This is a genomic window from Thalassobacillus cyri, from assembly GCF_900107755.1.
Lineage (GTDB): Bacteria > Bacillota > Bacilli > Bacillales > Halobacillaceae > Thalassobacillus > Thalassobacillus cyri.
The window spans coordinates 230,685-340,753 of the sequence record NZ_FNQR01000004.1 but is presented as its reverse complement, the minus strand read 5'-3'; the positions used below and the strand labels follow the sequence as shown (position 1 = coordinate 340,753).

Genomic DNA, 110,069 nt, shown 5'->3' with positions numbered 1-110,069 from the left:
GTTTTCCAGTGTTAATCATTTCAAACAAGAGCTTGAAACCTATATTCACTACTACAACCATACAAGAACCAAGTTCAGATTAAAGGGGAAAAGCCATGTGATCTATCGCAAGCGATTTGAACTAGCAGCTTAATAAAGTTGTGTCCAATATAAAGGGGTCATTACACTTTAGCTCGAGGAGGCTTGCCGTCTTCCCCGCGGAAAGCGAATCCTTCCCCAACGACCCTAATCTCCTCCAATATCTCGAAATCAAGTCTTCGACTTTTCGGCCCTATAATTGAATAAGTTATTTTATAGGGTTGTTCATGAATTTAAGCTTATTTGTGATTGGTGTCCGATTTTTCGGTTCAGGAATTTTGTTTGGATAACCCATTTGCAATACAGCAACTATCTTGTGTTTTTTTGGGTCAATTCCCCAGGAACTTGCAAACCCAGCATCATAAATATATGGGTTTGACGTCCATAACACCCCGACGCCATACCTCCAGGCAAGCAGCTGTACATTCTGGATAAACGCACAGACAGCAGCATAATCTTCTTCATATAACCTTAAATCTTTATCTTTTTCCATATATATCAGCGCATGATGCGGAATGGATAAGATATGTTGCTTGATGCCTTCCATCAGCTTACACTTCTTTTTTTCCTCGTATCCTTCCGCATATCCCATGCGAAGATAACTATCAATGATAAGGTCAGCAAAGGACGAAGCTGCCTCCTTTTGAATCACCTCGATCTCCCATGGCTCTATCATCCGATGTGTCGGTGCCCATGCTGCTGCAGCAAAAATTTCTTTTAAGATACCTGAATCGACCGGTTCTTGTTTAAAATCATGAATCGAACGCCTCTTCGTTACTGCTTCAAATACATCCATACAGCTCTTCCCTCCCTGTCTATCAATAAGGAGAAGGTAACTGAAATGCTCCAGATTGTCAAAAACAGAACAGTTAGGAACAAAGATTTAAGCACGTTTGAATAAAAAAAGAATGCCGACAATAAGTCGACATTCTAATCCTGCCAATTATTTATTCAAATTATAGAAAGCTTTGTCGCCAGCATAATTCGCTGTACCAAGAAGCTGGTCTTCGATACGAAGTAATTGGTTGTATTTCGCAACGCGGTCCGTACGAGATGGCGCGCCTGTTTTGATTTGTCCCGCGTTTGTCGCAACAGCAATATCAGCGATCGTCGCATCTTCTGTTTCACCGGAACGGTGAGAGATAACTGCTGTGTAGCCAGCTTTCTTCGCCATTTCAATCGCTTCGAAGGTTTCTGTCAACGTACCGATCTGGTTTACTTTGACAAGGATAGAGTTACCGATTCCTTCTTCAATACCGCGGCTGAGCTTCTTCGTGTTCGTTACGAACAAGTCATCACCGACAAGCTGGACCCGGTCACCGATACGATCGGTCAGCATCTTGAAGCCTTCCCAATCATTTTCATCAAGACCATCTTCAATCGATACGATTGGATATTTGTTGATCAGTTCTTCATACCAATCAACCATTTCTTCAGAAGTACGGACCACGCCTTCCCCTTTCAGGTTGTACTTGCCGTCTTCATAAATTTCAGATGCAGCAACGTCCATGGCAAGTTTCACTTGCTCATCCGGTTTGTAGCCAGCTGCTTCGATAGCCTCGATAATAGTGGAAAGTGCTTCTTCGTTGGATTGTAGGTTCGGAGCAAAGCCGCCTTCATCCCCTACACCAGTATTGTAGCCTTTTTCTTTCAATACCTTCTTCAAGGAATGGAAAATTTCCGCTCCCATACGCAATGCTTCACGAAAGTCTGGAGCACCTACTGGCATAACCATGAATTCCTGGATGTCGACGTTATTATCTGCGTGCTCGCCGCCATTCAGAATGTTCATCATTGGAGTAGGAAGTGTCTTCGCAGCGAATCCACCAAGGTATTTATACAATGGAAGACCGACAAAGTCAGCCGCTGCATGAGCTGCTGCCATGGAAACACCAAGAATGGCGTTAGCCCCTAGCTTTCCTTTGTTTTCTGTACCATCAAGTTCCATCATCAGCGCATCGATGACAACCTGCTGGGTAACATCCAGGCCTAACAATTCTGGCCCGATTTTTTCGTTGACGTTCTCAACTGCTTGCTGGACACCTTTACCAAGGTACCGGTCTTTGTCTCCGTCACGCAGTTCTACTGCTTCGTATTCGCCAGTAGAAGCTCCGCTCGGTACTAGAGCAGAACCGAATGCACCTGATTCTGTATAAACCTCTACTTCAATTGTGGGATTTCCGCGGGAGTCCAAGACTTCGCGTGCATAAACATCTGTAATATATGGCATTGAAAAACTCTCCTTTATCATGGAATTTATTTTTTGATTAATGATTTACCTGTCATCTCTTTTGGCTGCTCGACCTCAAGCAGTTCCAACAGTGTTGGTGATAAGTCAGCAAGAATGCCACCGTCACGAAGTTCTAAACCATCTTTCGTGACAATGACTGGTACCGGGTTAGTGGTATGAGCAGTCATTGGCTTGCCTTCTGTTGTAGTGACTTCATCCGAGTTGCCATGGTCAGCTGTAATAATGGTATGTCCACCTTTTTCATGGATTTTATCCACTACTTTACCGAGACATTCATCAACGGCTTCAATCGCTTTAATCGTAGGTTCGAGCATACCCGAATGTCCGACCATATCCGGATTGGCGAAATTTAAAATAATCGCATTGTGCTTATCTGCATCTAGTTCCTTCAGTAAAGCATCCGTAACTTCATAGGCACTCATTTCAGGCTTAAGGTCATAAGTGGCTACTTTTGGTGAGTCGATCAAAACCCGTTCTTCACCAGGAAATTCTGCTTCACGCCCGCCACTCATAAAGAAAGTGACATGCGGATATTTTTCTGTCTCTGCAATCCGTAACTGCTTCAAATCATTTTGAGCCAGTACTTCTCCGACCGTATTATCGAGGTTAACGGGTTCATAAGCAACTTTACCATCAACTGTCTCACTAAACTGTGTTAGTCCAACGAAATGCAGATTCTTCGGTGCTTTTTCGCCACGATCGAAATCACGGAAGTCTTCGTTAGCGAATGTCCGGGAAATTTGAATAGCACGGTCCGGACGGAAATTATAGAAAATCACGGAATCTTCGTCTTCAATTTTTGCTTTCGGATTCCCTTCTTCATCTACTATAACAGAAGGAATCACAAACTCATCATAAATTTCATTTGCATAGGAGTCATCGACGACTTCCAGAGCATTCTTATAGGTTGGACCTTGTCCATAAACCATAGCATCATAAGATTTTTTCACACGATCCCACCGTTTATCACGGTCCATGGAATAATAGCGTCCAGAAATGGTTGCAATTTCACCGACACCAAGCTCAGCCATTTTATCCTCTGTCTGCTGAATATATTCTTTAGCAGATTGCTGGCCAACATCACGCCCGTCAAGGAAACCGTGGACATATACTTTTTCCATCTCATGGCTCGCGGCAAGTTCTAATAAGGCAAATAGATGATCAATATGACTGTGGACACCGCCAGAAGACAGCAGTCCGAAAATGTGCAGAGCTTTATCATGCTTTTTTGCATGGTCAATGGCATTGACAAATGCCTCATTTTCGAAAAAATCGCCTTCTTTTATAGACAAGTTTACGCGTGTCAGGCTTTGATAGACGATACGTCCGGCACCGATATTCAAGTGTCCAACCTCGGAATTTCCCATCTGTCCTTCAGGCAGCCCGACCGCTTCTCCTGAAGCAGTCAGCTGGTTGTGAGGAAACTGATTCCAGTAGCGATCGAAGTTTGGTGTATTGGCCATTTTGACTGCGTTCCCTTTTTCTTCATCGCGCAGTGCGTAGCCATCTAAGATGATTAAGGCTGCCAGCTTGTTCTTACTCATGCTTACCTGCCTCCACCAATTTTAGGAATGAATCAGCCTCCATGCTAGCTCCACCGACAAGTGCTCCATCGATATCGGATTGGTTAAGAAGTTCATCTACGTTTGCCGGTTTGACACTTCCGCCATACTGGATACGGACGGCCTCTGCTGCTTCTTCTGAAGAGAATGCTCTGACCACGTTCCGAATGTGGCTGCATACTTCATTTGCATCTTCTGCAGATGAAGTTTTGCCAGTGCCAATCGCCCATATCGGTTCATATGCGATAATGACTTGTTTAACTTGTTCATCACTTAAACCATCCAGCGCATTTTTCACTTGGCTTTCTACATGATTCATCGTTTCATTGTTCTCACGCTGTTCTAATGTTTCCCCCACACAAACAATCGGTGTCAAGTCGTGCTTGAATGCAGCATGAACTTTTTTGTTTACGTCTTGATCCGTTTCACCAAAAAGCTCACGACGCTCGGAGTGGCCGAGTACGACGTAAGAGACTCCCAAGTCCTTCAGCATTACTGGACTTACTTCGCCAGTGAAAGCGCCGCTCTCTTCAAAATGCATATTTTGAGCGCCAACTTTTAAAGGGGTGCCTTCCGTTTCTTTAACTAGCGTGTGAAGAAAAGGGTATGGTGCACAAACAACGGATTCTACTTGTTCTTCGCTTGGCACTTCATTTTTGGCAGTTTGTACAAATTGCTCTGCTTCATTCAATACTTTGTTCATTTTCCAATTTCCTGCGATCACTTGTTTACGCATATGCTCACCTCTCCTTTTTACTTATCGTTCAGTAAAGATACGCCAGGCAGTTTTTTTCCTTCCATGAATTCCAGAGAAGCTCCACCGCCGGTAGAAACATGATCCATCTTCTCAGCATAGCCGAACTTTTCTACAGCTGCTGCAGAATCTCCACCGCCAATCACTGTGTAGCCTTCTGTCTCTGCAAGTGCAACCGCTACATCTTTGGTTCCATTGGCAAAGATTTCAAACTCGAAAACTCCCATAGGTCCATTCCAGATAACCAATTTGGATTCCTTTACTACCTTACTATACTTTTCCCGTGTCTTCGGTCCAATGTCAAGCGCTTCCCAGTCAGCAGGAATGCTATCAATCGCAACCTCTTTCGTGTTCGCTTCACGAGAGAAATCATCAGCTACAATAACGTCCTCCGGCATTAAAAAGTTGACATTGTTATCTTCAGCTTTTTGCATGAATTGTTTTGCCAGATCAAGTTTATCTGCTTCAAGCAGGGATTTACCGACTTCGTACCCTTTTGCTTTCAAGAAGGTGTAGGCAAGTCCGCCACCAATGATCAAGTTATCTACTTTATCAAGCAAGTTATCAATGACACCGATCTTATCTTTAACCTTCGCCCCGCCAATGATAGCTGTGAACGGTCGCTCCGGATCAGAAAGAGCCTGCCCCAGAACATTCAACTCTTTTTCCATCAGGAAGCCTGCTACTGCCGGTAAGTGTTTAGCTACCCCAGCTGTAGATGCATGGGCACGGTGTGCTGCACCGAAAGCGTCGTTGACATAGACATCTGCCATAGCTGCGAACTCTTTAGCCAATGCTTCGTCATTCTCTTCTTCTCCAGCTTCGAAGCGGACGTTTTCAATCAATAATACATCGCCGTCTTTCATATCTTTGATGGCACGATTGACTTCGTCCCCGAATACTTCATCTGTTTTAGTTACTGTACGGCCGAGTAGATCGCTCAGACGTTTAGCAACCGGATCCAAACGAAGTTCATCATGAGCCTCTCCCTTTGGACGGCCAAGATGACTGGCAAGAATGACTTTTGCTCCATCTTGAACTAAATGCAAAATTGTCGGCAATGCAGCCTTGATTCGAGTGTCATCGGTAACTTCTCCATTGCTCATCGGCACATTGAAGTCAACTCGGCAAAACACTTTCTTTCCTTGCACCTTGATATCACGAATTGTTTTCTTATTCACAGGGGTGGACCTCCTTTAAATAGTAGAAAAAACATGGGTTGTCACCACATCCTTATGGCGAAAACCTTCGTATTTCTTATACTTTAATCCTTAAAAAAATCACCATGAAAAGTGATAAAGGAGGAGGATTATGGACCTCCCCCTTTCACTTTACATCATATTCTTCGACTCTAATCCAGAATTAAAGTCCTTTTTCTTTAAGAAATGCAGCCAGATCGACACAACGGTTGGAATAACCATATTCATTATCATACCAGGAAACTACTTTAACCATGTTATCTTCAATTGTCATCGTTGAGATCGCATCGATGATAGAGGAGTTAGTGTTTCCATTATAGTCGCTGGAAACCAATGGTTCTTCACTGTATCCAAGAATGCCTTTCAAATCGCCTTCTGCAGCTTCTTTCAATGCTGCATTGACTTCTTCAGCTGTTACGTTGCTGTCAAGCTCCGCAACTAAGTCGACAATGGAAACGTTTGGTGTTGGAACACGCATAGCCATGCCGTTCAACTTACCATCCAACTCAGGAAGTACTTTTGCAACAGCTTTTGCAGCACCAGTTGTAGTTGGGATGATATTTTGTGCAGCAGCACGGGCACGACGATAATCCTTATGTGGCAGGTCAAGGATTTGTTGGTCATTCGTGTAAGAGTGTACGGTAGTCATCATACCACGCTTCAAGCCGAACTTGTCATTAAGCACTTTAGCGTAAGGTGCCAGACAGTTAGTTGTACAAGATGCATTAGAGATAACGTGGTGGCTGTCCGGATCATACTCAGATTCGTTTACACCCATAACTACTGTAAGGTCTTCTTCCTTAGCAGGTGCAGAAATAACTACTTTTTTAGCGCCTGCGTCCAGATGTTTTTTAGCATCGGCACGGTTTGTGAAGCGTCCAGTAGATTCGATGACAACTTCTACACCAAGGTCGCCCCAGCCAAGTTGTGCTGGATCTTTTTCAGATAGTACTGTAATTTCTTTACTGCCGACTACAAGGTTAGTTCCGTTTACAGTTACTTTCTCATCCAATTCACCATGAACAGTGTCATATTGTAGCAAGTGTGCTAGCATTTCTGCATCTGTCAAGTCGTTTACTGCTACCACTTCTACATCATTATTTTTTAAAGCGGCACGGAAGACATTACGTCCAATACGTCCAAAGCCGTTAATACCTACTTTTACTGTCATTATAAAATTCCTCCTTGATATTGGTTGTTTATTGAAAATCTATTTAAAGGGAAGTTTCTTCCCTTAAAAGCTTTTGAGCTGCACCTTCATCAGTGATAAGCACATTGCTCTTTCCAGGTTTGAAATAGGAAGCAATCGCCCGCGCTTTTGATTCTCCTCCCGCAACAGCAATTACCTGCTGGGAATCTGTTAGGTCCTCCAGCTGCAGTCCGACCGTCCGAGCTTTATGGACAATTTCACCTTGCTGATTAAAATAATATCCAAAGGCTTCCCCAACCCCATGACCCTGCTTGATTTTTTCTACTTGCTCTGGTGGAGTCCTTCTTCTTTCTGCCATAGTCAGGGCATTTCCAATCCCGTGGATAACGGTGTCAGAATTCTTGATCAGGTCAAGAATTTCTTTAATAGACGGCTCGGATGTTATCGAGTGATAGGTATCTTCACTCAATGGGTCAGGGACATACAAGAGGCGGTAATCACCCTTTGCTTTACGGGCCATCTCCACACAAATCGTGTTGGCCTGATTTTCGACCCTTTCCCCTAAGCCGCCTCGCGCTGGAACGAACAAACAATCAGGTGCTCCAGTGAGTGGAGTCATCATCTCGGCAACCGCCGCCATCGTAGTACCGCCGGTTATCGCAATCGTGTTGTTCGATTCGAGGATACCTTTTAAGTAGTGGACACAGGCTCTGCCCATTTCCTGCTTCACCCAAGGCAGTTCATCACTGTCACCGGGCACGACCACAACATGGTCTAAATTTAATTTTTCCCTTAACTTCTTTTCTAAAACCCTGATTCCTGAAACCTCTTTGATGAAATCAGCCAGCTGCTCCAAAACCATTTTGCCATCATTAGTAATATGCATCCCTTTTAAGGTAATGGCTATAAAGCCTTCTTGATTAAGAAAGTCGACCTCACTACGGATCGTCCGTTCCGCCAGCTCCATATTTTCTGCCAAACTTCTTCGTCCGACTGGTTCCATCAGCTGGATATAATGCAGGATTTGATACCTTCGCTGCATAATATCAAGTAAATCAGGGAAAAGTTTCTTTTGTAAATCAATTAAAGCTCTCATGGAAAAGCCCCTTCGAATATAAAAATTCCACCTTCCGGGATATTTTTGTCCCGACTAGTCAGATTTCGTCCCACGCAGAGCAAAAAAATATTTTCTACATGATTAAATATAACAGTACCCAAATCGTGCCGCAAGTGAAAAAGACCAGCTATTTTTCTTGTAAACGCTCTCTTAGCGAAAAAATATCAATTTGTTCACAATTCAATTCTTCATTATCAATTTTAACGACAGGTATTTCAAATTGATACCTTTCCAGCAATGCATCATCTCTATAGATATCTTTCTCTAAAACTGTAAAATTATAATCTTTTTTCAACATTTCTAATAATTCTTTTGCATCATCACAAAGACAACAGTTTTCTTTTGAGTATAATATGATTTCTTTCAATAGCAGCCACCCTCTTCTCACGTAAGTTTTTGAACTTACCTTTATAATGTACCACTTATCATTATACATAAAACTCCATTTGATTTTATTGCGCAATAGCAAATTATCATGCTCCCGGCCCTGCCATTCAGGTCAACAGAAACAAAATAAAAAGGACGCTATGAGGCGCGTCCTTTTTGATCATATAAACCCAATTCAATTTTAGTATTTTTTGATTCCAGGAAGTTCAACAGTTCTTTTGCCCGCTTATCAGGGCTTCTTTTCAGTGAGGCGTAATTAAAAGATAATTTAAGTTGGGAAGCCATATCAAAAATATGGATACGCCGATCTTCAGATATCTGTTCCGTATACAAAATTTTGTAACGAAGTAATTTCGTTTTCAACACCCCATTTTGCGCGACTGGTTATCAGTCATCATGATTTATCTTCTACTTATCATAACATGGTTTCAACTCTATAAAAACATCTGTTCGTTGACGATTGTTTTACAACATCCGTAATATTTCTAATAGATCTGTTAAATTTCAGTGTTAGTTTTACACTTAAGCTCCCTTTAGTTGAAGACTCAGTTTCGAGAGAAACTGTTTCCGTTATGGTGGTGAGTGTTTGGAGGTCCGGGAAATCACTCGCTTTCCATGAGCATGTGGTGAGCTTCCTCAGGCTTCGCCTTCCGGGATCTCACCGCTCATGTTCATCCCATAGGACTTTGAAAAAACATCTTGAATAAACACCGCACGAAGGAAGTGCGTAGCATTTTCGAGGAGTCTCGCAATTTCCCGGACCTCCTTGCGTTGGTAAGGCAAACGGAAACATCTTTATGCAGTCCTCCAACATAAGAAGAGCTACTCATAAAAACATAAAAACGTGCTTATTACGTGCATCATAGTTCCATATGATTTGTGGAAGGCATCTTCATCTATGGCAGGGGTTCGTTTCTCTCATCCTTCGGATAGGGTGGTTGGGAAACTGCGAGACTCCCGTGGGAGAAGGAGCTAGGCAAGACCCCGGAAGACGAAGTCTGAGGAGGCTTGCCAGTTCCCCACAGGAAAGAAATGAATGCGTAATCGCCTTGGAAGATACGACATGCATAAGCAGAACAGCAAAAGGGAAGGGCTCTTTCTTCCCGTTGATGGACTGCTTATGTCGCGAGTGTCTAGGCGATGAAGCTGGAAAGCGAGTAGTTTCCAAGCCACCCCTGACTCTTTTTTGGTAAAGAACCCCATTTACCTTGAAACTGAGTCTTCCATTATACTGTCCTATAGTTGAATAAGCCTATTATGAAAAATCAACAACAGCCTAAAAGAGTTTTTCCAATAAAAAAAGCATCTGGTCATAAAACCAGATGCTTTTTAATATAGCGCGCCCGAGAGGATTCGAACCTCCGACACATAGAACCGGAATCTATAGCTCTATCCAGCTGAGCTACGGGCGCAAAATGACATGCATTGATTATTATAAGCACATCTGAGCAAAAACGCAAGAATTAATTCTACCTTTCACTCTGTTTCTTTCCGAATTATTGAAGGTATTGAATTAATTTTATTTCTCTCACTATTTTTGAGAAAAAAGAGATTTAATTCGTAATTTTCAGAATTTATGTATAATAAAAAGCACATCAAATTAAGAAGTTCTTGTCACAAGGAGGATCACTATGGCTGATCATCTTCCTATTTTGGAAGTAAAAGATTTACATACTCATTTTTTTACGAAAGCTGGTACCGTCAAAGCTGTAGATGGCGTTAGTTTTTCGGTCAAACCAGGAGAAACATTAGGAATAGTCGGGGAGTCCGGCTCCGGTAAAAGTATCACCGCCATGTCGGTAATGAAATTGGTTCCATCCCCCCCAGGGAAAATCGTCTCCGGGGATATCCGTTTTAATGGAGAAAGCTTATTACTCAAGAAAGAAAAAGAGATGAGAAAAATCCGTGGAAAAGACATTTCGATGATATTCCAGGATCCAATGACTTCTCTGAACCCCGTTTTCTCTGTGGAGAAACAGATGATGGAAACGATTCTTACGCATGAAAATATGAATAAACAACAAGCACGCAACCGTGCCATTGAATTGCTCGACCTAGTTGGTATCCCTGATGCTGCCAAGCGTTTAAAAAACTATCCGCATGAATTCAGCGGGGGGATGCGGCAGCGTGTCATGATTGCAATGGCGCTAGCCTGTAATCCTAAAGTGCTGATAGCGGATGAACCCACTACTGCACTCGATGTAACCATCCAGGCGCAAATACTCGATTTATTGAAGAAACTGCAGCAAGAACTAGGAATGGCGATCATCATGATCACCCATGATCTTGGTGTGGTAGCAGAAGTTTGCGACCGTGTAATGGTCATGTATGCTGGTAAACCGGTAGAATTTTCAAGTGTTAAGGAACTCTTTGACCACCCAAAACACCCTTATACATGGGGATTATTGTCATCGATTCCTCAAATTCACAATCGCAAAGAAAGATTGGAAGCGATCAAAGGTCTTCCACCTGATTTACGGGACTTAGCGAAAGGCTGCAGTTTCGCTCCTCGGTGCACGCATGTCAAAGAAGAATGCCTGACAAAGGATCCTGCACTATTGGAAGACGAAACAGACCACTTTGTCCGCTGCCTATTGTATGAACAGGAAGAGAAGGTGATCATCCATGAGTGAACTATTACGCGTCCAAAATTTAAAAAAACATTTCCCTATCTATAAAGGAGCAGTTTTCCCGAAAAAGACAGGGGCTGTACAGGCAGTCGATGGCATCTCTCTTACGGTCAATAAAGGGGAAACACTGGGATTGGTCGGAGAAAGCGGATGTGGAAAGTCTACTGCCGGGAGAACCATACTAAAATTGCTCGATCCGACGGAAGGGCAGATCATTTATAAGGGGCAGGACATTACCAATGTCAAAGGTGAGGAGCTACGGAAGCTAAGAAAAGAAATGCAATTGATTTTCCAAGACCCCTACGCTTCCTTAAATCCCCGTAAAACCATCGAGCAGACAGTGACAGAACCGATGAAAATATTCGGCATGTCAAAAGAAAAACGACAGCAAAAACTGGATCGCCTGTTAGAAGTAGTCGGACTCGATACTTATCATAAATACCGTTACCCTCATGAATTCAGCGGAGGTCAACGCCAGCGTATCGGGATTGCCAGAGCATTGGCATTGGATCCAGAATTGATAATTTGCGATGAACCAGTCTCGGCACTGGATGTTTCCATCCAAGCCCAGGTCATCAATCTGATGGAAGATCTGCAGAAGGAATTCAACCTTACTTATATTTTCATCGCACATGATTTGAGTGTTGTCCATCATATCAGTGACCGTGTAGCAGTCATGTACCTTGGTGAAATTGTTGAAATCGGGGAAGTCGAGGAACTCTACGGAGATCCGAAACACCCTTATACAAAAGCTTTACTGTCGTCCATTCCCGAGGCCCGTCCTGTAGAAAAACGTGAACGGATCATGCTTCAAGGAGACCTTCCCTCTCCTTCCAATCCACCTCAGGGCTGTAAGTTCCACACGAGGTGTCCATGGGCAGAAGATATCTGCAAACAGAAAAAGCCGGTCTTAAAACAAGTTCCCGGTGCAGAACATCAAGTTGCCTGTCATCTCGTGAAGGAGGTGGTAGAAGAAACAGAACCGACACCTGTCTAATACTTACTTTTATTAAATTCCAATAAGGGGGAACTAATTGTGAAGAAAAAAGTACTTTGGATGTTACTTACACTGTTTGCACTGATGGTGCTGGTAGTCGCCGGATGCAGCAGTAACGATGAAGCTAATTCAGAAGGTGATTCTGACAACCAGGATACTACTGATTCAGCTGAGGAAGGCAGCGGCGGAAGCGATACATTCGTGTTTGGTCGTGGAGCAGATTCTGAACAACTGGATCCTTCCAAGGTTACAGATGGTGAGTCCATTTATGTCACCAATCAGATTTATGACACACTTGTCCGCTATGAACAGGAAGGGACAGAAGTCAAACCCGCTTTGGCTTCCGAATGGAAAACAAGTGAAGACGGCTTGAAATGGACATTCCAACTACGTGATGATGTGAAATTCCACGATGGAACCGACTTCACTGCTGAAGATGTCGTATTCAACTTTGAACGATGGACAGAAGGAGCAGAGTATGTCTATTACGGTTACATGTTTGGCGCATCTGAAGAAGACCCAGGCGGAATCATCGAAAAGGTAGAGGCTACAGGGGACTATGAAGTCACTTTCACCCTTTCTGAGCCAAATGCACCATTTTTGAACACACTTGCGATGCCTCCTTTCGGTATTGCCAGCCCGGATGCAATTAAAGAGCATGGAGAAGATTACTTCAAAAACCCAGTAGGTACTGGTCCATTCGTATTTGAGGAATGGAAGCAGGATGACAGCATTACGTTGTCTAAAAACGAAGATTACTTTGGCGATGCAGCAAAAGTAGATACAGTCATTTTCCGTGTTATTCCTGATAATGGCGCTCGCTTCATGGAACTTCAAGCTGGTTCTATCGATGCAATGAACGGGATGAATCCACAGGATATCCAACAGGCAGAAGATGATGATGCCCTTCAAATCATCCGTCGCCCATCCATGAATGTTTCCTACATGGCAATGAACACAGATAAAGAAGGTCCATTGAAGGACAAGAAGGTCCGTCAGGCGATCAACCTGGCAATTGATAAAGAAAAATTACTGTCATTATTTGAAGGTATCGGGAAGCCAGCTAAGAACCCAATGCCACCATCCCTTTGGGGATATAACGATGACATCGAAGACTATGGCTACGATGTCGAAAAAGCAAAATCATTACTTGCTGAAGCAGGATATGGCGATGGCATGAGTTTGACACTTTATACCATGTCTAACCCACGCCCTTACTTGCCGCAGCCGAAATTTGCTGCGCAGGCTATCCAGGAAATGCTTAAAGAAGTAAATGTCGTAGTAGAAATCGTTGAAAACGAGTGGGATTCTCATCTAAGTGCGACCGAAAATGGCGACCATGATATGGCGTTCCTTGGCTGGACTGGTGACAATGGTGACCCTGATAACTTCCTGTATGTCCTTTTGGATAAGGATAATGCAAAGAAAGGTTCTGCAGGAAACATCGCCTTTTATAAAAACGATGAACTGCACGATATCCTGAAAAAAGCTCAAACTGAGCTCGATCAGGATAAACGTACCAGCCTTTATAAAGAAGCACAGGAAATCATCCATGAAGATGCACCTTGGTTCCCAATCGCTCATACAACACCACCGCTTGCTGTTAAGAAAGAGGTCAAGAATTATATCCCTCACCCTACAGGAAGTGAACCATTCAATTATTTAGAATTGAACTAATTGAGGTTAATAGAAGGGAACCCCCCTTCCCCCTCCCTTATGATCAGGCAAAGAAAAAGGCTGTAAGAGCACAAAGGGATAGAGTCCTGCCAATCAGGATTCTTCCCTTTGCACAGCTTTTTAAATTTGGAGGAATGCAGCATGCTCAATTATATTATCAGACGTCTTGTATCATTGGTACCTGTCGTCATCGGCGTATCGATACTTTCTTTTTCACTCATGCACCTGGTTCCAGGAGATCCTGCCAGAAGTATTCTTGGGGAAAAAGCTACGGAAACCCAGCTGGAAATGCTGCGGGAAGAATTGAATTTAAATGATCCTCTTGTCGTCCAATACGGTAATTTTATGGGAAAAATTGCCACTGGAGACCTTGGTGAATCTATTAAATCCAAAGAATCGGTTGCATCCGAAATCGGCGGCCGTTTACCAGCAACTATCGAATTGACACTGTTCGCTATGACAGTTGCTGTCGTAGTCGGAGTGCTTGCTGGAGTCATTGCTGCCGTAAAACAATACTCGTGGTTTGACAACCTCAGTATGAGTGGAGCATTGTTCGGTGTTTCGATGCCGATATTTTGGCTGGGCTTGATGATGATTTGGCTATTTTCTGTGGAGTTGAATTGGTTGCCGCCATCCGGAAGGCTATCCAATGATATTGAGTTGACAACCATTACCAATCTATATTTGGTAGACAGCATCCTGACCTTGAATGGAGAAGCATTCGTCGATGCACTACGTCATCTATTGATGCCAGGAATAGCGCTTGCCACTATCCCGATGGCCATCATCGCTCGTATGACCCGTTCAAGCATGTTAGAAGTCATGAAGCAGGATTACATACGGACCGCCAACGCAAAAGGGTTAGCCGGCCGATTGGTCGTCTTTCAACACGCATTAAAAAACGCTTCCCTTCCGGTTCTCACTGTCATTGGATTGCAGTTTGGATTCCTCTTAGGAGGCGCTGTCTTGACGGAAACGATTTTCTCCTGGCCGGGAGTAGGCCGTTATGTCGTTGATGCCATCCTCAGCCGGGATTACCCTGTCGTACAAAGCACCATATTGATTATCGCTGTCATTTTCGTGTTGGTGAATTTGATCACCGATATCCTTTATACGTTATTCGACCCTAGAATCAAACTGGATTAGGAAAGGATGTGGAAACCTTGGCTGCAGAAGCAAAAGCGGATCAGATAGATCCAGCATTGAAGAAAAAAAAGAACTCGAGCCTTTGGCTTGATTCCTTATCCAGGGTAATCAAAAGCAAAACGTCATTCATCGGATTGATTATCATATCATTATTGATCATTATCGCGGCGTTCGCACCGCAAATCGCCACCCACTCCCCTACGGATCAAAGCATTATCGATCGCTATCAGGCTCCTTCAGCGGAGCATTGGTTAGGAACAGATGAACTTGGCCGGGATATATTTTCGCGAATCGTGCACGGTTCACGGATTACCATACAGATCGGTGTAATCACCGTGGGAATCTCGATGATTGTCGGGGTATTTCTTGGAGCGGTGGCAGGTTTCTTTGGACGGTGGGTCGATCAGATTATCATGCGCATAATTGACATTATGATGGCTTTCCCTAGTATTCTATTAGCGATTGCCTTGGTTGCCGTCTTAGGAAAAAGCTTGACCAATGCCATGATTGCCGTCGGCATAGTCGGTGTACCCCACTTTGCCAGAATTGTGCGGTCGACTGTGCTATCTGTAAAAGAAACGGAGTATATTGAAGCCTCCCGGGTGATCGGAGCTAAAAATGGCAGGATTTTATTTTCCCATGTATTACCGAATTGCCTGGCACCGATTATCGTGCAGGCTACCCTGACGATAGGTACAGCTATCCTGGATGCGGCAGGTTTAAGTTTCCTAGGTTTGGGAGCACAGCCGCCGCTTCCAGAATGGGGTGCCATGCTAAGTGATGGACGATCGGCTCTCCAAACTGCCCCATGGGTGGTCATGTTCCCGGGTTTCGCCATTCTACTGGTAGTGCTCGGATTCAACTTATTGGGTGATGGTCTTCGCGATGCGCTCGACCCACGCTTGAAGCAATAAGCTACGAGTTCAAAACTGTAGATAAGTACAAGGAATGTTGCATATAATAACCGGTTCCGATATCAGGTAGAAACAATTAAACCAGCTTACGAAACGAGTATACAGCCAACACGGTTTTATACTCGTTTTTTGCTGTTCACTTCATCCGTTCTCTTTTCAAATTTACCACGTAACATCCCCTTTTTTAGCGTAGCTTATCAAATGTACCTTTCATTATTCAGAATATTTAAGTAAAATAGTACTAAAAGCAATTGGGACTAGTGGCCTTTTTGTAAACAGGTGTGAGAATTTATAAAGCATGCAGGAGGAAATGCCTTTGAAAAAATACACAGTGCCCATTTTATGTTTCATCATCAGTTTGGCAGTTATCGGTCAGCATTCCTATCAAGCCTCCGGGCAATCGATGTATATGTATCCGAACCTGCCTGCGCCAATTGGAAAAGAGCCAATTCTAATTACGTCAGCAGGTCAGACCGTTGAAGGCGGCATCGTTCATAAACTTTCCCAACAGCTCCATTTGGAAGCTGAATACCGTCCGAGAGCATTAGCCACAGATTTATATGAATATCAAACATTAGTGATTGTAACCGGCTATAGCTACAATGGATTATTACATAAGAAAAGAAAATTCAATCAAGAGCAGGAACGTATCAAAAAATTAATGGACGAAGCGGAAGCAGAAAGTATTCCAGTTATAATTTTCGATCTCGATCTCCAATACCGGGATTACGAGGAAACCTGGTCTATATTGGAACATACCATCCCGTATGCTGATTATTTCATCGGTAAACGACACGATGAATCGCCGGAAAAATTGTTGGAAATGATCCACGAACATAAAGTTAAATCTACTTTCGTCAATGAAATCGAAGATATGAAAACACCATTTAATTCGGTGTTCAGATAGGGGGACTACAGCATGAATCAGCCAACTCATCCATTCTGGGGAACCCTTGGAATCGTACTTGTTTTCTATGGCATGCTGATCCCTGCATTGACGATGGATTGGTCTATGTTTATCTATGAAGAGATCGAACATAGTCTTTATGAAGAAGACAGTGGAAAGTTATTGGTGACCGCTTTTGCTTATATTTCGCGTAATGTCATTATGTTTACCATGATCTTTTTCGGCACTTTGTGCCTGACTAGATTCCTGGGAGTAAGGATTACCACGGTACGTTTTCAAGTGATATTTACCGCTCTTTCCTTAACAGCTGTTTTTGTATTAAATATATTATATACAGAGTATTATGCTTACCTGCCACATATCCTTACAATCGGCGTACTTTTATTTTTCAGCAACTATCTTCCAAAACAACGATACTTCGCCTGGACGTTTTTGATATTGTTGATTTTGACAACCATTTCCGTTCAATGGCTTAACTTGATTCCCGCTTTGAGCACGTATGGTTTTGGGACAAATGACCTTGCTGTTAGTTTGAAAACTGTTGATGAATTTTTGACAGATCATAATTTATTTAGAACCATCACTTTGGTGTTTTTTCTAATATTTTTTATTATCGCTGTCATTTTTACTACCTTGATTCACCTGTTCAATAAGCAAATCACTACTTTAAAGCTATACCAGGCGCAAGGGAAGGAACTGCAAAGAACAAGGAATGACTTAATCGAATCAAAAGTCTACCAGGAAATGCACACGCTGGTCCATGATTTGAAAACCCCCCTGGTGGCCATCGAAGGATTATTATCTTTAATGGAAATGAAAGTAAAAGCGGATGACCATAAATCGAAGAGTTATTTCACCAGGATCAATCAATCAGTGGTTAAGATGAAGGAAATGATTTCAGATATACTTTACGAGGATATCCGCAAACATATAACTGCCGAGGAATTACTTGATTATGTCATGAGCCACTTGAATACAGATGACCTGCCCATCGATTTTGAAATCCATATTTCAGAGGATGTCCCTCCTCTTTATGTCAATAAAATCCGTTTCTCCAGAGCTATTTCCAATGTGTTGGAGAACTCGATGATTTATTTGCATGAACGAGGAGGGAAAATCACCGTTGAAATTTACAAGGACAACGATAACTCTTGCATAAGGATTGAAGATAATGGACCGGGAATTGAACGTGCCAACCTTGTTCATATATGGCAGGAAGGATTTAGTACGAAAAATTCCTCCGGCATCGGGCTGCCTTTTGTGAAACGGGTAGTAGAGAGCCACTCTGGAACCATTAAAGTCTCCAGTGAACCAGGCTCACACACTATCACTACGATTACACTGCCTCAGAACACCAGAAAGGAAGCGATAGGATGATATTAATCATCGATGATAACGAAGATATACGTTTTACTTTGAAAGAAATTTGTGAATTCTGTGAGTGGCCCTCTATCGAAGCTTCCAATGGTAAAGAAGGGATCGCATTATTTCGTAAGCTGGACCCGGACTTGGTACTGGTCGATTTTCACATGCCTGAATGGGATGGGTTAAAAACTGTAAAGGCAATCAGAAACGAGAATAAACACATCCCGATCATAGTCTTGACGGTTGATGACCGCCAGGACATAGCTAACTCTTTCCTGGAAGCTGGCGCTACAGACTTTGCTATGAAGCCGATAAAAGCACCTGATTTGATTTCACGGATAAAATTAAATATGAAGTTTGCTAAACTCTCCAATACAGATCAAGATATTTATGTAGATAAAGGCATAAACAAAGAGACACGCAAGTCCATCAAACATTTTCTTTATAACCAAAAGCAGCCTGTCACTATCAATGATATCCAGGCACAGCTTCCGATTGCTTATCAAACGGTGCACCGCTATCTCCATCATATGGTAGAAAAAGGCGAAATTGAAGTCGTTTCCGATTACGGCAGCCGCGGCAGGCCTAAAAATAAATACCAACTGCTGTAAACAGGCTGGAAAAATCCATAGAAGATAGGTTTATTCTTCCTGTTTTAGGGAAACATGGTAGAAGGAATTTTGCCTGATAAAGTCGAAGTATTTTGTTTGACCTTTATTGACCTTGGATGTATGATAAAACTATCACATCATCCAATGATAATAAGTGATGAAGGAGGAATTTACATTGAATCTAGTCCCTACAGTAATTGAACAAACAAACCGCGGAGAACGTGCATACGATATTTATTCTCGCTTGTTGAAAGACCGTATCATTATGCTTGGAAGCGGGATCGATGATAATGTTTCTAATTCGATCGTATCTCAGCTTCTATTCCTGGCAGCTGATGACCCAGACAAAGATATATCTCTTTATATCAACTCACCTGGCGGCTCCATTACAGCTGGCATGGCAATTTATGATACGATGCAATTCATCAAGCCAAATGTATCTACCATTTGTATCGGTATGGCAGCATCTATGGGTGCATTCCTTTTGGCAGCCGGTGAAAAAGGAAAACGTTATGCACTTCCTAACAGTGAAGTGATGATTCACCAGCCATTGGGTGGTACACAAGGACAGGCGGCCGATATCGAGATCCATGCTCGTCGTATCCTGGAAATGCGCGAGAAGTTGAATAAGATTCTTTCTGAGCGTACTGGACAGCCAATGGAGGTCATCGAGCGCGATACAGACCGTGATAACTTCATGCCGGCACACAAAGCAAAAGAATATGGCTTGATTGACAAAGTAATGGAAAAGAAACCTACTGAATAAAAGCATCACCTGCCCTGATTCAATTGGATCAGGGTTTTTCATTATTACTCAAAAAAATAAGCCAGGAACACTGTGAGGTCCCTGGCTATTTTAACTTGTCTAAATATGCTACTCATTATCCCTAATATACTGATTGTTCATTTTTTCACATAGAAAGGACTAAGAAATTACACTTTTACTACGAAAGCCTGCAATTCTTCCATAGCAGGCTCTTCATCTGAGCCATCCGTAATCAGTACGACTTCTTCATCGGTACCGATAGCAAGGCTCATCAACCCCATTATGCTTTTTGCATTGACTCTTTTTCCGTCCTTCTCAATGAATATATCTGATGAAAAACGATTAGCTAATTGTACGAATTGTGCTGCTGGTCTAGCTTGCAGACCAGTATCCAATTCTATTTTCAACGACCGTTCAACCACCTGAATTCTCCTCTCTTGCACACTTCTGATTGGGGAAGCGCTATCATAGTTGGTGATAGAAAAAACGCCCTCGAAGAAAGCGTTTTTTAATTGCATTAATTATAGCATGAATCATCTACAGATGACACGGATTTAACTAAGAAATAATATCCTGTTCCCCTACCCCTTTGGAGTCGGATGTATTTCTCCTTTACGAACTTTTTCTGCAAACTCATCAATCTTTCTCAACCGGTGATTGACACCAGACTTACTGATCTTTCCGGCGGAAACCAATTCCCCCAGTTCTTTCAAAGATACATCCTGATGAAGCAGACGCAGCATAGCGACCTCCTGCAGCTTTTCAGGTAAAGCTTCAATCCCTACCGTATTTTTGATGAACTTGATATTTTCGACTTGCCGGAATGCGGCGCCTATGGTTTTGTTCAAGTTGGCTGTTTCACAATTGACCAGTCGATTGACTGAATTCCTCATATCACGAACGATACGTACATCTTCAAATTTGAATAATGCCTGATGGGCTCCGATATTACTCAGGAATTCCGTGATTTTTTCGGCTTCTTTGATATAAGTGATAAACCCTTTTTTCCGTTCAAGCGTGCGGGCGTGCAAATCAAACTCGTTCATCAGTTCGCACAATGCTTCATTATGTTCCTGGTAAGAGTTATAGATCTCCAGATGATAGGAAGAGGTTTCCGGATTATTTACAGATCCGCCTGCTAAGAACGCTCCGCGTAAGTAGGCGCGTTTACAGCAAATGTCTTTCTTATGGTTTTCCGAAATCGTCCGATTGAATGAAAAAGGACCACCATTCATAATTTCAAGTTCTTCTAAAAATGCTTTAACGTCCTCTTTCATACGGACAATGTAAACATTATTCTTTTTTAGACGCATCTTTTTCCGAACAAGCAGCTCCACTGGCGAATGATAAACCTTTTTGATCAATGTATAGATTCGCCGTGCGATAGCTGCGTTTTCTGTTTGGACATCGAGGGCGTAGGTTTTATTAGAATTCAAAGAAACGGATCCATTCATACGGATTAATGCTGCCAGCTCCGCCTGTACGCAGCACGGTTTCTCTGCCTGGGCATTGGTTAATTCTTTTTTTATTTCAGAAGCAAAAGACACGACGTTCACCTCCCTGCAAGAACTCCTTGCTTTCTACAGCATACTGTAGAGCAGGTTCGCAATTTTCTTCGTATCGTGGCGCAACATCGCTTTAGAATGATCGATGATATCTTCCTCAATAACTTCCAATTTCATGTTTCTAATTCGCTCATTATCATAAACGACCGGCTCGGCCTGTTCTTCGGCATATATCTTTCTTACATCATGTTCAATCGGTTGATTGTGGACAATGATGGAATGGACACAACCTTGGCCGACATGTTCCAATATAGCTTTAACATGATCTCCTGCTGAGTAACCATCGGTTTCTCCATGCTGCGTCATTACATTGCATACATACGTTACTTTCCCGGAAGTTTCTCTTAATGCTTTAGATATCTCGGGAATAATTATATTTGGAAGCGTGCTTGTATAAAGGCTTCCTGGTGCAATGACAATCAAATCTGCACTTTTTATTTCTTCCACCGCTTCAGGGAGCGGCTTTACGGGGTCAGGCTCAAGAAATACCCGCTTGATCCTGCCTGGATGTTTAGGAATGTTTGATTCACCGGAGACTAAATTTCCATCCTCCATTTCAGCATGTAAATACATATTCTGATTGGCAATCGGATAGATCTTCCCTTTCACATTCAGTACACGGGAAATTTCTTTTATTCCCGTGAAAAAGTCCCCTTTCATCGAGGTCAATGCGGCTAACAATAGGTTGCCCATTGAGTGTCCAGATAATCCATTTCCATTTTCAAATCGGTGCTGGAACAACTCTAACAGCATCGGCTCTGCGTCTGACAGAGCTGCAATGACATTTCGTATATCTCCTGGTGCCGGTATCGACATTTCATTACGCAATCGCCCTGAACTTCCTCCATCATCAGCTACCGTTACAATTGCAGAAAGGTCGATAGGAAGATCTTTCAACCCGCGGAGCAGTACTGGCATACCTGTCCCGCCTCCTAATACGACTACTTTGGGTAGTGCTTTATTTGTCATATCAATGGCCCTTTCTTTTATCAATATCACGGTGGCTGGCGTGTGTGACGTAGTCCGTAGAAAAATGCCTGCGTAAATGTTCGGCGATAGCGACAGAACGATGTTGTCCTCCAGTACAGCCAATTCCGATGATCAATTGGCTTTTACCTTCCCGTTTATACTGCGGCAGCATGAATTGCAATAAATCAATCAATTTTTCTAAGAATTTCTGTGTATCTGACCATTTGAACACATACGAGGATACTTCGCTATTAAGTCCAGTCAACGGCTGCATATGTTCAACATAGTGCGGATTCGGTAAAAAACGCACATCGAATATCAGATCAGCATCGATAGGAACTCCGTATTTGAAACCGAACGAGACCATTTGAACAGAAAAAATCTCCCGCTTCTTTTGTGTGTTCGCATAGGTCTGAATAATTTGTTCTCTTAACTCCCTCGGTTTCAAATCCGTTGTCTCAATAATTGTTTGAGCCCTTCCTCGTAACTCATCCAGCATCCGGCGCTCTTGTTTGATACCATCCAAAGGCAATCCGTCTTTTGCCAATGGATGCGAGCGGCGTGTCTCTTTATAACGGGATACAAGTGCCTGGTCCTGCGCATCTAAAAATAAAATATGTTCCTGCAGCCATGGTTCATCAACAAGTTTATCAAGGACTTCAAACAACGCATCGAAAAACTCCCGGCCTCGTAAGTCCATGACAAGTGCAACATTTTCTATATTATTTGATGAGTCCTTCATTAATTCAAGGAACTTTGGCAGCAAGGCAGGAGGCAAATTGTCAACGCAGAAGAACCCTAAGTCTTCAAAGCTCTGAACTGCCACTGTCTTACCAGCCCCGGACATTCCCGTGATGATTACTAATTGTGTTTCTTGTTCTTTTTTCGCCATGTAAGAACCCTCTCCTTATCAAGCAGCAATCTAAACTTTTACTCCGTAATACTGATCGTTATTCAGGATCGGTCGGATCGAGATCGATGTCGAGCAGCTGATAGTCAGGTGTGTACACAAATGTCCCATAGATTTGCTCATCGCTTGTTAAGATATGGTTAAAAATATGGCGATCTCCTTCAGCCATCGGCTTACCCAATACATCATCGATATGCACCCACTCCAGCTCTCCTTCTTCACTTTCTTCCAAGAGCGCTCCTTTATAGTCCCTGCAATAGAAAGTGAACATCATCCACTCTTGCACCGTTTCTTCTCCGTCACGGATTATAAAAGTAAAGGAGCCTTTCATTTTGGGATTTTGAATGGATAATCCTGTTTCTTCTTTGAACTCTCTGACAGCCGAATCTTTGATCGATTCTCCTGGCTCCATCTTGCCGCCTGGGGCTACATACCAACCTCTTCTTGGCTTTTTTAACATTAAAATCTTATCGTCTATGTGTAAAATACAATTCGTCACTCGTTGCAATTACGTCACCTCATCCTTATTCGAGGACATCTTTTACTATTATACAATGAATGGGATTCGTCCCACAATGATGCAAGCTTTATTAATAAACCAAAAGGTTCTTTGGTGTTATTTTTATAAAAGCCTTATTCAACAATAAGGCCGAAAAGTCAAAGACTTGATTTCGAGATACTTTGGGTCCGTTGCCGAGTCAGGAGTAAGGGCGGCTGGGAAACGATTCGCTTTCCAGCTTCATCGCCTAGATACTCGCGACATAAGCAGCCCATCAACGGGATGAAAGAGGCCTTCCCTTTTGCTGTTCTGCTTATGCGTGTCGTGTCTCCCAAGGCGATTACGCATTCATTTCTTTCCTGTGGGTGGGTGCTGAGTCTCCTCAGGCTTTGCCTTGCGGGGCCTCGCCTGAGGAAGCTCACCGTACGTCCACGGAAAGGGAGTGGTTTCCCAGAGCCCATCCGCCATCATTTAATGTAACGAAACCAATGTTCAGCAAACGGGAGCTTTAACTGTAAGTTCAATAATGATATTTAGCAGCGACAACCAAAAAAATGCACAGGTGGCTAGGCACCTGTGCTTAATAGATCTATCTATTAAAAGGGGGTCAATTATTAATTATAGTATACCCCACAATTGTTTCATGCGTGTTACAGGAGAATTAAGATGCAATTACTATTTTTAGAGTCCTGCACATATGCCCGCACACCAACCATTACAGCTTATTTATTGACAACCTTCAGTTCCTCCATCAGGTTTTCGATATAATGCTGCGCAGATTGAGCAGCGATACTACCATCGCCGGTTGCAGTAACAATTTGTCGCAACGTTTTCTCACGGATATCTCCAGCGGCAAAAATTCCAGGAATTTTCGTTTCCATATTATCATCGGTTGGAATATACCCTTGATCATTAGTAATACCAAGGCTGGCGAATGGATCGCTTAAAGGAATCATTCCGATATAGATGAACACCCCATCTGTATCGAATTCGTACTCTTCTTCTGTTTTTTTGTTGTAAAGGGTGACACTTCCTACTTTTCCATCCTTATCATTGATGGACTTCAGCACAGTATCCCATACGAATTCCACTTTTTCATTATCAAACGCTCGCTGCTGTAATATCGGCTGCGCCCTCAGTTCATCACGACGGTGCACGATAGTCACTTTGCTTGCGAAGCGAGTCAGGTAGACCCCTTCCTCGACAGCAGAATCTCCGCCACCAATTACGACAAGCTCTTTATCGCGGAAAAATGCTCCATCACATACCGCACAATAGGATACACCGCGTCCGCCCAGTTCTTTTTCACCAGGCACACCGATTTCCTTATATTTAGCACCGGTTCCTATGATGACCGCACGTGCTTTATATTCTTTATTTCCTGCTACGACTGTTTTATATTCTTTTCCATCTATGATTTCTTTGATATCCCCATAAGCATACTCCGCACCAAATTTCTTCGCATGTTCAAACATTTTGTTAGAAAGATCCGGTCCGAGGATACTTTCGTAACCTGGGTAATTCTCCACATCTTCTGTATTCGCCATCTGACCGCCAGGAATTCCCCGTTCAATCATCAGCGTATCTAAATTCGCACGTGAAGTGTATACGGCAGCTGTCATACCAGCCGGCCCTGCACCTGCGATAATTACATCATAAATATGCTCTTCCATTTCTATTCAGCCCCCTAATATACATTGACTCGAACTGTCAGTTTTCATACTATCATCCTATAAAATTGAGTCTCCTGCGTCTATTAATATGCTCACCAGGGTATATACGGAACGTCATCTCCCCAGAAACACCTCAAGAAGCATTCCAAGGACCACCTTCCTCGCTCAATTCCGGATACTTTTTACAACCTTCTTCCCATAAATGCAAAGCCTTGGCAGGTTTTCCGGTATGATAGGATGCTATGCTGTGCCACTTATAGAAGTTCTTCGTCCGCTTAACATCCTTCGATCGGATCGATTGGAACCGCTCGCATGCTTCACGGTAATGGCCTGTTCGTGTCAATGCCTGGGCAATATAAAGCTTCTGATGATCATGTATCGGGAAAATCTTTTTCACCATCTCGATATGGTCATCACTACGAGCATCATTACGTTCTTTATAGAATATTGCTAAATTGACATGGCTGTGCAGATTATCAGGCTGCTGTTCTAACCATTGTTGCTCCAATTCGATCGCCCCTTTTTCATCTCCATGATGAAATAAGGCGTAGGTATATTCATGCTTTGCTGCTGTATAATCAGGAAACATCTGCATCATTTCTTCCAGCAAGGCTATTGCTTCTTCCCATTCTTGATGCTGAATATGGTGGAGAGCTGTCTCCTGGTATATAAGCAGTTCGTCTTCATCTTCAAGGGTCCACTCATCCTCATCATCTTCTTCTAAGGAAGTGACCAATTCTAATAATTGCTCAGCAGCCTCTTTGAAATCTCCCTGCTGCGTCTTCGCTAAATAGGTTTCCGCGTATTTTTTGGCATCTTTGAATAAACCGAGGTGTGCATAGTTATTGGCTATCAAATAATAACAATCCACATACTCTTTGCCGAATACCGATAATACCTCGGTCAATAATTGGTTCGCTTTATGATAGGAGCCTTGCTCTGTGTGAACCACAGCCAATTGGCAAGCGTAGAGTGGCTCGCGCGGGGACTTTTCTATCGCTTTCTTCAGCCATTTAACAGCCATTACAAAATTCCGCTTTTGAAATGCCTGTACACCATAACTGAAATAAAATTCCCCGTCTGCTACAAAAGGAATCACGTTATTATTCGAATTTCCTGTGGCTGCATTCTTGGAAGTAGGCATCCATATCCTCCTATCACCGTTTCAGTACGTATGACAGTATAACACAGATGATTCTGGGGATATAGAGGTTTTTTGACAAAAACAGTAAATATGATACTTGTATTATTTACTATGCCGTTTCTCTAAGACTCCAAGTACCTGGTCAATCGATACGTTACGATCAGTAAGCAGTATTAACAAGTGAAACAGCAAGTCTGCTGACTCCATTGACAGTTCTTCGGGATCATTATTTTTAGCTGCAATAATGACTTCTCCCGCTTCTTCCCCGATTTTTTTAGCAATCCGGTCGACACCCTCCTGGAAAAGCTTACTTGTATACGACCCTTCCGGTTGTGTGGCTTTCCTATCAGCAAGGATGGTTAGCAATCGGTCGAGAATTTCATACCGGTTTTCTTTAGGAACTGATTCTCCAGGGACCAATGATTCAGAGAAGCAACTGTAGTCCCCCTTATGACAAGCGGGCCCATTCGGTATTACTTGTACAAGCAGTGCATCCTGATCGCAGTCATAATCGATGCTGGTAACTTTCTGGGTATTGCCGGAAGTCTCTCCTTTATGCCATAGTTCCTGACGGGAACGACTGTAAAATACCGTTTCATGCGTTTCCAATGTTTTCTCCAGTGACTCTTTATTCATATAGGCAAGTGTCAGCACTGATTTACTACGTGCATCCTGTACAATTGCTGGAACCAGGCCTTTATCGTCAAATTGAATCTGTTCAATATTCATCGCACGACCACTCCTTTTTCTGAAAGGTAATCCTTTACTCGTTGGACGGATGTTTCTTTATAATGAAAAATCGACGCAGCTAATGCTGCATCAACATCTGATTCCTTAAAAACCTGGTTAAAATGTTCAGCAGAACCTGCCCCTCCGGAAGCGATAACAGGGACATTGACTACTTTTTGAACGGCCTTTAGCATTGGCAGATCAAAGCCTGTCTTTTCCCCATCCTGGTTCATAGAAGTCAATAGAATTTCGCCGGCACCCAGCCGAACCGCTTCTTTTGCCCAGTCTTCCAATAGCCATTCGGTCGGTTTACGGCCGCCGTGGGTATAAACACGCCATGTATCCACTTCGGAATCAAACCTGGCATCAATGGCAACTACGATGCACTGGGTTCCGAAATAATCCGAACTTTCTTTGATTAAGTCGGGCCTTCTTACAGCAGCTGAATTGAGCGAAACCTTATCGGCACCAGCTCGAAGTATCGCCCGGATATCCTCTAATGACCCAATGCCGCCTCCCACGGTAAAGGGAATGGCTAATTCGGAAGCAACCTGGCGGACAACATCAATCATCGTCTTCCTTCCCTCATGGCTGGCGGAAATATCTAAAAATACGAGTTCGTCTGCACCTTGCTCATCGTATACCTTCGCCAGTTCAACCGGATCCCCGGCGTCACGAATTTCTACAAATTGAATACCTTTTACAACTCTTCCTTCTTTGACATCAAGACAAGGAATGATTCGTTTCGCCAGCATCTATTCTTCCTCCTTCAGCGCTTCTTCGAGAGAGAATTGATTTGTATAAAGAGCTTTCCCGACGATCGAACCAACAACCTGGCTGGACTGATACTTTTTTAATTCACGTAAGTCCCCCAGCCCTTTGATACCGCCTGAAGCGATAACATTTGTATTTGTCTCTTCAGCCAGCCGTACAATTTCTTTTGTATTTGGCCCGGAGAGCATCCCGTCTTTAGCAATATCCGTATAGATGAATGTTGAGGCCCCGGCTTCAGCAAGCTCTTTTCCGAGTGAGACCGCAGTTACTTCTGAACGTTCAAGCCAGCCATCGGTTGCCACGTAACCATCACGGGCATCAAGGCCGATGGCAATTTTGTGCCTGAATTTCGTCAACAGCTCTTTCGTCAACTTCAAGTCACGAATAGCGAGTGAACCGATGATCACCCTGTCGACACCTTGATCCAAATAAAAGCGGACATCCTCTTCGGAACGGATGCCGCCGCCGATTTGCACGGAACATGATAGCTCTTTAGCCACTCGAATGACATGCTCTGCATTTTGTCTGCTTCCTTCTTTTGCTCCATCAAGATCAACCATATGAATCCAGCTCGCTCCAGCTTTGGCAAAGCTTTTCGCTACCTCAAACGGATTTTCTCCATACACCGTTTCTTTATCAAAATCCCCTTGCTCCAATCTGACACATTTACCATTACGCATGTCAATGGCCGGGTAAACTGTAAAGCTCATGCTTGTACTCCTCCTTGATCCGGTACTATCTTTTTGCAAAAATTCTCTAACAGCTGCATACCTGCCTTGCTGCTTTTTTCCGGGTGAAATTGACTGGCATATAATGAGCCCCTGCCTACGATTCCTGGTACTTCTACATGATAATCCGCTGTAGCCAGTAAAACAGATTTGTCTTCTGTATAAACGTAATAGGAATGGACGAAATAGACATAGTCATCGCCAATCCCTTCCAACAACGGATGGTCAGTCTGCTTGATATCAAGCCGGTTCCAGCCCATATGTGGAACTTTATAGGAGCGGCCCCCTTCATCGATACCCGGAAACCTGACAATCCTGCCTGGAAGAAGTCCAAGTCCTTTCGTCAATTGATTTTCTTCACTTTCTTCAAATAACAACTGCATCCCAAGACAGATACCATATAGCGGCACACCCTCAGATGCTTTTTCTTTGATGAATTCAACAAAGCCATGCTTCTGCAAAGCTTTGACAGCATCAGGAAAAGCTCCGACACCTGGGAGGATATAACCGTCGCAGTCAGCAATCTGCTCTGGACGCTCTCCGAATTTATAAGGAACTTCCAATCGCTCTAATGCTTTTGAAACACTGAACAGGTTCCCCATACCATAATCGATGATACCAATCATAATCAAAGACTTCCCTTCGTACTTGGTACTCCTTGTATTCTCGGATCAATTTGTGTCGCTTCATCCAGTGCACGGGCCATCGCTTTGAACATCGCCTCAACGATGTGATGACTGTTATGGCCATGATGGACGACAATATGTAGATTGATCCTTGCTTCAAGCGCAAACTTCCAAAAAAATTCATGGACATTTTCTGTATCAAATGTACCGATCTTTGCGGATGGAATGGCAGCTTTCCATTCCAAATGTGGACGGTCACTTAAATCGACAGCTACGGTGACCAGTGTTTCATCCATCGGTAACGTCATGGAGCCATAACGTTTAATGCCGGCTTTGTCCCCTACCGCTTCACGAAAAGCCTGACCAAGACAAATCCCGATATCCTCAGTCGTATGATGGTCATCGACTTCGATATCGCCATGCCCTTTTATCGTCAAGTCAAATAATCCATGTTTAGAAAATAACTCCAGCATATGGGATAGGAATGGGACCTGGACATCGAGCTCTTGTTGACCGGTCCCATCCAGGCTGATTGTCAGACTGATGTCTGTTTCTCTCGTTTTCCGTTCGATTGCTGCGGTACGTTTGTTACTCATCACTTGTTCTCCTTCCGTGCCTCGACTGCTCGCGCATGAGCTTCTAATCCCTCCAGCCGGGCAAAACGGGCAATTTTCTTATGATTTTGCTCCCAAGCTTGTTGACTATAAGATATCACACTGGATTTCTTTACAAAATCATCGACATTCAACGGACTGGAAAATCGAGCCGTACCGTTTGTAGGCAAGACATGATTCGGTCCGGCAAAGTAATCACCGATTGGTTCACTGCTATATTTTCCAAGGAAGATCGCTCCGGCATGTTTGATTTTCGCCAACTGTTCAAACGGAGAACCAGTTACTACTTCCAGATGTTCAGGAGCGATGAGGTTGATCACATCTTCTGCTTCATTCATTGTATCGCACACAATGATAGCTCCATAGTCTTCTATACTTTTCCTTGCAATCTCTTCCCGCGGCAGAGTTTGGAGCTGCTGCTCCACGGCTGAATGGACTGCTTCTGCCAATGTGCCGCTAGTGGTCACCAAAACACTCGATGACCGGGCATCATGCTCAGCCTGGGAAAGCAGGTCTGCTGCCACTTGCTGTGCTTCAGCTGACTCATCTGCAAGAACTGCGATTTCACTTGGACCTGCAATCATATCGATGGCGACATCACCAAAAACTTCTCGTTTGGCAAGTGCTACAAAAACATTGCCTGGTCCAACGATTTTATCGACAGGGGATATCGTTTCCGTCCCATAAGCAAGGCCCGCCACTGCCTGGGCACCGCCAACTTTATAAATCTCATCGATACCAAGGATGTCAGCAGCTACTAATACACCGGCTGGCACCTCTCCATTTGGTCCCGGAGGGGTCATCATCGCAATTCTTTCCACACCCGCCACCTGAGCGGGAATGACATTCATGAATACAGAAGATGGATAAGCCGCCGTGCCTCCGGGTACGTATACACCAGCAGCATCAATCGGAGTGATTTTTTGGCCAAGAATCGTACCATCAGCCTGGGTGTCAAACCAGGAAGTCGATTTTTGTTTGGCATGAAAATCCCTAATATTCTCAGCTGCTTCTTTTAAAATTGTAACCAGATCAGCATCGATTTGATTGTATGCCTGCTTGATTTCATCCTTGTCTACTTTCAGGCTGTCTAAATGAATCCCATCAAATTTTTCAGTATAATGCCGTATCGCTTCATCGCCTCGTTGTTTAACATCGGCTATAATCGATTTGACTGCCGCTCTTTGTTCCTCTGTACCAGCATCGACACTGCGCTTAAAGGAGGTAACTTTATCTTTTTTTAAGATTTTCATACGAAGTCCTCCCCTACCACTTCACTCAACTGGTTGACCATCTCATCGATTTCTTTACTTTTCAACCGGTAACTTACCGGATTGACGATCATCCGGGAAGTGATCCCGACAATTTTTTCATATTCGACCAGCCCGTTCTCTTTCAGTGTCCTTCCTGTCGATACAATATCTACAATACGGTCAGCGAGGCCAATCAATGGAGCTATTTCGATGGAACCATTCAGGGGAATAATTTCAATTTGCTCCCCTTGTTCACGGAAATAGTCGGATGCCACTTTTGGGTACTTCGTGGCTATTTTCGGTGCGATTTTGCTAAGCGGTTGATCCGGCAGTCCAGCTACGGCAATATAGCAAGGGCTAATTCCAAGATCCAGCACCTCGTATACATCACGGTCCTGCTCTAGTAAAACATCTTTTCCTGCAATTCCGATATCGGCTGTACCGTATTCCACATAAGTGACGACATCCATCGGCTTAGCCATCATGATCCGTATATTCTGTTCGGGGAATTCAAGGATCAGCTTTCTTGATTCCTCCTGTTCCGCCAGTAGATCATATCCCGCTTTTTTCATCAATTCTGCCGCTTCTTCAAAAATCCGCCCTTTTGGCATGGCGATCGTCAATGGCTTATGCATCCCGGCCACCTCCTGTCGTCAAATCGATTGCTTCAGCCAGACCTGCTTTGAATTGCTGCAGATCCGGTACTTGATCGACATGCTGAAGTAACACTTTTTTTCCTTTTGAGCGCAGATCCTGCGCCTGTTTTAACCCCTCCGCAAATGTATCATCATCGACCAGAATGCCAATGCGCTGTTCTTCCCCAGATTGTGCCGCCAGGGCCTCTACCAGACGCTCAAGACGGATGGCGAAACCAGTCGCAGATGCATTGAGCTGGAATGAAGGGAGCAATTTATCATAACGACCGCCATTGCATAACAGCGAACCAAGGTTCGGAGCATACCCTTCAAAAAGAATGCCTGTATAATAGTCCATATGGCTGATCAAGTTAAGGTCGAAACTGACATATTGCTCGACCTCATACTGCTTCAGCATCTTATACAGTTGCTTCAGTTCGTTGATTGCCTGCAGACATTCCTGGTTGCGGGCGAGTGATTTACTTTGATCGAAAACTTCATCTTCTCCGCGAAGCTTCATCAATCCCATCAAAGACCTTTTCGCCTCGTCACTTACAGCCAGTGCTCTTACCGCTTCCTGGTACCCCACGTGATTCTTCCGGTAAAGATAGCTCATTAATTCTTCTGTATTGGCTGGGTCATCTCCAAGGATTTCTTTGAAAAAGCAACGGACGTATCCAACATGCCCGATTGTGATTTGAAAATCATCCAATCCAGCGCGCTGCAACGAACGGATCAACAAGGCGATTACTTCTGCGTCACCATAAGAAGAATGGTCGCCGATCAGTTCCGTACCAACCTGTTCGAATTGCGCAGGCTTGCCTCCCTCGGTCTGTTGAGCACGGAAAACGGGTCCATCATATGCCAACCGCAGCGGAAATTCCGCATTTTTCAATTGGGACGCTGCGACCCTCGCAATCGGTGCCGTCATGTCCGGGCGTAACACAAGCGAATGACCTTGCTGATCGAGCAATTTGAACAATTGCTGATCCAGGGTCGCACTTGCTTCACCGACTGTCTCGTAATATTCAAGAAATGGTGTATCCATAAACAAATAGCCGAACCTGCTGATCTCTTCTGTCAACAGCTCGCGGGCTTTTTTCTTCTGGTTATAAAAAAAGGGAAGCGTATCCCGCATTCCCAGTGGCTTTTCAAACATTAACCGCTTAGCCATGGAGTGCATCCTTTCTATATTAGAAATCTATAAGTAATCCTTTAGCTTGCTAATATGATAACGCAATAAAGATAGAGCGTCAAACATTACCTGCTGTCTTTCCTTTCCCTTTTCAAAATGGTTTAGAACCTGCAAATAAGAAAGCAGCACAAGATTCCTGGGTATGATCCAACTTTTATTGTCCAGTTTTCCGATATATTGTCCAGTCTGCACTATTTATTGTCTTCTTCCCAGTTTTTCTTAGTCGTTAGAAAAAAAGCGTAAGCGCCTTGCTCACCCTCGACTAGCTTAAGCCAAGCCTCCCCGTGACGTTTTTTGCACGTTAAAACAAATTAACTATATTAAAGATTTAAAGTATAAGAAACATTTGCGCTTTCGCCATAATATCTGGGCGACAAGCAGAGTTTTTCTAATCACAGAGAGCATTGACTTAAGACCTCGAGGAGGGGGGAGGCGCTGGAGCTGGATGCAGCTTCTGCCGTTATCTGGAGCTTTAATGAAGGAAGTTACGGAAAAAATGAAACGTCCAGGGAGAAATCCTGGACGTTTTCGTGCATTACTTTTTTTTACTGGTCATAAGTCTGCAAACCGTGATTTCCCTCTTAACCACACCTGTTAAAAAAAGGAGGGATCATACCTTCACCTAAGCCATCACAAGTTCAGTCGGTTCAACAGCTTCCTTCAATAGTTGCTCTAATTCTTTGGTATAAGCTTTTTTCTGTGTGTCGTTCCAGTTCAGTTCATTGGCCATATAAGCAATTACGACATCTTTATGCTCATGTACCCATTCAATAGCAAAGAAGAGCGCCCCTGTACGGCGGACGAAAAAGTCAACTGGTCGATAGGCAAGTTCATATTCCAGCGCGTATCGAAGCATAGCGAAGACAACTTGGTCGATACCTGCTTTCTCAGCGGCTTCGTTTTCATTTTTATAATAATCAAAAACGATATCTATATTGGAGCCATATAAGTCCGCAAGTTCTCTTGCGCCGTCTTCCGGAAGCCCGAGACTGACCCCTTGCTTTGTTTTTTCTCCTAAGAATTTTTCATAACCTTTTGAACCTCCGACGTCACCGCCTGAAATCGGCATAGACTTCGTTTCAGAATCAGAATAGCGGATACCTTCTTCTTCCATCAGCATATCGCGCACTTGATCGATAACGGTTTGTGCCATTTTGCGATAGCCCGTAAGTTTTCCACCAGCCATGGAAATCAAACCGGAATCAGAAATGAAAATTTCATCTTTACGTGATATTTCTGAAGGATCCTTACCTTCTTCATGGATCAGCGGACGAAGACCGGCCCAGCTGGATTCCACGTCCTCAACTGTAATATCGACTGTCGGGAACATATAGTTGATCGACTCGATCAAGTAGGTTCGGTCTGTTTCAGTCATGGTCGGGTGAGCGATGTCACCTTCATAGTCCGTGTCTGTCGTGCCTACATAGGTCTTACCATTACGCGGGATAGCGAATACCATCCGTCCATCTGGTGTATCATAATACATCGCCTGTTTCAGTGGGAAGCGCTCTCCATCAAAAACAAGGTGCACTCCTTTGGTTAAATGCAGGGTTTTCCCTTTTTTCGACCCATCTATTTCACGCAGCTGATCCACCCAAGGACCACCTGCATTAATTACTTTTTTTGCACGAATGGTATAGTGTGTTCCGTCTGTTTGATCCTCGACGACAGCACCATCGATTTTTCCTTCATCATTATATATAAAATCAACCACTTTGGCGTAATTGGCAGCCAGAGCCCCATGCTCCACAGCTTTTTTCATGACTTCCAACGTCAATCTGGCATCGTCTGTTTTATATTCGACATAAAATCCGGCACCTTTCAAATTTTCCCGTTTGATCAACGGTTCACGTTCAATCGCTTCTTCCGGAGAAAACATCGTCCGGCGCTCTTTCTTTTTAACCCCGGCAAGATAATCATAAACACGAAGACCCAGACTCGTGGAGAAGGGACCGAAATTCCCACCTTGATGGAAAGGCAGCATCATCCATTCAGGAGTAGTCACATGGGGACCGTTTTCATAAACTATCTCACGTTCCTTACCGACTTCAGCTACCATTTTTACCTCGAACTGCTTCAAGTATCGAAGTCCGCCATGCACCAATTTTGTCGATCTGCTTGAAGTGCCGGCAGCAAAATCCTGCATTTCCACGACCGCTGTCTTCATTCCGCGGGAGGCGGCATCAAGGGCGATACCAGAACCGGTAATGCCCCCCCCGATAATTAAGACATCCATTCGTTCTTCTGCCATTTTTGATAGTGTTTCTGGACGTTTATAACTTGAAAATTGACTCATTTTACAACTCTCCTTCTGACGATACTATATGACCCGGCCGGAATCCTCCTGTACTTCATTTACCCATTAAACCACCATTTCATGTATTACTATAGAATAGATAAATAAAAAAAAGAGACCACGAACATACTTTATAGATAGTTCTATAAAGCAGCGTGGTCTCTCCGTTTCTCCGAACCGAATCTTATTAACTTCTCCATTCATTATAGCAGCAGAACAGCATTGATTCAACTGATATATATGAACTTAAGGTTTAAATACACGAGCGGCTTCGACCGCTTTTTGCCAGCCTTCGTATATTGAAATGCTTTTCGCTTCTTCCATCTGTGTTTCGAAAACTGTATCCATTTCCCATTGTGCAGCAATTTCCTCTTTGTTATCCCAGAAACCGATCGCTAGTCCAGCCAGATATGCTGCACCTAATGCAGTAGTTTCATTCACTTTCGGACGTTCTACCGGTACCTGAAGCATATCACTCTGAAACTGCATGAGAAAATCGTTTTTAACAGCACCGCCATCGACCCGGAGTTTTTTCAATTCTATTCCTGAGTCTTCTACCATTGCATCTGCGACGTCTTTTGTCTGATAGGCGAGAGACTCAAGCGTTGCGCGGACGAAGTGCTCTTTTGACGTTCCCCTTGTCAATCCGAACACAGCACCCCGGGCCTCACTGTCCCAATAAGGGGTCCCCAGCCCGACAAAGGCCGGAACCACATAAACCCCCTCAGTGGAAGCTACCTTTTTCGCCAAATCCTCACTTTGAGGTGAGCTATCAATCATTCTCAGCCCTTCCCTCAACCATAGGATTGCTGAACCTGAAACGAAAATACTTCCTTCCAGCGCATATTCAACCTTGCCGTCGACTCCCCATGCTAAAGTTGTCAGTAAACCATGTTCTGAAACAACAGGTTCTTCACCAGTATTCATCAATAAGAAACCACCGGTTCCATACGTATTTTTGCCCATCCCTTTTTCAAAACAAGCTTGCCCGAATAACGCCGCCTGCTGATCTCCTGCTATACCTGCAATCGGGACTTGTTCACCAAAAAAGTGGTAATCTACCGTATGGCCATAAATTTCTGAAGAAGGTTTCACTTCCGGCAGCATGTCTTTCGGTACTTTTAGAATATCTAATAGCTCTTCGTCCCACTTCAAATCATAAATGTTGTACATCAATGTACGGGAAGCATTGGAATAGTCTGTGATATGTTCTTTTCCGCCGGAGAGCTTATAAATCAGCCAGGAATCGATTGTGCCAAACATCAATTCCCCTTTGTCAGCTTTCTCCCTCGCACCATCGACGTTATCTAATATCCATTTCACTTTCGTTCCTGAAAAATAAGGATCAAGCAACAGTCCGGTTTTGTTGCGGAATGTATCTTGAAGACCTTGTTCACGAAGTTCATTGCATATTTGCTGGGTTTGACGGGATTGCCAGACGATTGCTTTATTAATCGGACGGCCGGTCTTTTTATCCCAAATCACGGTCGTTTCACGCTGATTGGTGATCCCAATTCCTGCGATTTGATTTGCTTCGACTTCGGCTTTTCTTAACACATCAGCAATACAGGCGAGTGTTGATGTCCAAATCTCATTTGCATCATGTTCGACCCAGCCTGGTTTCGGAAAGTATTGTTGAAATTCCTTTTGGGCTGTCTCCACGACGCCGCCATCATGATTGAACAAAATAGCTCTGGAACTGGTGGTCCCTTGATCCAGGGATAAAATGAAAGTTTCCATCGAAAATTCCTCCCTTTTCATAAATTTTCTGTAAAATCGCGTTGTTCCTTTCACAGTTAGCTCCCGTTTACATGAAGACTCAGTTTCGAGGTAGTGGGGTCCGTTACCATGAGAGCAATGGGATGGTTCGTGAAACGACTTGCTTTCCTGCGGGAGACCTGGCAAGCTTCCTCGAGCTAAAGCCCTGCGGGATGAAAAAGACAGGTGAGAGCCCAGAAGACAAAGTCTGAGGAGGCTCAGCGCATGCCCGCGGAAAGGGAGCCGTTCCTCACCGCACCGCTATTCAGATACACATTTCGAAATAAAGTCTTCGACTTTACGACCATATAATTGAATAGGCCTCTTATGGAAATATCCACAACAACTTTTAACGGGGTCTTTATAGTGAAAAACAAGGAGACAGCAAAAAGCAGCGAATCAGAAATCCCATAAATCGCTGCGTGAAGTAGATATAGCTGTCGCTCCAGCTTCAATAGCCTGATCGACTTCCTGGTGATTGCGTATCAACCCGCCAGCAATGATGGGAATCCCTACTGCTTCTTTAATTGCTGTTATTTGCTCTGGCAGGACACCCGGAAGAAGCTCGACATAATCAGGCTTCGTTTTCCGGATAAGTTTCAGATTATGATCGATAGCGTGACTGTCAATCAGGAACATCCGCTGGATAGCTGTCATTTTATACTTTTTCGCCTGTTGGATGACACTGGCCCGCGTGGAGATGATACCGTCCGGCTTGACCTCCTGGCCAAGGAACTCCATGCCGTATTCATCTGTTTTAAGTCCCTGAATCAGATCCGTGTGCACAAACACTTTCTTTTCCGTTTTTTTACTGTATCGGACCAGGCTTTTCAACAGAGCAATCCGGGTATCTAATAAGACAATGTAGTTTGTGTCGCTTTCCAGCAGTTTCTCGAAGTCTTTCATATTTTTGACTGCCGGAAGTATTCTTTGTTCAATCATACTTCTGGCCCCTCTCTTCCATGAAAAACTCGTCCTTCTGCATACGTGCCTGTAACTCTTTTTCGGTGTAAATGACCTGCATGGGGTTCCCACCCACAAAACAGCCGGCTGGTACATCCTTATGTACCAGTGTGCCTGCTGAAACGATAGCGCCGTCGCCGATTTCAACACCTGGGAGTATGGTAGAATTGGCACCTATCATTACTTCATCCCCGATACGGACATCCCCAAGACGATATTCTTTGATTAAATATTCATGAGCAAGGATTGTTGTATTGTAGCCTATGATGCTGTTTTTTCCGACAGAAACTCTCTCGGGAAACATGACATCCAGCATGACCATCAGCGCGAAAGCCGTATGCTCTCCTACTTCCATACGTAAGAAAGTGCGGTAAAGCCAGTTTTTCACACCAAGAAAAGGGGTGTATCTTGCTATTTGGATGACAAGGAAGTTTTTTACGACCTTCCAAAATGGTACGGTTTTAAAGATATGCCACAGCGAATTGGCATTGTCTATGCGGTACCGTTCGGTCTTGCGCATGGGCTCATCCCCCTAAGATTTCAATTAGCTCACGCATCTCAGCTAACATGTAATCCGGCTCCAATTCTTCCAGTACTTCTTTTCCTTTGATCGTCCAGGCAACCCCGGCTGTTTTGGTTCCTGCATTTTGTCCAGCTAGAATATCATGAGTGTTATCGCCTACCATCAAAGTCTCTGAAGCAGTCGATTCAAGGGCGTTCAATGCCTGGATGATTGGTTCGGGATGAGGTTTCGCGTTAGTCACATCATCTAACGTAACGACTACAGGAAATAGTTCCTTTAATCCAGTCAGCTTAAGGCCCATTTCAACAGTCTGACGCATTTTGGTTGTAACGATGCCTAATTTGTAGCCCTTTTCCTTTAATATTTTCATTGTTTCGACGACCGTTGGATATGCTTCCACTAATTCATCATGATGCTTCATATTATGTTCGCGATAAGTAACAATCATTTCTTCCACACGGTTTTCATCGACTTGTGCCAGACTTTCCCGCAGCGGTGGGCCGATGAAGTTCATAATTTCTTCCCGTGAATATACCCTGTCACCATATTGTTCTGTCGTATGCAAAAAAGATGCGATGATTAATTCGTTTGTGTCAATCAGCGTCCCATCTAAATCAAAGAGTATTGTATTTATGCTCATGTATGTGTTCCTCTCTTTTCTGTTCTAATCTGTTCCATATAAACCCTATTACAGCTGTTAAAAGGATGGCTGTAACCAGGCGGAATGCAAGCAGCGGCCAAACCGGGATGCCTAGTGGTATAAAGATTAATGTATCTTCCACGACTGCATGGCAAGCTACAAGAAAGATCATTGCCAGATACATATCTTTTTTTGATACACCGTCTTCTTTCACAGCCTGGATCATCATTCCTGCCCCGTAAGCTAATCCAATGGTCAGCCCTGCGACCAATGTCATAGAGGTGTTACGTTCCATCCCTAGAAATTTGGTTGCTGGTGCTACCCATCCAGAAAAAATATCAAGCCAGCCTTTTTCTCTTAAATATTGCATAAACACCATCAAGGGCAGGACGATAAGAACCAATTGTAAGACCCCCATAGATGCTGTCTGCAGGCCCTGCAATATGATTTCGAACCAGCCGTCTGGAGCCGCTTGCTGTTGTGGCGCCAGACCATAGTCGGCCAATTCACCGCCGCCTTTCCATACCAAATTGATCACCAACGCGGCTAAAAGCGCAAGAGTGATGCGGAAGCCGATGACGTACCACCAGCTGACACCAACCCTGGAGGCGACGGTAGATTCAATCAGCAAATTATGGGAGAAAGACATCATTACCGCAAGAATGAAGACTTCTTTTACCGTGAAATCAAACGAAATGATTGCTGCGATGCCGGCATATAAATTCAAAAAGTTACCTAACACAAGCGGCACAGCCGCTTCTCCTGATAACCCCAGCCACGCCATGAACGGAGCTATTTTTTCCATTGCCCATGGCAAAACCGGGGTGAACCGGAGGATAGTGACAATCAATGTCACAGGAAAAATCACTTTTCCTAAAGTCCATGACACAGACAATCCTTGTTTTATACCTCTCGCGATGATGCCTGTCACTGTTCCTCCTCCTTACTTACGCTTTCTTCCCATTATAATGTTTGTCCGCCATTTTCGTTTTGCGGCGGAAAATGATTGCTGTAATACCGGCAATCACGAGTACGATGGAAATAGCCTGGGCTGTGCGGATTTCTCCCACCAGGTAAAGACTATCTGTCCGGAGTCCTTCGATAAAGAAACGTCCTACAGAATACCAGATTACATAGCTCAGGAAAATTTCACCTCGGAGCGGATTATAACGACGTAATACGAGCAGCAATATGAACCCGAGGATATTCCAGGTGGATTCATATAAAAATGTCGGGTGGTACATCGTGCCCCCGATACACATTTGGTTTGTTATAAATTCAGGAAGGTATTGCATGAAGTTATTATAAAAACTTTCTGATACTGGTCCTCCATGAGCTTCCTGGTTCATGAAGTTACCCCAGCGCCCAATCGCTTGTCCCAAAATGATACTTGGAGCTGCAATATCCAGCAGCATCCATACAGATACTTTTTTCACTCGGGCATAAACGATTGCTGTAATCACAGAACCAATCAAAGCACCATGAATGGCGATACCGCCTTCCCAAATGGCAAATATGTTCAACAAAGAACTTCCCGCATAACGTTCCCATTCAAAAATAACATAGTAGATTCTTGCAGAAATAATAGCTACCGGGATAGCGATGACGACTGCATCAATCATTAAATCCTTTTTCAATCCCAGCCGCTCCGTTTCCCGAACAGCCAGCCAGAGACCTAAATACGCACCAGCGGCAATAATGACTCCATACCAGTAGATGGACAAAGGTCCCAACTGTAAAAATACCCGGTCCAGGGCTTCAGCGCTACATGACACATAAACTCCTCCTTACTCTTCCATGTGCTTATCGCGATCGATAACGTTCGTCAATCGCTGTGAAAATTCTTCTGCCGCATTAACTCCCATTCGCTTCAACCGGAAATTCATCGCTGCCACTTCGATGATGACAGCCAGGTTCCTCCCCGGCCGTACAGGAATCGTCGCTTTCGGTATTTCCACATCCATGATTTTCATTTTTTCTTCATCTAATCCTAAACGATCATATTGTTTCTTCGGATCCCATAATTCCAAATTCATCACAATGGAAATCCGTTTGTAGTTACGAACTGCCCCGGCCCCGAATAAAGTCATGACATTAATGATGCCAAGTCCGCGGATTTCTAACAGGTGTTCTATCAGAGGAGGACTGTTTCCAATCAATGTATCGAAGTCTTCCTGGCGAATTTCCACACTGTCGTCAGCCACAAGGCGATGCCCGCGTTTTACCAGCTCAAGCGCAGTTTCACTTTTACCCACTCCGCTTTGACCGGTAATCAGGACACCGATACCGTAAATATCGACCAGGACACCATGAATGGCTGTAAATGGCGCAAACTTCGTCTCAAGATAATTGGTCAGCCTGCTGATGACCCTTGTCGTTTTATAAGGAGAACGCATCAGCGGCACACCAGCTTCTCTTGCGGATTCAATCAGTTCAGGTGGGATATCCATGCCCCGGGTAATGACGATGCCGGGCGTGACATCTGTACATAGTTTTTCTGTCCGGTCTTTACGCTCTTCTGTACTCAGTTCATTGAAATAAGATAATTCCGTTTTCCCAAGCAGCTGCAACCGCTCCTTAGGATAAAATTTGAAATAACCGGTCATCTCGACTCCCGGTCTGGAGATATCACTCGTATGTATTTCACGATGGACGCCGTCCTCGCCCGTCACCAATTCTAGTTCGAATCTGTCTAATAAGTCCTGGGTGCGAACTTTCGACATATCGTAGCCTCCTCTTATATCATCTCAATCACTGTACCCTATTGTAGCATTTTTTCCAAATAACATGGAAAAAAACGATTATTTAAGGATGGCGGAATATTTTACCATGAGTAATCGTTCATAATCGATATTCTAGGAGGGATAATGAAAAAAAGACGGAAAAGGCTGGTGTATCTTTATGGAAATTCATGACCCGCAGCAATCGCTGTATGCAGGTGAAATCGTTTATGTCATCTATCGTAATCCACATACGCAAAACGTAGCAAATATTCAGGAAGCAGCCGTAGTCCGTAATCCGGAAGAACCAGAACAGCTTGCTCTCTTTTTATACGAAACCTATTATCCGCTGACCGAGGAAATCGCTGTATATCGTTCGGAAGCAGAAGCGGAACAGGCATACGCTGATCATTTTGGCGGGAGTGACCTCCAGTGGTGAAACCATTCATACCACAACTTGTCTATATCGAGCCAAGGGCATTGGAATACCCTCTTGGAAGAGAGCTCCAGGAAAAGTTTGAGAATATGGGAATCGAAATAAGGGAAACCACCTCCCATAACCATGTCCGGAATCTGCCAGGAGACAATCACTTTCAGCAATACCGCGTAGCCAAATCCACCCTTGTCGTTGGAGTAAGAAAGACTTTGAAGTTCGACACTTCCAAACCATCGGCTGAATATGCCATCCCATTAGCAACCGGATGTATGGGTCATTGCCACTATTGTTATCTTCAGACGACGATGGGCAGCAAGCCATATATCCGCACTTACGTTAACGTAGAAGAAGTGTTTGAATCAGCAAACAAATATATGGAAGAGCGCGCTCCGGAACCGACAAGGTTTGAAGCCTCCTGTACTTCCGATATCGTAGGAATCGATCATTTAACCCACTCACTAAAAAGGGCAATTGAATTCTTCGGAGAGTCAGAATATGGAAAGCTCCGTTTTGTCACTAAATTTGCCCACGTCGATCATTTATTGGATGCTAAGCATAACGGTAAGACGCGCTTCCGCTTCAGTATGAACGCTGATTATGTCATTAAGTTCCTGGAACCCGGAACCTCCAGGCTGGATGAACGGATTGAAGCCGCCGTAAAAGTAGCAAACGCCGGTTACCCTTTAGGGTTCATTATTGCACCGATTTATTTGTATGACGATTGGAAAGAAGGTTACCGTGAATTATTTGAAAAGCTGGAGGCCAAATTGCCTGCCTTCGCCAAAAAAGACCTTACCTTTGAACTGATCCAGCATCGCTTTACGCAGCCTGCTAAAAAGACGATCCAAAAAAACTACCCCATGAGCAAACTTGAGATGGATGAAACAAAACGACAATATAAATGGGGGAAATATGGAATCGGCAAATACGTATATAAAAAAGAAGAACAAGAGGATATGAAAGAAACGCTTAAAGGATACATTGAAAAATATCTTCCTGAAGGCAAGTTTGAATATTTCACTTAAACTAAAAAATAGAGTATAAAATCATGCGATTTTATACTCTATTTTTGTACGGACTCTGACTTTTTTGATTATTTTTTAACAAAAGAATTCAAAATCAAGTTAAGCAGGGAAATGACGATTGCAGCAAGAATCGCCGTGAAAAAACCTTCAATTTCGAACATGGTGCCGAGAATCGCATCCGTCAACAACAAGGTTATAGCATTCACTACAAATAAGAAAAAGCCGAGTGTCAAAATTGTAATTGGCAGTGTCAGAATCACCAATATCGGCCGTACAATCGCATTTAAAATTGATAATATGAATGCTGCCAGCAATGCGCCGCCTACACCATCAATCTGGACTGCTTGAAATAATGCGGCAACCACAAAGATCGCTACAGCATTTAGGATAATATGAAGGAGCCAGCTTCTCATTCATCCATTCTCCTTTCATTCGGCATTATGAATATAGCCGCAAAGTAAACCAGGATTAAAGGAGTCACAGGAATGGTCAGTATTACAAAAATGATTCGGAGCAATGTCGCATCGATATTGAAATACGCTGCCACCCCGCCCAGTACCCCGGCAAGCATGCGGTCTGATTTCGACCTCGTTAATTTTCCTTCCATTCTACCAGCCCTCCTTTTTATTCAACAGTGACCGAGCCTGTTTTTGTCTCCGCTTCTAAATGATATTCCTTTTCCTTCTGCTCGTTAATCACAAATAGCAACTCTTTTCGTACGACTTCCTTCTTCTCTTTATAAATTTTGGCATTATCCAGGTTGCATTTCAAGCTGCCCATATTGGTCTGTAGCTTGCCATCGACTTTTACATTATGTGGTAAGTGGACTCTTATACTACCTGTTGTCGTCTGGAAAAATCCAGTATGGGCTTTTTCCCCAAAGTATTCACACGTGACACTTCCAGTTACTGTAGATGCATCAAGCTTACCAAAATCCCCGCTAAGCTTCACCGATCCGTTGATCGTGTCAGCTTCCAGATCATCAAAAGCACTCCCTTTAACATGAAGGGTTCCATTCGATGTTTCGATATCTCCTGTCTCAGCTTTAATTCGGTCTAATTGAATCGAGCCGTTCGACGTCTTTAGTTCCAATTCGCTAAGTTCTATTTTCTCAAAGGAAATTGATCCGTTGAACAGCTTAGCATGAACCCTGTCGTAGATTTTTTCCGGCACATAAAGTGTAAAATCAGCTTTAATTTTTTTCTCATCGAGGACCAGGGAAAGTTTTTCATCAGCTACCTGGAAATTCACTTTATCCAACAGTTGTTTCTTACCCACCGCATGATCATCGGCTTGAAACACCTTGGCTTCACATTCAACCCTTGTCGCTGATTCTTTCCACGATTTTAATGTCAGCGAGCCATTCGTAACCGAAACATCTACCTGATTGTATGGATCACCGACATTTTGATAAATATGAGAAACTTCAACATAATCACCAAAATTAAAATCTAAATCAGCATTTTTTATTTTTTGAATCGCCTGCTCCACATAGTCCATGAAGTTCTTTTTCTTTTTATCTGGTTTCTGCTTCTCCGACTGCTTACTGCCGCTGTCCCAGTCTACCTGTTTAGAAACAGTATGGGACTGATCCTCAGATGTCGTTAAGGCATCCAGAAGTCTAGCCCCTTCTTCAGCAGAAACCGTGCCTTCTTCAATCATTTTAAGGATCCGCAAACGTTCCTCTTCCATCTATATTCTCCCCTTTCTAATACCTCTCTTTCTTACCTTCAATTATACGCTAATCCATCCCTGATTTTATGTTAATTCCCTAAAATGATGTATAAAAAAAGCTCTGTTAAAACTCCAAGCTAATGTTACAGATAAGCTCCCTTTTATTTAAAAGGATGATAATTCAAAGTCCTGCGGGATGAAAATGACAGGTGAGACCCCGAAAGACGAAGTCTGAGGAGGCTCAGCGCATGCCCGCGGAAAGGGAGTCGTTCCCCACCGGACCCTTATTCAGACAAACATCTCGAAATCAAGTCTTCGACTTTTCGGCCCTATAGTAGCTGACCTTCATCTTGAGGCTTTTACAAAGAAGGTAGAGAGAACAGAGGCTTCTTTCTATCATCATGGGACAGTAACCACAAGTGTGATTTCGAGAATCTCCTATGGGAAGGTACGGTGGGGAACAGCGAGACTCCTCGAAAATGCTACGCATTTCCTTCGTGCGGTGTTTCTCAATACACTCTTTCTCTTTTTGAAGGGGACGTTTATTACAAAACTGGCTGGATGGGCAGGGAAACGGCGAGACTCCCGCGGGAGAAGGGGCTAGGCGATGAAGCTGGAAAGCGAGTCGTTTCCCGGAACAACTTATTCCTCTCATGGTAACGGACCCAACTATCTCGTACTGAGTCTTTAATAAGGCTTTTATGAAAAATCAACCACGACGTTCCAGGGAGTAACAAAAAAAGCACCTCGATATACTAAACATGTGAGGTGCTTTTTCTGGAAGTATTCAGTTGTTGTAATTCCAACGGTAAAACCGTTCATAACGCAAGTGCTCAAGCTCCTCATTTTCATTGAAGTCTGGTTTTTCTTTAATCAGACTCATCATCCCGGATGCCTGGGAGAGATGGGTTTCAATGGCAGCCATTTTTTTGTCCCAGTATGGTTTCACATCATGTCTGATGTCTGGTTCACCAAGTTCTTTTTCATAGTTGGTCGCGATTGCCTGCGCCCACAATTCAGGTCGTCGAACAGCTTCGATATTCCCAACTGCTTTGATTGCAGCTGTACCAAGTGCATTATGATCAGGGTGAACCGCATAGCCAGGATAGTGGGTAATGACCAATGTCGGTTGTATTTCTTCCAGGATAGACTGAAGGTGAGCGGCAACATGATCCACTTGTTCAAATTCTAGTGTCTTATCCCGGTATCCTAGCAAACGGACATCAACATCCAATGCCTTGCAAGCTTTCATCAATTCCTGCTTTCGATAAGAAGAAAGGGTTTCCCGGTTCGCAAACACCGGGTTGCCCATATTCCTCCCCATTTCGCCTAACGTCCCACAAAGATAGGTGACTGGAACACCTTTTTCACGGTAGCTTGCAATTGTGCCGGCCGCACCGAACGACTCATCATCTGGATGCGGGTAGATTACTACTACATGTTCCTGTGTCATGATTGCTCCACACTTTCATGGGAAAAAGGCGTCTCACTGATTTCAAGCGCAACCATCAATCGGCCTTCCCGATCGTGTCCAGCCATCAGCAGCCTGTTCTGATGATCCAATTCATAATCGGTGACACCTTCCGCGTACACCCACCCTAAATCGAGCTTTAAGCCGACACGATAAGCATTTCCGCTGCCGACAATTTTACCATGCTCGTATTTTACTTTGGCATTACGAATGAACGCACCGACATTATAAGCATTTTCGTCAAAATGACTGGCATAAGCACCATTGGTAGTCTCTAAGTGTACATAGACATCTTTATCAGCAAATTGATCGATTGCCTGCTGTACTTTTTCTTTTATGATTGCTTCCATTAGACAAGACTCCTCCCGTCAAACTCTCTCTTGTTCAACGATACTGAATAACGCTATTGGCGTCAAAAGATGTACTTACTTAGCTACTTTCTCTTTTTCCTTGAGCTTGTTTTCCATCCTTTCACGATCACGTTCCAGGATTGGCTTTAAATAACGGCCGGTATGAGATTTTTTATTGTCAGCAACCTGCTCAGGCGTACCAGTAGCAACGATCTGGCCACCCTTATCTCCGCCTTCCGGTCCTAAATCCAGAATGTGGTCAGCCGCTTTGATGACATCCAGATTGTGTTCAATAATCAACACAGAGTCACCATTATCTACCAGTCTTTGCAGCACATCCAATAACCGTGCAATGTCATCGACATGGAGACCTGTAGTCGGTTCATCCAGGATATAGAACGATTTCCCGGTAGATCGACGATGCAGTTCACTCGCAAGCTTGACTCTTTGTGCTTCCCCGCCGGATAGCGTTGTCGCCGGCTGGCCAAGCTTGATATAACCCAGCCCGACATCAAAGACCGTTTGAAGCTTGCGTCGAATTTTTGGAATATTGGCAAAAAAGCCGAGCGCATCCTCTATCGTCATCTCAAGGACGTCTGCGATGTTCTTCCCTTTATACTTCACTTCCAGCGTTTCACGGTTGTAACGCTTCCCATGGCATACCTCGCATGGAACATAAACGTCTGGGAGAAAGTGCATTTCAATCTTAATAATTCCATCCCCGCGGCAGGCTTCACAACGGCCGCCTTTGACGTTAAAGCTGAACCGTCCTTTTTTATAGCCCCGGATTTTTGCTTCGTTTGTCTGGGCGAACACATCCCGGATATCATCAAACACACCGGTATATGTCGCCGGGTTGGAACGCGGCGTCCGCCCGATAGGGGACTGGTCGATGTCAATCACTTTTTCCAAATGATCGATACCTTTGATTTCTTGATGCTTGCCAGGCTTTTGCTTGCTGGCCCGGTTCAATTTCATCGCTAAAGATTTATATAAAATTTCATTGATCAACGTACTTTTCCCTGAACCTGATACCCCAGTAACTGCTGTAAACAGGCCAAGCGGGATGTTTGCATCTACTTTCTTCAGGTTGTTCTCTTCCGCTTTTTTGATTTCCAGATAGCGACCGTCCGGCTTGCGACGATCATAAGGAAGCGGGATGAATTTTTTTCCGGACAGATATTGCCCGGTCAATGATTTGCGGTCCTTCATCACCTGCTTAGGTGTACCCTCGGAAACAATTTCTCCTCCATGTACTCCTGCGCCTGGTCCGATATCGATGAGGTAATCAGCGGCAAGCATCGTATCTTCATCATGCTCCACTACAATCAATGTATTATCAAGATCGCGCATCCGCTGTAATGTCGAAATCAACCGATCGTTATCCCGCTGATGAAGCCCGATCGATGGCTCATCGAGTACATATAGTACACCCGTCAAAGCAGAACCGATTTGAGTTGCCAGCCGGATCCGCTGTGCTTCCCCGCCTGAAAGCGTGCCGGCAGAACGGGACAGCGTCAGATAATCCAGTCCGACATTAATCAGGAACGTCAGGCGCTCGCAAATTTCTTTCAGAATCATCCGGGCGATTTTTTCTTCCTTTTCTGTCAGTTCCAGTCCTTCAAAAAAGTTTTTCGCATCTGTAACTGCAAAATCAACGGTATGGCCAATATGTTTTCCATTGATCAGTACAGATAAGGCTTCTTCTTTCAAGCGATGTCCTTTACATTTCGGACAAGGCTTCTGAGCCATATATCTTTCCATTTGCTCACGCACCCAGTCGGAGCTGGTTTCCTTATAACGGCGTGCAATATTGTTTAAAACACCTTCGAAATAGATGTCATTCTCCCGCACCCTGCCGAAATCATTTTCATACCGGAAATGAATTTTTTCCTTCCCGCTGCCATACAGGATTTTATCCATTTGGTGTTTCGGGATATCTTTTACAGGAACATCCATGTCAATCCCGTAATGCGTACAGACACTTTCAAGCAATTTCGGATAATACTGAGAGCTGGTCGGCTCCCACGCAACAATAGCATGATCACGAAGTGTTCTTGACCAGTCAGGAATGGTAAGATCCAGGTCTACTTCCAGCTGGGTTCCCAGCCCATCACAACGTTCGCAGGCACCGAAAGGGCTGTTGAAGGAAAACATGCGAGGTTCCAGCTCTCCAATCGAAAATCCGCAAATCGGGCAGGCGTGATGTTCGCTAAACAACAGTTCTTCCTCACCGATGACATCGACGATCACTTGTCCTTCTCCAAGCCTGAGCGCCGTTTCAAGCGAATCAGACAAACGGGACTCCACGCCATCTTTGACGACAATCCGGTCGATGACCACCTCAATGGAATGTTTCTTATTTTTCTCTAAGTTGATTTCCTCTGAAACCTCACGCATTTCCCCATCTACCCGGAGACGTACATATCCTTCTTGCTGGAGTTTTTCAATAACTTTGACATGCTCCCCTTTACGTCCGGAGACGACCGGGGCTAAAATTTGCATCTTGGTACGATGTTCATATTCCATGATCCTATCGACCATCTGTTGGACCGTCTGCGAACTGATTTCTATATCATGCTTCGGACAAGTCGGACGTCCGATACGAGCGAATAATAGACGTAAGTAGTCATAAATCTCAGTGACGGTTCCGACAGTCGATCGCGGATTCCGACTGGTTGTTTTCTGGTCAATCGAAATAGCAGGAGACAAACCTTCAATCGCGTCGACATCCGGTTTATCCATCTGGCCAAGAAATTGGCGGGCATAGGCAGACAGAGACTCGACGTAACGTCGCTGCCCTTCTGCATAGACAGTGTCAAAGGCCAGGGATGATTTCCCTGACCCAGACAAACCAGTCAATACGACGAGCTTATTCTTCGGTATTTCTACATCTATATTCTTCAGGTTATGGGCTCTTGCCCCTTTGATACTTATTGATTTACTGGCCATAATGCCATCATCCTTCCGCTTTAAGTTCCAGAAGTACGTCACGAAGCTCGGCGGCCCGTTCGAAGTCGAGATTCCGGGCTGCTTGCTTCATTTCCTTTTCCATATTCTCGATCATCTTTTCGCGTTCTTTCTTCGTCATCTCTTTCGGCTTCGGGGTCGTGTCATAGTGTTCTTCATCTTCTGCAGCCATGGTAGCGCGAATGACATCCCGCACTTCTTTTTTGATCGTAGTCGGCGTAATGCCGTGCTCTTCGTTGAAAGCGATCTGCTTTTCTCTTCGTCGCTTCGTTTCTTCGATCGCCGTCCCCATAGAATCCGTTATTTTATCCGCGTACATAATGACACGTCCATTTTCGTTACGGGCAGCACGTCCAGATGTCTGAACCAATGAACGGTGGGAACGCAGGAAGCCTTCTTTATCAGCATCCAGAATAGCCACAAGGGATACTTCCGGAATATCCAGCCCTTCACGAAGCAGGTTGATCCCTACCAGGACATCATATTTTCCGAGTCTCAGATCCCGGATTATTTCAATACGTTCCAGCGTTTTGATTTCAGAATGCAGGTAGGCTACTTTAATTCCGATTTCCTTCAGATAATCAGTAAGGTCTTCAGACATTTTTTTCGTCAATGTAGTAACCAATACCCGTTCGTTCTTATCCATACGCTTATTGATTTCACCGATCAGATCATCAATCTGCCCTTTGATTGGACGAACCTCGATTTCTGGATCAAGCAGGCCGGTCGGCCGGATGATCTGTTCGACCATTTTTGGCGTATGCTCCAATTCATATGGACCAGGAGTGGCTGATACATACATACTCTGATTCACCTTCTGCTCGAACTCTTCAAACCTAAGCGGACGGTTGTCCAGGGCAGAAGGCAGACGGAAACCATGATCGACCAGTACCTGCTTTCGGGCCCGGTCGCCATTGTACATTCCTCGTACCTGCGGCAGCGTCACGTGCGACTCATCGACCATAACGAGAAAGTCTTCCGGGAAGTAATCAATTAATGTATAAGGAGTCGCGCCTTCTTCTCTTAATGTCAGATGACGGGAATAGTTCTCGATACCTGAACAGAAACCCATTTCCTGCATCATTTCCAGGTCATAGTTTGTCCGTTGCTCCAATCGCTGTGCTTCTAACAGCTTGTTTTCTTCACGGAACTTTTTCAACTGCTGCTCCAATTCTTTTTCGATATTCTTGATTGCAATTTTCATTTTTTCTTCGCGCGTTACGAAGTGGGATGCCGGGAAGATAGCTACATGCTCCCGATCTCCAATAATTTCTCCGGTTAACACATCGATCTCTCTGATCCGGTCAATTTCATCACCGAAAAACTCAACGCGAATCGCATGCTCTTCCCGCGATGCAGGAATGATCTCCACCGAGTCGCCCCGGACGCGGAACGTACCGCGCTGGAAATCAATATCGTTTCGTGCATACTGGATATCGACCAGATCACGAAGCAGTTCATCACGTTCTTTTTCCATATCCGTTCGAATGGAGAGCACCTGGCTGCGGTATTCATCCGGATTACCTAACCCATAGATGCACGACACACTGGCCACGATAATCACATCGTTCCGTTCAAACAAGGCTGATGTTGCCGAGTGACGCAGCTTATCGATTTCATCATTGATGCTGGCATCCTTTTCAATGAAAGTATCCGAAGACGGCACATACGCCTCCGGTTGATAGTAATCGTAATAACTGACAAAATACTCGACCGCATTATTCGGGAAGTATTCCTTGAACTCACTATATAATTGACCAGCCAACGTCTTGTTATGAGCAATGATTAGCGTCGGCTTGTTCACTTGCTGAATCACATTCGACATGGTGAACGTTTTTCCTGTTCCAGTCGCACCAAGCAATGTCAGGTGCTTCTCACCACCGTTGATCCGTTTCACCAATTCTTCTATCGCACGGGGTTGGTCCCCCTCTGGTTGATACTGTGAAACAAGCTCGAATTTATTCTCGTTTTTCACAAAGCAACCTCCGTTCCTTGAATATACATCACTAGTTTACCACAATATTATACAATTCTAACATGGATACGAACAAATATTCGACTAAAATGTCTTTGGTACATATTTCTACTTTTCTATTAGAAAGTTTCGCCTAATTTTAGTGTTCTAAATACCGTAATATTTACTTCCGCCTATTTCTTGCCTGCAACCGTCTAATAATTTCATATAAGCAGTTACTTCCTAAGACAAAAAGAAGCGATACCCGGCGTTTTAGGGTATCACTTCTTTTCAACTTAGTACGATTGGTCGTATTGGTTCACTTCAAAAAGATCGATCAATTCGATGTCAGGATTTTTATCCTGGAACCAGCGCAAGGAGAAGTCATTTTTGAATAATACGAGCGGACTTCCTTCCCGGTCCTGGACAAGCATGTTCCGTTCGTCGAAAAGGGATTCATTGACCTGTTCTTCTTTTAGCCAGCGTGGAATTCTTTCTCCCAGTGGCTGGAGCTCGACTTCGACGTTATATTCATTTTTCATCCGGTACTCGAATACATCATATTGCAGCTGGCCGACAGCGCCAAGGATATAATCTTCAAATCGATAGCGTTTGAACAGCTGGATAGCACCTTCCTGCACGAGCTGCTCGATCCCTTTTTTGAACTGTTTCGACTTCATGACGTTCTTTGCCGTAACTTTTTTGAATTCTTCCGGTGGGAACTGCGGCAATTCGTCATATTCGAAGTTGGTTTTTCCGGTCAAAATCGTATCGCCGATCCGGTAGACGTTCGGGTCATAAATCCCGATAATGTCGCCTGCATAAGCTTCATCGATCGTCCCCCTTGAAGATGCGACGAACTGCTGGGACTGCGCAAGTTTAAAGGTTTTTCCCGTACGTCCCAATGTCACGTTCATGCCCCGCTCGAATTTTCCGGAACAGATTCGGACAAAAGCGACCCGGTCACGATGCTGTGGGTTCATGTTGGCCTGGATTTTGAAAATGAAACCAGAAAACTCCGCATCATCCGGGGATACGATGCCTTCTGTAGAACGACGTGGTGCAGGAGCAGGTGCCATATCGATGAACGTGTCGAAAAAGCCTTCCACACCAAATGGTGCCAATGCGCTTCCGAAGAAAACAGGCGTCTGTTCCCCTCGCATTACTTTTTCCATACTGAATTGATCACCTGCTTCATCAAGCAGCATCAATTCCTCAAGGGTTTCCTTATAAGTCGGATGCTCTACTAATTCCTGATGTTCCGACTTTTCTAAATGCGAATAAGGAATGTAGGTTTCCTCTTCATTTCCGCTATAGGAAATAAACTGTTCATGATGGCGGTCAAATACACCAAGGAACCGTTTGCCCATACCAGCAGGCCATGTCATTGGATATGTCTCGATATCCAGGACTTCCTCGATTTCTTCCATCAATTCGAATGGCTCACGGCCCTCACGGTCTAATTTATTGATGAATGTAAAAATTGGAATACCACGCATTTTACAAACTTTGAACAATTTCAGCGTCTGTGCCTCGATCCCTTTGGTAGCATCGATGATCATGACGACACTGTCTACAGCGGTAAGTGTCCGGTAGGTGTCTTCACTGAAATCTTCGTGACCAGGAGTATCGAGGATATTGACCTGATAATCCCGGTAGGGGAAGTTCATGACACTGGAAGTAACCGATATACCACGCTGCTTTTCGATTTCCATCCAGTCAGAGGTTGCGAACTTTCCTGATTTCTTTCCTTTGACCGTACCAGCCGAGCGAATCAAATTTCCGAAAACCAACAGTTTTTCTGTCAACGTCGTTTTCCCTGCATCCGGGTGGGAGATGATGGCGAACGTACGTCGTTTATTCATTTCTTCATTTATACTCATAATTTATATCCTCCAGTTTATCTTCGATATCATTTTCATTTACTTTTTCAGGCAGGATATAAAATCACATGGCTCCATTCAACTCCATTTTATTATTATTCATCACGAAAAAAGCCGCTTCCTGCATATACTTTGCCAGGAGCGGCTTTTCTATATAACAACTCCATACCTTGAAAAATAGCACAAAAGCGCAGGAAAATCAATCTGGCGGACGCCCATTTTTAACTGGATAGCGCCTTTGCTTTAGAACTATGCTGCTTCTTCATGATTCTTAAAAAGACCTCTTCTAAATTACTGGATTGATAGGTTCGATACAAGCCAGCAAGCGAATCATCCGCTTCGATCCTGCCATCAAATAACACAACCACCCTATCAGCTATATCTACTACATCGCGCATGATGTGGCTTGTAAGCAGCACCGTCTTACCCTTGTGTTTCAAAGATTCGACCATCTCCTTAAACGCTATTACCCAGTATGGATCAAGACCATTCGTAGGTTCGTCAAAAATATAAAGTTCAACATCAGCAAGTAATGCCTGGGCCATATTGAGACGCTGCGCCATTCCTTTTGAGAATGAGCCGATTTTTTGGTGGCGCTTTTCCCACAGCCCTACTTCTCTCAAAACTTCTTCTACGGCACGGCGGATGCCGATATCCAGAAAACCACGATAATAGGTTAAGATTTCTAAAGCAGTCATTTCCTTTGGAAATTCCATATGATCCGGCATGAAGCTATAGGATTTTCCACCAGCTTCCGGAAACGCTACTTTACCAGTAGTGCCTTTTTCTATTCCAGTCAATATCCGGATCAGTGTGCTTTTGCCAGCTCCGTTGCCACCGCATAAAACGACGCATTCTCCAGCTGAGATGGAGATGTCAGTCTTATCAAGCACCTGCTTTTTTCCATAGCACTTGGAAACCCTTGACGCTTGTAAAATCACTTTACCCATTACTGCCACCTCCATTTCAGCTTGAGGATTGCTCCGGTAAGTGTGATGGTGATGATCCCAATAGTTGATCCTAGTAAATATACTGTCAGCATTTTACTGTCTCCCCATTGTTCAATGATAAGGAATTGCGGGCCGAACACATAGGCTGCATTTAATTGGTCGATTGCCCATACCCGGAGTGACTCGACCGGGTTCAAAAAAATCAATGCAATCAAATTCGGAAGTTTATAAGTGCAGGGGATGAGACCGATGATAGAAAAAACGATAAATTCATACACGAATACGAAAAAGCTCCAGGCAGCCAATGCAAAGCTGAGCCCTTGCATTCGGCTGGCACTCCAGATGACTAATAAGACAGCCAAAGCTCCGAAAACAGCGATCAACACGAGATTCAAAGTAAGGAAGGTTATAAATAGCTGCACGCCATGCAACTTCCCCATCAAAGCCAACCCTGCCCCGAACACTCCATAAGAAAGGCTTGTAGCAATACTTAATGCCAGAAACAGAGCAACATATTTACTGACCAAATAATAGAAACCAGACACCCGGTAGGTCCGGAGCAATGACATACGGCCGGACTCCTTATCAGCAGTGACCGACGAAACACCAATCACCAGGGTGATGATAGGTACAATCCACAAACATACATTCATTAATAATGCGATTGATCTACTGAAACCGGCTTTTCCATTACCTTCTGACTCTTCCTCCGTTTCCATCTCTTCCAGTCCAAAAAGCGAAGGGTCGACCGTACCGGTGTCAATATCGCTGCTGACACCATCTAAGCCATAGGTGACGACGGTCGGATCCATTGTTATCGATTTCATCCCATAACCATAAAACAGGAGAGCCATGAGCAAAAATAAACCAATGCTGCTGACTAACCACTTACTCCTCATCAATAACTTCCACTCATAACCAATCATTGGAACCAGCCTGATGGCTTTCATCTTCTTCACCTCCTGTTAATGCTGCATATTTCCCCTTTGCAACTCGGCATTCATGACTTCCATTCCTTCGTATACTTCTCCTCCATTTACGGCTACAAACTCCTCCGCATCCACTTTCTTTTGGAATGCAATAAAACCGTAGTTCATCGGAGTCTCCATACGTGGTTCATGTACGATATAGGCTTCCTCAAAATCTACCCATTTTTGAGTATGGTAATCTTGCACAAAAGCCTGATTGGTTTCATTTTCTTTCATATACGTAAGCATACATCCGATGTCATCGAATTTTTCCGGGGTCCCATCATCCATGATGACTTGGCTGGCTGCTTCCACCTGTTGGATTCCCATATGGCAAAGCGCGCAGCTGTCTACGGATGGATCAATCTCTGCCGGCCCTGCTGCCTCCCCGGCTGCACACCCGGTTGCAATAACCAGCAATAATAACAGCCACCATTTTTTCATAACCTCCGCCTCCTTGCCATAATCATCAATCCACTACTGAATACGACCAAGCTTGAAAAAAACAAAGCCGGTCCCGCCAGCATTTTTCCTTCTTCAAGTGCTTCCGCTTCTGTCCCGATATGATCTATTGGCGCTGGCTCCACCAATGGATAGGGATCCGTAATGAACGTATCAGAGGGGATAGGTGTGAACTGCTCTATCGCATTCCACATTTGGATTGCCGGACTTCCGGAAAAAGCCTGCAGCAACGGTTCTTCTGCAATCATATGATGGAAAGCATCCCCGCTTTTATACGCAAAATCGACCAGAGTATTCCCGTCGAGCGTAATATGACGTTGATCATCCCAGTAGTTTCCATGCTCACTCACGAAAAAATCATTTTCACTATTGATAGTGGTAACGACCTGCTGATTATTGTGAAGGAAATTATTTAGAAAGTTTCTATTGTCCTTGGATGCTTCCCCAACGTCGAGTCCAAGGTGATTCCCGGCTATTTTGTTAAATGAGATATCATTTCCAATCGCATTTTCCAGATAGATTCCCTTACGATTATCAACAATGCGATTATTTTTTATTTGAGAGTCGAAAGTATCGAACATAAAAATTCCTGCTCCGTCCAGCAGCGTATTATCATGAAGTTTATTTCCTTTGATGCGTACTTCATAGCTTTGCATGATCATCAACCCGTTACGGGTTTCATATACCTCATTATCGTTGATTACCACACGGTGGAATCCATCGTATGCACGCCATAGCGCGCCTTGCGGATAAAATTTCCGGTTACCTGACACAGGTTTGAAAAAGATACATAGACGCCATCCTGGAGTTGAGAGAGATAATTACCTCTCACTTGGGCATGGGGGCTATCAATAAGATAAATTCCAAAGCCTTTATGGCGATCATCGGTATAGCTGCTTATACTATTCTTTTCAATAATCGGAGCGTATGCCTCCTTGACTTCTACACCATTAAAGACATCACCAATGGTATTTCCTTTGATGTGTACGCGATTCCCAGCCACGGAAATACCAGCGTTCTGAGACCCGCTTTTTTCGATCATGAGTCCTTCTACTGTCACATCATCGGCAGTGACTTTGAGGACGAAACCTTCTCCAGTCCCTACAATTTTCGCACCCTTTTCTCCTTGCAGTATAATAGATTCCCGTATCACAAATGGACCAGTATAGACTCCTTTTGCTAATTGAATCTCATCCCCCGGCTCTGCTGCATCGATAATTGCTTGAAGATCCTCGCCTTCCGTTACTTTTATCGTTTCAGCATAGACGATGGATGGGACTAACCATAAAAAAAAGAACAATAGGCTGAACAGGACCTTCACTCTAACCACCTCCCTCAACTTCAGAGAAACAGGAGCTATGCCTACACATAGCCCCTCCTACGTAATCAGTGACTCATGACAGCCTTCCCGTCATCTTCTCCGGTTTCGGTCACCTTCAGTATTGCAACAGCCCCTTTTTGAGCATGGTTGAATTGATGGGTTACGATTGGATAACTGCCTACCTCGGTTACAGTGAATTCCACGACTGCTCCCCCACTGGCTGGAAGCATGACCGTTTGTAATCCTTTAAAGTGGTTATAAGGGTTACCGTCCATATAGACATCGTCGAAAATGGTACCAACCACGTGGAAAGAGCTTGTTTCATTCGGTCCAACATTATTGATGTACATCCGGATACGGTCGCCTACTTTAGCAAGCAGTGGCTCATCCTTTAAAGTGAAAGTATCGCCATTGGTGTTACGGCCATCTTCATCGAATGATTTTACAGAAAAAGCAACCTGACTTGGTTCCCCGTTAGAAAAATCCTCCAGGTCATTGTATTTGTACCATTCATTTTGAAGCATAATAAATTCCCGATCGATAACATCATCGTTAGGATAGCCGTCCTTTGGTTTGACGATGATGGTGCCATGCATTCCATTGGCGATGTGGCTTAAGATAGGTTTTGTTCCGCAATGATACATGAATACGCCAGGCTTAGTGGCAGGAAAACGGAAGGTCCCTGTTTCATCAGGTTCTACGTCTGCGAAGTTTTTCGATGGAGCGGTATGGACAGCATGAAAATCCATGCTATGCGGGATAGCCGGGTCCATATTCTTGAGAGTGAAATTGATCATGTCTCCTTCTTCCACGACAACCACCGGACCCGGCGCCTGCCCATTGAATGTCCAAGCCTTATAAAAATAACCTTTTTCAATCTCGATATCCGTAATCTGAGCAGTCATCTCGACGTTTACCTCATTTTCACCGACACGCTCTACCTTCAATGGAATAGGGTCTTGATTTAAACCCTGGTGAGGCTCAATGGCTTCTATTTTTTCCCCTGAGGCTGCTTCCACTTTTCCATCTGCATCTTGATCACCCTTACCTGTAGCTCCTTCCCCTTGCTGGGCACAACCGACAATCAATCCGAGCAATAAAAGGAAACCGATCCAAACTGTCATCTTTTTCATTGCTTCCACCTCTTTTATTAGATTAAAATTCTCCATCTGAAAAGAAGAGGAGATGACAACGAAAGATGCAGGCCTGAAACGAAACTTTTTTAATCAATAAGTTTCGAAAATATGCGGCTCTAGGATTCCTCGTCTTTTCAACTTCATTTTATCTTCATAACTATCTGGGCTTTGTGATAGGAATCACGGGCAATGGGGCTAATTGTGTATACTTCATGACGTACTTGTGTATGAATTGTATATAATGATGCTAATTGTTTATTGATAGTAATCACCTGTTTAGAATGAAACAAATTCTCATCGATACAAAAGGAAATGATTTGTCATCCCTGATATAATGAACGTAAATAATGTATTTAGATAGGATGCTCACTATGCAGTCATATTTATTGGAACCGAATGATATCAAGAAGATTACCGGATCAACCTTTTATTCAAGAGGAAGACGGTATTTTACTGGCGGCAAAGTCCACGGACTCACCCACAATCAGTCAATCAACTCCTGGCGAGCTGTTGTAACAGGAACGGAGGATTACGAGGTACGGATCTTTTTTTTCAATGATGATGATTTGGAAGCAAAATGCGAATGTCCAGCCTATAACAGTTTTTACAGTTGTAAACACATAGCCGCTGTCCTGCTGGCTATTCGGGAACGTGCGTTAAAAGAGTCCGGCATAACCGATGAAAAAACGGAAACATATGAGTCACAGTTCTTACCAATCGACCGAGACCACTTTTCTAAACGTTTGACCGAAGCTTTTATGAATCAAAGTCAAGGACAGTCCGCTTTAGGCGAGCGTGAAACATTGACCGTCCATTATCAGCTTCACATACAATCGACAATGGGAAAAAACGTGTTGGGACTGGAAATGAAACTGGGAAGCAATTACTTGTATGTCATCAAAAACATACAGGAGCTAATCGACCATGTGCTTGTTGAAAGTCCTTGCTCCATTACGAACAAGTTCAGCTATCGTCCAGAAGAGCACCAGCTCGCCCAAAGCGACAAAGAGATATTCGGCCTGCTCCAGCAAATATTGATTCAGGAGCAGTTTTACAAGGACTCTTACTGGAACCACTCTGTCGATAGGCGGAGATTGATCCTTCCGCCCACTTTCGCAAATTCGCTGCTTGCCAGGCTCGCTGAACGTAACAGCAGTCTGCATGAATTGAAGTCCAGTTATGAAGAATGGGAGTTACATGAAGAACTACCTCCACTTACCATTCAAGTGACAAAAGACGAAGAAAATTTTCAGCTTCATCTCTCGGATTTAAAGCAGTATGTGTACTTATCGACCTACAGCCTGCTTTATCGTAACGGGCATTTTTATAAAATTTCTGAACAGCAGAAATCAATTTATGAAAATATCATGAGTGTGCTTCCCTATCGATCTAATGGCAATCACACGATTTCCCGTAAATTCATGGAGCCTGTCCTGTCCGAAGTGATGCCAGAATTAGAAAAAATAGCCAATGTCTATTACACTCAGCCAGTACAAGAGACTGTGATACGGGAACCATTGACAGCAGAAGTTTACCTCGATATCCATAATGGCGCCTTGACCGCTGATTTGCGCTTTTATTATGGCCAGCATCTAATTCGGCCATTTTTAGCTGCTGAACCGGAAGATGATGTTCTTATTCAGCGGAAGACAGCTGAGGAAAATGCAATCATGTATATCATTGAAGCGAGTGAATTCAAATTTGACGGGGAACATGTTCATTTGACGGATGAAGATGAGATATTTTTCTTCCTTGCTGAACAGCTGCCTATACTGAAAGAACTGGCGGATGTCTATCTATCAGGCGCAGTCAATAACATGCTGAAGTACTCTGAAACTGAACTCGCACCAGCCGTTGAAATGTCCGAGGAAGGAAATTGGCTCGATATTGCCTTTTCCATGGAAGGGATAACCGCTGATGATATTTCTGAAGTGATGAAAGCTGTCATTGAAAAGAAACGCTATTATAAATTATCTGAGGGTGCTTTACTGGCTCTGGATTCTCCAGCCTTTGACCGCTTCAGGCGACTGGCAGATGAATTTGAACTGGATGTAGATGATATCGATCATAATCATGTCCAACTGGCTCAGGCCCGCAGTCTGCAGGTAGATGAGGTTCTCCACACGAAAAAGGATGAACGGAACATCGACTTCGACGCTCTGATCAGCCGCTTACGTGACCCCTCGGTTTTCGACGTTTCTGTACCAGAGCATTTGAATGCAGACATGCGTGATTACCAGCTGACCGGGTTCCGTTGGATGAAAACGCTCGCCAATTACAGATTCGGCGGCATTCTTGCTGATGATATGGGACTAGGAAAAACATTACAAAGTATCAGCTTCCTGCTTTCTGAAAAGCAAGAAGGAAAAATGACAGACTTAGCTTTAATCGTTGCACCTGCTTCGCTCGTTTATAATTGGAAAAAAGAAATCGAACGATTTGCCCCGAACTTGAGCGTCCAGGCAGTTTCCGGTGATCCGGAGACTAGGCAAAGCTTGCTCGATGGGAGTGAGAAGTATGACATCATCATCACCTCTTATCCATTGCTGCGTCAGGACATAACTGACTATTCGGATAAGAAGTTTCACGCATTGATTTTGGATGAAGCCCAGGCCATCAAAAACGAGCAGACGAAAACCGCTCAAGCGACGCGCTCAATCAATGCGGTTCACCGCTTTGCCTTAAGCGGGACACCGATCGAAAACTCATTAAATGAACTATGGTCGATTTTTCGGACGATCATGCCCGGCTTCTATACGAATAAGAAAAAGTTCCTGGCTATGAAACCCGAAAAAATCGCGAGGATGACCAGACCTTTCATTTTAAGACGACTGAAAAAAGATGTATTATCAGAGCTTCCAGATAAAATTGAAACCACCCAGTACTCCGAATTGACAACAGAACAAAAGCAGATCTACCTTGCCTACCTGGAAAAAATTCAGTCAGAAGTTAAAGAAACCATTGCTTCTAAAGGATTCAAGCGCGGTAAATTAGAAATTCTTGCTGGTTTGACCCGACTAAGGCAAATTTGCTGTCACCCGGGATTATTTGTAGAGAATTACCAAGGTGATTCTGGCAAACTGACGCAGCTGAAAGAGTTAGTTACAGAATTGAAAGAAGGCTGCCACCGTATTCTTATCTTCTCGCAATTTTCCAGCATGCTGAAGATTCTTTATCAAGAAATGGAAGGGATGGGCATGGAGACATTTTATTTGGATGGCAGCACAAAATCGGAAGACCGGCTCGCCCAGGTCGAACGTTTCAATGAAGGAGAAAAAGATGCCTTTCTGATTTCCTTGAAAGCAGGCGGCACCGGTTTGAACCTCACTGGCGCCGACACCGTGATCCTGTATGATTTATGGTGGAACCCGGCAATTGAAGAACAAGCCGCCGGTCGCGCACACCGAATCGGCCAGAAGAAAGTAGTCCAAGTCATCCGGATGCTTGCGGAGGGTACGATTGAAGAACGCATCCATCAGCTCCAACAAAAGAAACGCGATCTCGTCGACCAAATCATCCAGCCAGGCGAAACGATGCTTACCAGCCTGAAAGAGGACGAAATCCGCCAGCTTTTGGATATGTAAAATAAGCAATCAGCAGTAGAGAAATACAAAAAAGGTCTGAGCCTGCTTAATAGCAGACTCAGACCTTTTAAATATTCATCTTTCTTTTTTTCAACTTGAACCAGTAGCCTCCAAGTATGCTGCCGCCGATCACCATCGTCATTGTTGAAACGATCATATGAATCGATGACATTAACACTGTGTTTTTGGTGACGACTATCATTATCCCAATAGCGGCATTCAACAGGATAAAAATGAAGTATAGCCATGCCAATGGTAAATGATAGCGGAATTTCATAGAGTAGATCAAAAACCATAAAGCACCAACAAAAACGATGACAGTAGCTACCCAATGCAAGGAATAGACCACATTGGCTATACTTTCACTTTTAATCAGATATTCATGAGCCGGAAGGTCCAACATTACATTGGAGGCACGGCTATGTTTGAAAAAGGCACCGAGTACAGTTTGAAAAATATAAAACACAAATCCTAACGTAAAGGCTTTATAACTCATGGCTACAGCTTCCCTATGATGGGGCTCCACAGGCGACTCGCTTTCATGAAGGCTGTAGCTCAACAATACCATGGTCAGCAGCAGCAATTGACTGAACATGACATCGAAGGTTGAAAAACCTGGCGGTGTACCTAATAATACATTCAATCCCCCGATTACTGATTGTAGAATCAATAAACCGAAGCTTAGAATTGATAATCGGCGGACTGCTTTCGATTGGCGGTTTTTAATATAAGCACCCACCGCATTGATCAGAATGACTAACCCCAACATCGTGGTGAAAATTCGATGAGAATATTCGATCACCACATGGTAATCCGTAAACGCGGGTATCAGGGAACCGTTACAAAACGGCCAGTCCGTACCACATGCATCACCAGATTCTGTCGCAACGACCAGGTTGCCTAATATCAATGCGACAAACGTAAATATGACAGTAAAAATTGAAAATTTTCGCATCAGCTTATCCCTCTATTTCAGTCGAGTGAACTCGATGACAAATTACACAACTATAGAAATCATATCATGATATTCTACCATATAAGAAGCGATTAGACATATTTAGCCCATGAACATTTTGTGAACCAATTGTTTTAACCTCTGAGCTCATAGGGAAGATTTAATGGAAAGGAGGCTATAACATGTTTGATTCCTATGTATTTGATGCTTATGGTACCCTGTTCGATGTCCATTCAGTCACAGAAAAGCTGGAGGAAAAATACCCGAATAAAGGAGATGCAATCAGCCAGGAATGGCGCAGAAGACAGGTACATTATTTTATGATCCGACAGTTGATCGATGGCTATCTGCCTTTTGACCAAATTACCCAAAACGCGCTGAAGGATGCACTGCAAATCAACCAGGCTGATTTTCATTCTGGGGATATAGAGAAATTGATGGATGCCTACCTGCATTTACAACCATATGAAGAGGTTGACAACGTCAAGGATCATTTACCAGATAACTCCTTGACTATTTTCTCAAACGGCACCCCATCTATGCTCCAGCCATTATTAGAAAATAATCAGCTCGAGCATACATTCAGGGTGTTGAGCGCAGATGAGCCAAAAGTTTACAAACCGGCACCAGCAGCTTATGCCTATGCTCAAAAACAACTAAAAATAGCTGACCCGGAAAATATTTTATTCTTATCGAGCAACCCTTGGGATATCGCAGGTGCTAAAAGTTACGGCTTCACGACTGCCTGGGTCAATCGGCAAAAAATCCAGTGGCCATCACTGGATGTCGAACCAGATCATATTTTTGATAACCTGAATGACCTAAAATAAAGGTTCTTTTAAATCTTAGTGTTGATTTTCAAGTAAAGCTCCCTTTAGTTGAAGACTCAGTTTCGAGAGAAAATGTTTCCGTTATGTTGATGAGCGTTTGGAGGTCCGGGAAATCACTCGCTTTCCATGGGCGTACGGTGAGCATCTTCAGGCTCCGCCTTGCGGGATCTCACCATCTCCTATCCTCCCATTGGAGTCTCGCAATTTCCCGGACCTCCTTGCTTTTATAAGAGTAACGGAAACATCAGTATACAGAATCATTCAATCATCGTAACAGCTACAAAGAGAGCTTATTTCCTGGGGCCTTTTCATGCCGTAAATGTGGAAGATATCTACTACGTAGGGTTCGTTCGTCAAAATATGGATAAGGTGGCGGGGGAAACGGTGAGACTCCCGTGGGAGAAGGGGCTAGACGAGACCCCACAGGTCGTGAAACGACCGAGGAGGCTTGCCAGCTCCCCCACAGGAAAGCGAATCGTTTCCCAGCCACCCTTTCCCCTGTCTCGGTAACGGACCTAAATTACCTTGAAACTGAGTCTTCCACAATTCGGCCCTATAGTTGAATAAGGCTCTTCAATCAACAACAACGCTTAACAATCCAAACAATAGGAGCCTCAGTCATCCCGACTGAGGCTTGCTTATTTCGCTTTACGAGCAGCCTGCTGTATCGGATCCCACACACCGTTATACGGTGGAGCATAGGACAAGTCAAGGTCAAGCAGTTCTTCTGTCGTCATTTCATGAAAAAGCGCCGTGGCCAGTACATCAATCCGTTTATCTACTCCCTCACCACCGATGATTTGCGCTCCAAGCACTTTGAAATTTTCTTCATGATAAGTAAGTTTCAGCGTCATCTTCTCTGGGTTGGGATAATAGCCAGCTGAATCTGTCGCATTTATGGTGATACTCTTATAAGGAAGGTTCATTTGTTCTGCTTCTGTTTCGGAAATTCCAGTCCTACCCAAAGTCAAATCACAAAATTTAATAATAGAGGAACCAACTACGCCTTTAAAAGCTTTTGGACGTTCAGCCATATTCAATCCGGCTATGCTCCCTTGTTTGTTGGCATGGGTTCCTAACGGGATATAGTCATCTTTTTTCTTGATACGGTTGTATTGAGTGGCACAATCACCAGCTGCGTAAATATCCTTGATGTTTGTCTCCATATAGGCATTGACCTGGATCGCATCTTTAAATGTCAAATAGATCCCCGTCCCACGAAGAAAAGAGGTATTTGGAGCAACGCCTACAGCAACCAGAACAAGCTCGGTATCATAAGTTCCTTTATCTGTAATGACTTTTTCTACCCTGTTTTTACCTTCAAAGCCTTCGACATTTTCTTCTAAGTTCAATGCAATGCCCTGTTTTTCTGCTTCTTCATGAATAAAAGCTGCCGTATCTTCATCAAAAATCTTAGCAAGCTGGCTGCCTCGTTCGATAATTCTTACTTTTTTATCAAGCTGTACAAAGCTTTCTGCCATCTCTAACCCGATATACCCTCCACCGATGATCGTCACATTAGTGATTTCTTTGTTGATATATTCCATGATCCGATGTGCATCTGGAATTGTTTTTAACTGAAACACCCCTGGAAGTTCCACACCTTCCCACGGTGGACACACCGGGCTGGCACCAGTAGCTACTAATAAACGATCGTAGTTTTCCTGGAAGGAATCACCCGTTTCCAGATTGGTTCCATAGACCACTTTTTGTTCACAGTCGACACGCGTAACCTCGTGTCTGGTCCGTGCATCGATTCCATATTTCTCCCGAAAAGCTTCTGCTGTCCTTGCAATCAAATTGTCTGTTGATTCTACCTCGCCGCTGATAGCGTATGGCAAACCGCACTGTCCGTACGAATAAATATCGCCTTGTTCAAGCGTGACAATTTCATGGTTTTCACTATTTCGGACAAGTTGCATGGCTGCGCTCATTCCTGCTGCGTCCCCGCCTATGATGACGTACTTCATTATGCAAGTCCTCCTTTTTTACTATTAAATCTTAGCTATTTTAATTAGTTCCTGCTGAAAAATTTCAGGTAAACGGTCACTGGAAGCTGCTGATGCTGAAATCCTTTCCTCTGTTATCGGATGGAGGAAGGATATCTTCGCTGCATGCAAAACCTGTCGCGCATACCCATCATTTTTCTTTCCGTAAAGTTTATCGCCCACTACAGGGTGACCCTGATGGTGCATATGTACACGAATCTGATGCGTCCTTCCCGTTTGAAGCTTCAGCTTGACTACACTGACATGTTGCTTTTTATCAAACCTGATCACCTGATACTCGGTCACTGCCTTTTGACCACCTGGAGATACTCGTCTCCTGCTGGGATGATGACGATCCTTTCCAATCGGCAGATCGATGATCCCCTGTTCTTGTTTAATCTGCCCATGTACCATGGCAAGATACGTACGGCTGATGTTTCTCTGTTCTAAATGCCGGTCCAAAACTGCACCGGCCAAAGCATGCTTAGCGAAAAGAACAGCTCCCGAAGTTTCTCTATCCAAACGGTGAATATGCCTTACTCTAGTCTCTACCCCATTTTCCTGGAAGTAAAAAGCTACGCCATTGGCAAGCGTACCAGTCTGTCCGGCTTCATTCGGATGGGTATCGACACCAGCAGGTTTGTTGACCACAAGCAGATGATCATCCTCATATACTATTTGCATGTCAAGTTTGTCTGGAACAACCCCAAATTCCTCTCTTTGGAATAGGCGCACCTGAAATCGATCCTGTACCTTTAACAAGGTTGACCAGGGAACCAGTTCTCCGTTTACCGTTGCATCCTTATTCATACGCCACTGATGTAACAGTTTTTTAGGTGTCTTCCAGACATGCTTCAATAGAGACTCGACCGTTTCCTCTTGCCATTTTTCAGGAATTACGATTTCCAACCATTCTCCCTGCTTATTCATCTCCATAGAGCACCAACTTTCTAAACAATGATTTTTCAGACTATTTTCCCAATTAATGCTAATTTGGTTTAATTACTTTTTAAATTGGAAATGGCATTTATGTAAAAAATTTTAGGAGGTATTGAATATGAGTCATGAAAAGTATGCAAGTGTCATCGAAGTTTTACATGAATGTATGGAAGCGTGTAACCATTGTTACACATCCTGTCTTCAGGAAGACAATGTAAAGGAAATGGCAGAATGTATTCGCTTAGATCGTGAATGTGCTGATATTTGTGCATTCTTCGAACAATCTCTGACCCGTGATACTCCATATGTGCAAGAGCTTGCCCAACTATGCGCAAAAGCATGCCGTGACTGCGGCGAAGAATGCGCTAAGCATGATCATGATCATTGCCAGAAATGTGCAGAAGCTTGCCGTAAATGTGCAGATGAATGTGAAAAGTTAGTTTCATAATACATGAAAAAAGCTGTCGCGGAAAAGTTTAACGAACTTTTCCAGTGACAGCTTTTTTACATTCACTTAGAAGAAAAGAGACTTGCGAACCATTGGAAAATGGCATCTTTCCAGGAAGAGTTCTCATCTTCTACACCCTCATCCTTTCCTTGATCAACAGGTTCCCCACTTGCTTTGGTCACTTGTTTTAATTCTCCTGTTGTCAAAATTCCATTGTCTGCTTCAATCAGTAAATACCCTTTTCTAGTCACTTTTTCTGTAATTACCGTTCCCTTTTTCTTTGTATAAGGAAGGGATTCTTCCAGTTCATATTCTATCCCATCTTTTTCATAAGTGGTTCCAGCCGGAATTGTTGCCGACTCATAATTTTCAAAACCATAATCAAATAAGGTACCAGCTTCTGTATAGGATTGTTCGGCATTCTTCGCCTTAAGTACGACAGCAATCAATTCCATACCTCCACGTTCAGCTGTCCCAACCAGGGTATGTCCGGACTTCGTAACCCAGCCGGTCTTCGCCCCGGTAGCATCGTCATATCGCCACAGCAGGCGATTGTGATTGATGATGGTGGTTTCCCATTCTTCCCCTTTCCATTCCAGCTCTTTTGTTCCCACGATTTCTTTGAATGTTTCATTTTGCATGGCATATTGGGTTATTTTTGCCATATCCCTTGCCGTTACATAATGGTCTTTATCAAATAACCCATGCGGATTTTTAAAATTGGAATTCTCTATACCTGCTTTTTCTTCAGCAAAGGTGTTCATCACCTGGGCAAAGTTCTCGACACTTCCTCCTAAATGCTCAGCAATTGCAATACCTGCATCATTACCGGAGTTCATCAACAAGCCTTGGACCAGTTTCTTAAGCGGGACTTCCTCCCCTTCCTTCAAATACACTCTGGTGCCATCCACATTCCTTGCTCTCTCGCTGACGATGACTTTATCATCCAATTCCCCCTGCTCGATGGCGATGATGCCGGTGAGAATCTTTGTTATACTTGCGGGAAACATTTTTTTATCACTATTTTTTTCGAATAATACTTGGCCGCTTTTTCCATCCATTAAAATAGCAGCTTCACTTTCTGTTGCAGGCTGCTTATCCACTGCTGCTAATCCTTTCTGCAAGGGTAAGGTAAACAACAGCACCAAAATCATGACAGGAATCCAAATCCGGTTCATTATCATATCCTCCAACGTTCGTCATATTCTGACAATCTCTTTCCTGATTATATACGATGAACCTTAAATTGAAAAAGGAATATGCAGGAAGCATCCCTGCAACGTAAAAGAAAGTTCTATTTTCTGCATGAAATCTCCACAAAAATAAATTATAATTTCTCTATGTGATTTTTTTACGAAGGAGCTGCTTATGATTAAAAAACTATTACTTATAACAAGCATCAGTGTAGGGATAATTCTTTCAGGCTGTAACCAAAATGAAGAAGGAAGTCAAACAGAAGAAGATACACAGACCGACAAGGCAGAACAAAACGATTCAGAGAGTCAGTCTAAAGATCAATCTAATGGGAACATGGCTGAATTTCTTCAGCCTTTTGATGGTTCTGTCAATCATGTCCATGGCATCGGCTATATGAACCCTGAAACCGGGATAGCATTTGCCTCCCATACCGGACTTAAATTTTATAAAGATGGGAAATGGCAGGAAACAAAAGGACAACATAATGATTATATGGGATTCAATGCAGTTGAGGATGGTTTTTATACGTCCGGTCATCCAGGTAAAGACTCGGACTTGCCCAATCCATTAGGGCTCAAGAAAAGCTTTGATGGCGGCCAAAGTATGGAGAATCTAGGGTTTGAAGGGGAAAGCGATTTTCATACGATGGGAGTTGGTTATAGGAACCATGCCATCTACCTTATGAACATCCAACCGAACTCCAAGCTTGAGGCAGGGTTTTATCGCAGTTTAGATGATGGCGAAACGTGGGAATCCGTAGAGGCTAACGGATTAAGCACCAGTCCTTTCGCTATTGCTGTACATCCAACAGATGAAAATATTGTTGCCGCTTCCACCAAGAACGGCGTCCATCTTAGTGAGGATGGCGGGAAGTCTTTTGAGCTGATTAAAGAAAACACCCAGGGTACGGCTTTATTTTTCGAAGAAGATACGTTATATTACGCCACTTATTCCAATGAACCAACTATGGAAGCCGTAAATTTAGAGGATCGTTCCGCGGAAAAGATCTCCTTGCCTGATATCGGACAGCAAGCCATTTTGTACATTGCGAAGAATCATGCTGCCGATGAAGCATTCACGATTCTTTCCAGTAACGGAGAGACAGACAATGCCTACAGAACAACCGATGGAGGTTCAAATTGGCAGCAAATCATCGACCAGGGAAAGCCGCTATCCAAGTAATATAATTGTCATCTAAAAATACGTTTCTTCTTATACCTATAGAGGTAAATCTATTATATAACAAATCATAAGGAGGTATTTTAGATGGCAACAAAAATCAATCCAGAGGTAGCCGACGAGAAACGCAATCAAGCTGATGTGGAAGTACTCGATGTACGGACAGATGAGGAAGTCGAAGAAGGCATGATTCCAGATGCCATTCATATTCCTCTCGACCAAATTGAAAATAAAGTGGACGATCTAGATGAAGATAAAGAATATATCACTGTCTGTGCTTCTGGTAGACGCAGTGACCAAGCCGCAGATATTTTGAATGAACAAGGATACCAGGCTCAAACGCTGGATGGCGGCATGCACGAATGGAACGGAGAAGTCACGCAATAAAGAGATAGTAAAGGCTGGCGATAAGCCAGCTTTTGCTGTTTCTGGCAGACTAAAGGGATACATAAGCTTACTTTATTGAAAGTTTGTCATTCATCTGTAAGCATTGCTCCTTATATAATCCCATTTGTCTAGTTACTTGAACAACAATTGGTATACTAAATATAAAAGGGGGATATCACTTGTATGAATAATAAACAAACAGAAACGATTAAACGAAGATATAACCGCATTTCCAGCGTATTCGATGTAATGGACCGGATGATACGTGAAAAATGGCGGGAAGACCTGCTCCAACACGCACATGGCAAAGTACTTGAAGTCGGTGTTGGTACAGGGTCTAATCTCAAGTTCTATCCCAAATATGTAGAAGTTACTGGTATTGATTTCAGTCCAGCCATGTTGGAAAAAGCCAGAAATAAAGCAAGAAAGATGCCCCAATCTTTTGATTTGATCGAAATGGATGCGCAACAAATGGAGTTTCCGGACAATACATTTGATACAGTGGTGTCTACCTGTGTCTTCTGTTCTGTTCCTGATCCGGTCCAAGGCTTAAAAGAAATTCGCCGGGTCACCAAAGCTGAGGGGAAAGTCATTATGCTTGAACATATGCGAAGCGATAATGAAGTCGTCGGGAAAGCAATGGATATTTTGAACCCGATCGGCCTGAATATCGTCGGGGCAAACATCAACCGTAAAACGATTAAAAATATTGAACAGGCTGGGATGAAAGTAGAAAACGAGGAATTCCTGATGTCTTCTATTATGAGAAGACTAATTCTCTCTCCTAATAAAAAAAACTGAATATTAACGCAGATATATTCCTTTCTCTCCTTCCCAGTTTCAAAAAGAATGATTAACAGTATTTTTGGCATCTTAATACCTAGGAGGTAGTAAGATGAAAAAAATACTGTTAATCACAATGAGCTTAACATTTATATTACCACTAAGTGCATTTGCAGAAACTTATACCGTTAAAAGGGGAGACACAATGTGGAAAATTGCCGTCAAGTACAAAAGGGGCGTAACTGAAATTATCGAAGCAAACCCACAGGTGGAAAACCCAGACCTTATTTACCCTTATCAGAAGTTAACTATCCCTACCATCGATTCCATTAAACGAATCGAGCATCAAGTCATTCAATTAGCAAATCAAGAGCGAGCTAAATATGGACTGCCAGCGTTGAGACCAGACTGGGAACTTTCACGAGTGGCCAGATATAAATCCAGAGAAATGAGCAGGAAAGGATATTTTTCTCATCGTAGTCCTACCTATGGCTCCCCATTTAACATGATGGAGGATTTTAATATTGATTACAGTCATGCAGGTGAAAATATCGCTAAAGGTCAAAGCACACCAAGAGCAGTTAATAGAGCCTGGATGAACAGTCCAGGACATCGAAGAAACATATTGAATAAAAACTTCACTCATATTGGTGTCGGTTATGCCAAGAATGGTCCTGTCTGGACGCAAATGTTTATTGCGAAATAAAACAAAAAAGACATTCTTCCGCCTTTTATGGCTGAAGAATGTCTTTTGTTTTATTATTAAGATGTGTTGTTCTAGGCATGTGTATATGGGGAACTATAAGTTGTCAGTCTGCCACCTGCTTAATATCTAATCAGCCTGGGTTGTTACCTTTTTCTCCACCGATTTCAAATGGAGAATATACCTCTTTATAATCGACGATTGTCACCATCCCACGATCCGCGTGATTGTTATCATGACAATGGAACAACCATTCTCCTTTATTATTCGCTTTGAAGTAAATAGTATATTGTTCACCAGGCTTCACATGGATCAAATCTTTTACAATCGGATTATCAAACTCGCTTCCGTCTTTGGAAACAACTTGGAATCTGTGTCCATGCAGATGCATCGGATGATTCATTCTTCCATTATTGGTAATATTCACCTTTACGATGTCTCCATCACTGACTTTAATGGGAGGAGTATCTGGGAATACATCATTATTAATTTGGAAAACCATTCCCTCCCCCATGTTCATCCCCATACTTAAATCCATATTATAGGTCACATCTGCTTCCGGGGTCTCTTCAAAAAGCAATTTTTCACTTCCATAACTGACACCGTCAGCCACCCCGGAACTTGCTGCTATATTATTGGCTTTGACGTCAGAGCCCTTCTCAGTGACTACTGGAATTCTCATATCTTCCGCGTTCTCTACGTCCGTTTTTTGTCCAATAATTTCCGATTCACTTGTTTGTTTGGTAAATGCTACATCAATCCGCTCTCCTGGTGCAATTTCGATTACATTTGTGGAACCTTTTTCAATCTTCACTTTTTCTGCATCGTTCGCAATCACTTTGGTAGAACCTTTTGGAAAAACTAGTTGATGCTGTTGATAGCCTGCATTTACAAAACGAAGTCTCGCTGTTTCACCTTTTTTCATGACTAAAGGTTCAATCGCATCTCCAGCCTTTCCATTTACGGTGAAAGTATCGTACATTTGCTGAGTATCCGCTTCCCCATTGCCTGACATACCACCCATCATCATACCGCCCATATTGGACATATCGCGTTTTTCTTGATTAACTGCCCATTCATCCAAAATGAAAAACTCATCGCGTTCATATTCTTTTTCTTTTTCCTCAACCACCAGGGAGCCATACAATCCTTTATCCACTTGGGTAGAACTGTGTTGATGAGAGTGGTACCAATAAGTGCCTGCGTCATCAGCGATATATTCATAAGTAAAGGTTTCGCCAGGCTGGACAGCATTCTGAGTAAGACCTGGAACACCATCCATTTTATTTGGCAGCAGGACGCCATGCCAGTGAATGGTAACCGGGACATCCAGCTCATTTTTCAGATTGATTCGTACGAAGTCTCCCTCCGTCACACGCAATGGTTCCCCGGGTACTGTTCCGTTATATGTCCACGCGTTCACTGTCTCACCATTGCCAATATCCCATTCTATCTCCTGTGCTGTCAGGTCGAAAGTTTTTACCGCTCTATCTCCAGCCTCCTGGCTGCCTACATCTAAAATACTGGTCCCTTCCTCTTCCAAAACTTCTTCGGGTAAAGACTGGTTGCTGCTGTTGTTATAGTATGGGGAATTAAAAAATAGGACCACCCCTAGCCCTAAAAGTATGACTATCATTGCTGAGCCAATTATTTTCCTGTTCATTTTGTTTCACCTCATAATAAATTACTAACTGTTCATTAGTACCCGCAAACATTGCAGATATCGTGCAGATTTTACAAAAAATATGAAAGGCTGTGTAAGAATAAACTCTCACACAGCCTCTCTTATTAAGCTTTCAATAGTTTCGCGTTTATTGCCACAATGACGGTGCTGAGACTCATCAGTATTGCACCGACTGCAGGGCTCAACAATATTCCCATGAATGCCAATGCACCAGCGGCAAGTGGTATGGCAATAATGTTATAACCAGCTGCCCACCATAAATTCTGTACCATTTTCCGGTACGTCTTTTTCGAGAGATCCATAATACTTACTACGTCTTGTGGGTTACTTTTTACTAATACCACATCAGCTGTTTCCATAGCGACATCTGTACCGCTCCCGATAGCAATCCCTAAGTCAGCTGTAGCCAGAGCAGGAGCATCGTTGACTCCATCTCCTGTCATGGCAACTTTCCAGCCTTTCTGCTGAATTTCTTTGACCTGGTCAGATTTGTTATGCGGAAGTACTTCTGCATAGACTTCTTCAATTCCTACCTGTTCTGCCACCCAATCTGCGACCTTTTGATTATCACCTGTCAACATAATTGGATGGATGTTCATTGCCTTCAATTCAGAAATGGCATCTTTGGCAGAATCCCGGACCATATCTGCTAATGCGATCATACCCATCAATTCATCTTCGACCACTACGAAGACTACCGTTTTCCCCTTTTCAGAAAGGGAATTGAATTGTTCCTTATCATAGTCAAACGAACGCTCATTAACGTAAGCCGGACTGACGACAAGGACTTCTTTTCCTTCTACCGTTCCTTTCAGGCCTTTGCCTGTCATTGATTCAAAGTCTGATACTTCTTTCAGCTTCAATTCTTTTTCCTGGGCTTTGTGAATAACCCCTTCAGCGAGTGGATGCTCGGAGTTTTGTTCGGCACTCGCAGCCCATAGCAGTACATCATCTTCGGTATGAGTGCCTGCAGCAATAATGTCGGTAACACCAAATTCCCCTTTTGTCAGGGTACCGGTTTTATCAAAGACGACAGCATTCAAATTACGGGCACCTTCAAAGTTAGTGCGGTTTCTGATTAATAGGCCTTTTCTTGCGGAAATCGATGTTGAAACAGCTACCACAAGCGGTGCAGCCAGTCCAAGTGCGTGGGGACAAGTAATGACCATGACTGTCACCATCCGCTCCAGGGCGACATCGAACGCATAGCCTAATGCGAGCCAGATGGACAAGGTACCGAACCCTGAAGCTAATGCAATATAAAATAGCCACTTAGCTGCACGGTTAGCAAGATCCTGAGCTTTAGACTTCGATTCCTGGGCTTCTTTTACTAAGGTAATGACTTGAGAAAGATAGGTGTCATCCCCTGTCTTCTGAACCTCGATTTTCAGGGAACCTTCCTGGTTGACTGCCCCTCCGATAACCTCTTCATCGACATTTTTTTCTACAGGCATAGATTCTCCGGTCAGCATCGATTCATCAATTGCTGATTTTCCTTCGGTAATGACACCATCTACCGGAATCTTTTCACCTGGTTTTACTAAAACAATATCACCTGTGTTTAAATCAGAAACAGCCACATCTTCTGTTTCTCCATTTTGTTGGACACGGTGCGCTTCATTCGGCATCAGCTTGACCAATTCCTCCAGAGCATTGGAGGCTCCCATGATTGAACGCATTTCAATCCAATGACCCAACAGCATGATATCGATCAGCGTAGCAAGCTCCCAGAAGAAGTTCTTCCCGCTCCAGCCGAATACGACGAGTGAACTGTAGCCATAAGCGACAAATATCGCTAATCCTATCAAAGTCATCATACCAGGGTTTTTCTGCTTCAGTTCACTGATACCACCGGTAAGGAATGGCCAGCCACCATAGAAAAATACAATGGTAGAAAGGCCGAATAAGATCCATTGATCAAATGGAAATCGCCAATCTACTCCAAGGAACCCTTGAATCATTGGAGATAACATTAATATCGGCACGGTCAATAATAACGAAATGTAAAATCGTTTCTTGAAATCAGCTACCATGTCTCCGTGGCCGTGATGATCATGACCACCTCCATGGCCTGCATGATCATGGTTCTCATGTTGACCGTGTTCTTCATGGCCGTCAGGATGCTCCTGGTCATCGTGATGTTCATGATTAACATGGTCTTCGTGATTCTGATGATACTGGTGATTATTTCCTAGCTGCTTATCTTTATCTGACATCATGATACTCCTTTCTTCTGGATTATTGTTCTAATTTCCGCTTCAAACGATCGTATTCTTCTTCCGAAATTTCTCCTCTCGCTAACCTTTCTTTCAACGTATCGAGAGATTTATTACTGGAGGTATGTTCCGGTTTATTATTGGAACCTGGTTTCATCATCCAAATTACAATCGCAATTATGGCAATGATAATCAGAATCCAAATAAATCCGAAACCAAAAAACCCACCCATACCTCCGTTCATTCCACCACCGTTCATCATAAATATATCCACTCCTTTTTTCATGTTCACATTATACCCATTCCACGGTAGGTATTATCCTAATCATATACGTATATGAAAAAAGACAGTCGAATAAATTCAACTGCCTTACTTATTTAAATTAGAAGGAAGGGGTATTCCCCTTCCTGTGTTAAAAGTTATTCATCATGCCTCTGCCGGCATTACCCGGTCCGTTCGGTCCGTTTTGGCCATGGCAATCCTGGTACATTTCTTCCAATTGTGAGTCATTGAAGTCTGGATGCATTTCTTTCATAAAAGGCAACATTTCTTCAAAGCTTCCCTGCCAGAATCCTTGTCCTGGTCCTTGTCCTGGTCCATCCCCATGAGCCAAAACGACATTTCCAAGCCCTAGTACTAAAGCTATAGCTGTTATCCCTGCCAACAATTTCCGCTTCACAACGATCCCTCCTTTCTTACTTTCACTTTATCCTTTAATTATGGAGAAATCATTGAGAAGACGTGACAAAATTATTAACTTTTCGAGGATTGTATCCATTTATAACCGACACCCCATACCGTTTGGAAATAGTCATCGATCGGAAACCCTGACTGTCTTATTTTTTCCCGCATATTACGGACGTGGGAATCGATGGTTCTTCCTTCCGTATCAGAGTCAAATCCCCATATCAGTTCAATCAATTGATGACGGTCATAAACCCGATTCGGATGCTTCATCATATAACCAATCACCGCAAATTCTTTCGGCGTCAATTTGATAGGCTTTTCCTGATAAGTAAGTTGATGATTGTCTCCATCCCATTTAAGCCCATCAATGTCTACACTGTTTTCTTTCCCGGTTCTCCTTAATAAGGCTTCCATTCTGGCAGTCAGTTCATCTGCATCAAACGGCTTGGTAATATAGTCATCCGCTCCAAGCTTCAACCCTTTTACGATATCCTCCTTTTGTTCCCGAGCTGTCACCATGATGATGGGCACTTCAGAGATTTCCCTGATTGATTGGCAAACCTCCCAGCCGCTCATTCCTGGCATCATGATATCCAATAGGACGATATCAAATGAAGTTTCCGTTACCTTTTCCACCGCTTCTTCTCCAGAGGCAGCCTGTTCACATTGAAAGCCTTCAGGTGTCAGATACAGCTGGAGCAGATCCAGCATCCGTTGTTCATCGTCTACTAATAATGCCTTAGCCATTATTCTTCCCTCCTGGCAGTTCCATCATAAAAGTCGTCCCTTCCCCAAGTCTGCTTTTTACATTTATTTTACCGTCATGCAGCCGGATGATTTCTTTTACAATCGCCAGACCTAATCCAGACCCACCACTTGCTCTGGAACGCGATTTGTCTACACGGTACAGTCTGTCAAAGATAAATGGTAATTCCTCAACAGGGATGCCGCTCCCTTCATCACTTACATGCACCACGGCTACCCCCTGTTGCATTTCTGATGAAATGCGTATCGTTGCTCCAGCTGGCGAATGTTTTAAGGCATTATCCAACAAGTTGAGCATGATTTGTTGAAAACGTTCCGGATCCACGAACGCTTCGACATTCATGGGACAGTTCAAGTCAAGCATCACCTTTTTTTCATCAAAGACTGGATGCAGCCGTTTCACTACCTTTTCTAAAGAATCACACAACTTCACTTGCTCTGGGGCAATAGAAAATTGATTTTGATCCATTTTTGCCAAAGCAAAAAGGTTTTTGACCAATAATGTCAGTTGTTCAGACTCTTCTTTTAAAATATCCAAGTAATGTCCACGTTCTTCCATGGATAAACTACTACGGCCGGCAATGTCTGCGTATCCTTTGATATAAGTAAGCGGAGTCCGCAATTCATGGGCAATATTCGCTAAAAAATCATTACGATCCCGTTTTAAATGCTCTAATTCACTCGCTAATGTCTGGATAGCACTGGCAAGCTCACCTAATTCATCTTTACGGCTGGTTGTTTCAAGTGAAATGTCAGTTTCCCCTGTACTCATCCGCTCGGTTACTTGCTTCATATGGATCAAAGGCAAGGTTAGGAATCGTGTCAAAATGAATATTGTAATAATTGTCAACAAAACCGTAAGCAAGCCGATGATTACGAATTGTCTGGTAAGCTCATTCACGACGTTTTGAACAGCGTCAGAAGGAGAAAACATATAAACCTGACCCACTAATTCTCCATCTATGACAATAGGGGATAGTGTTGCAATATAAGGGGCAGTTCTCCATCTATCTTCAATAACCTTACCAGCATGGCTTACATTTATAGAGTTTTCATGATCAATCAGTTGAATGATTTCTTTTGTAGCTTCCGTTGATTTAGAAAGTACTTCCCCATTCTTTCCTGTAATGATGACATCAGTGGCAGCTTCTGTTTCCATTAAAGCTACATGATTCAAGGTGATATCATCGAAACTTTTTTCCAGTACATCCCTATGACTGCTGCCCCGGGCAAGCAACCCTTCTAGTACCTCATCCACCTGGTTGGAAACAAGGTTAGTATAAAGTACAGAAAAAAGCAGCACCTCTACAATCATAATGAACACAAAGAATATCAATGCCACTTTCAATGAGAGTTTATTCAACATATTAACAGCCTCTATTCTTTATTCTACCAATACGTAAATGTATCTAAAATTCCTACGATTATTAGTAGTATACCAGCAATACGCTGTACTATTGTACCGACACGACGGCCTTTTCTTAACAGGTTACCACTCAAACCGAAATAGGCAATCACCCCGATGAAAATTAACAGCGGTATGGATGTGCCGACACCAAAAACGGTCGGCATAACGGCACCATAAGGTGTGGCTACTACAATCGGCATCAATGTAAAGAAAAACAACACGAACATGGTCGGACAAAAAGCCAATGTAAAGCCGGCACCCAGAAAGAAGCTGCCCCACGGCGACTGCTGATTCGTTAAACGCTGTGGTATCTTAAATAAGGTCACCGTCTTGTTGAATTTTATCAAACCTAATAAATAAATGCCGATCATTACTAATAAAGGGCCGATCGCTTTTCTCATCCATGGAAACATCGCTTGCAATTCCTGGAATATATCCCTTCCGAGCCACCAGAAGATAAATCCCAGTCCAGAAAAAACGATGATTTTCCCAATTATGAACATTCCAATAGAACCCCATGGTATTTTTTCACGGAGTGATTGATTACCATATAATGTCATTGCACCGATGTTGCTTGTCAACTGGCATGGAGCAGCTGCACCTACAAGTCCAAGCACTAACGCATATAATAACGGCCACTCCTGTACACTGTATGACAATTGGATAACCGGTTCCATTACTACCCTGCTGATCCAGTTCAATATTTCATACATTACCGGCACCCCCTTCTTATGACATTTTCAGCTTAGTAGTTAAATTTGCAGAAACCATGCATTTTCCTATAAAAGTTTTATGAGGATAGTTGCCAAAAAAAAGATGCCCAATAAATGATAAGGACATCATTGAACACCTATATTCAATTATAGGGCCGAAAAGTCGAAGACTTGATTTCAAGATAATTTGGGTTCGTTGCTGAGTTCAAGATGAAGGGAGGCTGGGAAACGATTCGCTTTCCAGCTTCATCGCCTAGAACTCGCGACATAAGCAATCCATCAACGGGAAGAAAGAGCCCTTCCCTTTTGCTGTTCTGCTTATGCGTGTCGTCTCCCAAGGCGATTACGCATTCATTTCTTTCCTGTGGGGGAGTGGCAAGCCTCCTCAGACTTCGTCTTCCGGGGTCTCGCCTGAATCCTTCTCCCACGGGAGTCTCACCGTTTCCCCGCCCCCTATCCGTTTTTTGATGAACGAACCCTGTGTTATATAGAAGATATCTTCCACATTCTCTGCATAGCAACAAGGTCCAATTATCCAGGAAACAAGCCCTCATTGCAGCTGTTACTATGGTTGAATGATTCTGCCTAACTATGTTTCCATTTCTCATAAACGCAAGGAGGTTTGGGAAATTGCGAGACTCCTCGAAAATGCTACGCATTTCCTTCGTGCGGTGTTTATTCAAGAAGCTTAATCAAAGTCCTATGGGAAATTAGTACATGGTGAGATCCCGGAAGGCGAAGCCTGAGGAAGCTCACCACATGCCCACGGAAAGCGAGTGATTTCCCGGACCTCCAGAGATTCTCAACCGTAACGGAAACAATTTATCTCGTAACTGAGTCTTCAGCAAAAGGGAGTTTAACTGTAAAAGCATCACCAGGTCTTAACAAAAGTCACTACCTGTACGCTCTTGTTCTGGAGACAGTCTTCTATTAATTTTAATGTGATGCCGCTTTTCTTCTTACATTTTCTTTTACAAATAACAAGCCTAACTGATGAGGATCGTTCTCATACATGGCACGTTGGGTGAAACGGATCTCTCCTCTTCGATCGCGGACTTCAATTTTACATAGTGCCCGATTCACCTGTAAAGCGTAATAAAACTCCTCTTCATTAGTCACTTTCCTTTGGTTTATGCGCTCAATCTGATCTCCTACCTCTACACCCATCTGAGCAGCCGGGCTATTTTTAATCACCCCAAGCACCTTCAAGCCATCATCATTGGCAGAAAAGTAAGTACGCTTATTATCACGGAAATGATGTAGCATGGTGACAAACACTTTACCGATTACTGCAACTCCAATTGACACGAAAGCCAGCCATTCCCACCAATAACTGGCAAGAATTAGACCGGATACCATTAAGGCTAATAAAAACAAACCGCTCCCTAACTTTTTGGCGGCTGCTACAGGATGCTGGCCTTTTGACTTCACTTCAAAGCCTGTCATCAATGGGACCAACATTAACCCGTATCCATTTCCAGCTATATCAAGTAATGGCCACCATGGCATAAACGATGTGATGACCCCGCCTGGAATCAATACAAAAAAAGGAATCAAGCCAAGCTTTTTCAAGCGATGTTGCCCAATCCATTTCCCTCGTGAGCCCGCCACTAATTCAGGAAAGGTTTCTTTATGACTTAACCGGAGCATCCAAAAAGCTTCCACAAATAAAAGTACTGCCAGAATCACACCGACACCGCTGAGTGAAACAGCCCCAAGCATCTCTTGCCACCTATCAGGCATGATAGTGACGGGTAATCTTTGTAGTAAAAAAAAGAGACCATAGCTGATGGCAAACGTATAAGCTGCTGATAAAAACCTCAGGCGCATGGATAAGCTGACCAGCAAAATCACCGTGCTAATTAGTAGAATTACTGGATAAGGTATGACGATTCCAGCCCCAACCATTACAACCGACAAGATCCCCCCTGCAACAAACCCAGTCTTCCAGGTGCCCTTCAGCTCGGAAAATATATCAAAGACGCGGATACCGAACATGCTTCTTTCTATAGTTATTCTCTTCATTGAAATGATGATACCAAATATAAAAAACCAGTAGAGGAGTGGTTGCATTAATAGTTTTCCTAATACATTCGTTAACTCTTGCAGCCAGACTTCCACGTTCCATACCTCCTTATGTATACAGAAAAATATCCGCAGTCAGTGACTACGGATATAATTCGCTATCTATTTGTTAAATCCTGCTTTATTACTGGAATAAAACATCCAGGGCTTTTTCCATCTGTTTATCATTCTTGCCGTCACGGATCAATTCCACTATTTTAGCTTCAATAGAACCGCCCGTTTCTTGATCGATGACACCGGTTGCTTCAAGCCCTTCCTCTTTTTGGAATTTCTTGACCGCTTTCTCTGTACTCTTATCAAAATAACCATCCGTACGTTCCAGTTTATAACCGAGGCCTTTAAGCATCAACTGCACATTTTTTATTTTTTCGCTATTTTGATCGTATTTCAGTGGCTTCTCTATTTCCACTGGATTCGTATAGAAGTATGCAGGCTGCTTTACTTCAATAGTAGGTTCGACGCCTTTATCGTGAATCCAATTGCCTTCAGGAGTCAGCCATTTATACAAGGTGATTTTGATTGTGCTGCCATCCCCCATTGGAATCGCCTGTTGGACCGTACCTTTCCCAAAAGTAGTTTCACCGACGAGTTCATACCCGCCCGCTTCTTTCATAGCAGCAGCCAATATTTCGGATGCTGAAGCGCTGCCTTCATCCATAAGTACTGTCACTGGATAATTTTTCTTTTTATCTGTTTTTGAGAAATAACGTTCTTTTTCTCCATTTTTATCTTCGACTTGGACATATGGCACGTCATCCGGGATAAAATTTTTCAAAATTTCCTGTACATCAGTAAATAAACCCCCAGGATTTCCTCGAACATCAATGATTAAACCTTCCATCCCTTTACCTTCTAACTCATCCAAAGCTTTTTTGAACTCATCAGAGGTCTTCTCTGAAAATGAAGTGATTTCAATCACTCCTGCCTTTTTGCCATCTACTTCTTTTACTTTAGAATGCACTGTTTCTAAAGGAATATCGTCACGCACGATTTCTATTGTAAGCGGATCGGAGACACCTGGTCGATCAATCTTCAGACTTACCTCTGTTCCTTTTTCGCCTCTGATTTTTAAAACAGTTTCATATAAATCCAGTCCTTCAACACTTTCTCCATCTACAGCAAGAATTTGATCATTCGGTTTCAAACCGGCTTCTTCAGCAGGTGAGCCTTTTATCGGCCCTACGATCGTAACTTTGCCATCGACCATGCTGACTTCCGCCCCAATGCCTTCAAAAGAGGATTCAATGGATTGATCGAACTGCTTCATTGTTTCTTTATCCATATATACGCTATATGGATCATCCAAGGTTTCGAGCATACCTTGAATCGCACCTTCAATAAGTTGCTGTTTTCCCACATCCTGCACATAATTTTCCTGGATGATATTGTAGGCCTGCTCCACTTTCTTCATGTCTGCTGAAGCGTTACCATTCTTCCCATTAGAAGCCGCGAATTTCTCTAATATACTTTGCCGCTCACTTTCACTTAAGTCAGCAAAGCTTTCTGCTTTTTGATCTGTTTGTTCACTATTGGTCGCAGGCTCGCCTGGTTCTGATTGAGCGAGCTTGATTCCAAAATAAGAACCGGCTGCTCCCAGCAGCAAAGCGGCCACCAGCAGAATGACGACATGACTTTTTTTCAAATTCATCATTTTCACCCTCTATCGTTAGGATTCCATGGGGTTGCTCGTAATTGCAGAAAAAGGCATCACACCGAATTGTGCGATGCCTTTTCTATTATAGTTTATGAACTGCATGTCCTGGTAATACCACGAATTACTTATTTAAGGTATGGCATTGGATTGATGCCGCCCTTATGACTCCATGAGCCGTTGTGCACTTCAAAGTGTAAATGACTGCCGAAGGATTGACCGGTATTACCCATGGCCCCAATATACTGACCTGCACCTACAGATTGGCCAAGAGAGACAGCACGGCTGGACATATGCGCATACAATGTAGTCTTATTATACTGCGGATGGTAGATATATACAACATTACCGTAACTGCTGGAGTAGGAAGAACGCGTAACTGTTCCAGCAGCTGCTGCACTGATTCGTGTGCCGGTACCATTTGCAATATCAATTCCTAAATGGTTACCTAAGCTCCGCATACCATAACCGGAGCTTAACCGACCTGATGCCGGCCAGCTGAAGATGCCGCTGCCGCTTGAGCTTAAGCTGCTTCCTGAGCTGCTGCTTGTACTGGCTGAAGTCTGTTTTGGCTGGCTACTTTCCTGTTGGGCTTGCAATGCCTCTAAACGCTCACGCTCTTTTCGTGCGGCAGCTTCTTTTTCACGCTGCTTCTTCAATCGTGCCTGGCGCTCTAATTCTTTTTGACGGGCAATTTCTTTTTCAATTTGGCTTTTCTTTTGGCCTGCCTGCTGCATTGCTTGTTCGATTGCAGCCGCCTGGTCTCTTAATACCTTCTCTTCTTCTTCCAGTGACATTTTATGTTCATGCAGTGATTCATGCTGCTTTTCCAGTTTCTTTAATAGCTCATTCTTTTCTTTCTTCTGACTATCTAGCTGCGCTTTCAGATTTTCCAGTTCTTTTTTTTGTGCTTTCAACTGCTTCATTTTTTCTTCTACTTGCTGTTTCTTCTCTTCAAGTTCCTTCTTTTCTGCAATATGGGTATCCATGATATTTTTATCCTGGTCCATGATTGTAGTTACCGCACTGGCCCTGTCCAGGAAATCACCGAAGTCCTGAGCACCAAGAAGCACCTCCAAGTAACTTACATTTCCTCCATTGCTTTGAAGGGATTTGAGACGATCCGTCAATACTTCCTCACGCTTTGCAATACGTTTCTTCAACTCTTTAATTTCTTCTTTTAATTGAGCAATTTCTTCTTCTGTCTTTTTGATTTCAGCTTGCTTGGCATCCAATTTTTCCTGGGTATCTGCAAGCTTCCGATCCAAAGCAGCAATCTGCTCCTCTGTGTCTGCCTGCTTTGCAAGATTCTTTTCTATCTTACCTTCTGTTTTGTTTTTTTCACTTCTCACAGAAGCTTTATCGGAGTTTATATCTCCCTTTTCTTGTTCTAATTGGTTCAGTTCTTTCTTGATTTCTTCCAGTTCACTGTTGGCGAATACTTCACCTGTGGAGAAAAAGGTGGTTGCTGTCACCATTACTGTAGTCAAGACAGTGAAAAACTTCTTCATCTCGTAGTTCCTCCCCTTATTTCAACTCTTCAGATCATGTTTTTCTATCTATTACACCGGGTAAATAATTAATGTCATACTTTCAAGAACTTACGTACACTCATGACACTTCCCCAAATTCCAATGAAGACTCCGATTCCCAGGATTAATAGAGAAAGCTGCCATGCAAATGGATCGAAAGGAAGCAGTTGAATAAACTCGAATTGGATTTTATCTCTCAGGTTGTAATATAAGTAATAATAACCTGATACAACTGCCGCAATCGGGATGATAGCCCCGAGAATTCCCAGAAGCATACCTTCAATGAAGAATGGCCAGCGAATGAATCCGTTTGTCGCTCCAACTAACTTCATAATGCCGATCTCCTTTTTCCGGGCAATAATTGTGATTTTAATCGTATTAGAAATGAGGAATATTGCCGTAAATACGAGCGCAATAATCAAAGCCAAACCGATTGTCCGTGCATATTCATTGAACTGAAGAAGTCTTTGAACGATTTCTTCTCCGTAGTTGACTTCGGAAACCCCTTCAATGCCCCTGATTTTATCCGCTACCTCCATGGTATCGGTGGGATCTGATGGTTTCACAACAAAAGCGTCTTTCAATGGGTTGCTTTGGTCAAATAGCTCGAAGGCCTTTCCTTCGTCTCCCATACTTTCAATAAGACGCTCCAGCTCTTGCTCTTTAGAAGAAAACTCGACACTTCCCACGTCCGAAATCGAATTTAGCTCTTTTTCGACACGGCTGATATCTTTATCTTCCTGAAGTGTCCGATCGAGTAATACTTTAATTTCTACATCTTTTTCAACTTCTTGCGTGATTTGATTCAAATTCAGCATCAAAGCAAGGAATACACCGACAAGCAGCAGGGTTGTGGTCACTGCTCCAACAGATGAAACAGTCATCCAGCCATTACGCCATACACTCTTGCTGCCTTCACGAAAATGTCTGCCCATCGTTCTAAGCTTCATAGCCGTAATCACCTCGATGTTCATCACGCGCTACCAATCCATCTTCAATGGCTATGACACGTTTTCTCATTTTATCGACGATATCTTTACTATGAGTTGCCATCACAACGGTAGTTCCGGATGCATTAATCTCTTCTAAGATGCTCATGATTTCCCAAGAGGTTTCAGGATCGAGATTTCCTGTCGGTTCATCTGCGATCAGCAGCTTCGGATGGTTGACGATAGCACGAGCAATCGAAACCCGCTGCTGTTCACCACCCGACAACTCGTCCGGAATAAAACGGGCCTTGTTTTTCAGCCGAACTTGATCTAATACATCCATGACTCGCTTTCGAATATTCTTTGGCGACTCTTCAATCACCTCAAGAGCGAAAGCGATATTTTCATAGACTGATAGTCTCGGAAGCAAACGGAAATCCTGATAAACCACGCCGATTTGACGACGAAGTTTAGGAATTTTCCTTTCTTTCAATTTAGAAAGATTCATATCGTTTACTAATACGGTACCTTTAGTAGGTTTCTCTTCACGGAACATCAATCGTGTAAAAGTCGATTTCCCTGCCCCGCTGGGTCCTACAACATATACAAACTCACCCTGAGCTATATGTACATCTATGCCATTTAAAGCCGTAACGCCATTCGGATACGTCTTATAAACAGACTGCATTTCTATCATATAAAAATCACCTTTATTTTCCTTTGTTGTAATTCTCCTGGTGCTTAAGCATTTATTTACCAAATCTGAACTCTGCTGGATAACCATAAATATTATAACATCAACATTCGCCTTTTTATGACACAAAATTATTACATTTTCATTTCAAAATGACGTTTTATTTAACAAAACTGCAATATAACCTAAGATTCGACAAATAAATCAAGAGGTGTTTTCTGTAAAAAAAACAAAAAAAAGCTTGAGCAAAATGCTCAAGCTTTTCTGGTAAGTATTACCTTTTCCTGTTACTTTTGGGTGGCTAACCAGCCGGCAATCATATCGGCATCTTCACCTGTAGCCTGCCCGGCAGGCATAGAACCTTTACCGTTCTTGATGATGTTGAGGATTTCGTCTTTTGAGTACTTTGACCCCACATCTTTAAGAGACGGACCAGCGCCACCTGACAAGTCGCCACCATGGCAGCTTGCACAGCTTTCCTGGTAAGCTTGTTCAGCAGCTGCAGTATCTACTTCACCGCCACCACCATTTTCTTCCGTACCGGCATCTCCGCCGCCGTTTTCTTCAGCACCTTCATCTCCGCCGCCACCGCAAGCTCCGAGCACTAGCGCAGAACCAAAAAGTACAGCCATTAAAGCTTTCTTCATGTCATTACTCCCCCAATCGAAGTAGTTTTATGATAGCGAATACACACCATCAAGGATATTATAACCAATTCAGGAAGTTTTAAAACCCTTGCCTAAGACTTCTGTAGCGTTCATAGCTACCACAAATGCCTCCGGGTCAATCATTTTAACAGTTTGTGTCAATTTAATGAATTCGTTCTGTTGAACGACGCACATAATCACTTTTCGGCTTTGTTCCGTATATCCGCCTGAACCTTCAAGTACTGTGACTCCACGATCAATTTCATTCAAAATCGCTGCCCGTACTTCTTCGACATGCTCAGAAATAATCATGACATTTTTTGAAGTATTCAAGCCTACTTGTACAAAGTCGATGGTTCTGCTGGTAGCAAACAAACCAATCAATGCATATAGCCCCTCTTCGACTGAGAAAACAATGGCTGAAGTCGTAACAATCATACCATCAAGCATGGCTAAGCTTATTCCCAATGGCAGGTGAGTATATTTATGGATAATTTGAGCTGCTAAATCAATTCCTCCAGTCGACGCCCTTCCACGAAAAACAATTCCAAGGCCCAGCCCCACGCCCATGCCTCCGAAAATAGCTCCCAATAAAGGGTTTGGCGTAGCTGGTGACAAGCCGCTTGTCAGGTAAACGAAAAACGGAAGAATAAGTGTTCCGACAAAAGATTTCAGTCCAAAGTTTTTACCAAGAATAATTACTCCTGTAATGAATAACGGTACGTTCAATAACCCTTGCACCAGGCCTGGCTCCCAACCGAAAACTCCCTTTGTGATAGTACTAATGCCGGCCACTCCGCCGGATGCAATATTATTAGGAAGTAAAAAGACGTTAAAAGCTAAAGCCACAAAAAAAGATCCGATAATTACAAAGCTATATTCTAAAAAATGCCGCAGCATTTCCGGCATAGGTTCTCTGCGGTATCGTTTTGCCATCATCATCATTACTTTCCACCTCATGTATGTTCATTCTGTGCAGTAATAACCCTTCTATTCTCTATTATCTATCGCTCACGAGATAGGAGTATAACACTGGAATCACAAGCTGTAAACGACAGCAAAATAACGTATTAACACGGTAAAGCACACAAAAGCAACACGGACATTAAGCGCTGTCAAAAAGAATAACGACTGGACAAAAACAAAGCCGGAGGGCATGTTCGTCCCTCCAGCAAGAATGATTTTACATTTGTAGAGATTCTTCATCTACGATTTTTTTCAATAGTTCCATGACATCTTCATGCATATCTTCCCTGTTCAAGGCCATTTCGATAGTCGTTCGGATAAAACCAAATTGATCACCGACGTCAAACCGCTTGCCTTCAAATTCATAGGCATAAACACCTTGGAAGCTGTTCAAGCGCCCAATCGCATCTGTCAATTGTATTTCACCGCCAGCTCCTTCCCTCTGGTCTGCCAGCAAATCCAGTATTTCCGGAGTAAGGATATATCGACCCATAATAGCAAGGTTGGAGGGCGCCTCTCCAGCTGGAGGCTTTTCAATAAAACTCTCCACTTCGTAGCTCCTGCCATCCTGGGACTTCGGTGCAATGATCCCATAGCGGGAAGTTTCTTCTTCTGGTACTTGTTTAACACCGATAATGGAGGATTCTTTTTGTTCGTATTGTTCGATCAACTGCTTCAAACAAGGGGTTTCTCCTTGAACAATATCATCGCCAAGGAGCACTGCAAACGGTTCATCGCTGATGAATTTTCTCGCACACCAGACTGCGTGACCGAGTCCCTTCGGTTCTTTTTGCCTGATATAATGGATATCTACAGCTCCCGGCTCTTTCACTTTTTCGAGAAGATCCATTTTTCCCCGTTTATAAAGACTTTCTTCCAGCTCAAAGGCATGATCAAAATGATCTTCGATTGCCCGCTTGCCTTTCCCTGTCACAATGATGATGTCTTCGATACCTGATGCAATGGCTTCTTCGACAATATATTGGATAGTTGGTTTATCTACTATTGGAAGCATTTCTTTAGGCATCGCTTTCGTAGCCGGTAAAAAGCGGGTACCAAGTCCCGCAGCCGGTATAATCGCTTTTTTCACCTTCATAAAAATATCGCCTCATCCCAACAAATGATTTCTTTCAGCATAGCAAATGCCCGTACATTTAACTACTGATTAACTTTGTACCAATGACTCTTTCCCGCTTTTAGTGGTAATTAGACTAACGATCACATAGCCAGCCAGTGAAAGAATGATTGGCATGACAACCGTGTGTAATCCAAATAGGTTTGGAAGGTAAAGATGAAATAATATATAGGAAAGGATTCCGATTAACATGGAAGCCAAAGCACCGTGTTTATTCCCTTTTTTCCAGTAAAGACCCATGACGACTGGCCAGATGAATGCTGCCTCCAAACCTCCGAAAGCGAATAAGTTCAACCATATCAATAAATCCGGAGGATCAAGCGCCATTAAAAATACGAGTATTCCAAGCACAGCAGTAATCGTAAAACTAAGCTTTTTTACCTTTTTATGAGTAGCTTTCGGTTCGACATAATTCAGATAAACATCTTTGACCACCGCTGAACTGACGACCAGCAGCAACGAGTCCACTGTAGACATGATTGCCGCCATCGGAGCAGCCAGCACCACACCGGCAAGCCAGGCTGGCAGGACTTCAAGGGCAATTAACGGCATGACCTTATCTCCAACCTCAATACCCGGCAGAATAGGACGTGAAAATACCCCGATTAGATGCATGTTGAGCATGATGAAACCTACCACGATGGTACCAATGATCAAAGCCCGGTGCATAGCTCTGGAATTTTTATAGGACATCGCACGAACGGTAACATGGGGAAGACCGACCACTCCCACACCGACTAATATCCAGAAAGAAGATACATAACTTGCTGAAAGGTTCCCCTCAGCGCCAAATGGGGTAATCAAATTTGGATTTTCCGCTTGAAGATCTGTCATGATACTATCGATACCGCCCCCTGCTATGATAGTAGCAATCAACAGGACAAGTGTACCGACCAGCATGACAATTCCCTGAACAGTATCTGTCAAAGCTACCGCTCGAAAACCGCCTAGAATGACATAAACCAATACAGAAACCGCAAAAATGAATAATGCCGATATATAGCTCAAACCAGTTAAAGATTCAATCAACCTGGCACCACCAACCCACTGTGCGGCCATAGCTGAGAACAAAAAGAGAATGATACTGAAAGCTGAAACCAGAACCACCCATTTACTCTGGTACCGTCCTTTCAAAAAATCAATCAATGTTACAGCGTGATACCTGCGGCTCATAATTGCAAATTTTTTACCGAGAACCATCAATACAAAATAGCCTGTAACTACTTGGGACATGGCCAGTAATACCCAGCCCAGCCCTTCTGTATAGGCCACTCCAGGACCACCAATGAAGCTGCTGGCACTTCCGTATGTTGCAATCATTGTCATCGCAAGAATTAATCCACCCAGCTGACGCCCTCCGAGAAAATATTCCGCTAAAAACGAAGAATCGGTCGTCCTTACATATTTACTCGCCCAAAAACCAATCACAAAAATAAGTATAAGAAAAAATACAAGGGGGATCATCACAGACCAATTCATGATTCCTCTCCCTCCTCTTCCTCAAACGGGACTTCGACAAACCATAACTTAACTACAACCGTAACGAGTACTACCATTACGATAAAACCTAACACGCAACTATAAAAAAACCAGGCAGGAAGACCCAGTATGTAATGATAAGATGATGGGGATTTCCCTCCTAAGCCATAAGCAAAGCCGAACCACCAGATGAAATTGAAAACTGCCAGCGCAACACCAATCCATGCTTCCCGGTGGGCTATCCGAAAGTGTTCTTTATCTTTTGACACCACAAGTCCCTCCTCTCTTTCAAAATACTTCTTATATTGTAAGTGGAAATGATAGATTTTTCATTATTAACACGCTAAAAACTTTCTTTAAAGCTATTAAATATGCGAGTAATTTCCCAACCACCCATATACAAAACCAATAGAAAAACCTCGCTCTTATCGTTTGAGCGAGGTCTTAGGAGATTAATTCATTTGCGAGCGAAGATACGCGTTGATGAATGGGTCAAGATCGCCATCCATCACACCTTGCGTATTGCCGATATCAAGGTTGGTACGGTGGTCTTTCACCATAGAATATGGGTGGAAGACATAGGAGCGGATTTGGCTTCCCCAGCCGATTTCTTTCTGCTCCCCGCGTATTTCATCCAGTTCTTGCTGTTGCTTTTCAATTTCCAGCTGGTAAAGCTTCGCCTTCAGCATTTTCATTGCTTGTTCCCTGTTTTTGATCTGAGAACGCTCCGACTGACAGGTCACGACTGTGTTGGTCGGTGTATGCGTGATACGCACCGCAGAGTCCGTCGTATTGACATGCTGACCGCCTGCACCGCTGGAACGGTAGGTATCGATTTTCAAGTCTTCTGTCCTGACATCGATTTCGACCTGGTCATCGAATTCCGGCATTACTTCACAAGATACAAAGGAAGTGTGACGGCGCCCTGAGGAATCAAAAGGGGAAATACGCACGAGACGGTGTACTCCCTTTTCTGCTTTCAAATAGCCATATGCATTATGGCCTTTGATCATTAATGTGACACTCTTTACACCAGCTTCATCACCAGGTAAATAGTCCATCGTTTCTACTTTGAAGCCTTTTCGTTCTGCCCAGCGGGTATACATGCGTAAAAGCATGCTTGCCCAATCCTGAGATTCCGTACCACCAGCACCAGGGTGCAATTCTAAGATGGCATTATTTTTATCGTAAGGTTCACTTAACAGCATGTTGAGTTCAAACTGGTTCAAGTCTTTATTAAGCTGTTTGACCTCTTCTTCCAGCTCTACTGCAAGCTCTTCATCATTTTCCTCTTTAACCAGCTCATAAGATACTTCTAAATTTTCATGTGTTTCTTCATGGTCCTCAAGTGTATGAACCATGTCTTTCAGTCCATTGACTTCATTAATTACTTTTTGAGCATTGTTCTGGTCGTCCCAGAAATTCGGGGCAGTCATTTCTTCTTCAAGTTCTGCAATTCGTGCCTTCTTTTGTTCGGCGTCAAAGAGACCCCCTGAAGTCCGCTAATCGCTTAGCCATTTTGTCCAATTCATGACGAATTTCCGCCATATCCATAACAATCACCTCTTAGTATAATTCTTATTTCAATGGAAGACACTCTCCCTAATGAGAGAGTGTCCAATCATTATCTGCCGTGGCAGTTCTTATATTTCTTGCCGCTTCCGCATGGGCACGGATCATTTCGCCCGACATCTTCTTTTTTCACATAGGGCTTGCGTGTTTTCTTTTCTTCACTTTGCTCGCTGCCAGATACCGCCTTTGCCCCCTGGGCGACCTCCTGACGTTGTAGGTTGTTGCGGACCTCGGCCTTCATGACGTAGCGGGAGACTTCTTCTTCAATGTTTTGTACCATCTGCTCAAACATGGAGAATCCTTCCATCTGATACTCACGAAGTGGATCTGTTTGTCCATAAGCACGTAAATGGATACCCTGACGAAGCTGGTCCATCTGATCGATGTGATCCATCCATTTCTGGTCGACGGTACGAAGTAAAATGACACGCTCGAACTCGCGCATTTGGCCTTCTTCCATTTCCGTTTCCTTCTCATCGTATCGCTGCTTCACTTTTTCCATCAGGAGTTCAACCATTTCTTCTGGTTCTTTTCCTTTCAGTTCGCCTTCGGTTACATCTCCCTCATGGACCAGATTCGCATGCATATAAGAAACGATAGAATCAAGTTCCCAATTTTCATCCAGTTCATCAGTGGTATAAGCCTGGACGGTCCGTTCAAGGGTTGAGTGAATCATTTCTTCGATAATGCTGCGGAGGTTTTCGGAATCAAGCACTTCAAAACGCTGCTTGTAAATGACCTCACGCTGCTGTCGTAATACATCATCATAAGAAAGTACCGTTTTACGGGCATCAAAGTTATTTCCTTCCACGCGTTTTTGAGCTGACTCAACCGCGCGGGATACCATCTTGCTTTCAATCGGCTGGCTATCGTCCATGCCTAAACGATCCATCATATTACGCATGTTATCTGAACCGAAACGGCGCATCAGTTCATCTTCCATGGAAAGGTAGAATAATGACATACCAGGATCTCCCTGACGACCGGAACGTCCACGGAGCTGGTTATCGATACGGCGGGATTCATGTCGCTCGGTACCAATGACCGCTAAGCCTCCCAGCTCGACGACACCGTCCCCGAGCTTGATATCAGTTCCACGGCCCGCCATGTTGGTTGCAATTGTAACAGCGCCTTTCTGACCGGCATTTTCGATGATTTCCGCTTCACGGAAATGGTTTTTTGCGTTCAAAACATTATGAGTTACGCCTGCCTTCTTCAAGTAGCGTGAAATCAATTCTGACGTTTCAACAGCAACCGTACCGACAAGTACTGGCTGACCTTTATCATAGCGCTGTTTGATTTCTTCCACGACTGCCTTGAACTTTCCTTCCATCGTTTTGTACACGAGATCCGCTTTATCGTCACGAATGATCGGCTTGTTCGTTGGAATAGCAATGACTCGCATATTATAAATGTTCAAGAATTCCTCTTCTTCTGTTTTCGCTGTACCAGTCATACCTGACAATTTATCGTACATACGGAAGAAGTTCTGGAATGTGATGGAAGCGAGCGTCATACTTTCATTCTGGATTTCTAATCCTTCTTTCGCTTCTATCGCCTGGTGGAGCCCATCGCTGTAGCGACGTCCCTTCATCAGACGCCCAGTGAACTGGTCGACGATAACCACATCTCCATCCTCGACGACATAATCCGTATCCCGGTGCATTGCCGCATGAGCTTTCAAGGCCTGGTTGATATGGTGGATCAATGAAACATTGGAAAGATCGAACAAGTTCTCAATCGCAAAATAACGCTCTGCTTTATTGATCCCTTCCTCTGTCAATTGTACGCCTTTTGTTTTTTCTTCATACGTATAGTCTTCCTCTTTTTCTAGCAGACGGACAAAGGCATTCGCTTTCACATAAAGATCAGCAGATTTTTGAGCGGTGCCTGATATAATCAGTGGTGTACGAGCTTCATCAATTAAAATCGAGTCGACCTCGTCAATGATCGCAAATGGCAGGGAACGCTGGACCATTTGTTCCTTGTAAAGGACCATGTTGTCCCTCAGATAATCAAAACCGAATTCGTTATTCGTTCCGTATGTGATGTCGGCATCATAGGCCTCGCGCTTTTCTTCTTTCATCATTCCGTTCAAGTTCAAGCCAACTGTCAAACCGAGGAATTCATAAAGCTTTCCCATTTCACCGGCATCACGGCTGGCCAGGTAATCGTTGACCGTGATGATGTGAACGCCTTTGCCACTTATAGCATTCAAGTAAGCTGGCATTGTCGAAGCAAGCGTTTTACCTTCCCCGGTTTTCATCTCGGCGATATTTCCTTCATGCAGGGCAATCGCACCAAGCAGCTGTACGTTGAAAGGACGCATCCCAAGTACACGCTTGGCCCCTTCACGGACGACTGCATAAGCTTCAGGCAATAGTTTGTCCAGACTCTCTCCATCCTGATAGCGTTGTTTGAATTCATCTGTTTTATTACGCAGACCATCGTCTGATAGTTTTTCCATCTCAGGCTCCAACGCTTCAATTTCTTCGGCATGCTTTTGCAGCCGGTTGATTTGGCGCTGGTTGCCGTCACCAAATATTTTCTTTAAGGTTCCAAGCATTGCAACCGCTCCTCTATTAAATTGGTAGTTATCCGGTTGTATAGTTTAATCACACTTTATAATAACACTTCCATGAGTTGCCTGACAACAAACTCCCTTGTTTACCTGGCTGCAAACAAACAAGAGCACCTCGGGGATGAGCTGCTCTTGTTATGGAGACGTAGGAGGACTTACGGGGAAACATGCGTGGCAGTCATTCAGCATTTGGTGGCGAACGGAACGTTGTGCTTGTCATCTGCAATGAATGCTCTCGTACAAGCAGCCGATGTTCGAACCCCAGCTGTCTTCGATCCAAATCGTAGATTCGCTTATTCGTAGCCGCAATAATCTCCACAAGCTGGGCAATTGTCTTCTCTTGCTGCTTGAGTTTATGGTATAGCTCCTGATACTCCTGATTCACATAAGTAGTCAATATGGGTACGCCTCCCTGGAAGGTAATTATTGCTGGCTACTTTGTTATACCATGTAGCAATTTTTATCGCTAATTTCTCTTTTGCCAAAACGGACGGCGGTTTTGGCTAAAAATGACTATTTGCCATGTGAAAATTCTCCTTTATAGCTAAATCTGCAGTAGATTTTGCGAAAAGGCATCTATTTTAAAAAACTTACATTTTTTAAGAGGCTCTGTTAAAAGTTAATATTGTTTTTCCATAAAGGCTTCTTTAACTACTGGGCAGTATTGCGGAAGACTCAGTTTCAAGATAGAAGGGGTTCTTTACCAAAAAAGTGTCAGGGATGGCTGGGAAACAACTCGATTTCCTGCGGGGGAACTGGCAAGCCTCCTCGATCGTTACACTCCCTGTGGGGTCTTGCCTAGCTCCTTCTCCCGCGGGAGTCTCGCAGTTTCCCAACCACCCCATCCAAAGGGTGAGAGAAACGAACCGCTGCGATAGATGAAGATGTCTTCCACGAAAATTTTGGAACTATGATGCAGGTGACAGTGCACTTTTTGAAAAGCTCTACCTTTGTTTGAAGAACGCCATACTGATGTTTCCGTTTTCCTTACCAATGTAAGGAGGTCCGAGAAATTGCGAGACTCCTCGAAAATGCTATACACTTCCTTCGTGCGGTGCTTATTCAAGGATGCTCATACAAAGTCCTATGGGATGAACATGATCGGTGAGATCCCGCAAGGCGAAGCCTGAGGAAGCTCACCACATGCCCATGGAAAGCGAGTGATTTCCCGGACCTCCAGAGATTCTCAACCGTAACGGAAACAGTTTCTCTCGAAACTGAGCCTTCATGTTAAGGGAGCTTAACTATAATATCAATACTGAGAGTTAACAGAGCCTTTTAAAAAAGCAATTGAAAAAGGCGACCCTTCACTGGGTCGCCTTAGTTTGTTGATTTCATGTTCAGCTCGGTTCGATCAATCCATATTTACCGTCACGACGACGATAAACTACGTTTGTTTCATTCGTTTCCGCATTAGTGTAAACGTAAAAGTTGTGACCTAGCATATCCATTTGCAGTACTGCTTCTTCAGAGTCCATCGGCTTCAGATCAAATCGTTTTTGCTTTACGATTTCGATATCTTCATCATCACTGGCTCCATTTTGATATTCCTGTGCTTCTTTTTCAAGTTCCGCAAATACGTATTTTGGAGCACCTTCCTGGCGGAACTTACGGTTCACTTTTGTTTTATGCTTTCGGATTTGTCGTTCCAGTTTATCAACCACAAGGTCGATGGCAGCGTACAGATCAGTGTGTCTTTCCTCTGCACGTAGAAGCAGATCCTTCATTGGAATCGTTACCTCGATTTCCTGCTCATCATTATAGACACTTAAATTAACATGGACCTCGGAAGTTACCGGTTCATCGAAGTAGCGCTCTAGCTTTCCTACTTTCTTCTCCACGTAATCTTTAATAGCCTCGGTCACTTCTAGGTTTTCACCACGAATGTTGTATTTCATATAGAAGTGTCCTCCTTTCATCCTTATGTGATTATTATTCTATCATACCCTGGCATATTCCTGCACAAACTTTCGAAATTTTCCGAATTAATTGTGTCGGAACTTGTTGGAAATTGCAGTAATATGAGTTAGGGTCTACTTATATCATACCCGATTTTACCTATGATTAAGGTAGATAAATTGTGAACATCTTCAAAGAAAGCCGTTCATTCCGAGCGCTTTTCCTTTGACTTTTTTATTTGGTTGTATATAAAAGAAAACCTGCTTCCGGGCATGAAGCAGGTGGTGATTCCACTATTTTTTTTGGTCTAAGAACATACCGTCATAGCTATTTACACTCTGATAAGGGTTGGAGTATTTCCTGGTGGATGTCTCTTGTTTCTTATGCAGACGCATATCCGTCTTCAAGTGTTCGAAGTTCTTCTCCAAACGATCTTGTATATGCAGTTCCATTGACAAAATTTCTTTCAATAATCTCTTTTCTTCTTCATTGACCGGGTCTTTTAATAGATGAATGAGCTCCCCGCGCCTATCAATCAAGTTGGTCACTTCGTCTAATATATGCTGCCGGTCAATCGAAGAAAAAGGTATCTGCAATCGTCCATTCAGACTTACTGTCAATTGATGAAATTCAGCGATATGCCCCACTATGCATTGCCGCCTTTACCAAACTGCTCCTGCCTTGTTTGGCGGATGACCTCTTTCCACGTATCACGCAATTCACCTACTAATTCACTTGCTTCCCCTAATATGTTTTTATCATTTTTTAGATTAGCATCAAGAAGACGGCGATTGATATAGTCATATAGCGGCATAATCTCTTTAGAAATAGACGCTTCAGGGTCAAGGGTTACCATGAATTCTTGTATGATTTTCTGTGCCTTTTGGATATTGATATTTTTCTGTTCATAGTCTCTACTGTCTATCGCTTTTCCAGCTAACTTGATGAATTTCAAGCAGCCATTATAGAGCATCAAGGTCAGTTCCCCAGGTGATGCCGTTTCAACTGAATTCGTCTGGTAAGCTTGTATCGACATAATTACACTCCTTCATTAAAATCCTCCACCGAATTGTTGCATCAAGTAATTAGATTGGGAATTCATCTTCTGGATCGCTTTTTCCATCTGGGTGAATTGAGACCAATATCGATCTTCAATTTGAATCAACCGGTCCTGGAAAGCATCCATCCGATCATTGATGTTTTTCAACTGTCTCCCTAGTACAAAATTGTTATCCAGACTGGTGGACTTTCCCGCTTTCTTTTCAATAGTTTCTACAGTACGACCCAAGGTGTCCTCCAGTCGCCGGACAATACCTTTTCCAGACCCGTTCCCGTCTGCCGCAAACAGCTGATGGACTGAATCAGGATTTTCCCTCAGTGCAGCTCGCAGCTTATCTTCATCGATCAGCAGTTTACCGCCATCACGGTAGTTAGGGGAAGTAGTGATTCCAATTTGAGCTAGATGATTATACTCGCCCGCTCCTTCCACCGTGTTATACCAGTTATTACGCATTTCTGACAATGCACCACGTATAGCAGCATCACCACTGAGCATCCCTTTCTTGGCTTTTTCTTCCCATAGTTCGATTTCTTTCTCTTCCATGTTTTCCCGCTGTTGTTCGGTCAATGGTTTAAACTCACGGTTTCTTCGTTCACCGACTTTTTCATTCAAACTTTCGATGATGCCGTTATATTTATCAACGAATTTCGTGATTTTCTCTAATGACGCCTCAGTATTACTGGTTACGTTGATTTTAGCTTGGCCGTTTGTGGTGTTATTGAAATTAAACGTAATGCCATTTAAGGTGTAGCTATTTTCGAATGAATCGATTTCCAAAGCACCGTTATAGGTGAATTTAGCATTTTCACCGCCTGTTTCCGCTTTAACCCAATTTCCGTTGTTATCTGTTTTACCATTCCAGATCTGTAATGTTTCCGTGAAAAAGTTAGAATTCGTAGAACCATCAAACCCGATTTCTGCTCCCATAAACCTGCTCTCATCCTGGTTGAAATCACCAGTTTCTGTACGTTCCAGTACTACTTTATCCGCTTGCTGATCATAAAAAGCCCTTACACCGTTATCAGCATTTGTAAGATCACTCAATACGTCATTTAGGGATTGGTCCGAAGCGACGGTAAATGTATGATCGATCTTCTCTCCGTTTTTATTAAAAGTAAAAAATTCATACTCCTTGTCTAATACTATGCCATTTTTCAAGTTATCCGTTTGTTCACTAAGTGGTTTATTCGGATCAAAAGTTTTTCCGTCGGCCGTTATTCCACCTCTGCTTAAATTGATAGCAGAAGTTGCTAATTGTTTCACTTCTACATTATAACTTCCAGATGAAGCGCTCGCTGTAGCCGTCGCCGAGACCGCTCCTTCCTGTGAGGAAGTAGTAGTTTTCGAGTTGAATGTGCGCTGGAGTTTCATATCCAGAGTCAGGTTATCAAGCTCTAGTAACTGTTTATTGACATCGCGATAGGCATCACGCTGCCATGTCAGCCACGTTTTATCCTGTTCCATTTTATCAAGCGGCATCCGTTCCGCTTTCATAAGATCTTTGACAATGCCATCGATGTCCATGCCGGAAGCTAAACCACCTATACGCATATCCTTTGCACCACCTTATATTTTATGATCGACGATGAAGCCAAGTGATTCAGCCATTGCTGCGTAAAGATCAAGCAGGCGTTTGGGTGGTATTTCCTTCACTACTTCTTTCGTCTCCGTATCAATCAAGGTTACATAGTATTCATCCAGCTTATCGTGAAACTCGAATTTCAAAGATGTATTTGCCGGTTCAAGAAATTCATTAAACCCTTTTACTATTTCTTCTGTATTATGTTTATCTAAATTCTTCTGATGTCCTTCATGAGTTACTTTTGAAGCTTTTGTTTTTTCTTCTACAGTTAAATCATCCTGAACTGAAGTTGAACGTGAATGATGACTGGACTGTTGCAGGAGTTGGGAACTTGAAAAGATTTTTTCCACGTTCACAACCATCCCACTCCTTTATTCAATTTATATTTTATATCGGTTAAAACCAAAAGGAGTTAAGGTTATTCAATTAGAAAAACTTGGCTTGTCGCCAAGTACTTATGGTGAAAGTCTTAGTATCTTCTAATAATCTTTTAACAAAGTTAACCTTTCTGATAGTGCAAAAAAGAACCTCTACCCCAGACTATCCATTTACTGGATATGCTGGGGCAGAGGTTTTTCTTTGAAAATCTGGGAGATAGCTATGCCTGAAAGTATGAAAATAGAGCCTAGTATTATGTTGGGTGTCAGCTGTTCATTTAATAATACAACTCCAAAAATCATGCCAAAGACCGGCACTAACAAAGTTGATAGAGTAGCCGTCACCATATCTATGTTGTTCAAAATAATGAACCAGAGTGTAAAGCATAGCGCTGATGCCAGAACACCAGTAAATAATACATAATAGATACTCTTCGGAGTCAGATGAAGCGGTTCCCCCCATTCTATGATGAAGGCGGCGAGGGCCAAACCGATAGTACCGAATAACATCTGATAGGCGGAAACTTGAAGGTTTGTGATATTTTTTAACTTTTTTCTATAATAGACATTGGACGCTCCCCAAGAAATCGCCGCCAGTATAATCAATACTTCTCCTGTCAAAACTGTCATGTTCTGATCGATAAGTACGTCCCAGCCTAATATGGTTATAAGTCCGATCATTCCAAAAGTAAGTCCTGCTGCTTTCATTTTCTGTATTTTTTCCCCTAGAAATTTGGCAGCGAGCAGACTGCTCCATATCGGCATGGAATAAAGGAGAACGGAAGATTTGCCAGCATCTACAAACCGGAGTCCATACATCACCAGTAAAAACACCACCGTCGTTTGTAAAAGACCAATGATAGCCAAATGCCTCCATTTATCTTTTGGCGGTGGCCCCACTTTGAATATCAATAATACTAAAAACATCGTCATTGTCCCTGTGCCGAAACGGAGCGCAGAAAAAGTAAAAGGCCCCATGAAATCAAGCGATGCTTTCATGAGTGCCCAGGCATAGCCCCATATGATTGTGATTGATAGAATCAAGAACCCTAGTAAACCCTTCTTCTTTCCTAAGGAAGACATTTCTGAGGCCAATCCAGTCCCCCCTTTACCTATTACTATGTATTATCACGGTTCTTAATCAAATCCATCCAGTCTGTCGGAGCTTGCATGGCTTCCTGGTTTTCTTCTGTAATCTTCTCATAGACCTCCTGACGATGGATATCAATATGTTTGGGTGCAGCTATACCGATTTTCACTTGATCGCCTTCAACAGCAATCACTTTCACTTCAATATCATCACCGATTTTCAGTGATTCATTTACTTTTCGATTCAGCACCAGCATGCTGTATGTCCTCCTTTCTAAAAGAAGCGAGCAAATGTTTCGTGTGGTAGGAGGTATCATTCAATATCACTTGTTTTCCTATATTTTCATTATAGTTCACTACTAGTGGAGCCTGAAGGTTCATAGTAGTTTTTGAAAATGGATCTCTTAACGTAACCACTGATAGAATTATAACATCTTCCGGAGATCCTATCTTCAATAGCTTTTGTGTTTGTGGATCGATTGCGAATTCATAATTGGATAAGAACAAGTATGGATTTGTGACAATCAAGGCAACCTCTTGTTGCTCGACCGATTGCAGGACTTGGTAAACCCCTTCATCTTCCATTTTCAAGAGCACGAACGCTTTTTCCTGTTCAAAACCGGGAAGGCCAGCCGGAAAGTCTATAATTTCATTTTTGCCTATAGATAATTCACCAAAAAACTTCGTTGCTATCTTCATATGTATTCACCCTTATATTTCAATTTCGAATCGATAACCTTTATAGGTTAAATTTACAAAGTCAATGTTCAAAGAAGCATATTTATCCATCGAAACATCCACCTTACCAGGCTTGTAATCATGACGTACTTTTTGCGGGACTGCATTAATCACCGGCGTGTTACGCGTTATGTTAATTTCAGGACGCTGAGCTTGATAATCCAAAGCAACCAGATCATAAGCGGGCATCCCCCCAGGCTTATACTCAAAGTTCCAAACCGCATTACGGGTTGCCTGATCGGCTAAGGGATTGCCTCCCTGTTCTATCCGCATCAGTTCATCCCCTTTCTGCGACGTTCTTGCAATACCTTCCAACAATGACTTCCTGGCGTGATCAGCGGTCTCCCTTGTTCTTACCTGAGAACTCTTCAAACCAAGGTTATGCCAGGCATTGGTCTGATCGATCGTCAGTTTCCCTGGGCGCTGCCTCATTGATACATCTGCTTTTGGCTGCTGAATACTCTGCTGGGCTTTCGGCTGCTCGATGGACTGTGTGGCCTGTTGAGTTTCTATTTTGATTGCTGCACGTTGACTGGAAAGTCTGATTTGAGGAAAATCCACCTTCTCACCTCTTATTAGAAAAACTTGACTTGTCGCCAAGTACTTATGGCGAAAGCCTTAGTATTTTCTTATACTTTAATCCTTTAACAAAGTTAAATTTTCCTAAAGTATAAAAAAAGCTACCTGAAGTCAGATAGCTTATCGTAGAAAGTCCATCAATGTTGGCTGGATGATACGCGCCCCTACTCCAAGAGCAGCACGGTGCACACTTTCCTGTGTTTTGAGCTCCGTAATAACCTTTTCGATATCAGCGTCCTCATTTTCGGAAAGTATCCTGGTAGCCGTAATTTCCTGTTGCGCCAAACGATCTTCTACCAGCTCAATACGATTCATCCTTGCTCCTAAATCCGCACGTTCATCCACGATATTATTGATATGGTCATCAATAATATCCAAGTACCCATTCAACTTGCTTTCATCATTTCCTTTCAAAGCATTTTCGAGCCCTTGAAGATCTGCAAACAATTGACCGGAAAAGACCTTGGTAGGATCGATATTGGCTTTTAAGGAGTTGCCTTTGGAGATCTCTATCATCACTTCTCCGGAATTATCACTTACCTTAAAGGGGCTGGGATCTGCTGCAGGCGGATTCTCCTCTGAAACATCAACCGGAGCATTCAGGGTATCATTGCCATTGAAAATATATTTATTGTTTACTTTTGTATTGGCAATATCAATCATATGGTCCTTCAGCTGGCCGATTTCTTTAGCGATATTTTCCCTTTGGCCCTGGTCGTAAGTGCCATTGCTCGCCTGGACGGTCAATTCGCGCACACGCTGCATGGCTTGTGTCGCCTTATCCATCGCACTGTCCGAGTTTTCCATCCAATTATGCATCTCACCGAGATTTCGCTGAAACTGTTGGACTTCGTTCAACTGCGTACGATAATTCATTCCTTTCATCGCAACAACTGGGTTATCGGAAGGCCGGTTGATTTTTTTCCCGGTTGAAAGCTGTTCCTGATATTTACCCATCCGGTCGTAACTGTTGCTAAGGTGCCTTAGCATATTGTTGGTTAACATTCCTTGTGTTACCCGCATCAATCATCCACCTACCTTCCTACTAGTCCCATCTGATTGATGATCCTATCGAGCATCTCATCTACTGCTGTCATATTTCTTGCAGAAGCGTTATAAGCATGCTGAAACTTGATCATATTGGTCATTTCTTCATCAAGGGAGACTGCACTGACAGACTGCCGGCGCTGTTCCACAGATTCTTTAAGGGTACCCGCATTACTTTGGAGGCGTTGGTATTCCTGGGATTCGACGCCCATTTTTCCGATGACTCCCTCGTAGTAGCCTTTCAAACTTGTCGCTTCTCCAAGACCATCCAATTCAGCATCCTTCACATCGGCTAAAGCAAGAGCATTCGAGCCATCTCCAGCATATGGCTGCCCTTTTGCTGCTGCAGCAATATGGTCTGTGTCCTTAATAATATCCGTATGAATATCCAATCGTCCGGCCAGTCCTGCATTAACCGTACCTTTATCTGTAAGCTGGGAAGTCCCCTCTGTGAAGAAAGGTTGAGAACTGACTAATGGATTTACATCATTTGTATTATTCTCAATATCTTTTAATGTGGCTCCTTCCTGGTGGACTCGGTTAAATTCTGTCGCAAAAGCGTAAGCCATTTTATCTAAATCCGCCAGCATATCAAGATACATACCTCTGGATTCTCCATCACTATTCTGGTAGCCATGAGACTCTTTAAGTGCGAGCAGCTTTCCTTGAGAACTATATGTATCAAGATTCTTCGTAACCCCATTGCCGTCCTTAGAAGACAATGAAAAACCTGTAACCACACTTCTACCGGCAACTTCGTTAACCTCAGCATTCAAGTGGTAGACCCGTGACTCCCCTTGACCCGGCTTACCATTTACGAGCAAATCTTTTTCCGTTTCGTTCACTAATTGAATAGTCGCTTGTCCCATCGCCATTGCATCCGGCTTACCTTTACTCATTTCATAATTAACCTCAAGCTCCACCAATTGTGATAAATCATCAATTAAGCGGTCACGTTCATCATACAAATCATTTGGCAGATAGCCGTGGGGTTCGACATTCCCAATCTGTTGGTTGAGCTGGTCGATTTGAGTAAGCAGGGAATTGATATCTTTGACCGTTACATCTATTTCGTTTTCTAAATCTTTTTGAATACCTTCTAAGGAACCCGATAAATAATTAAAGGTTTCTGCGACGGCTATCCCGCGCTGACGTACGACAGATCTTGCCCCTGAATCTTCCGGGTTGGTCGCTAAGTCCTGTAACGATTGCCAAAAACGATCCATCGTTTTTGAAAGTCCCTGTTCACTCGGCTCATTCATGACTTCTTCCATTTTGCCGATAGAGTCAGCTTTTGACTCCCAGTATCCAGCCTTATTTGTCTCTCCTCGAAACTGGATATCTAAAAATTGTTCACGCACACGCTCGATGGAGCCCGCTTGTACACCGCTTCCAACTTGCCCAGGGATTTCCGGACGGTTCCTCGAAGCTGGCGGATATGGTGCAGTTTGTTCAAAGTTGACTCGCTGGCGTGTGTAGCCAGATGTATTTGCATTTGCAATGTTGTGCCCGGTCGTATGTAAAGCGGACTGCTGGGTGAACAATCCGCATTTGGCTACCTCTAAGCCATGGAATGTCGACATGTAAACTAGACTCCTCTCTTACGCTTTCGAATCAAAAACAGACCTTTTTTCTTTGTTAGAAACTCCGGTTTGTTTGTTGTAATTCACGTTGTTAAGGCTTGGCTGCAGCATGTCCAGCGATAAATGAATGAATTGCAGTGATTGCTTCGTCAGTTCAGCGTTGAGCTGTTCCTGCTGCTTCAATTCGGAGACAAGAAAGGCCAGGTCTTCAAATAACGATTGCAACAAGTTTTTTTCTTTACTGTCCTCCAGAAACCCAAGCAGACCTGATAAAGTTGGAGTTTCTAATTCAATGCCCTGCTGGGGGCACCAGTCTGTAACAGTATGCATACGTTCATTTTCTATTTTAGTAATCGCCTGGATATGTTTCCGCTCTTGAGTCAATAATTGCTGTAGACTCCCTGTCTCCCCTTGTTTTAACAGTTCTGTTTTTTCACGGGACAAATATAATAGACTTTCATGCAATTGCTTCAACTTTTCCATTTGTACATTGACTTTAGTGATGGACACCATTGGTCCCCCTTACTTACGGCTATTCCAGAACTGGATCATTTTCTGTGCAGTTTTCTCCGCGTTTATTTTATATTCACCTTGATCAACAGCTTGTTTGATTTCCGCTACTTTTTTCTCCCGTGCTGCGTCAGGGCGGGCATTCTCCTGCAGATTCTTTGCCTGATGGGATATTTCCAACTTATCTTCCTGCTGGAAAGCTTTCTTGATTTCTGTCTGTTTATTCAACTGCTTTTGATAAGGATTCAAATTGGTATGATTCGGACCATTGATTTTCATTCCCATTCACCTCACTCTTTATAGCTTCCGACACTCATTCTACTCTATTTATCGGTAAATCAAAGCCATCATTTAATATTACTTTTTACCCCTTTTCAAACTGTAATAGGTCCTGGATTCAGGAGGATCATCCTGGGTAGATTTCTCGTCAACCCGCTGCCATTCCTTATGCAATGAGGTTCTGCAGCCATCACACAGCCTCCCCTGCTGCAAAGATCCCCCACATCTGTCACATTTATAGTGCAGGTTCGGAAAATGGGTCGTCAGTAATCTTTTTTCTTTCACAAACTGTGTAATACGCTCATGTGCCACCCCAGTAGCTTCCACAACCGCCGTCACAGTCGCCTGGCGGTTTTCGCGTTTGCGAATGTAATCATAAACCATTTGAAAGTCTTTTTCTTCTTCATGGAAACAATCTGTACAAATGGAACGAAGCGCCTGAACAAAAACCGCTCCGCACCTTGGACAATTCTTCAATTCTCCAGGCATAACACTTTTCCTCCCCACAAACCTTCTATTTATTATATCGGCACATACCGTCTAATTGATAATGTTTCAACCACTTCTAATCAAAGTCAAAGAGAAAATTTTTGGTGTTCCATTTGTTTTTAACAATTTAGCTGCATGCCTCAAGGTCATTCCTGTCGTATATATATCATCCACTAAAAGAACAGCCTGATGGACTGGCTCTGCCAGCAGAAATGGATTGACCGTATCCATACGCTCCTGCCGTGATTTTTTTGACTGTTTTTCACCATGTAGGCGGGTCAATGCAAGTTTCACGGGAGCCTGAATGAAGCCTGCTAACGTATCTGCCTGGTTGAACCCTCTTTCTTCCATCCGCTCATCACTTAACGGTATTGGGACAACAACCACATCTTCCCCCATGAAGTGCTCTTGAAATTCATCTTGCATGGCTTCACGAAACAAATCTGCTAAAATATAATCTCCACGGTACTTCCAACGTGCCATAATATCTTTCATTTGCTCATTGTAGTGGAAAATTGAGATATTTTGATCAAGGACACCGCTCCACCTCTCGTCTTCTTCCCACCGTTTACAATCAGGACAGAGCCCGGGCTTTTCCATAGGTCGGGAACAGGATAAACACTTCGCCCCGGTAATCTTTTTCAACTCCGACTGACAGGCGTTACATATGACTTGTGTCTGGGGGAGCGAAAATAGGTTGTACCAAGTCACTTGATGTAATATCACCTGGTGACAATTCAAGCAGCGCACATCACTTCCTCCTTCCTAACCGGTTCATCTTCAGGATGGTTTCCACTGCCTTTACCATGGCGTCGGTTTTCCCTTGATGAAAAAAGATGACTTCACCGTCTGGATCTCTCGAGCTTCGCCCTGCTCGACCCGCTATCTGGATTAAGGCAGCCTGGTCGAATACCGCATGGCCACTGTCTAAGACGATGACATCCACGGAGGGGAAAGTCACTCCACGCTCCAATATCGTCGTTGTTACTAACACGTCATATACACTTTTGCGGAATTGGTACACTTTTTCTTGACGATCTGAATCTGACGCATGCACACAAGTGACCTTTTTGTATCGCTGTGCAAGGATTTTTTCTACTTTTTCAGCATTGGGGATGGTGGGCACAAATACGAGGAGTTGTCGGTCCGGTCTTTTACGACGTTCCAGCCAATCCCAAACCTTTCGGGAAAGCATTTCTTTTTCGAGTGATTTAATGTCGAAGGCAGCAACAAAGCGAGGAACAGGAAGCGGGTGGCCATGAAAGCGCCGTGGGACGAACACTGCTGGCAGTTTCTTTCGGTTGATTTCCCTTTCATGCTTCGGTCGGGGAGTAGCGGTCAAATAGATGAAGGAAGCTTGATCCTTAGCAGCTCGTTCAGTCGCATAAGGCAAAGATGCATCAGCATGATAAGGGAAGGCATCGATCTCATCGATGATCAGCACATCAAATGCTCGCCCGTAACGCAGCAGTTGATGGGTTGTTGCAATAAGGAACTGGGCATTTCCTTGTTTATCGGGACTCTCCCCATATAAAGCTTGGATCGATACATCGGGAAAGGCAGCTACAAAACGGGGAAGCAGTTCTTTAACTACATCCGCCCGAGGAGTCGCGAGGCAGACTCTTTTTCCTTGAGAGAATGCGAGACTCAGGCCTGGGAATAACATCTCCGTCTTTCCAGCACCACATACAGCCCAGACCAGCAAACGCTGATTTTTTTCTTGTATAGCTTTTATGATACGGTCTGCAGCCTGCTGTTGAAAGGTTGTAAGCTCGCCAGTCCACTTGCAGGCAGGAGGGTGTCGATCCCAACTCACAGGGCGCCGCCAGGCATATAAATGTTCTTGCTCCGACACACGGCCCATAACGATACATTTACGGCAATAGACGACATTATCCGGTAACTTTGCAAATAAATAGCTTTTTTGATTGCCGCACCGGCGGCATCGATTCCCCCATGCGTGCTTTTCAATAGCAGGAATTTCGTCTAGCAAACCTAAGGAGATTAGTTCATTTAATTGTGGTGTGTTTAAAGAGATTTCTGTTTTTAATAGAAGTTTTCCAGATAAATAGGTGACAAGAGAGGGGTTAACAAATGAAGGAAGGTCTGGTGGCTGTTCAAGAGGTGACGGAATCCAAGAGAAGTCATTGGAATAATAAGTACGGAAGGCAGGGATCAGGTTATTCAATTCTTCATCGCTCCATTAGGAAGAGGGAGGGGTAGCTCCCTCCCTTTATTTTTTATACCAGCCGAGTCCCAGAGCACCTTCACCAAGATGAGTACCGATGACTGGGCCGAAATAGCTGATTGTTACCTCTACATTCGGAAAACGCGTCTCCAATTCTTGTTTGATTTGTTCTGCATCATCCAGACAATTAGCGTGGATGACAGTGGCTTTGATGGCAATTCCGCTGGCTGCATCCTCTTCAAACAACGACAGAATCCGCTTGACCGCTTTTTTTCTTGTCCGGATTTTCTCGAAGGGGACAATCTTTGTATCGATAAAATGGAGCACCGGCTTTACCTGCAGCAAACTGCCGATTATTTTCTGAGCTCCTGTCAGACGCCCGCCTCGATAGAGGTTAGTCAGATCATCGACCATGAAATAAGCACGAATCGTAGGCTTTATTTCCTCGAGGCGTGCCATAATTTGTTCAGGAGTTGCCCCATTGTCTGCCAGTTCAGCTGCCTCCAGCACATAAAAACCTTGCATCATCGCACTTAATTCGCTGTCAAAAGGATGAACCTCAATTCCTTCTACCATGTTACCAGCAGTGATAGTCCCCTGGTAAGTACCACTGATTCCACTGGAAAGATGGATGGCCACGACTGCATCATATTCCCGGGACAGCTCTTCCAGCTTCTCTGTTACAAGCCCGACTGATGGCTGAGATGTTTTAGGCAGTTCTTCGCTGTTACGCATCATTTCATAGAATTCGCCTGCCTGGATATCGACTTCTTCCCGGTAAGATTCCTCATTGATAATCACGTTCAAAGGAACCATATGTATATTATGCATATCACGTATATCTTCAGGTATGTATGCCGTACTATCGGTCAACACCGCTGTTTTCATCAGGCATCGTACTCCTTGTCATTATTTATAAATCCTTTCTTCCTTCATTTTACATGAAGACCGCTCTTTTTTCATCAGCAGCACAGTTAAATGAAGAAATACTTCAGATAGAAGTCTAATCGGCAAATAGAAAAGACCCTGAACAATAAGTTCAGAGTCTGACTGAAATTATAATACTTCTACCCAACCATTTTTAATGGCAGTAACAACTGCCTGGGTGCGGTCGTTGACGTTCATTTTCTGCAGGATATTACTGACATGGTTTTTGACTGTCTTTTCACTGATATAAAGTGATTCCGCTACACCACGGTTACTCTTTCCATCTGCCAACAGTTGAAGCACTTCACATTCACGGCGTGTCAACAAGTGAAGCGGCTTACGGTATTCAATCGTCTGGAAGGATTGGCCGTTTTCTGCTGTTTCAGATAGACGGCGATATTCGGCAACCAGGTTATGTGTAACTTTCGGGTGAAGGTAAGAACCACCTTCACTTACTACCTTTATCGCCTCAATCAATGCATCGGAGTCCATTTCTTTCAATAGATAACCTTGTGCACCTGTCTTTAAGGCATGAGTGACGTAATTTTCATCATCGTGAATGGAAAGAACGATTACTTTCAATTCTGGATAGCGGCTGATCAGCTCTGCAGTCGCTTCCACACCGTTCATATTGGGCATATTAATGTCCATCAGCACAACGTCAGGATCATGCTGTTCAACTAAATCTACCGCAGTATCCCCATCATCCCCTTCTGCCACTACTTCAAAGCTTACTTCAAAATCTAAAATCCGCTTTACACCTTCGCGAAAAAGTTTATGGTCATCAATCAATACGATTTTTGTTGTCATCGTCCTTTTCCTCCCCATCTCATAATTTCTGGGTTAACTCCGTGACTTATTTCCCTAATCTCACCTATAAAAACATCAATTTGAAACATCAGCAGATATATAAGTCTATATTCCTATTTAATTCCTTATTATAAATGATTTTTTTATTTTTAGGTAGGGTTACCTAAAATTACCGCTCGGTCGGAATTTGGATGATCACTACAGTACCTTGTCCTAGCTTGGAATCGATGGTCAGGTCACCTTCAAGCATATCGACCCTTTCCCTCATCCCGACAAGGCCGAATGACTTATCCTTTTTTACTTTGGTATCAAAACCTTTGCCATTATCTTTTATCACTAAAATGGCTGCTTTCGATTTCAACTCTACTTTCACCTGGATTTCAGTAGCTTCAGCATGCTTCACCGCATTTTGTACTGATTCCTGAACCAAACGAAATAATGCAACCTCATACTTGCTGTCCAGCCGTCTTTCTTTGCCCAGATTCGTAAATAGCACTTGCAATCCCTCATTGTATTCCTCTACCGTATTCAAATATTTCTTTAATGTAGGGATGATTCCAAGGTCATCCAACGCCATTGGTCTCAAATCATAAATGATCCGGCGGACTTCATACAGAGCAGAGCGTACCATTTGTTTGACACTCTTGATTTCCGCTAAAGCTTCCTCCACGCCCCGTTCCCGAAATGTCCGGTCAACAAGATCCGATCGAATCATGACATTGGCCAACATTTGAGCCGGACCATCATGAATCTCACGGGAGAGCTTTCTACGCTCTTCTTCCTGTGCCTCGATAATTTGCAAGCCAAATTCCTGTTTTTCTTTGGCGTCTTCGAGAGCTTCTGATACTT

General features: G+C 43.4%; 107 protein-coding genes and 1 tRNA gene (1 of these 108 only partly in view). 19 read left to right on the top strand and 89 right to left on the bottom strand.

Annotated elements, in window-relative coordinates:
• The coding region (locus BLV00_RS07435) for an IS3 family transposase (RefSeq protein WP_143030695.1) at positions 1–133 on the top strand (133 nt) is incomplete at its 5' end.
• A gap of 153 nt (positions 134–286) precedes the next feature.
• Here BLV00_RS07435 and BLV00_RS07430 read toward each other — a convergent pair.
• The 9 genes from BLV00_RS07430 to BLV00_RS07385 form a co-directional block, all read right to left on the bottom strand.
• A complete protein-coding gene (locus BLV00_RS07430) occupies positions 287–874 on the bottom strand; it encodes a nitroreductase family protein (RefSeq protein WP_093043980.1) in 588 nt (195 codons plus the stop codon).
• Between the two features lie 147 nt (positions 875–1,021).
• Complete coding sequence (gene eno / locus BLV00_RS07425) at positions 1,022–2,308, bottom strand: phosphopyruvate hydratase (RefSeq protein WP_093043978.1); 1,287 nt, start codon at positions 2,306–2,308, stop codon at positions 1,022–1,024.
• Between the two features lie 26 nt (positions 2,309–2,334).
• Positions 2,335–3,873, bottom strand: a complete 1,539-nt coding sequence (gene gpmI / locus BLV00_RS07420) for a 2,3-bisphosphoglycerate-independent phosphoglycerate mutase (protein WP_093043976.1) — start codon at positions 3,871–3,873, stop codon at positions 2,335–2,337.
• The gene (gene tpiA, locus BLV00_RS07415; RefSeq protein WP_093043973.1) at positions 3,866–4,627 is read right to left on the bottom strand and encodes a triose-phosphate isomerase; all 762 of its coding nucleotides are present in this window, start codon (positions 4,625–4,627) and stop codon (positions 3,866–3,868) included. Before tpiA ends, gpmI begins: the two co-directional genes overlap by 8 nt.
• Positions 4,628–4,644: 17 nt before the next feature.
• A complete protein-coding gene (locus BLV00_RS07410; protein WP_093043971.1) occupies positions 4,645–5,826 on the bottom strand; it encodes a phosphoglycerate kinase in 1,182 nt (393 codons plus the stop codon).
• Positions 5,827–6,007: 181 nt separating this feature from the next.
• Positions 6,008–7,015 carry a type I glyceraldehyde-3-phosphate dehydrogenase gene (gene gap / locus BLV00_RS07405; RefSeq protein ID WP_093043969.1) on the bottom strand — a complete coding sequence of 336 codons (1,008 nt, stop codon included), beginning with the start codon at positions 7,013–7,015 and terminating at the stop codon, positions 6,008–6,010.
• Between the two features lie 43 nt (positions 7,016–7,058).
• The gene (locus tag BLV00_RS07400) at positions 7,059–8,090 is read right to left on the bottom strand and encodes a sugar-binding transcriptional regulator (RefSeq protein ID WP_093043967.1); all 1,032 of its coding nucleotides are present in this window, start codon (positions 8,088–8,090) and stop codon (positions 7,059–7,061) included.
• Positions 8,091–8,238: 148 nt separating this feature from the next.
• Entirely contained in the window at positions 8,239–8,478 is a 240-nt protein-coding gene (locus tag BLV00_RS07395) for a glutaredoxin family protein (protein WP_245728880.1), read from the bottom strand.
• Positions 8,479–9,836: 1,358 nt separating this feature from the next.
• A tRNA-Arg gene (locus BLV00_RS07385) sits at positions 9,837–9,910 on the bottom strand.
• A 219-nt stretch (positions 9,911–10,129) separates the two neighbouring features.
• Between BLV00_RS07385 and BLV00_RS07380 the strand changes: the two genes are divergently transcribed.
• The 9 genes from BLV00_RS07380 (at position 10,130) to clpP (ending at position 19,511) form a co-directional block, all read left to right on the top strand.
• Positions 10,130–11,131 (top strand): ABC transporter ATP-binding protein, encoded by a 1,002-nt coding sequence (locus BLV00_RS07380; RefSeq protein ID WP_093043963.1) that lies wholly within the window; start codon positions 10,130–10,132, stop codon positions 11,129–11,131.
• The gene (locus BLV00_RS07375; protein ID WP_093043961.1) at positions 11,124–12,125 is read left to right on the top strand and encodes an ABC transporter ATP-binding protein; all 1,002 of its coding nucleotides are present in this window, start codon (positions 11,124–11,126) and stop codon (positions 12,123–12,125) included. Before BLV00_RS07380 ends, BLV00_RS07375 begins: the two co-directional genes overlap by 8 nt.
• 39 nt (positions 12,126–12,164) lie before the next feature.
• Positions 12,165–13,802, top strand: a complete 1,638-nt coding sequence (locus BLV00_RS07370; RefSeq protein WP_342722230.1) for an ABC transporter substrate-binding protein — start codon at positions 12,165–12,167, stop codon at positions 13,800–13,802.
• Between the two features lie 141 nt (positions 13,803–13,943).
• Positions 13,944–14,948, top strand: coding sequence for an ABC transporter permease (locus BLV00_RS07365; RefSeq protein WP_093043959.1), 1,005 nt, complete (start codon positions 13,944–13,946; stop codon positions 14,946–14,948).
• A gap of 17 nt (positions 14,949–14,965) precedes the next feature.
• Positions 14,966–15,862: a nickel transporter permease gene (nikC, locus tag BLV00_RS07360; RefSeq protein WP_093043957.1), complete on the top strand. Its 897-nt coding sequence runs from the start codon at positions 14,966–14,968 to the stop codon at positions 15,860–15,862.
• 316 nt (positions 15,863–16,178) lie between these two features.
• Complete coding sequence (locus BLV00_RS07355) at positions 16,179–16,769, top strand: DUF6305 family protein (RefSeq protein WP_093043955.1); 591 nt, start codon at positions 16,179–16,181, stop codon at positions 16,767–16,769.
• A 12-nt stretch (positions 16,770–16,781) separates the two neighbouring features.
• Positions 16,782–18,146, top strand: a complete 1,365-nt coding sequence (locus BLV00_RS07350; protein WP_093043953.1) for a sensor histidine kinase — start codon at positions 16,782–16,784, stop codon at positions 18,144–18,146.
• Positions 18,143–18,745: a response regulator gene (locus BLV00_RS07345; protein ID WP_093043951.1), complete on the top strand. Its 603-nt coding sequence runs from the start codon at positions 18,143–18,145 to the stop codon at positions 18,743–18,745. The genes BLV00_RS07350 and BLV00_RS07345 overlap by 4 nt, the downstream gene beginning before the upstream one ends.
• A gap of 175 nt (positions 18,746–18,920) precedes the next feature.
• Complete coding sequence (gene clpP, locus BLV00_RS07340; protein WP_093043949.1) at positions 18,921–19,511, top strand: ATP-dependent Clp endopeptidase proteolytic subunit ClpP; 591 nt, start codon at positions 18,921–18,923, stop codon at positions 19,509–19,511.
• 167 nt (positions 19,512–19,678) lie between these two features.
• On the opposite strand, the gene BLV00_RS07335 is transcribed toward clpP, so the two are convergent.
• From BLV00_RS07335 to hprK, 23 genes are all read right to left on the bottom strand, one after another.
• Positions 19,679–19,933: an HPr family phosphocarrier protein gene (locus tag BLV00_RS07335; RefSeq protein ID WP_093043947.1), complete on the bottom strand. Its 255-nt coding sequence runs from the start codon at positions 19,931–19,933 to the stop codon at positions 19,679–19,681.
• A gap of 159 nt (positions 19,934–20,092) precedes the next feature.
• The gene (gene whiA / locus BLV00_RS07330; protein WP_093043945.1) at positions 20,093–21,058 is read right to left on the bottom strand and encodes a DNA-binding protein WhiA; all 966 of its coding nucleotides are present in this window, start codon (positions 21,056–21,058) and stop codon (positions 20,093–20,095) included.
• Between the two features lie 33 nt (positions 21,059–21,091).
• Complete coding sequence (locus tag BLV00_RS07325; RefSeq protein WP_093043943.1) at positions 21,092–22,045, bottom strand: gluconeogenesis factor YvcK family protein; 954 nt, start codon at positions 22,043–22,045, stop codon at positions 21,092–21,094.
• A 1-nt stretch (position 22,046) separates the two neighbouring features.
• Positions 22,047–22,937 carry an RNase adapter RapZ gene (gene rapZ / locus BLV00_RS07320; protein ID WP_093043941.1) on the bottom strand — a complete coding sequence of 297 codons (891 nt, stop codon included), beginning with the start codon at positions 22,935–22,937 and terminating at the stop codon, positions 22,047–22,049.
• A gap of 58 nt (positions 22,938–22,995) precedes the next feature.
• Positions 22,996–23,463, bottom strand: coding sequence for an NUDIX domain-containing protein (locus BLV00_RS07315; protein ID WP_093043939.1), 468 nt, complete (start codon positions 23,461–23,463; stop codon positions 22,996–22,998).
• Between the two features lie 713 nt (positions 23,464–24,176).
• Positions 24,177–25,127, bottom strand: coding sequence for a thioredoxin-disulfide reductase (gene trxB / locus BLV00_RS07310; protein WP_093043937.1), 951 nt, complete (start codon positions 25,125–25,127; stop codon positions 24,177–24,179).
• 133 nt (positions 25,128–25,260) lie between these two features.
• Positions 25,261–26,271 carry a tetratricopeptide repeat protein gene (locus BLV00_RS07305; protein WP_093043935.1) on the bottom strand — a complete coding sequence of 337 codons (1,011 nt, stop codon included), beginning with the start codon at positions 26,269–26,271 and terminating at the stop codon, positions 25,261–25,263.
• A gap of 102 nt (positions 26,272–26,373) precedes the next feature.
• Entirely contained in the window at positions 26,374–27,000 is a 627-nt protein-coding gene (gene hisIE / locus BLV00_RS07300; protein ID WP_093043933.1) for a bifunctional phosphoribosyl-AMP cyclohydrolase/phosphoribosyl-ATP diphosphatase HisIE, read from the bottom strand.
• Positions 26,997–27,755 (bottom strand): imidazole glycerol phosphate synthase subunit HisF, encoded by a 759-nt coding sequence (gene hisF, locus BLV00_RS07295; protein ID WP_093043931.1) that lies wholly within the window; start codon positions 27,753–27,755, stop codon positions 26,997–26,999. The genes hisIE and hisF overlap by 4 nt, the downstream gene beginning before the upstream one ends.
• Positions 27,756–28,484: a 1-(5-phosphoribosyl)-5-[(5-phosphoribosylamino)methylideneamino]imidazole-4-carboxamide isomerase gene (gene hisA, locus BLV00_RS07290; protein ID WP_093043929.1), complete on the bottom strand. Its 729-nt coding sequence runs from the start codon at positions 28,482–28,484 to the stop codon at positions 27,756–27,758.
• Positions 28,481–29,128, bottom strand: coding sequence for an imidazole glycerol phosphate synthase subunit HisH (gene hisH, locus BLV00_RS07285; protein WP_093043927.1), 648 nt, complete (start codon positions 29,126–29,128; stop codon positions 28,481–28,483). The genes hisA and hisH overlap by 4 nt, the downstream gene beginning before the upstream one ends.
• A 2-nt stretch (positions 29,129–29,130) precedes the next feature.
• Positions 29,131–29,724: an imidazoleglycerol-phosphate dehydratase HisB gene (gene hisB, locus BLV00_RS07280; RefSeq protein WP_093043925.1), complete on the bottom strand. Its 594-nt coding sequence runs from the start codon at positions 29,722–29,724 to the stop codon at positions 29,131–29,133.
• Positions 29,724–30,995, bottom strand: a complete 1,272-nt coding sequence (gene hisD / locus BLV00_RS07275) for a histidinol dehydrogenase (protein ID WP_093043923.1) — start codon at positions 30,993–30,995, stop codon at positions 29,724–29,726. The genes hisB and hisD overlap by 1 nt, the downstream gene beginning before the upstream one ends.
• Positions 30,992–31,630 carry an ATP phosphoribosyltransferase gene (hisG, locus tag BLV00_RS07270; RefSeq protein ID WP_093043921.1) on the bottom strand — a complete coding sequence of 213 codons (639 nt, stop codon included), beginning with the start codon at positions 31,628–31,630 and terminating at the stop codon, positions 30,992–30,994. Before hisG ends, hisD begins: the two co-directional genes overlap by 4 nt.
• Positions 31,623–32,804: an ATP phosphoribosyltransferase regulatory subunit gene (locus BLV00_RS07265; protein WP_093043919.1), complete on the bottom strand. Its 1,182-nt coding sequence runs from the start codon at positions 32,802–32,804 to the stop codon at positions 31,623–31,625. The genes hisG and BLV00_RS07265 overlap by 8 nt, the downstream gene beginning before the upstream one ends.
• Positions 32,805–33,447: 643 nt before the next feature.
• Positions 33,448–35,121, bottom strand: coding sequence for a glycerol-3-phosphate dehydrogenase/oxidase (locus tag BLV00_RS07255; RefSeq protein ID WP_093043915.1), 1,674 nt, complete (start codon positions 35,119–35,121; stop codon positions 33,448–33,450).
• Between the two features lie 246 nt (positions 35,122–35,367).
• The gene (gene glpK, locus BLV00_RS07250; protein ID WP_093043913.1) at positions 35,368–36,861 is read right to left on the bottom strand and encodes a glycerol kinase GlpK; all 1,494 of its coding nucleotides are present in this window, start codon (positions 36,859–36,861) and stop codon (positions 35,368–35,370) included.
• 417 nt (positions 36,862–37,278) lie between these two features.
• Positions 37,279–37,821: a glycerol-3-phosphate responsive antiterminator gene (locus BLV00_RS07245; RefSeq protein WP_093043911.1), complete on the bottom strand. Its 543-nt coding sequence runs from the start codon at positions 37,819–37,821 to the stop codon at positions 37,279–37,281.
• Positions 37,814–38,362, bottom strand: coding sequence for an acyltransferase (locus tag BLV00_RS07240; protein ID WP_093043909.1), 549 nt, complete (start codon positions 38,360–38,362; stop codon positions 37,814–37,816). The genes BLV00_RS07245 and BLV00_RS07240 overlap by 8 nt, the downstream gene beginning before the upstream one ends.
• 4 nt (positions 38,363–38,366) lie before the next feature.
• Complete coding sequence (gene ppaX / locus BLV00_RS07235; RefSeq protein WP_093043907.1) at positions 38,367–39,005, bottom strand: pyrophosphatase PpaX; 639 nt, start codon at positions 39,003–39,005, stop codon at positions 38,367–38,369.
• A complete protein-coding gene (locus BLV00_RS07230; RefSeq protein ID WP_093043905.1) occupies positions 38,980–39,936 on the bottom strand; it encodes a nucleoside recognition domain-containing protein in 957 nt (318 codons plus the stop codon). Before BLV00_RS07230 ends, ppaX begins: the two co-directional genes overlap by 26 nt.
• Before the next feature lie 16 nt (positions 39,937–39,952).
• On the bottom strand, positions 39,953–40,780 hold the full coding sequence (gene lgt, locus BLV00_RS07225; protein WP_093043903.1) for a prolipoprotein diacylglyceryl transferase: 828 nt from the start codon (positions 40,778–40,780) through the stop codon (positions 39,953–39,955).
• Positions 40,781–40,792: 12 nt separating this feature from the next.
• On the bottom strand, positions 40,793–41,728 hold the full coding sequence (hprK, locus tag BLV00_RS07220) for an HPr(Ser) kinase/phosphatase (RefSeq protein ID WP_093043901.1): 936 nt from the start codon (positions 41,726–41,728) through the stop codon (positions 40,793–40,795).
• A gap of 178 nt (positions 41,729–41,906) precedes the next feature.
• On the opposite strand from hprK, the gene BLV00_RS07215 reads away from it, so the two are divergent.
• Both BLV00_RS07215 and splB read left to right on the top strand, forming a co-directional pair.
• Positions 41,907–42,164 carry a transcriptional regulator SplA domain-containing protein gene (locus tag BLV00_RS07215; protein ID WP_093043899.1) on the top strand — a complete coding sequence of 86 codons (258 nt, stop codon included), beginning with the start codon at positions 41,907–41,909 and terminating at the stop codon, positions 42,162–42,164.
• Positions 42,158–43,186, top strand: a complete 1,029-nt coding sequence (gene splB / locus BLV00_RS07210; protein ID WP_093043897.1) for a spore photoproduct lyase — start codon at positions 42,158–42,160, stop codon at positions 43,184–43,186. Before BLV00_RS07215 ends, splB begins: the two co-directional genes overlap by 7 nt.
• Positions 43,187–43,254: 68 nt before the next feature.
• Here the strand turns inward: splB and BLV00_RS07205 are convergent, their stop codons facing one another.
• The 14 genes from BLV00_RS07205 to BLV00_RS07140 all read right to left on the bottom strand — a co-directional run bounded on the left by BLV00_RS07205 (position 43,255) and on the right by BLV00_RS07140 (position 58,322).
• Positions 43,255–43,599, bottom strand: a complete 345-nt coding sequence (locus BLV00_RS07205) for a phage holin family protein (RefSeq protein WP_093043895.1) — start codon at positions 43,597–43,599, stop codon at positions 43,255–43,257.
• On the bottom strand, positions 43,596–43,793 hold the full coding sequence (locus BLV00_RS07200) for a PspC domain-containing protein (RefSeq protein WP_093043893.1): 198 nt from the start codon (positions 43,791–43,793) through the stop codon (positions 43,596–43,598). The genes BLV00_RS07205 and BLV00_RS07200 overlap by 4 nt, the downstream gene beginning before the upstream one ends.
• Before the next feature lie 17 nt (positions 43,794–43,810).
• Complete coding sequence (locus BLV00_RS07195) at positions 43,811–44,878, bottom strand: DUF4097 family beta strand repeat-containing protein (RefSeq protein ID WP_093043891.1); 1,068 nt, start codon at positions 44,876–44,878, stop codon at positions 43,811–43,813.
• Positions 44,879–45,647: 769 nt separating this feature from the next.
• Positions 45,648–46,313: a bacillithiol biosynthesis deacetylase BshB2 gene (bshB2, locus tag BLV00_RS07190; RefSeq protein WP_093043889.1), complete on the bottom strand. Its 666-nt coding sequence runs from the start codon at positions 46,311–46,313 to the stop codon at positions 45,648–45,650.
• Entirely contained in the window at positions 46,310–46,681 is a 372-nt protein-coding gene (locus BLV00_RS07185) for a YojF family protein (protein ID WP_093043887.1), read from the bottom strand. The genes bshB2 and BLV00_RS07185 overlap by 4 nt, the downstream gene beginning before the upstream one ends.
• A 75-nt stretch (positions 46,682–46,756) precedes the next feature.
• The gene (gene uvrA, locus BLV00_RS07180) at positions 46,757–49,633 is read right to left on the bottom strand and encodes an excinuclease ABC subunit UvrA (RefSeq protein ID WP_093043885.1); all 2,877 of its coding nucleotides are present in this window, start codon (positions 49,631–49,633) and stop codon (positions 46,757–46,759) included.
• Between the two features lie 7 nt (positions 49,634–49,640).
• Positions 49,641–51,626 (bottom strand): excinuclease ABC subunit UvrB, encoded by a 1,986-nt coding sequence (uvrB, locus tag BLV00_RS07175; protein ID WP_093043883.1) that lies wholly within the window; start codon positions 51,624–51,626, stop codon positions 49,641–49,643.
• 275 nt (positions 51,627–51,901) lie between these two features.
• Entirely contained in the window at positions 51,902–53,488 is a 1,587-nt protein-coding gene (locus BLV00_RS07170) for a peptide chain release factor 3 (RefSeq protein WP_093043881.1), read from the bottom strand.
• Between the two features lie 221 nt (positions 53,489–53,709).
• Positions 53,710–54,438, bottom strand: a complete 729-nt coding sequence (locus BLV00_RS07165) for an ABC transporter ATP-binding protein (protein WP_093043879.1) — start codon at positions 54,436–54,438, stop codon at positions 53,710–53,712.
• Positions 54,438–55,388, bottom strand: coding sequence for an ABC transporter permease (locus tag BLV00_RS07160; protein ID WP_245728877.1), 951 nt, complete (start codon positions 55,386–55,388; stop codon positions 54,438–54,440). Before BLV00_RS07160 ends, BLV00_RS07165 begins: the two co-directional genes overlap by 1 nt.
• A 15-nt stretch (positions 55,389–55,403) precedes the next feature.
• Positions 55,404–55,850, bottom strand: a complete 447-nt coding sequence (locus BLV00_RS07155; protein WP_093043875.1) for a nitrous oxide reductase accessory protein NosL — start codon at positions 55,848–55,850, stop codon at positions 55,404–55,406.
• On the bottom strand, positions 55,847–56,575 hold the full coding sequence (locus tag BLV00_RS22660) for a NosD domain-containing protein (protein ID WP_176791378.1): 729 nt from the start codon (positions 56,573–56,575) through the stop codon (positions 55,847–55,849). Before BLV00_RS22660 ends, BLV00_RS07155 begins: the two co-directional genes overlap by 4 nt.
• A complete protein-coding gene (locus BLV00_RS22655) occupies positions 56,569–57,189 on the bottom strand; it encodes a right-handed parallel beta-helix repeat-containing protein (protein WP_093043871.1) in 621 nt (206 codons plus the stop codon). Before BLV00_RS22655 ends, BLV00_RS22660 begins: the two co-directional genes overlap by 7 nt.
• Positions 57,190–57,254: 65 nt before the next feature.
• Complete coding sequence (locus tag BLV00_RS07140; protein WP_245728875.1) at positions 57,255–58,322, bottom strand: multicopper oxidase domain-containing protein; 1,068 nt, start codon at positions 58,320–58,322, stop codon at positions 57,255–57,257.
• A 374-nt stretch (positions 58,323–58,696) separates the two neighbouring features.
• Between BLV00_RS07140 and BLV00_RS07135 the strand changes: the two genes are divergently transcribed.
• Positions 58,697–61,909 (top strand): DEAD/DEAH box helicase, encoded by a 3,213-nt coding sequence (locus BLV00_RS07135; protein WP_093043869.1) that lies wholly within the window; start codon positions 58,697–58,699, stop codon positions 61,907–61,909.
• A 67-nt stretch (positions 61,910–61,976) separates the two neighbouring features.
• Here the strand turns inward: BLV00_RS07135 and BLV00_RS07130 are convergent, their stop codons facing one another.
• A complete protein-coding gene (locus BLV00_RS07130) occupies positions 61,977–62,864 on the bottom strand; it encodes a COX15/CtaA family protein (RefSeq protein WP_093043867.1) in 888 nt (295 codons plus the stop codon).
• A 182-nt stretch (positions 62,865–63,046) separates the two neighbouring features.
• On the opposite strand from BLV00_RS07130, the gene BLV00_RS07125 reads away from it, so the two are divergent.
• A complete protein-coding gene (locus tag BLV00_RS07125; protein ID WP_093043865.1) occupies positions 63,047–63,694 on the top strand; it encodes a haloacid dehalogenase type II in 648 nt (215 codons plus the stop codon).
• A 638-nt stretch (positions 63,695–64,332) separates the two neighbouring features.
• Here the strand turns inward: BLV00_RS07125 and BLV00_RS07120 are convergent.
• Positions 64,333–65,664 carry a CoA-disulfide reductase gene (locus BLV00_RS07120; protein WP_093043863.1) on the bottom strand — a complete coding sequence of 444 codons (1,332 nt, stop codon included), beginning with the start codon at positions 65,662–65,664 and terminating at the stop codon, positions 64,333–64,335.
• Between the two features lie 24 nt (positions 65,665–65,688).
• Complete coding sequence (locus BLV00_RS07115; RefSeq protein WP_093043860.1) at positions 65,689–66,618, bottom strand: RluA family pseudouridine synthase; 930 nt, start codon at positions 66,616–66,618, stop codon at positions 65,689–65,691.
• A 121-nt stretch (positions 66,619–66,739) separates the two neighbouring features.
• Here BLV00_RS07115 and BLV00_RS07110 point away from each other — a divergent pair, with 121 nt between their 5' ends.
• On the top strand, positions 66,740–67,069 hold the full coding sequence (locus BLV00_RS07110) for a four-helix bundle copper-binding protein (RefSeq protein WP_093043858.1): 330 nt from the start codon (positions 66,740–66,742) through the stop codon (positions 67,067–67,069).
• 62 nt (positions 67,070–67,131) lie between these two features.
• Here BLV00_RS07110 and BLV00_RS07105 read toward each other — a convergent pair whose 3' ends face one another.
• A complete protein-coding gene (locus BLV00_RS07105) occupies positions 67,132–68,247 on the bottom strand; it encodes a D-alanyl-D-alanine carboxypeptidase family protein (RefSeq protein WP_245728874.1) in 1,116 nt (371 codons plus the stop codon).
• A 190-nt stretch (positions 68,248–68,437) separates the two neighbouring features.
• Here BLV00_RS07105 and BLV00_RS07100 point away from each other — a divergent pair, with 190 nt between their 5' ends.
• The 4 genes from BLV00_RS07100 (at position 68,438) to safA (ending at position 71,321) form a co-directional block, all read left to right on the top strand.
• Positions 68,438–69,448, top strand: a complete 1,011-nt coding sequence (locus tag BLV00_RS07100) for a F510_1955 family glycosylhydrolase (protein ID WP_093043854.1) — start codon at positions 68,438–68,440, stop codon at positions 69,446–69,448.
• 84 nt (positions 69,449–69,532) lie between these two features.
• The gene (locus BLV00_RS07095) at positions 69,533–69,832 is read left to right on the top strand and encodes a rhodanese-like domain-containing protein (RefSeq protein ID WP_093043852.1); all 300 of its coding nucleotides are present in this window, start codon (positions 69,533–69,535) and stop codon (positions 69,830–69,832) included.
• A gap of 183 nt (positions 69,833–70,015) precedes the next feature.
• On the top strand, positions 70,016–70,633 hold the full coding sequence (locus tag BLV00_RS07090; protein ID WP_093043850.1) for a class I SAM-dependent methyltransferase: 618 nt from the start codon (positions 70,016–70,018) through the stop codon (positions 70,631–70,633).
• 94 nt (positions 70,634–70,727) lie between these two features.
• Positions 70,728–71,321 carry a SafA/ExsA family spore coat assembly protein gene (gene safA / locus BLV00_RS07085; protein ID WP_093043848.1) on the top strand — a complete coding sequence of 198 codons (594 nt, stop codon included), beginning with the start codon at positions 70,728–70,730 and terminating at the stop codon, positions 71,319–71,321.
• Between the two features lie 130 nt (positions 71,322–71,451).
• Here safA and BLV00_RS07080 read toward each other — a convergent pair whose 3' ends face one another.
• The 39 genes from BLV00_RS07080 to BLV00_RS06885 all read right to left on the bottom strand — a co-directional run.
• Positions 71,452–72,981: a multicopper oxidase family protein gene (locus tag BLV00_RS07080; protein ID WP_093043846.1), complete on the bottom strand. Its 1,530-nt coding sequence runs from the start codon at positions 72,979–72,981 to the stop codon at positions 71,452–71,454.
• A 125-nt stretch (positions 72,982–73,106) separates the two neighbouring features.
• Positions 73,107–75,218 carry a heavy metal translocating P-type ATPase gene (locus tag BLV00_RS07075; protein ID WP_093043844.1) on the bottom strand — a complete coding sequence of 704 codons (2,112 nt, stop codon included), beginning with the start codon at positions 75,216–75,218 and terminating at the stop codon, positions 73,107–73,109.
• 22 nt (positions 75,219–75,240) lie between these two features.
• A complete protein-coding gene (locus tag BLV00_RS22510) occupies positions 75,241–75,504 on the bottom strand; it encodes an SHOCT domain-containing protein (RefSeq protein ID WP_281242988.1) in 264 nt (87 codons plus the stop codon).
• Between the two features lie 127 nt (positions 75,505–75,631).
• The gene (locus BLV00_RS07065; protein WP_093043840.1) at positions 75,632–75,898 is read right to left on the bottom strand and encodes a hypothetical protein; all 267 of its coding nucleotides are present in this window, start codon (positions 75,896–75,898) and stop codon (positions 75,632–75,634) included.
• 74 nt (positions 75,899–75,972) lie between these two features.
• A complete protein-coding gene (locus BLV00_RS07060; protein WP_093043838.1) occupies positions 75,973–76,653 on the bottom strand; it encodes a response regulator transcription factor in 681 nt (226 codons plus the stop codon).
• The gene (locus tag BLV00_RS07055) at positions 76,646–78,037 is read right to left on the bottom strand and encodes a sensor histidine kinase (RefSeq protein WP_093043836.1); all 1,392 of its coding nucleotides are present in this window, start codon (positions 78,035–78,037) and stop codon (positions 76,646–76,648) included. The genes BLV00_RS07060 and BLV00_RS07055 overlap by 8 nt, the downstream gene beginning before the upstream one ends.
• Before the next feature lie 23 nt (positions 78,038–78,060).
• Complete coding sequence (locus tag BLV00_RS07050) at positions 78,061–78,792, bottom strand: urease accessory protein UreH domain-containing protein (protein WP_093043834.1); 732 nt, start codon at positions 78,790–78,792, stop codon at positions 78,061–78,063.
• Positions 78,793–79,728: 936 nt separating this feature from the next.
• Positions 79,729–80,913, bottom strand: coding sequence for a PDZ domain-containing protein (locus BLV00_RS07040; protein ID WP_093043830.1), 1,185 nt, complete (start codon positions 80,911–80,913; stop codon positions 79,729–79,731).
• Positions 80,914–81,001: 88 nt separating this feature from the next.
• The gene (locus BLV00_RS07035; protein ID WP_093044023.1) at positions 81,002–82,525 is read right to left on the bottom strand and encodes a S41 family peptidase; all 1,524 of its coding nucleotides are present in this window, start codon (positions 82,523–82,525) and stop codon (positions 81,002–81,004) included.
• A gap of 131 nt (positions 82,526–82,656) precedes the next feature.
• Positions 82,657–84,039 (bottom strand): murein hydrolase activator EnvC family protein, encoded by a 1,383-nt coding sequence (locus tag BLV00_RS07030; RefSeq protein WP_093043828.1) that lies wholly within the window; start codon positions 84,037–84,039, stop codon positions 82,657–82,659.
• A gap of 74 nt (positions 84,040–84,113) precedes the next feature.
• Positions 84,114–85,010 (bottom strand): permease-like cell division protein FtsX, encoded by an 897-nt coding sequence (gene ftsX / locus BLV00_RS07025; protein ID WP_093043826.1) that lies wholly within the window; start codon positions 85,008–85,010, stop codon positions 84,114–84,116.
• Positions 85,000–85,686 carry a cell division ATP-binding protein FtsE gene (gene ftsE, locus BLV00_RS07020; RefSeq protein WP_093043824.1) on the bottom strand — a complete coding sequence of 229 codons (687 nt, stop codon included), beginning with the start codon at positions 85,684–85,686 and terminating at the stop codon, positions 85,000–85,002. The genes ftsX and ftsE overlap by 11 nt, the downstream gene beginning before the upstream one ends.
• Positions 85,687–85,970: 284 nt before the next feature.
• A complete protein-coding gene (gene cccB / locus BLV00_RS07015) occupies positions 85,971–86,330 on the bottom strand; it encodes a cytochrome c551 (RefSeq protein WP_093043822.1) in 360 nt (119 codons plus the stop codon).
• A gap of 69 nt (positions 86,331–86,399) precedes the next feature.
• The gene (locus BLV00_RS07010; protein WP_425441653.1) at positions 86,400–87,269 is read right to left on the bottom strand and encodes a YitT family protein; all 870 of its coding nucleotides are present in this window, start codon (positions 87,267–87,269) and stop codon (positions 86,400–86,402) included.
• 244 nt (positions 87,270–87,513) lie between these two features.
• Positions 87,514–88,392: a UTP--glucose-1-phosphate uridylyltransferase GalU gene (galU, locus tag BLV00_RS07005; protein ID WP_093043820.1), complete on the bottom strand. Its 879-nt coding sequence runs from the start codon at positions 88,390–88,392 to the stop codon at positions 87,514–87,516.
• Positions 88,393–88,461: 69 nt separating this feature from the next.
• A complete protein-coding gene (panF, locus tag BLV00_RS07000; RefSeq protein WP_093043818.1) occupies positions 88,462–89,910 on the bottom strand; it encodes a sodium/pantothenate symporter in 1,449 nt (482 codons plus the stop codon).
• On the bottom strand, positions 89,907–90,182 hold the full coding sequence (locus tag BLV00_RS06995) for a DUF997 family protein (RefSeq protein WP_425441652.1): 276 nt from the start codon (positions 90,180–90,182) through the stop codon (positions 89,907–89,909). The genes panF and BLV00_RS06995 overlap by 4 nt, the downstream gene beginning before the upstream one ends.
• 180 nt (positions 90,183–90,362) lie before the next feature.
• Positions 90,363–91,464 (bottom strand): peptide chain release factor 2 gene (prfB, locus tag BLV00_RS06990; RefSeq protein ID WP_143030694.1). Its coding sequence is split into 2 segments (ribosomal slippage): positions 90,363–91,391 and positions 91,393–91,464, totalling 1,101 coding nucleotides; the frame shifts between segments, so codons are not numbered across the junction.
• Between the two features lie 70 nt (positions 91,465–91,534).
• Positions 91,535–94,048: a preprotein translocase subunit SecA gene (gene secA / locus BLV00_RS06985; RefSeq protein WP_093043814.1), complete on the bottom strand. Its 2,514-nt coding sequence runs from the start codon at positions 94,046–94,048 to the stop codon at positions 91,535–91,537.
• Positions 94,049–94,241: 193 nt separating this feature from the next.
• Entirely contained in the window at positions 94,242–94,460 is a 219-nt protein-coding gene (locus BLV00_RS06980) for a hypothetical protein (RefSeq protein ID WP_093043812.1), read from the bottom strand.
• Between the two features lie 943 nt (positions 94,461–95,403).
• A complete protein-coding gene (gene hpf / locus BLV00_RS06975; protein ID WP_093043810.1) occupies positions 95,404–95,961 on the bottom strand; it encodes a ribosome hibernation-promoting factor, HPF/YfiA family in 558 nt (185 codons plus the stop codon).
• Between the two features lie 294 nt (positions 95,962–96,255).
• On the bottom strand, positions 96,256–96,609 hold the full coding sequence (fliT, locus tag BLV00_RS06970; RefSeq protein WP_093043808.1) for a flagellar protein FliT: 354 nt from the start codon (positions 96,607–96,609) through the stop codon (positions 96,256–96,258).
• On the bottom strand, positions 96,609–96,998 hold the full coding sequence (fliS, locus tag BLV00_RS06965; RefSeq protein ID WP_093043806.1) for a flagellar export chaperone FliS: 390 nt from the start codon (positions 96,996–96,998) through the stop codon (positions 96,609–96,611). Before fliS ends, fliT begins: the two co-directional genes overlap by 1 nt.
• A gap of 15 nt (positions 96,999–97,013) precedes the next feature.
• A complete protein-coding gene (locus BLV00_RS06960; RefSeq protein ID WP_093043804.1) occupies positions 97,014–98,573 on the bottom strand; it encodes a flagellar hook-associated protein 2 in 1,560 nt (519 codons plus the stop codon).
• A gap of 15 nt (positions 98,574–98,588) precedes the next feature.
• On the bottom strand, positions 98,589–98,960 hold the full coding sequence (gene flaG / locus BLV00_RS06955) for a flagellar protein FlaG (protein WP_245728873.1): 372 nt from the start codon (positions 98,958–98,960) through the stop codon (positions 98,589–98,591).
• A 192-nt stretch (positions 98,961–99,152) separates the two neighbouring features.
• The gene (locus BLV00_RS06950) at positions 99,153–100,076 is read right to left on the bottom strand and encodes a DMT family transporter (RefSeq protein ID WP_245728872.1); all 924 of its coding nucleotides are present in this window, start codon (positions 100,074–100,076) and stop codon (positions 99,153–99,155) included.
• Positions 100,077–100,099: 23 nt separating this feature from the next.
• Entirely contained in the window at positions 100,100–100,327 is a 228-nt protein-coding gene (gene csrA, locus BLV00_RS06945; protein WP_093043800.1) for a carbon storage regulator CsrA, read from the bottom strand.
• On the bottom strand, positions 100,299–100,769 hold the full coding sequence (gene fliW, locus BLV00_RS06940) for a flagellar assembly protein FliW (RefSeq protein WP_093043798.1): 471 nt from the start codon (positions 100,767–100,769) through the stop codon (positions 100,299–100,301). Before fliW ends, csrA begins: the two co-directional genes overlap by 29 nt.
• A gap of 12 nt (positions 100,770–100,781) precedes the next feature.
• On the bottom strand, positions 100,782–101,369 hold the full coding sequence (locus tag BLV00_RS06935; protein ID WP_093043796.1) for a DUF6470 family protein: 588 nt from the start codon (positions 101,367–101,369) through the stop codon (positions 100,782–100,784).
• A gap of 138 nt (positions 101,370–101,507) precedes the next feature.
• Positions 101,508–102,410: a flagellar hook-associated protein FlgL gene (gene flgL / locus BLV00_RS06930; protein WP_093043794.1), complete on the bottom strand. Its 903-nt coding sequence runs from the start codon at positions 102,408–102,410 to the stop codon at positions 101,508–101,510.
• An 11-nt stretch (positions 102,411–102,421) separates the two neighbouring features.
• Positions 102,422–104,017, bottom strand: a complete 1,596-nt coding sequence (gene flgK, locus BLV00_RS06925) for a flagellar hook-associated protein FlgK (protein ID WP_093043792.1) — start codon at positions 104,015–104,017, stop codon at positions 102,422–102,424.
• A gap of 18 nt (positions 104,018–104,035) precedes the next feature.
• Positions 104,036–104,530, bottom strand: a complete 495-nt coding sequence (locus BLV00_RS06920; RefSeq protein ID WP_093043790.1) for a flagellar protein FlgN — start codon at positions 104,528–104,530, stop codon at positions 104,036–104,038.
• Positions 104,531–104,539: 9 nt separating this feature from the next.
• Positions 104,540–104,806 carry a flagellar biosynthesis anti-sigma factor FlgM gene (flgM, locus tag BLV00_RS06915; protein WP_093044017.1) on the bottom strand — a complete coding sequence of 89 codons (267 nt, stop codon included), beginning with the start codon at positions 104,804–104,806 and terminating at the stop codon, positions 104,540–104,542.
• Positions 104,807–104,884: 78 nt separating this feature from the next.
• Positions 104,885–105,295, bottom strand: coding sequence for a TIGR03826 family flagellar region protein (locus tag BLV00_RS06910; RefSeq protein WP_093043788.1), 411 nt, complete (start codon positions 105,293–105,295; stop codon positions 104,885–104,887).
• Between the two features lie 66 nt (positions 105,296–105,361).
• On the bottom strand, positions 105,362–106,045 hold the full coding sequence (locus BLV00_RS06905) for a ComFC family protein (protein WP_093043786.1): 684 nt from the start codon (positions 106,043–106,045) through the stop codon (positions 105,362–105,364).
• A 1-nt stretch (position 106,046) separates the two neighbouring features.
• Positions 106,047–107,483: an ATP-dependent helicase ComFA gene (locus tag BLV00_RS06900; protein ID WP_245728871.1), complete on the bottom strand. Its 1,437-nt coding sequence runs from the start codon at positions 107,481–107,483 to the stop codon at positions 106,047–106,049.
• Between the two features lie 45 nt (positions 107,484–107,528).
• A complete protein-coding gene (locus BLV00_RS06895) occupies positions 107,529–108,371 on the bottom strand; it encodes a DegV family protein (protein WP_093043784.1) in 843 nt (280 codons plus the stop codon).
• Positions 108,372–108,539: 168 nt separating this feature from the next.
• Entirely contained in the window at positions 108,540–109,220 is a 681-nt protein-coding gene (locus BLV00_RS06890; RefSeq protein WP_093043782.1) for a response regulator, read from the bottom strand.
• 169 nt (positions 109,221–109,389) lie between these two features.
• Positions 109,390–110,069 carry the 3' portion of a sensor histidine kinase gene (locus tag BLV00_RS06885; RefSeq protein ID WP_093044013.1) on the bottom strand. It continues 463 nt past the right edge of the window, so 680 of the gene's 1,143 nt are visible here — the last part of the coding sequence; its start codon lies beyond the right edge, outside the window; the stop codon is at positions 109,390–109,392.

Coding starts and splice junctions, on each gene's coding strand:
- BLV00_RS07165 (WP_093043879.1), bottom strand. CDS start 54,438: ATGGGTAAAGTGATTTTACAAGCGTCAAGGGTTTCCAAGTGCTATGGA.
- BLV00_RS07240 (WP_093043909.1), bottom strand. CDS start 38,362: ATGCGCAAGACCGAACGGTACCGCATAGACAATGCCAATTCGCTGTGG.
- BLV00_RS06920 (WP_093043790.1), bottom strand. CDS start 104,530: ATGGTGTCCATCACTAAAGTCAATGTACAAATGGAAAAGTTGAAGCAA.
- flgL (WP_093043794.1), bottom strand. CDS start 102,410: ATGCGGGTAACACAAGGAATGTTAACCAACAATATGCTAAGGCACCTT.
- gap (WP_093043969.1), bottom strand. CDS start 7,015: ATGACAGTAAAAGTAGGTATTAACGGCTTTGGACGTATTGGACGTAAT.
- BLV00_RS07090 (WP_093043850.1), top strand. CDS start 70,016: ATGAATAATAAACAAACAGAAACGATTAAACGAAGATATAACCGCATT.
- uvrA (WP_093043885.1), bottom strand. CDS start 49,633: ATGGCCAGTAAATCAATAAGTATCAAAGGGGCAAGAGCCCATAACCTG.
- ftsX (WP_093043826.1), bottom strand. CDS start 85,010: ATGAAGCTTAGAACGATGGGCAGACATTTTCGTGAAGGCAGCAAGAGT.
- BLV00_RS07140 (WP_245728875.1), bottom strand. CDS start 58,322: ATGAAAAAGATGACAGTTTGGATCGGTTTCCTTTTATTGCTCGGATTG.
- BLV00_RS07185 (WP_093043887.1), bottom strand. CDS start 46,681: ATGGAAGCAATCATAAAAGAAAAAGTACAGCAGGCAATCGATCAATTT.
- BLV00_RS06910 (WP_093043788.1), bottom strand. CDS start 105,295: ATGCCTGGAGAATTGAAGAATTGTCCAAGGTGCGGAGCGGTTTTTGTT.
- secA (WP_093043814.1), bottom strand. CDS start 94,048: ATGCTTGGAACCTTAAAGAAAATATTTGGTGACGGCAACCAGCGCCAA.
- hisIE (WP_093043933.1), bottom strand. CDS start 27,000: ATGAATATTGAACAGATTCAATTTGACGATAAAGGCCTGGTTCCAGCA.
- BLV00_RS07350 (WP_093043953.1), top strand. CDS start 16,782: ATGAATCAGCCAACTCATCCATTCTGGGGAACCCTTGGAATCGTACTT.
- BLV00_RS07075 (WP_093043844.1), bottom strand. CDS start 75,218: ATGTCAGATAAAGATAAGCAGCTAGGAAATAATCACCAGTATCATCAG.
- galU (WP_093043820.1), bottom strand. CDS start 88,392: ATGAAGGTGAAAAAAGCGATTATACCGGCTGCGGGACTTGGTACCCGC.
- BLV00_RS07375 (WP_093043961.1), top strand. CDS start 11,124: ATGAGTGAACTATTACGCGTCCAAAATTTAAAAAAACATTTCCCTATC.
- hisB (WP_093043925.1), bottom strand. CDS start 29,724: ATGAGTAACAAACGTACCGCAGCAATCGAACGGAAAACGAGAGAAACA.
- ftsE (WP_093043824.1), bottom strand. CDS start 85,686: ATGATAGAAATGCAGTCTGTTTATAAGACGTATCCGAATGGCGTTACG.
- tpiA (WP_093043973.1), bottom strand. CDS start 4,627: ATGCGTAAACAAGTGATCGCAGGAAATTGGAAAATGAACAAAGTATTG.
- BLV00_RS07060 (WP_093043838.1), bottom strand. CDS start 76,653: ATGGCTAAGGCATTATTAGTAGACGATGAACAACGGATGCTGGATCTG.
- BLV00_RS07170 (WP_093043881.1), bottom strand. CDS start 53,488: ATGAGTATAAATGAAGAAATGAATAAACGACGTACGTTCGCCATCATC.
- BLV00_RS07030 (WP_093043828.1), bottom strand. CDS start 84,039: ATGAAGAAGTTTTTCACTGTCTTGACTACAGTAATGGTGACAGCAACC.
- BLV00_RS07305 (WP_093043935.1), bottom strand. CDS start 26,271: ATGCCTACTTCCAAGAATGCAGCCACAGGAAATTCGAATAATAACGTG.
- BLV00_RS07010 (WP_425441653.1), bottom strand. CDS start 87,269: ATGATGGCAAAACGATACCGCAGAGAACCTATGCCGGAAATGCTGCGG.
- hpf (WP_093043810.1), bottom strand. CDS start 95,961: ATGAAATACAACATTCGTGGTGAAAACCTAGAAGTGACCGAGGCTATT.
- BLV00_RS07100 (WP_093043854.1), top strand. CDS start 68,438: ATGATTAAAAAACTATTACTTATAACAAGCATCAGTGTAGGGATAATT.
- BLV00_RS06895 (WP_093043784.1), bottom strand. CDS start 108,371: ATGAAAACAGCGGTGTTGACCGATAGTACGGCATACATACCTGAAGAT.
- BLV00_RS07195 (WP_093043891.1), bottom strand. CDS start 44,878: ATGGAAGAGGAACGTTTGCGGATCCTTAAAATGATTGAAGAAGGCACG.
- BLV00_RS07050 (WP_093043834.1), bottom strand. CDS start 78,792: ATGTATGAAATATTGAACTGGATCAGCAGGGTAGTAATGGAACCGGTT.
- BLV00_RS07215 (WP_093043899.1), top strand. CDS start 41,907: ATGGAAATTCATGACCCGCAGCAATCGCTGTATGCAGGTGAAATCGTT.
- csrA (WP_093043800.1), bottom strand. CDS start 100,327: ATGCTGGTGCTGAATCGAAAAGTAAATGAATCACTGAAAATCGGTGAT.
- BLV00_RS07095 (WP_093043852.1), top strand. CDS start 69,533: ATGGCAACAAAAATCAATCCAGAGGTAGCCGACGAGAAACGCAATCAA.
- hisD (WP_093043923.1), bottom strand. CDS start 30,995: ATGAAAATCTTAAAAAAAGATAAAGTTACCTCCTTTAAGCGCAGTGTC.
- eno (WP_093043978.1), bottom strand. CDS start 2,308: ATGCCATATATTACAGATGTTTATGCACGCGAAGTCTTGGACTCCCGC.
- BLV00_RS07160 (WP_245728877.1), bottom strand. CDS start 55,388: ATGAAAGCCATCAGGCTGGTTCCAATGATTGGTTATGAGTGGAAGTTA.
- BLV00_RS07055 (WP_093043836.1), bottom strand. CDS start 78,037: ATGTTGAATAAACTCTCATTGAAAGTGGCATTGATATTCTTTGTGTTC.
- BLV00_RS07035 (WP_093044023.1), bottom strand. CDS start 82,525: ATGAATTTGAAAAAAAGTCATGTCGTCATTCTGCTGGTGGCCGCTTTG.
- glpK (WP_093043913.1), bottom strand. CDS start 36,861: ATGGAAACTTTCATTTTATCCCTGGATCAAGGGACCACCAGTTCCAGA.
- BLV00_RS07400 (WP_093043967.1), bottom strand. CDS start 8,090: ATGAGAGCTTTAATTGATTTACAAAAGAAACTTTTCCCTGATTTACTT.
- BLV00_RS07125 (WP_093043865.1), top strand. CDS start 63,047: ATGTTTGATTCCTATGTATTTGATGCTTATGGTACCCTGTTCGATGTC.
- BLV00_RS07200 (WP_093043893.1), bottom strand. CDS start 43,793: ATGGAAGGAAAATTAACGAGGTCGAAATCAGACCGCATGCTTGCCGGG.
- BLV00_RS07080 (WP_093043846.1), bottom strand. CDS start 72,981: ATGAACAGGAAAATAATTGGCTCAGCAATGATAGTCATACTTTTAGGG.
- safA (WP_093043848.1), top strand. CDS start 70,728: ATGAAAAAAATACTGTTAATCACAATGAGCTTAACATTTATATTACCA.
- BLV00_RS22510 (WP_281242988.1), bottom strand. CDS start 75,504: ATGAAAAAAGGAGTGGATATATTTATGATGAACGGTGGTGGAATGAAC.
- BLV00_RS07110 (WP_093043858.1), top strand. CDS start 66,740: ATGAGTCATGAAAAGTATGCAAGTGTCATCGAAGTTTTACATGAATGT.
- panF (WP_093043818.1), bottom strand. CDS start 89,910: ATGAATTGGTCTGTGATGATCCCCCTTGTATTTTTTCTTATACTTATT.
- BLV00_RS07345 (WP_093043951.1), top strand. CDS start 18,143: ATGATATTAATCATCGATGATAACGAAGATATACGTTTTACTTTGAAA.
- BLV00_RS07255 (WP_093043915.1), bottom strand. CDS start 35,121: ATGAGTCAATTTTCAAGTTATAAACGTCCAGAAACACTATCAAAAATG.
- flgK (WP_093043792.1), bottom strand. CDS start 104,017: ATGTCGACATTCCATGGCTTAGAGGTAGCCAAATGCGGATTGTTCACC.
- BLV00_RS07265 (WP_093043919.1), bottom strand. CDS start 32,804: ATGGCTAAGCGGTTAATGTTTGAAAAGCCACTGGGAATGCGGGATACG.
- hisG (WP_093043921.1), bottom strand. CDS start 31,630: ATGCATAAGCCATTGACGATCGCCATGCCAAAAGGGCGGATTTTTGAA.
- cccB (WP_093043822.1), bottom strand. CDS start 86,330: ATGAAGAAAGCTTTAATGGCTGTACTTTTTGGTTCTGCGCTAGTGCTC.
- rapZ (WP_093043941.1), bottom strand. CDS start 22,937: ATGGCGAAAAAAGAACAAGAAACACAATTAGTAATCATCACGGGAATG.
- flgM (WP_093044017.1), bottom strand. CDS start 104,806: ATGAAAATCAATGGTCCGAATCATACCAATTTGAATCCTTATCAAAAG.
- trxB (WP_093043937.1), bottom strand. CDS start 25,127: ATGGAAGAGCATATTTATGATGTAATTATCGCAGGTGCAGGGCCGGCT.
- BLV00_RS07120 (WP_093043863.1), bottom strand. CDS start 65,664: ATGAAGTACGTCATCATAGGCGGGGACGCAGCAGGAATGAGCGCAGCC.
- BLV00_RS07245 (WP_093043911.1), bottom strand. CDS start 37,821: ATGATTGAACAAAGAATACTTCCGGCAGTCAAAAATATGAAAGACTTC.
- BLV00_RS06960 (WP_093043804.1), bottom strand. CDS start 98,573: ATGCGTATAGGTGGTTTAGCTTCCGGCATGGACATCGATGGCATTGTC.
- BLV00_RS07365 (WP_093043959.1), top strand. CDS start 13,944: ATGCTCAATTATATTATCAGACGTCTTGTATCATTGGTACCTGTCGTC.
- bshB2 (WP_093043889.1), bottom strand. CDS start 46,313: ATGACACAGGAACATGTAGTAGTAATCTACCCGCATCCAGATGATGAG.
- BLV00_RS07155 (WP_093043875.1), bottom strand. CDS start 55,850: ATGAAAAAATGGTGGCTGTTATTATTGCTGGTTATTGCAACCGGGTGT.
- BLV00_RS07325 (WP_093043943.1), bottom strand. CDS start 22,045: ATGACAAATAAAGCACTACCCAAAGTAGTCGTATTAGGAGGCGGGACA.
- BLV00_RS07115 (WP_093043860.1), bottom strand. CDS start 66,618: ATGGAGATGAATAAGCAGGGAGAATGGTTGGAAATCGTAATTCCTGAA.
- BLV00_RS07105 (WP_245728874.1), bottom strand. CDS start 68,247: ATGAACCGGATTTGGATTCCTGTCATGATTTTGGTGCTGTTGTTTACC.
- BLV00_RS07135 (WP_093043869.1), top strand. CDS start 58,697: ATGCAGTCATATTTATTGGAACCGAATGATATCAAGAAGATTACCGGA.
- BLV00_RS07130 (WP_093043867.1), bottom strand. CDS start 62,864: ATGCGAAAATTTTCAATTTTTACTGTCATATTTACGTTTGTCGCATTG.
- hisA (WP_093043929.1), bottom strand. CDS start 28,484: ATGAGCTTTACAGTTTACCCGGCCATTGACATGCGTAATGGTAAATGT.
- fliS (WP_093043806.1), bottom strand. CDS start 96,998: ATGTCGATACAAGCTTACCAGACGAATTCAGTTGAAACGGCATCACCT.
- BLV00_RS07430 (WP_093043980.1), bottom strand. CDS start 874: ATGGATGTATTTGAAGCAGTAACGAAGAGGCGTTCGATTCATGATTTT.
- hprK (WP_093043901.1), bottom strand. CDS start 41,728: ATGTCGAAAGTTCGCACCCAGGACTTATTAGACAGATTCGAACTAGAA.
- hisH (WP_093043927.1), bottom strand. CDS start 29,128: ATGATTGGTATCATCGATTATGGTATGGGGAACCTGTTCAGTGTTTCA.
- BLV00_RS07205 (WP_093043895.1), bottom strand. CDS start 43,599: ATGAGAAGCTGGCTCCTTCATATTATCCTAAATGCTGTAGCGATCTTT.
- hisF (WP_093043931.1), bottom strand. CDS start 27,755: ATGCTGGCGAAACGAATCATTCCTTGTCTTGATGTCAAAGAAGGAAGA.
- fliW (WP_093043798.1), bottom strand. CDS start 100,769: ATGAAGATAGCAACGAAGTTTTTTGGTGAATTATCTATAGGCAAAAAT.
- BLV00_RS07380 (WP_093043963.1), top strand. CDS start 10,130: ATGGCTGATCATCTTCCTATTTTGGAAGTAAAAGATTTACATACTCAT.
- ppaX (WP_093043907.1), bottom strand. CDS start 39,005: ATGAGCATAAATACAATACTCTTTGATTTAGATGGGACGCTGATTGAC.
- gpmI (WP_093043976.1), bottom strand. CDS start 3,873: ATGAGTAAGAACAAGCTGGCAGCCTTAATCATCTTAGATGGCTACGCA.
- BLV00_RS06890 (WP_093043782.1), bottom strand. CDS start 109,220: ATGACAACAAAAATCGTATTGATTGATGACCATAAACTTTTTCGCGAA.